Raw genomic sequence first — 86,163 nt, 5'->3', positions numbered from 1 at the left:
TAGAAAAAACGACCTAACTATCGAAAAAATAAACCCCGCTTAAAAAAGCAGGGTTTATCATCAATCTGAAGCCCTTGCTAATTGCAAGGGCTTGATTCTAAGTTCATCTGATAAGATCAGGGAGATTCTTTATCAGTGTTGATTAGAACTTATGCGTTACGCTTAGGTAGTAGTAACGACCTGGCGTACGGTACATTGGGTCGTACGTGTTAGCAAACGCAGAGTAAGCTTTTGGTGGCTCTTTATCGAACAGGTTACGGATACCTACAGAAACTGTACTATTCCAAGGCGTGTACCAGCTACCTTGAGCATCAAAGTATACCGTTGGGCTTAGTTTGTTCTCAGGTAATTCTTGATCTGGTGTAGCAATAATTTCTGTTGTACCTGGTTTAAACGCGTAGGTATTACCTTTATGGTCTTTGTCAGAACATAGGTCCGCCAACTCTGGTTGGCCTAATGCTTTAGACGCGCTCACAATATTCGCACAGTTCTCAACTTGCTTAGAGAAGTACTGTGCCGTAATCGACGCACCAAAATCATCATTACGCCAAGACAAAGTCATATTTGACTTCAATCTAAAGTTAGTACCACCAGCAGATGCGCCTGACACATAACGGCCAGCATCGTTACCATCAGAAATACTACCATCACGGGTCAACTCGCCTTCGTTTAATTTACCTAAGTCACCAGCATAAATCACATAGGCATTATCCCAGTTAATACGCCAGTCACCTAAATCAGTAGAGAAGCGGTAGTCTACGTTAAGATCTACACCCTCATAGTGTTGACCACCTTTGAAGTTACGGGTGGTAGAAATTAAGCGACTGATTTCACCTGGGTTACCGTTAAGGCTACCAGTAAAGTCACGGGTAATCTGGCTACAATCATCCGCAATACCTTGCTCATAACAACGCGCCATCACCGATGCAGCGGAGCGAGAGCTGATATAGTTTTCGATTTCAATACGATACCAGTCAAGGCTGATACCTAAGCCATCAATAAACTCTGGGCTATAAACTACACCCATAGACAAAGACTCGGAAGTTTCCGGTTGAACATTCTCGTCACCACCAATCACAGCACGGATTTGTGGATCTTGTTGCTTCCAGCCCGCTGGTACACCTTCAGCAGCACAACGTACCGCTACTTCAGGGATATTTTTATAGGCATTAGAATCAACGCTACAAGGGTCTTTTGCTGAAGGGCGGCTATCAGATTGGCCCTGGTACAAATCAGATAGTGATGGTGCGCGGAAACCTTCGTTATAGCTTGCACGTACCAATACTTCTGAGTTTGGACGATAGCTTAATTTAGCGCTTGAGTTAGTAGTTGAACCAAAGCTTGAATAATCTGAGTAACGAATTGCGAAGTTTAAGTCTAGCGACTCCACAAACGGCTGATCTGCCAAAATAGGCACGTTTACTTCGGTGTAGTATTCTTTCACACTAAAGCCACCTTGAGTCGGTGTAGAAGCGTTATCGCCTAATACTTGACCCAATACAGTCAATGGCTCTGGGCTATCAAAACCTTTTTCACGGCGAGATTCCGCACCAATTACCATAGCAACTGAACCTGCTGGTAATTCAAACAATTCAGTGCCGATGTTGGCGTTGTACGCCCACATTTCGCTTTCTTCAAGGTTACGCGGCTCAACCGTGATGTAATCCAACATCTCTTGCGTGACACCGTTTGCACCACCGAAAATATTAAATGGCACACACCCTGCGATTGACTTTTCTTTGGTACCGCAACGCGCAACACCATTACCATCAATGAAAGATGCGCCTAACGCTTGCGCAACACGGTCCTTATGGAAGAAGCCATTCTTTAACTGCACACTTGAGTTTTTCGCATAGGTTGCACCCACATCCCAACTGAATGTTCTATCTAGCGCATCAAAGTCACCCGCTAACGCTGAAGTATAACGCCAAGTTGTCGCTTCCGCTGCATAACCACGCGGCGAGTTAATTGGGCGGAAAGCTGCACCACTAATGTCTACGCCAAATGGGTTGTAAACGCTATCTTTAGACACGGCCATACCAGATAAAGGTTGAGCCGCAAGCTGCGCTTCAGAAGTACGTTTGTTGTACATAGCTTCGTTGGTCCACAGGATTTCATCTGTGATCTCATGTGAAGACTGCGCGTAAAGAGATAGTGTTTCTTGTGGCTGTTGGATATAGTTTACTGGAGCAAAGTTATAACCGTCAGTGTTTGCGTCATACACTTTAAAGTCGCCTGTTTTACCAGCACAAGACTTATTCACTTCGCAACCTACTGCACCTTCTGTCAGTGTATAACGAGTTGTCTTGCCATCTTCACCTTTAACAGGAAAACCGCCATTTGGTGTGGTTGGGCTAGCACGACCACCTGAAGCCGAAACGTTCGCTGGTAGGCCATAAATAGGTACTGAGGAAATTTCGCGGTCACCACCAAGAATTGATTCTTGCTTAGAGTAGCTGACGTTAAAAAGTGTTGAGGTTTTGTCTGATTTAGAGCCGAAAGTTGCTGAGTATTGCTCTTTACGGCCATCACTATCTGATGTTTCGCCGATATAGGCACGCATTTCTGCACCGTCAAAATCGTTTTTAGTAATAACGTTGACCACACCACAGATTGCATCAGTACCGTAAACAGAAGAAGCACCATCTTTAAGAACGTCAATGGTCTTAACTGCCGCAAGTGGAATCGTTGATACGTCAACGCTACCACCTAAACCAGCCACCCAACGACGACCATTTACTAACACTAGTGTACGTGCTGAGCCACAGTCTCTTAAGTTAACGCGCGACACACCACTTGTGTTGCCGTTGTTGGTCTGAAGACCAAGCGCGGTACCGTTGGTCGCGACTTCTTTCAGTACGTCAGCAAGTGAACTTAAACCTGAGCGGTCGATATCCGCTGCAGAAATCGTCAATACTGGCTGAGCAGATTCGAGATCGGTACGTTTAATACGAGAACCCGTTACCGCAATTCTTTCAACTTTGTTTTCTTGAGCAGCTTCTTCCGCCGCTGAAGCTTGAGTTGCAATGAACGATGATGACGCAGTACCTAGTACTAACGCCATGCGCACTGCATTGGTAAGTTTGATGTTATTCATTGATTTCCCTGATTTAATTATTTGTTTTAATTTTTGCTATTTGACGCCAATTGTTACAAATATGGCACACTGCATTGTTAATATAGTATTTTAAATATTATGCAGTCAATACAGGTACTATAAAAAAAAACGCAATTTTCTAGTTAAAAATTCACAATGGATATATTACCAACCAAAAGTTAACAAAACTCCCGAACATAAAGACAAGCAAGTTGCTAAAAGGCATCCTCAAGTAAGTAAAAAGAAATATGAAATAAAAGGTTAAAATAAAACTTAGTAAATTAAATAAAATTAAACAATAGAAAGCAACAAATAAGCCCAAAATGAAACCAGGTTTACATTTAAACAACGAACCTATCCCAAGGTACACAAAATCACCTTCAATTCATGTACTTACTGGAACTACAACCAACTGATTGACAATCAGCCTGAACTAGCAACATAGAGTTTTAGATAAACTTTATCTTACTTAACCTGATGTGATAGCAGTCAAAACGAGATAGGGATGACCTATGTTAAGTTTATTTCTCAGTATCAAAATTGATGCTTAATTCAGTTACACATTCAGACATAACGACTTCATGGACTAAGTTGGGAAAGTAGTAGCACAGCTCCTACAGTGTTAATGCTTAAGAGAGCTTTAGATTATTTACACTTATTGCACGCCCATCGCTATCACACGTATCTGAGACTATGTGGACTAGTCTCCTTTTGGCTTTCTGACTTATATGTAGAAGCAGTTTCGACTTAAGATCCAAGGGGTTAGTTGCATTTTATGTAGCTTTTCATTTTAATTGCAGCAAAGTGCTATTTGCTCAATGCTTTTCTTACCGCAGTAAATATGGCTATTATTGAACTAAAAATAACCGTGAGTTATGCGTTAAAATATTTATTCCAAACAAACCAAAATTTACTAATAAACAATATTAAACCTAAATCCCATGACTTTGTTTATTGTAAAAAAGAAACCCCTCTTAGATTGAGGGGCTTCCTGTAAAGTACTAGTTTTTAAAACCCGCTTAACTTTACTTTTAATGCTTAGTTACCAGAGCGTGCTGGCTTACTGTTTACACTTGCCGATACTGGCCTAGCACGAAAATGAGCATTAGCCTGTAGCTGAGAAAAACGCTGGCCTGTTTTCATATTATTTTGCCGCGTGTTAAAACTTAGCAAACCAGCTTCATAGCCTTTCGCAAACTCGGCACGCATAGCATGTGGACAGACATTTGGGTCTCGCACATTCTTTGCACCTAACGCCTCGCCGTTGTCATAACTACAGAACTCAACCAAACCCGCTAAATAACCACTGACAAACTGGCTTTCTGCGGTTTCGTCAAAGCTGAAACCACATTGTTCAACTAGTTGTTGATAGCCAGTAATAGATCGCCCTTCACTTGCCATTTGAAATCCAGCATCTTGCCAGTTTTCACTATTTTGGCAGGCAACCTGGGGGGTTTTCGTTGTCAATTCGTCCGTAACATTACACCCGCTAAGTAGCGCTGATGTCGCCAGCGCTAACGTTAATATGGCGAATTTTTTCATTTTCCTTCTCCCTCTTGATTTATTTGCGTCGACTTTCTGAGCCGAACCCTGTGATTTACTGCTCATAAATTCGACACAAATAAATATACCATAGCTTCCAAAATGCGCAATATTTACTCACAGTCAACAATCTAACGAGAAATACCTAGAGCGAATGAAGATGTTTCGGCCTATTTTTACCTTGGCTCAGTTATAATGCCGCTCTTTGCGAAGAGATAAACTACCAATGGCCCTCAAATCCACAATTATTAAAGTAGCACTCAGCATTAGTGACATGGACCGCCATGTTTATCAGGATTGCACTGCTACTATCGCCCAACACCCGTCTGAAACGGAACAACGAATGATGATCCGAGTCCTCGCCTATGCCTTAAATTATCAACCTGAGCTGGTATTTACCAAGGGGCTATGTGCCGACGATGAGCCTGAACTTTGGGTGAAAAACTACAGCGATGAAATAGAAGTGTGGATTGAGCTGGGCTTGCCAGATGATAAACGCGTTAAAAAAGCCTGTAATCGCGCGAAACAAGTTATTCTCTACAGCTACGGCGAAAATAATCAGACCATTTGGTGGCAAAAAAATCAGTCAAAACTGGCACAATTTGATAACCTGACGGTTGTTAGCTTACCTTATCAAGCCACCGAGCAATTAGCACGTCTGGCCAAAAGAGCCTTAGACTTGACCATTACCGTGCAAGATGGCGAAATATGGCTCAGCGACAGTGAACATAGCGTACACTTAGTGCCAACGCGTCTACAGTAAGGAGCAATATGACCATACAGCGAGTGGTGGTATTACACGGATTGTATATGTCTGGCTTTGTTATGCGGCCGCTATGCCAACGTTTGCAAAAGGCCGACTTGGAGATCCTTAACCTCAGCTACAATACGCTACACCCCAATCGTGAGCGGATCTTCGCCCAAATTGATGCATTTATCGCAGATAAGCCGGCGGCACTAGTATGTCATTCGATGGGAGGTTTAGTTGCGCGGGCATATCTGCAACACAACTCTAACGCCGCCAAACAAGTGAGCAAAGTCATAACTTTGGGTACTCCCCACAAAGGTAGCGCCATCGCCAAGCATATGCACGACAAGGGATTTGATCTGCTGCTGAAAAACAGCATTGAATTTCTGCTCAGCGAGAACCACGATTGGCCGTTTTCCGCCAAACTCTACAGTATTGCAGGTGACTTGCCTTTAGGTCTGATGCCCTTATTAAAAAGAGGCAGCCAGTCTGATGGCACAGTATTGCTTGAGGAAACTCAGCTGGCTGGCATGGCGGAACATAAAGTCTTTCACCTGAGCCACACCAGCATGATCTACTCAAAACAAGTCATGGACTATATTCTGCAAGTGCTCTTGAGCGACTAGCTCTTGAGCGACTAGCTCTTGAGCGACTAGCTCTTGAGCGACTAGCTCTTGAGCGACTAATGGTCGCCATGCTGCGCCACTTTGTAGGCGATAAAGGCGAGCAAACCAGTAATAAGTGGGATAGGAGCTGCAATATAGCCAAACATATCTGAGTTAGCGTAACTAGCACCAGCTAGGTGGCCGACCAATCCTACCACAAACGTCACTAGCGCAATAATAACCACGGTTATTTCTGCTTTATGTTGGCTCTTAGTTTTTGCAAGCATAATGTATCTCCTTGGATTTCAACTGCATCTTTCGCAATCGCAGCAGTGTTGTTAGGGTCATTATGCGCTCTACTGACGAACAATATTTGACCTAAATCAAGATCCTAAAACCGTTTAATGGCTCTTGAGAAAAGGCTTGTGATAGATCAAGTTTGCCGCGTGTTTTCACACTTAAGTATCAAAATTGGCAAGTTATATGCGTCCCAAAAACTCAAAAGGTAGGAGTCAACTTTCCCCTGTATTGGTCGTTTTATACTTGAATTCAGCGCCACATTAGCGAATGCTAGAGATGTGGTTCATCAATTTAATCTTAAGTTCATTTTATTTTGATAGATTTTACAGATTAATCTCATAGATTATTTCTGTTGGGCAGCACGCCCGATTTTGACCATACTGTAAGCAGATTCAATTTAAGGAGTTACTTATGACAAACATCAATTCAATCGGCCTGGACGCAACTAAGAGTGCACAGTTGGTAACTTCACTCAACACTTTACTTAGCAGTTATCAGATCCAATATATGAATGCGCGTGGCTTTCACTGGAATATTAAAGGCCGCGACTTCTTCGAGTTACACCTCAAGTTTGAGGAAATTTACACTCAGCTATTATTGAAAGTCGATGAAATAGCCGAGCGTATTTTGACCATCGAAGGACAACCGCTGCATGCCTTTTCCGATTATCTGGCAAACAGCAAAATCACTGAAGCGAAAAACATTAGTGATGGCCGTGCAGCACTGGAAAATGTCTTAACTGGTTATTCAACTCTGATAAGCATGCAACGTGAGATTTTAGCTACCGCCGCGGAAGCTGACGACGAAGGTACCGCTTCTTTAATGAGTGATTACATTAAAGAGCAGGAAAAATTGGTATGGATGCTACGCGCCTATCTCGACTAATCCTACTTGCTATTACTGGCTGCTTTGCAGCCAGTTTTTTGCCGGTTGGTGCGCGGGACATAGTGCTAAAAACGCATCCAAATCGCGATGAAAGTGCACTTCCATATTCGTCCCCTGCCACAGGATTTCTAGCACTTGCTGCGCCAGTACATTGGCACCGATGTAATCAATTCGTTGATAACCTCGCTGTTTTATCCCCGCAAAATACTCTTGCACCACAGCATTACTGTCTGCGGTATTGAGCTCAAAACGACGTAAGTCAATCACCGCCGAAACCAACGAACCGGCTGGATAGCCTGCCACTTGCTGCATGGCGTCACGCTGAAACGCCAGTACACCTTCTTTATTGAATGCACCAATCGGCTGAATGTAGACACAAGGTGTCACTATCAAGATCCGCCAATCGCCATGTGCTGCAAACATCATGCTCCTCGCTATACGTTGTTGGAGTTAGCCAGTTGGATGAAAAAAGCAAACTCCAAGGCCTTTTCTTCTAGGCTTTTAAAGCGCCCTGAAGCCCCTCCATGACCCGCATCCATATCGGTTTTAAACAATAACAGATTATCATCGGTTTTATGGGCGCGTAGTTTAGCAACCCATTTCATCGGCTCCCAATATTGCACCTGCGAGTCGTGCAAGCCAGTGGTGACCAAAATATTTGGATAAGCCTGAACCTTGATATTATCATACGGCGAGTAAGCCAAAATGGTTTTATAATCCTCGGGATAGTTTGGATTACCCCATTCATCATACTCATTGGTTGTCAATGGAATGCTCTCGTCCAGCATAGTCGTCAGAACATCTAAAAAGGGCACATGTACACCGACACCACAATATAGCTCTGGCGCTTGATTCACTATGGCCCCCATTAACAAACCACCCGCGCTACCACCCGATGCAAAAATTTTGTCTTTGGCACCATAACCTTTGGCAACCAAAGCCCGTGTTACTGTAATAAAATCGCTGAAGGTATTTTGTTTATGCGCTTTTTTACCTTGCTCATACCATTGACGGCCAAGCATTTCTGAACCGCGCACGTGGGCAATGGCGTAGACAAATCCCCGGTCAAGTAAACTCAATACTGAACTTGAAAAACTCGGATCTAGGGTAATTCCATAAGCACCGTAGCCGTATTGCAGTAAAGGGTTAGTACCATCTTGTTGAAAGAGCGACTTTTTGTACACTAGCGAGACCGGAATTTCGGCACCGTCCAGAGCACTAACATAAATACGTTCTGAGCCATAGTCCTTACTATTGAATTCACCCAGTACTTGCTGCTGCTTACGTAAGGTTTTTTGCCCAGTCACCAAATCAACATCAAAAATACTAAATGGGGTGGTTAAGCTTGAGTAGCTGATCCGCACCACCGCAGATGCGGCTTCTGGGTTTAGACCAATGCCAGCATAGTAACAGTCATCGTTAAAGTTTAGCTGAAAGCTGTCACCTTGATAGCTATGCACAACAAACCGCGTTTGCCCTTTTTCACGCTCAGTCATTACAAACTGGTCATTGAACAGCTCAATCCCTTCTAACAACACCGCATCACGGTGTGCAATACGCTCTTGCCATAGGTGTGGCGTAGCAATGGTATTGTCGTCAGCGGTCATTAAGCGGAAGTTTTTCGCCTCAAGGTTCGTCAGGATAAAATACTGCCCGTGTATACGCTCAAGGCCGAATTCATGTCCTGTTTGACGCGCAAATAAGCGCTTTACCTCAGCTTTGCTGTCATCCGCGGCTAATACCAATACATCTGTCGTTTCAGTGGCGCTTAAATAAATAAAGATCTGCGTTTCGTCGCGGCTTTTGCCAAGCCCCAAGAAAAACTGCTTGTCCTCTTCTTCGTAAACAAGCTCGTCATCGCTTTGTGGGGAGCCAAGAGTATGTCGATACACTTGCGAACCCAATAAGGTTTGCAGGTCTTTTTTCACATAGTAGACCGTTTGGTTGTCGTTGGCCCACACCACTTGCCCTTCAGTATTGTGCAGTTCATCCGCCAACAACGCTCCAGTATTTAAATCTTTAAACTTGACGGTGTAAATTCGTCGGCTGTCGGTGTCTTCACTGTAGGCTAAAATCTCTTCATTCGGGCTTACTAACAACTCGCCCAAATCGTAGAAATCATGGCCTGCGGCGAGTTGGTTTACATCCAGCAATAACACCTTGTTTACCATCTCTGCGTTGTCAGCACGGCAAAAGCTAGGATATTCGTTGTCCCCAGCGACTTCACTGACATACCAATATTGGCCATCTTTTACTGGCACTGAACTGTCGTCTTTGACAATCCGCGCCTTAAGCTCTGCAAAAACTTGCTGTTGCAAGGCTTTAGATGGTTCAAGCATAGCTTCACAATAGCGATTTTCCGCTTCAAGGTGCGCTATCACCTCAGGCGCTTGACGCTCATCGTCACGCATCCAGTAGTAATTATCGATACGGTCATGGCCGTGATGGCTCAAAGTATGGGCTTTTTGGTTGGCAATGGGGGCTGTTATTATTGATTGTGACACGCCGGGATCTCAAGGTAGTACTCATTTTCGCCAATTCTATCACAGTAAAAAACAAAGGCCGACTGATTCGGCCTTTGTATTGTGACGCTAATTAGGCGTTATGGTTATCTACCGTAGTGCTGCGCTTAATGCGGCTCATGACAAGACGTTTTAAACTGCCAACATTATTGCTCCGATTACGGAAGAAAGTCCGTACATCGGTCAGAATAATGTAGAGACAAGGCACCAGTAACAAAGTGATCACGGTTGCAAATAGCACCGCAAAACCTAATGACACTGCCATCGGAATCACAAAGCGCGCTTGTAAACTGGTTTCGAAAATAATCGGAATAACCCCAGCAAAGGTGGTGATAGAGGTCAAGGTAATCGCACGAAAACGCGCACACCCAGCATCCACCACCGCCTCTTTTAGCGACATCCCTTCTTTACGCACCTGATTGACGTAATCTGTCATCACCAGTGAGTCGTTAATCACCACCCCCGCTGCGGCTATCAAGCCGAATGTTGACATCATGCTTAAATCAAGCCCAAAGAAGAAATGCCCCCAAATAGCGCCTACTAAGCTAAACGGGATCACCGACATCACAATCAGCGGCTGTGAATAGCTCTTCAGCGGCACCGCCAACAAGATGTAAACAATCAGCATCCCCGCAATAAAGAACATGATCTGTTCATTGGTCTGCGCTTGTTGCTCTTCAATAGAACCACCGAGTTCGCTTTTCACCCCAGGGAACTGCGCTAAGAGCTTAGGTAATAGCTCTTTTTTCACCCGCTCAACGACTGCGTTAGGTTCAACCAATTCTTCGTCGATATTGCCATACACGTACACAGTGCGGAATCCACCCTCACGACGGATATAGCTGATCCCTGGCTTTTCAATGAGCTCGACTACATCACCTAGCATCACTTCTTTGCCTTGCGGCGTTGTGATCACTGTGTGTTTGAGCGACGCAATGGCTTCCCGTTGTAGCTCTGGATAACGCACCATCACTTTGACTTCTTCACCGTCACGAATGACGCGCTGCGCTTCACCACCGTAGAAACTCATCCCTACTTGGTTAGCTACACTTGATAAGTCAAGACCAAGATCATAAGCCACTGGCTTCAACTGAAGTTGCAACTCTTTACTTTCAGGGTCAATTGACGAGCTAATATCAAATAGGCCTTTTTCCTGTTGTAGCATAGCTATCAGTTGTCGACCCGCCGCATTTAACACATCAATATCAGGGCCATAGAGACGATAACCAAACTCACCATTGCCACCCATACCTTGACCGTTCACATCGTCAAACACTTGAATCGACTTAGCACCCGCAATCACAGGCATCACTTCACGCCAACGCCGTGACAATTCAAAGGCATTGAATGGTCTTAGTTCTTCATCCACTAACGCCACTAATACTTGGCCTTCAGTGCGCTTTTCGTTGAACACAAAGAAGTTTTTCACCATTTTTTGGCCGAACTCTTGTTCAATTTCGGCATCAACTTTTTTCACCATGTTTTCAATGGCAAGTAATGCGTCGATGGTTTGCTGATCTGACACATTGTCGTTCATAGTCACTTGAATGGTCGGAAAATCATGCGGCACTTTTGGCATTGGCACAGTACGTACTAAATTGGCGCTGATCAAACCAAAACTCAGCACTAACATGCCGATAAAGCTGAACAATACTGTCCAGCGCCATTCCACACAGCGCTCCACAAAACGACGGTAAGGACCATTTACAAAGGCAAAGAACCGCTTGTTAAATTTGGCACGCCAGCTACCTTCACGCATTGGCTTAAAGTGAGTGTGGGCGATATGCGCAGGTAAAATCCACTTAGACTCAATCAAACTAAATACTAAGCAAAGAATCACCACGATTGAAATTGACTTAAATATCGCGCTTTCCGGACCGCTCGACATCACCATAGGCGCAAATACCGCGATGGTCGTTAACACCCCAAAGGTTGCTGGTGTTGCGACACGTTTCGCGCCGATGATCACGTTGCGTGCGCTGGCGCCTTTACGTTCAATTTCGGTATAGGCACTTTCGCCTATCACTATGGCGTCATCGACCACTATCCCGAGCACCATAATAAAACCGAACAATGAGGTGATATTAATAGTCACACCAAAAATCGGCATCATCATAATCGCACCAAGAAAACACACAGGTAAACCTATCATTACCCAAAATGCCAACTTAAAGCGCAGGAATACCGTCAGCATAATCGCCACCAGAATCGCACCTTGCAGCATGTTGCTTTTCATCATTTCAAGGCGCGCATCGAGGTAGTAAGTCATGTCCACGATAGGCTCAAGATGGATACCCGGTGGCAACAAGGCATTTTTATGCTCGATGTAATCAAGTACAGATTTCGCCACTGGCATCATATTTTGATCTTTGGTGGCTTTAACCGATAAAAACACCGCGTTTTTACCGTTCAATTTGAAGTAGTACTCACCTTCCACAAAATCGTCTTTGATCGTTGCAACGTCTTGCAGCAATACTTTGGCGCCATTTTGCCCAACTTTCACCGGAATTTGTCGGAACTCATCCCCACGGTAATATTGGTTTTCCACCCGAACTGCAATCGTGCCCGCATTGCTGCGAATTTGACCGGCAGAAATATTCGCCGAGTAACGACGGATCGCAGCAGTTACATCCGCTATGGTCAAGTTGTAACGGCGCAGCATATCTGGGTCTATCTCAACCCCGATTTCATAATTTGGCGTAGAACGTTCAACTAACGCGACGTTATCAAGCTGCAATAGCTCATCTTCAACTTGCTTGGCTATCGGTTTAAGTTCTATCAGCGGTAAGTCCGCGGTGAGCGCAAATTGAATCACATCCTGACGAAATTCAATTTGTTGCACGCGGAGCGGTTCCATTGCCGCGGGGAAAGTAGCAATGCTGTTGACGCGCGCACGAATTTTATCCGTGACTTCAACCAAATCTACATCTTTATGGATCTCAAGCTGTGCAGAGCCACCACCACGGAACGCTCGATAAACGCCTTTTTTGATCTCGGTAATGTCTTTGAGGTTTTCCTCAATTTTGATCAGGATACTTTCTTCTATTTCCTGCGGTGAGGCCCCAGGATAGTTAGCATTGACCGTTACATAATTGATTTCAAAGTTCGGGAACATCTGCCGCTGAATGGTAAAATAGCTGATAATGCCCATCACAATGATGAAGCCCATCAACAAGTTCGCGGCAACAGAGTTGTAGGTAAAATAGGCAATAATGCCCTTTTCCTGCGGTTGCTGATTATCCGTCATGTCCACTCCTTGCTGTTACAGCTGTTCCGATTTAGCTTCAACGCTTGAGCTGTCGGCACCTGCCACTTTCACCGCCATACCTTTGGTTGGGTATTCAGGTAAGGTCACCACAACTTTATCGTTATACTGCAACCCATCACCAACCAAGAAGTATTCGCCTTCTTCGCGGATCACTTGAACTTTACGCGCTTCAAGCACACCTTCGTCGTTCAATAGCCATACTACTTGGTTATTGACTAAATCCTGTGGCAACTTAAAGATTTGGCGTAGCGTTGCACCAGCAAAGCTAACATTAACAAAACTACCGAACTTCACAGCTGGTTGACCATTTTTAAAGCCGTACGGATCTTCAATACGTACCACCAAATAACTCATCCGCGTGCTGGTATCCACCACACCTAAATCACGCGCTACTAGAGCTTCACGGCTAAAGCCATTAAAGCCAGCTTGTGACACTTCGGCGACAGAGCCTGCTACTTGCTTAGGTAAAAATACGCTATCAAACCCAGCGATTGGAATTTGCACTTCTGCCGCTTCCACATTATTTAACACCGCCAGCGCAGAACCCGCACTCACAAACTGACCTAAACCGACATCACGAGACACCACCAAGGCGTCATACGGGGCAATAATGTCGCAGTTGGCTAAGTCACGACGAGCACGCTGCAAACTCGCTTGCGCAGACTTAACGGCGGCTTCGGCGCTCATTACTTGCGGCTTTCGCAGGAACAAGTCTGTGTGTTTTTTATCTGGGAAACGCCGCGCTTCATCTTTGGCTACTTCCGCTTTGGCTTGCTCTTCAATCAGTGCCGCTTCTGCACGCGCTAGCTCAGCTTCAGCTTGTAATACTGCCGCCTGATAGTTATCTTTTTCGATTTCCATCAAAGTATCGCCTTTGGCGACGATGCCACCGGCGATAAAGTTAGGATTCCAATAGGTCACTTTGCCCGACACTTGCGCCGCAAGGCGGGTAGTTTCAAAGGCTTTCACTTCGCCGTAGCTGCGGATCATCACCTGATAATCTTCTGGCTGAATACGGGTCACCTCAACCACAGGCCTAGTATCAACCTGTTGTTTTTCTTCATCCTTTTTCGCCAGTGCAGTGATCCCCATCGAGCCTGCAACCCCCAGCGTTAATGCGACAAATGGGAATACCCATTTCATTACTTTGCTGTTCATGACTTGTCCTTCTTCAAATTCACTGCTCACATTGTAACAACTTCGCTGGCAACGGGAACGTGACATTTGTAAGTTTGTGTAAAATAAATATATTGATATTGTAGCGTTTTACACAAAAGTGGCCTTGAACCCAAAATAAACATAAAGCATGACCAGTCTGCACGCAAATAGGCTGACTGGCATTTTGGGACGTCGCGCTTATTCAGCACCATGCAATGCGTTAAACAGCGGCTGACGCAGTCTTTTATAAAGAGGCAACACCATGCACACTAATGCCAACAAACTCATCACTAGGATAGTACACAGTAGCTTGGCCCACATACTTGACCAAGACCAAGTAAGATAGTCTATCGCGACTGCGCAGATAAGCGCAGCACTACCACCAGCCACCGCAAGCAAGATTAAAAACTGCCCGCCATACTCCTGCCAAATAGTGCCGCGAGTAGCACCCAACGCTACTTTAAGTGCAATACTGGGGAGTTGCAGTACCTGACTGTAACTGACTACGCCAACAATACCTATGATGGCTATCAGCACCACAAAAGCCGCTAATCCCATCGCCATCACTGTGGTGAGTAGCGTGGCAAATAGTGCCTGCCAACGCTGCTCATTGAGCGTGTCGAAAGTATGAACTTTCACGCCATAAGGCAAATCAGCCAAGGCTTGATTCAGCAAGCTGCGCGACAAAGAGTGCGTTTCATCGACAGCAATCAATAAACGCTTTGCGCTTTTGCGGCCGTTATAAAGCTTTGGCCACGTTTGGGTTTCATGCGGTAATGGAATATCAGCTACCACCCCAACGATTTGCCCCGCAGCTTCTGCGCCTGCGCTGAGGTTAAAGCTCAGCTGGGTGCCTAGCGCCTGCTCAGCTCCACCAAGAGACTTAGCAAAGGTTTCGTTCACTATCATCACATTACTTTTAGCCAACAACTCTTCGGTGGTGAAGTTGCGTCCTGCCACTAGTTGGCTTGCCATTAGCGCAAAGTAATGCTCATCGACAGTTTTACCATAAGGATTGACCCGCTCTAGCGTCACAACATTTTGCAGATCCCAAGTGATTAGATTTTCATCAAAAGGTGAGCGCGCTTGGGATATCTGAGTCACGCCTGGTAAGGCCTGCAACTGGGTTATCACCTCACTCATAGCGGCAGAATTATCTGCAACAGGCGCACTAAAATAGAGCTCCAACGCATATTTGTTAGCAAGCGGTAGGCTCAGGTTATGGCGCAGATGCTGGGCATGCTGGATTGCCACGTCACTCATAAAAAACACTAAACAGCTGGATAAGGTCAGTTGACTGACAATCATGGTGTGTCTTAGCCAAACCGGCACGACAAAGACTGCACCTTTGCCACTTTGCTGCAAATATTGGTTTAAATCGCTGCTCCGCAACGTGCGTAGACTGACATAGGCCAAGAGCAAACTCAGCACTAGGCTGCTCCCCATCACCACCACTATGCCACTCGAATTGAGTGACACGGCGTCTAGCGCTGGGTGCAAATTAGTAAGCCAGGGCTTAGTCACTTTAAGTAACAAGAGCGTGAACAGCACCGCCATAGCCGCTGCCAACAAAAAGAGTTGCAGCAGAGGTTGCCATTGTTGCCACAATAAATGTTTGCGAGTTGCCCCCAGTACGCTGTGAATTGCCATCGCCCGCTGAGCAGAGGCTATCCAAGCCAATTGCAAATTAGCAATATTAATTACCACCATCAGCAACAGCGCACAGGCAGCCAACAGCACGCCACTAAGCAAGGTACCAAGTCCATTGCCAGTGGCCAATTCGCGTAGTGGTTGCAGTGCAATTTTAATCTGCCAACCTTTAAAGTAACCTTGAGTATCAATATTTTGCTGCCACAGCGCATTCATGCTCTGGCTTAAGTCACGCTCCACTTGCGCACGGTTTTGTGCCGGCTTTAATTTGGCCAGCATTAAGTCACGAGGGTAACGGCTCCACCACGACTCGCGTGCTTCCGGTATATTGAGGTTAAAGTCCCACGCAAGCCATACATCTGTTTGTTGTAAAGTGTGGGTAAGCACAGGATTCTGAAAGCCAGCTTGCGCCACACCTATCACAGTAAAGGACTGTTTGCCCAGCTGTAGCACTTGCGATAGCACATTTGGGTCACTATTAAAGTAACGTTGCCAAGCCTGATGACTCAGCACCGCCACGGGCCGATCGAGATCTGCAGGCGCATTAAAGGTTGTGCCTAACTCCGCCCGTAAATTCAGCATGCTAAACCACTCAGGTGTGACATATCCGGTTTCCAGCAACGGCGCTTCGGCGTGTGACAGTAACAACTCCTGAGCGTAATGCACTAGGGCTATCTCTTCAAAGTCATGGGGTTGCTGATAAAGGTGCATCAAGCTTTGGTAGTTGAATGCGGCCGCATTCATGCGCCCTTGCTCATCATGCATCTGGTATTCAACCTTCACTAAACGCTCTGCATCGGGATAAGGCAAAGGTTTTAGCAGCACTGTGTGATACAAGCTCACCGCCAAGCAAAATAAGGTCAGCGCAATGGTGGTAGAAAGTAACACACTGATACTGGATTTAGGCAGTTGCAAGCCAATCTGCCAACGCATTAGTGCGCTCATGCTTATTTCACTCCCTGCAGATGTGTACGACCAAGCGAGTGCGACATCCCCAGTAACTCGCCATCAAATAAATGCACTTGCCGCGAAGCTAAGTCCGCATAACGGGTGTCGTGGGTCACCATGCAAATCGTACTACCTTCTGCATGCAGATTGGCAATGAGCTGCATCACCGCATCGCCACTTTTGGAGTCTAAATTACCCGTGGCTTCGTCAACCAACAAAATGCTCGGCTTGGTTACCAATGCCCGCGCAATGGCAACACGCTGCTGCTGTCCGCCAGACAATTGTTTGGGAAAATGCGCAGCACGATGTACCATGCCAACTTGTTGCAAACACGCCTGAACACGACTTTGTATCGCTTGCTGACTGAGTTTGGGTTGTTGGTATTTGAGCGGCAACGCCACATTGCCTGCAACTGTCAGCTCATCAATTAAGTTAAAGGCCTGAAAAACAAACCCGATATGCTGATTGCGAAACCGCGCCGCCATATCAAACGAAAGCGCTGCGACATCTTGACCCGCAAGCTGATATTGCCCCGAAGATGCGGGAGTGAGTAAACCAAGAATAGATAACAAGGTAGATTTGCCACAGCCTGATGGGCCGCAAATTGAGACAAATTCGCCCTGTTGAATATCTAAATCTATATTACTTAACGCGTGGGTTTGCAGCTGTTCAGTTGCAAATACCTTACCTATGCCTCGCAGTGAAATCAGTGCGTTCATCACTTACTCCTTCAAAATTAATTTATCATATTCAGCAAGTTGTGCGCTGAGGTCCGACACCACAATACGGTCGCCAACGGCAAGACCTGCCACTACTCGCACCTGACCACCGCTCAGGTCAGCAAATTGCACCGACACTCGTTCAATGAGACCATCGTGCGACACGCGGAGCGCTTCTCCTGAAAGCTGGCCCTCAACAGATGCAGGGCTGCGCACATGCACTGTATTGGGCCACGTCGCAACGGTTATTTTGGCGGTAACAGACTGCTTCGCCACCGCGCCAACGGGTACATCCGCAAGCGTCACTTCAACTACGATATAGTTGTCTTGCACCACAGGAGTAATACGACTCACCTTACCTGCGACACGCTGCCCTTGGATCACCACAGACACTGGCTGCTGCAGTTGAATTTTGCCAAGCTGTGATTGCGGTACTTGCAACATGGCTTTAAGTTGTTCACGCTGCCCTAAGGTAGCCAGCAATTCTCCTGCATGTAATTTTTGCCCAACAACTAACGGCAAAGTTTCTATAACCGCCGTGATAGGAGCCACAACAGTCAACGCTGCCAACTTGTCTCGATTGCGCCGCAATGCCTTTTCTTGCAGTGTCACTAAGCGCTTAGCGAGTTGCAGTTCGTTTTGATGTATTACCTTAAGCTGCGTCAGACGCTTTGTTTCACCTTGTAACTGCCGCTGCAAGTTTTCTACTGTACTGCGGGTCTGTGCAAAACTGAGCTGCGATAATATCCCAGCTTCTGCAAGTTTTTGCTCTGCTTGGAGTTTCAAAATCGTGGTATCTAATTCGCCCTGCAAACGGGCTTGTTGTAAGCTGTCTGCTAAGTACTCACGTTGCTGCCGCAACTGCAACTGCATGTACGTGGTATTGGCGGCTTCCAGCGCTTGCTCGGCGTGTGCAACTTGCAAATCTAAATCTGCATCCATCAGCTCAACTATCACATCCCCTGCCATCACGGTTTCGCCAGCTCTAACCGCAACATGTTTGACGATAGCATCACTATCACTGACCAGTAATTGCTTATCTAGGCTATCAAGCTGCCCAAACACATCAACGGTCATGCTCAGTGTACCGCGCTCAACAGTAGCCAACTCCACCTGACGCGCACTGAGCTGATGATAATCACTTTGCCAAATACTGCGTAGCATCCACAGGACTGCAATAGCGAGCGCCACTACCAACCACCACTTTAACCACCGCGATTGCGCTACACGAGGTTTTATCACATCCATTTATGTCTCTTTGCTTATTCTGAGATTGCATTACTGATATTGCTTAGCGAATTTGATGCCAAGAATTATTTATATATTTATCACATAGATAAGTAATAGATATTGAAATTAGTGGAAATTTTCCGGTGCGATTCCGGAATCGGAATAAAATGACTTTTGGTAGCGATAGTTGCCTCTTTGGTGCGAATTAAGTTACAACTAACTCAGTAACCGTTGTTCTAGGAGCAGGGATAATAATGAAGAAATTAATTTGGCCTTTGCTGATATTGGTCACTTTAACAGGATGTGCCCAACTGCAACCACTTAGCGCCGCAAAACCAGCCGATTCCAAACCTGACGTCACTACGCTCCTCAACCACGCCCACTTTGTGCCACAAAACGTACCAAAAAGCTCAGAGTTGTTTTTACTCAGTGAAGAGGTAAAAGAAGAGTTTCTCGCCTATTTTACGCAGCGGCAAAATCTCAACCAACGCGCCGATCATATTTTGGCAGATTACCTGACAGCAAAGTTAGGGCAGTTTAGATACGATGGTCAAACACTAATGGCACGCGAGAGCTTGCAACAGCAACAAGGTAATTGCATTTCGCTGGCCATTTTGACTCAGGCTTTGGCTAATTTGATAGCACTGGAAACCAGCTTCACTGAAGTATCTTCTGCGCCAGTTTATTTTATGGACAACAACACGCTATTGATCTCAAACCACTTTAAAACCAAGTTGTTTGCGCCTTTTGACCCGAACGACAAATCCGGATTAACTCGCTCGGCCATAGTTATCGACTATTTTCCGCAAATCGATAATGTCTTTGTGGGCAGTGCTACTTTGTCAGATTTGATCACTAAGTTTTACGCCAATCGCAGTGTGGATGCATTGTTAGACAAGCGCTATGACTTGAGCTACTCCCTACTACTGCAAGCATTTCATTTTAGCCCAAATGACCCGGAACTTATCAATCTTGCCGCTATTTTGCACCGCCGTATTGGCGATACCAAGACCGAGCAACAACTTTATGACTTCGCCCTTACGCACCAACTCATCAGTCATAACCTGCTTGCAAATTTGTTGCAAACATTAGACCCAAATACCGATCACGAAAAAATCACTCAGGTTCAACAATTGCGCGAAACAACAGTCAAATCACCGATAGAGTGGCTATTAATGGCGAAAGATAATTTACGCGAGAGCAAGCTGTCTAAAGCAAAAACACAATTATTGCATTTTATTGAACGCGCACCCTATATGCCGGAAGGTTACGTAGAACTTGCCAAAGTCAGCTATTTACAAGGAAAAATGAGTGAAAGCAAAAGATTCCTGCAGACCGCGCAAGAAAAAACCAGCCATACGGACAGTAAAAAAATCGCAATGATCGCAGCCAAGCAACAAGCATTAGCAGCTCAGATGAGACTAGAAAACTAAACAATTTATTTACCATTACTTTACATAAAAACATTGTACCGCTATTGTGTTGATGGATATTCAACCAACACAATAGGGTACAACATGACATTTCAACCTAACTATCTGAACGTCGCACTGCTGTGTGCAGGGCTTTGTAGTACAGGCGTTATTGCAACTGAAACCACTGTGCTGAGCGAAGCGCAAATGCTTAAATACACAAGCAAAGCGAACAAAACGATAGTCGCACAGATCAACACTATCAACTTACCTCTAAGCGCTATGGCGACACCGACTTTGGCCAGTCAAAATGCACCTCAAACAGTTTCGCAAACCATCAACCATCCCAATGCCAGTTACATCAAATTGCACTTCAAAAACATTGATTTGAGCAAAGGCGGCAAGTTGATTGTGAGTGCACCAGACGGCTCAGAAAGTTATCAATACACTGCGGGCAATATGCGCGCTGCGACTCGCGACAGCCGCATTGGCGATGATGGCACTAGCCAGTTTGCGGCCATGTCTATCACAGGTGAGAGCGCCATTGTGACTTTTATTCCCGGCGCCAATCAACATGCCAGTGAATTTGGTGAAATCGATTTCTACTATCATGGTACTGAAGGTCAAGATGGTGGTGAGTTGGTAACCCCTAACTTCACCGCCGAACCTAGTAATCTTGATACTGACGTCGGGACTTTCTCCACTTGCGGCGCCATGGAGCGCAGAAACGTACAATGTTGGGCGCAATCTCATCCCACAGAGTTTGAGCGCTCACGCCCAGTTGCACGTCTTATCATCGGCGGGAGCAGTTTGTGTACAGCATGGCGGGTTGGCCCAGACAACCGCATGTTCACCAATAATCACTGCGTTGAAACGGCCGCTGAGTTAACCGCCACAGAAGTGTGGTTTAACTATCAACGTAAAGACTGTAATGGCAATACCAATGAAACTGTCGTCAAAGTCACAGGGAAAGACTTCCTAAAAACGGACTACACCCTAGACTACACCCTATTTACCATCAATGACTTCGCAAAAGCAGCGCCTTTTGGTTATTTTGGCCTTGATGTGCGTAATGCCAACCAAGGTGAGCGCATTTATATTCCACAGCATGGTTCTGGCAATCCAAAAGAGTTAGCGATTGAATCAGATCAAGATACCAACGGCTTATGTTCAGTGAATCAGGCTAGCGCCAACGGTCGCGGCACTAACACTGACATAGGTTACTACTGTGATACTATCGGCGGCTCTTCTGGTTCTCCTGTGCTTGCTGCCGCAACCAACAAAGTTATCGCGCTACATCACTTAGGTGGTTGCACTAACAAAGGTGCAAAAGTGAGTTTGATTTGGCCTCAAGTTGCAACGCACTTTAATAACCAGATCCCTGAGGGTGATAATGGCAATACCACACCGCTGCCAGTCGCGAGCTTTGCGGCGAACTGTACGCTACTAAATTGTCAATTTGACGCCAGTAACTCCAGCAGCCCTAATGGCAACATTAGCAACTATCAATGGCAGTTTGGCGATGGTAGTGCCGATGTTGGCGTCACCAGCAACCACACCTATGCTAACTCGGGTAGCTATTCAGTTACTTTAACTGTCACTGACAGCGCAGGTGAAACCGCTTCGACTACGCAGACCGTGGCGGTTAGCCAAAGTAATGACAGTGTTTTACAAAAAGGCGTGGCAAAAACTGGCTTAGCCGCGGCAAAAGGCGAGAATTTAATGTACTACATTGATATTCCAGCCAATGCCGGTACGGTGTCATTCGTACTGTCAGGCGGTAGTGGTGATGCTGACCTGTATGTACGTAAAGATTTAGAACCAACCACCAGCAGTTATGATTGTCGTCCATTTAAACTGGGTAACAATGAAACCTGCTCGCTGAATGCAGGTGCAGGCCGTTACTATGTGATGGTCCGTGCTTATAGTGCCTTTAGTGGTGTGTCATTAGTAGCAAACTACTAATCGTTTACTACGGAGCCAGCCGCGGCTGGCTCTTCGCTGCTGGGTAACCAAATACTCACACAGGCCCCTTGCTCACCATTACGCAATCGTAGCTCCCCGCCATGTTGCTCAATTACATGACGGCTCCAAGTTAACCCTATACCCTGACCAAGCGGTCGAGTAGTGTAAAAGGGTGTTAAAGCGTTATCTAGGTTTGCAAACCCGTCTCCACTATCATTTATCTCTATACAATTGCGGTTTGCATCACGTGTTACCACTAGGCTAATCCCGCGTCGACCCACTTCGTGGTTGGCAAAGCGAGCATTGTCCAGCAGGTTTATCAACACTTGCTCAAGCAATGCTGCATCGCCATATAGAAGCGGAGTTTTTACCGTCATCTCGACCTCTGCCTGCAATTGCAATAACCCAATAACGCGCCCCAGCATAGCGCGACAATCAAACGTTTGGCATTGCAGTTTTAGCGTTTTGCTGGCATCAGCATAGCGCGCCATAAAAGTTTGCAAATGCTCGCAGCGCTCGGCTATCACTGCAAGAGCCTGCTGATCACGCGCTACGTTGACCTTGCTTTGCAAACTACTCGCAAGTGAGCTAATTGGGGTTAAGGTATTGCGAATTTCATGGCTTATCACGCGGATTAACTGCTGCCAAGCAGCTAACTCTTTTTGCCGCAATGCTTGGCTAATATCAAGTACCATCAGTAAGGTAAACGACTCGCCCTCTTGCAAAAAATGACTATAACGCAGTTGCCATTGGCTCGCTTGTTGCGGGTTTTGCCAACGCCAACCCTGTTTGTCACAATCAAGCCCAAGTGTGCTGGCATGCATTCCTTTACAACTTTGCCAAGGGCGTGCAAACAAATTAAAAAACGCAGGGTTACCATAACTTAAACGTGCTTGCGCATCGAAAATCATCACTGGGCTATTGAGCTTGTCGATAAGCTCGTAGATCACAAACATTTGGCTGCTATAGCGGCCTTTTTGTGCGCGTAACTGCTGCACCACAGTTTGCAACTGACGCTCCAACTGCGCGGCTTCACCAGCACCAAATTGCGGTGCTAATTGTTGCGTAAAATCCGCTTCGGCAATGGCATCAAGCTGCCAGCCAAAACGCCGTAAATGCTGCCGTACATAACGCCATTGCCAGCGCAGCAACAACCCAATAACAACCCCAGCACTCAGCAATATTGCCAATCGCAACCACGCAAATGGGCTCGCATACCAAGCTAATGTGCTGGCTAAACCGCACAGCAGCAATAACCCTGAACTCAACAGCAACTTTAGTTCAAAGTGCGCTTTCATCTCGAATGCCATATTTATCAAGGCGACGATATAACGACGACTTGGTGAGCCCCAAGCGCACGGCAGCGTCTGCCACTTGCCCCCGACACTCACGATATACCCGTAAGATAAGTTCTCGTTCCACATTCGCTAAGCTCTGCTTGGGAGTTTCATCAGCAGCTAGCTGTTTCACCTTAGCAAGCCGCAGTTGGCAATCCGCCGCCTTGATTAGGGCACTATCGGACAATAATACCGCCCGCTCTAATACATGTTTCAATTCCCGCACATTACCGGGCCAAGGATACTGTAATAGTGCTTGTGCGGCGCAGTCACTGAGTGTTTTATGCGCGAAGGTGTATTTATCGCATAATGAAGCAATCAAAAATTGCGCCAGCGGTATGATGTCATCCCGTCGTGCGGCTAGGGGCGGCACCTCAAAGATTAATGTATTAAGACGATAGTAAAGATCTTCACGAAACGCGCCACTGCTCACTTGCGCATTCATATCGGCATTGGTGGCACTCACTACCCTTACGTTAGCACGCTCAGTTGCACTACTGCCAACTCGCTCATATTCACCGGACTCTAACACTCGCAGTAGCTTGATTTGTTGCGGTAGGGGTAAGGTGGCGATTTCATCTAAAAATAACGTGCCTTGATGCGCTGCGGCAAAACGCCCAACCCTCGCTGACTTCGCATCAGTAAAGGCACCTTTGACATGGCCATACATTTCACTTTCAAACAGTTCTGCGGCAATCGCCCCCATATTCACCGCCACAAAAGGACCATCGCGTCGCTCAGATTGTCGATGCAGCCAGCTCGCTAACTGCGTTTTTCCACTACCGCTCGGACCGCTTAAAAACACCGCCGCATCACTGTGTGATACGCGTTGTAATTGTTGCAATAGCGTTTTCATGACTGGCGAACGCCATTGATATTCGTGAGTCGAGGAGGACGGCGCATGCCGAGGTAAACGCTGTGCCACTTTACTTTGTTGCCAAATGGCACACAATAAACGCTCGTTTTGCCAAGGCTTTTCGATAAAGTCGGCAGCACCTAACTGCATCGCTTGCACGGCAAGGTCAATACAACCCCAACCGGTTAAACAAATCACCGCAGGTGGCTGGGACTGATTGCGTAACCAACGTAAAAATTGCAATCCTTCAGCGCCAGACGTGGTATCACGACTGAAGTTCATATCCAGCAGTATTAAACTTATCTCGGCGCGTGGTAATAACGCTTTAGCGTTTGCGATTGAGTCCGCTTCAAGTACAGTAAAGCCATGGTCTTCCAGCAAGTAACTGGCACTGAGGCGTACTTCTGGGTTGTCATCAACCACTAAGATGGTCATGTCGTATCCTTCTTAATAATGAAGCTCTAGGATACGACAGTTAAGCAGATTTACAACCAGCGCAAACGGGTTGTTAAAGTATGGCTGGCACCAGGGGCCACTGTGGCACTATCCTGCATCACGTTGGTTGCTTCTAGGCACAGCATTACTTGGTACTCGTCATCACGGAAATTGGTAAGACGTTTGGCTTTATCTATCCATGGGTTCCAAAGTACGCATGAGCTTGAATTTTCACGCCCGACCAAAATAGTACCCGCAGGTGTATGGATACGTTGCTCTGGCGCCGCCTCGGTGTAAACCATATCGGTTTCACGGGCAAAACCGACCACATCTTGTTGTAAAAATGGCCCTTGATCGAATTCAATAAATTGCGCACCTTGCAGCCCATCCACTGTGGTTTGAGTAATGTCTGGGGTCGGGAAATAAGTATGTAACGCCTGAGTTAAGGTAAAGGGTGTATCACCTAAATTGCTGTTGGTGAGGCGTACCACAAGTTCTGTACCAAGCTCAAACTCTACGCTCAGGCTTGATTGATGCGGCCAATAGGTTTTGTCGACCAGTTCCATCGGTAAACTTAAGCTCACCAATACGCGCTCACCCTCCTCACGCACTGCGTCTAATTGCCACATCAGTTTGCGCGCCACGCCATGGATAGGCCAAGTTGGGTCACTGTGTACACCAAACCAAGGCCAACAAATTGGAATGCCACCACGAATGGCTTTACCCGGCTGGTAATCTTCATCACCAGACACCCAAATTAAATTGTTTTGCCCAGTTGGAATAAACTCACTGAGTTGAGCGCCTTGCAAGAAAATTTTGGCCTGACACAGGGCACTATGCACTTGGATATAACTAAGCCCGGTGGCGGTTTCTAATAGAGTAACGGAATTTGGCAGTTGCATTGATCACACCTCACAAACTGAATTGACCGTCATTATGCAATGCCTTACGACTCAGTGGAAATAGCAAAATGCGAATAATGAAGCATCTTCAAGTCGCGGCACGACAACAAGGCAAAGACATGTGGTTTTTTCTCTTGCGCTTGAAATAAAATCATTATTTAACGATTTTTAGCATTCCTAGCGGCTTATGTTAAGCTCTAATAAGGCCCCCCTTTTGAGTCAGAATTACAGATGAAGGCTTTATTTACGCGCTGTTTTTGGTTGCACGTTGCTGGGATCTTATTTGTGGTGCTCGGCTTTATTGGCATGGCATTACCCGTGATGCCGACGACGGTCTTTTTTATCCTCGCGCTGTATTGCTTCACTCGCTCAAATCCTCAGCTAGCAAATTGGCTGCTCACTCACCCCAAATTTGGTCCTTCATTGCAGCTTTGGCAACAACATCAGATCATTCCGATTAAAGGCAAATGTCTGGCTGGGACAGGGATGCTAATAGGCTTTGCGTTATTGTGTTTCAGTAGCGCACCGATTTGGGTGATAGCCTTAGTCGCATGTATCGAAATTGCCGTACTATACTATATTTGTACTCGGCCATCGGCAGCTCCGCGATAAGTGGGATTAACGCATTGTCAAAGAAGATGTTTTTCATGTTTGACTGATTTCCATAAGCGAGTATCGGCAATAACTTCGCAAACATAGGGAGTGATACCAACGTAAAAATTGATTGAATTTAGATTGCCAATCGCAAAAACAGATTAAATCAATCTGGATAAGTCATTTTATGTACAGCAAGTTCATGGTTATAGTCTAGGCTATATCTTGTGGGGCAGCGGTTGACCCACTTTTTGCAACGTAGAATAGGACTTGATTATGGAAAACAGCAAGACAGCCTCAAAGTGCCCTTTTATGCATGGGGGTAACACCCGCCTTGGCTCGGCGGGCACTAAGAATCTCGATTGGTGGCCAAACCAATTGAATCTTAAAATTCTCCACCAAAACGATAAAAAGTCCAACCCACTCGGTGAACAGTTTAACTATGCAGCTGCATTTCAATCTTTAGATCTCGCTGCGGTTAAACACGACCTAACAGTATTAATGACAGACTCTAAACCGTGGTGGCCAGCTGATTATGGTCATTATGGTCCATTTATGATCCGCATGGCATGGCATTCCGCAGGCACCTACCGTACTGGTGACGGGAGAGGTGGTGCTGCAACGGGTAATCAACGTTTTGCACCTCTTAACAGCTGGCCAGACAATGCTAACCTCGACAAAGCACGTCGCCTGTTGTGGCCGGTTAAACAAAAGTATGGCAACAGCCTATCTTGGGCTGATCTCTTTATCCTCGCTGGTAATGTAGCGCTTGAGTCCATGGGCTTGAAAACCTTTGGTTTTGCTGGTGGCCGCGAAGATATCTGGGAACCAGAAGAAGACATCTACTGGGGCGCTGAAACCACTTGGCTTGGCAATGACCGCTACAGTGGTGAGCGCGATTTGGAAAACCCTCTGGCCGCAGTGCAAATGGGTTTAATTTACGTTAATCCAGAAGGTCCAGACGGCAATCCTGATCCTCTCGCTTCTGCCAGAGACATTCGCGAAACCTTCACCCGCATGGCAATGAACGACGAAGAAACCGTGGCCTTGACCGCGGGTGGCCATACTTTTGGTAAGTGCCATGGTGCAGGAGATGCTGCATTAGTCGGGCCGGAGCCAGAAGCAGCACCGCTGCAAGCCATGGGACTCGGTTGGTTGAGCAGTTATGGCAAAGGCCATGGCCGCGATACCATTACCAGTGGTTTAGAAGGGTCATGGACGCCTAATCCGATCAAATGGGATAACGGCTATTTTGATGTGCTATTCGGCTATGAATGGCAATTGATCAAAAGCCCAGCGGGTGCGCATCAATGGGTACCTATCAATTTAAAACCTGAAGATCATGCACCAGATGTTGAAGACGCCAGCAAACGCGTTGGTATTATGATGACCACCGCCGATATGGCGATGCGTGAAGATCCGATTTATCGCGAAATTTCCAAACGCTTTCATCAACATCCAGAGCAGTTCGCCGATGCATTTGCTCGCGCATGGTTTAAATTAACCCACCGTGATTTAGGCCCTAAAGCACGTTACTTGGGCTCGGAAGTGCCTGCTGAAGACTTGATTTGGCAAGATCCAGTACCTGAGATTGACCATGAATTGCTCTCAGAGCAGGATGTGGCAACTCTGAAAGCGCAAGTCTTGAGTAGTGGGCTTAGCCAAAACGAGCTGGTTTATACCGCTTGGTCATCAGCCTCAACTTTCCGTGGCTCGGATTGTCGAGGAGGAGCTAATGGTGCGCGCATTCGCCTTGCACCACAAAAAGATTGGGCAGTTAATCACCCCCAGCAACTGCAAAAAGTACTCAATGTATTGAGCCAATTACAGCAGGCGTTTAATGCTGCTCAAACTGGCAATAAACGAGTGTCTCTTGCAGACATGATAATACTGGCCGGGGATGCCGCTGTTGAGCAAGCCGCCAAGCGTGCAGGCGTGCAACTCAGCATTGATTTTATGCCTGGTCGCACAGATGCCAGCGACGAACAAACCGATGTCGCGTCATTTGCTGTGCTTGAACCCATTGCGGATGGTTTCCGTAATTATCAAAAAGCCAGTTATAGCGTGTCCGCTGAGGAGCTGATGATAGACAAAGCGCAGTTGTTAAAGCTCACCGCACCGGAAATGACTGTACTGGTGGCGGGCATGCGAGCACTGGATGCCAACTATCAGGGCGCTCAGACTGGAGTGCTAACCAGCCAACCTGGGGTGCTAAGCAATGACTTCTTGGTCAATGTGCTGGATATGGACACCGTATGGTTGCCTACCAGTAAAGAGGAGCAAGAGTTTGAAGGCCGCTGCCGTAGCACTGGCAAAATCAAATGGCATGCTTCACGGGTCGACTTGCTATTTGGTGCCAACTCTCAGTTGCGCGCTATCAGTGAAGTCTACGCAGGTGCAGATGCCAAAGAGAAATTCGTCCACGACTTTGCTGCGGCATGGCACAAAGTGATGAACGCGGATAGATTTGACGTAAAATAACCACTGATGGGCATGCGCTGTAGCATGCCCTTACTTTTCCGCACAATTTCTGTGCTCAGTTCTTAACGCTGCACTTTTCCCACAAATTTTTTGCAACAATGATTAGCAATTTGCTTGACCTTGACTTAACTTCAGGTCTTAAGCTAGCGAGCACCATATGTTTTAGGTTTTGAAACCATGCTTGCTGCGAAACTAACTCATCTTACTTTACCTGTGACCGACCTTGTCGCGAGTGTGCAATTTTACCAATACTACGCCGGCTTAAACATCATCCACCAATACTGTGATACGTCCACAGAGCAGCAAATCGTGTGGCTCAGTGATAGCAGCACTGACTTCATATTGGTGTTGGTTGAATCACAAGCATTCTTTCCAGTCCTCGCACCGTTTGCCAATCTTGGCGTCACTTGCAGCTCTGCCGCCCAGTTTGAATTACTCTGCACCCAAGCCCATCGCTCGGCGCGGCTGATTGGTGCGCCAAAAGCACCTCACCCGCCGTTTGGCTATCGCGCAAAACTACGTGACCCTGACGGCCATATCTTGGAACTAATGTTAAATACCAACGTACCGCCAGCTGTAATTGCGCCAAACTCGCTACTGGCACAAAACCCTGTTCATAGCTATGTATAAACGGGGAATTGGACTTAACAGAGTCAACTTTAGCGGGTGCTGTCTTAACCTTTTGGCAGCATATCAGCAAGCAGCAGCGCGATGCCTAAAAATGACATAAAACCCGCAATATCAGTAATCGTGGTTAGCACGATAGAGCTTGACTGCGCGGGATCTAAACCCAATTTTTTCAGCGCAATGGGCACAATTGCACCAGAACAACCGGCAATCACCAGTGACGCTATCATCGCCAATGAGATCACCAAGGACAGGCCGAGCGACTGACTCCACAAATACACCCCCACGCCGCAGGTAATGGCGATGGCAACCCCATTCATCAAGCCGACGAACATTTCTTTGAGCATCACTTGATACCAATGCCGAGTAGAGATTTCTCGTAGCGTTAAGCCACGCATGGTCACCGCCAGCGCTTGCGCCCCGGCATTACCCGATTGCCCCGCAGCAACCGGCAGTAAAATTGCCAGCGCGGTTACTTGCGCGATCAATCCTTCAAATGCGCCCACGACCGCGGCTGCTGCAAAGGCGGTAAGTAAATTAATTTGCAGCCAAGGTAAGCGTTTTTTCACCGCAAACCAGCTGCTGGAAAGTGCTTTTTCGTCTTTACTGGCACCCACCATAGTTTGCATGTCACTAACCAACTCTTCTTTAGTCGATTGGTAGACATCAAAAAAGCGAATTTGCCCGACTAACTGCTGCTGAGCATCCAATACAGGCAACGCTCTACAACGTAAACCCTCAAAGGTTTCAATCACTTGATCTTTATGGTCCATCACATTGAGGCGCGCTTTGATTGGCGTGGCAAGACTGCCTAAGGCTGCTTTCCCCGCACTGCCGACCAACACAGTGATGGCTAATTCGCCAATCAATACCTGCTCAGCATTTTGCACATAGACCACATCAGCAACTTGTCCTTTGAGCCGTTTTAGTTGCCTTAATGCTTCCGCCACTGTGGTCTCGGCGTAAAATGCCTGCACTCGGCAGCTCATCATGCGCGCGGCGGTATTTTCTGGATAAACCAATAAATCGCTGAGCTCAGCGTAAATACTCGGCTGGGCAACACTTAACGCAGCCAATACCGCTTGCTGGCTGGTTGCATCCAGCTTACTAAGTAGCCCCACTGCGACATGGCTTTCCAAATGGCAGATAAACTCCACCTGATAATCAAAACGAAATGCGCAAAAAAACACTTCGGCTATGCCTGGCGGCAAAAACTTCCACAAGCGGTTAACCACGTATAACGGCTTTTCTTCTAGTAATCGAGCCGCTTCTTTAGGGGTTAAGGTCGCAAGTAACTGCGCGCTTTTCAGTGGATAATCACTGAGAAAGGTGTCACTGAGCTGCGCAATTGCCGATTCCAGTTTGTCTTGGGTTGTGACCATAAGTTAATTCCCTGATTTTGGCGTCGGTGTAAACACATCCACCAGACTGGCAAATGAGCTGGCATAAGCATCGAGTAAATCGGTGGCCTCCAAAAGTGGTGCCGGTGGGGTATTGCGCTGCAATGCACTACGCACTTTATGATGGTGGAGCTCACCGAGAAAATCGCCTTGTCGACTGACTACCGCCACTTGATCTTGCTGTGCCCACACGGGCGCTTTCAAGGCACCTGCAAGTTCAGTAAAACCGCTTAAACTTAACACTTTGGTGTCTAAAAAACTCGCCACTACCTCAGTCGCGGTGCGACGTAGCAAGTTAAAAATAGATACTTGTCCCACCAGCTGCCGTTGCTGATCCACCACATAAAGCTGCGCGCCACCTTTATAATGACGCTTTCTCAGCCGATGCATGGCTTCTTCCACCGTCATTTTTACATCCAGCACTACGACATCTGTTTCGACCCAAGCGCCCACGGTGTAATCAGGGTAGCTGGCGAGCATGCGGCATAAGTTTTGTTTTTTCTGCGAGAGTAAACTCAATAAACGCGCAAAATCGGCTTCCGTGCTATGGCGCAGTACCGCAGCGATATCCGCCAATTCCATTTGCTCTAACCAGCGCGAGGCTTCCACTTCAGGCAAGGACAACAGTACGTCCGCCGCAAACTCCGCTTGCAGCAAACACAACACTTCTACGGCAGCATGGCTGGGTAGGGTTTTTAGCAATCCCGCAGCAACTTCAGGCGCCTCTAGCTCTAAGCGCCGCGCCGCCCCGCGCGGTTCCTCCAGCAAAAAATGCTGGGCGAGTTTTAAGTCAAGAGTCGGCATATTTGGCTCCTAACTGTTGGTATCAGTCGAATTGCTGACGCGCGTAAAACTAGGCTGAGTGAAAAACCAGCTGGCGGGCAATAACGTCCGCCCCTTGTCGGATTCAATCACCACCATAGTGGCTGTCACTTCCGTCAGCCGACCTGACAATCCGGCAATTTCAATTTGGTCGTTAATGCGACAATGACGCAGCACTTGCCGCGCCGCCACGGTATTGGCAATCAATTCGCGGCTACCAAGACCAAAAGCCAGCGCTACACCAAAACACAGCACACCGGTCACCACAATCACTATGTTGGTCACAAATTGGATATTAATGCCCAATTGCTCAACACCTATCACCATGGCCGTAAACAGTACCGCTAATTTTGCGGTGCGGGCTACTGCCTCGACGCGCGCAAAGCCCATGGACTGCGCTCCGGCGCGTGCCATGGCGGCAACCAAATTGCCGATGAGATAACCGCCCACCATGATCAACACCCCAGCCACCAGCTTAGGTAAATAGCTCAGCAAGGAGGCTATCCAGCCGCTGAAAAAGTCGAGGCCGAGGCTAGAGGTCGCTGCGGCGATAAAAAACATCATGATCACCCAAAAAATTGCTCGGCTGATAAAGCGCGCATGTTTTGGGTTAAGCTGGATGATTTTCTCGCTTTGCAGCCGCTGGCTAACGCTGGCCATAACACGGTTAGTTAAAGCCAACAAAGTGAGCGTGAGTTTACTGAGTGCCCATGCGATACCCCAACCAAGCAGCAACAGCATTATGGCACCGAATAAATGCGGTAAAAACGTGGCGATTTGGCTGAGTAGTTGTTCATAGCTGGCAGCAAGTGCGTGTTGCCAGCTAGCAGAAGTTGGTGCGGGTGTCATAGACAGCTCCCTGTATGAAAACGTCAGTTTGCCTGACTGACATGACAGCCACTTGACGTTAGTTTACTAAGTGATTGTTCTTCATTGTTATGGGGGTGGCTTAGCTTGTCCAGACATTTATTGGCTTTATCGACCAAGTAGGGAAAGCAGCAGAACAAAGCGCCCTGCTGCGATTAAGAGCGGCAACTATGATAAACGACCAATACCCGCAAAAAAGCCGCGCTGCAGCAGTTGAGTTTGCTGCATCACTCTATTACCGCGACACCAAACGTCACTCAATACAAAATCGTCTTTGCGTAGCAACAGTAAATCGGCATCGGCACCTGCATACAACTGACCTTTTGCCAAACCGAGAATATCCGCAGGGTTTTGCGTCACGGCCCGCACAGCTTCTGCCACAGGCACGTTAAACTCAGTGATCGCTTGTTTGAGGGCATTAAAAAGCGCCATTTCCGACCCCACTTCAAAACCCACCAGCTGATTGTGCTCATCATAAATCGGTAAACTAGCATGCCCATCAGAACTTAGGGTCAATAAATTTGGCGCCACGCCTTTTTGTAAACAATAGGCCAGCGCTTCTGCCGCCGCCAATTCCCCATGCGCCAAGTCGTAGGCGGTGGTGCTGGCGGTAAAATCAATGACGCCGCCTAAACTGGCAAACTCAATCCCCGCCATCAGTAAATCTGAGTTGCGGTTCATATGGGTTGGATAAAACTGCGACAAAGGAATATCACTGCTTTTGGCGACTTCATACAAAATCGCCAGACGACTTTTGCCCGCCCCCACATGCACACTCACCGTACCGCGTTTATTGGCGAGCAAACCAGCCGTTCTCGCTTCTGCCGCAATACGCGTCAGCTCATGTACACTGGGTTGGCTGCCGCGGTGGTCAGCAATCGCCACCTCCCCAACACCAATGCATTCATTGATAAACATGATGTCATGGCGAATTGACTGCCCTAACGTTCTTACGGGCACATGATAGGAGCCAGTATGAACAAATGCGTTTAAGCCGTCCTGTTGTAGCCCCTTGGCTTTGGCCACTAAGTCACAATGACTACGGCTAATATCATCAGTGCCAAGCGCCCCCACCACAGTGGTAATGCCAGCCAAAAACGCATCGGCCACGCCCATCTCTGGTGTCCGACTGGCAAATCCGGCTTCACCGCCACCGCCGCTGATATGCACCAAAGAATCCACCAGTCCGGGGATCATTAAGCAGTCATGCGCTGCTACCTCGCTTACCGCGATGGAAGTGCTTAAGTTAATCGACTTTTCGATCGCAATAATTTTATCACCTGCGATCAGCACATCTTGCGTGCCAAGGTGAGTAGGTGCGTATACAGTCGCACCCCGAATTAAAGTCAGCATAATAATCTATTGATATTCAATGAATTGAGCGAACAACATCAATGCGATGGCTGCCACAAACAGCAATAGCATGAGTCGCCAAATGAGTTTAAACCACTCGCCCCAAGCCAAATTAGTTACCCCAAGGCAACCTATCAAACTTGCGGAAGTAGGAATGATGATATTGGTGAGGCCATCGCCCAGTTGAAACGCCAGTACCGCTGTTTGTCTGGACACACCAATTAAATCGGATAACGGTGACATCAACGGCATAGTAATAGCCGCTTGCCCCGAACCGGAGGAAACAAAAAAGTTAAACACCGACTGAAACACATACATAGCAACAGCGGCAATATAATCTGGTACTAAGGTGATAAGCGCGGCGCAATGAAACAGTAACGTATTGAGCATCGATGGCTGATGTAAACTGGTGCCACCAAGTAGGATCACCAACCCCTTGGCCAAACCAACCAAAAGTGCTGCCGGTAGTAGCTCCGCACTGCCTTGCTTAAACGCATCGACCGACTGCTGCACGCTGCTGCGTCCGCCGAATTTTGCCACCGCAGCGACACTTATCCCTAGCACAAAAAACTGCGCAGCCAACTCAGGAATGTAATAGCCTTTGACGGTCACGCCATACACCACCCAAGCCAAACAAAGTGTAAACACGCTAAGAATGGTTGCATCTAATGCGCTTAAGCGGTGTTCGCTCTTGGCGGCCAGCGCCTGTGGCGCTTTACGAATGTGTCGCGCATAACTTAGGGTAAACCACAGCGCGATACTATTAAGCACCACAAACGCGACAACCCGCAGCCAAGCACCTGAAAATAAAGGCAGCTCTGCAATGCCTTGAGCAATGGCAATACTGAACGGATTGATAGGCGAAGTGGCAAACCCCACTTGCGTGGCAACATAAGTCACCATCACAGTAACGGCTGCATCATAGCCAAGCTGTTTAAGGATAGGGAACAGCACAATACAAAATGCAATGGCCTCCTCCCCCATGCCAAATACCGCGCCGCCAACGCTAAATACCAAAAACAGTACGGGTAAAAACAGCCAATCCAGCGTGCTGGTTTTTGCTATCAGTACCAACATGCCGTTTTCGATAGCACACGTGTGCATCACTACACCAAACGCACCGCCAGTGATGAGAATAAAGGCTATCACGCCAATCGCAGCACCAAAGCGGTCACCACTGACTAAACCTTCAAACAACACGTTGACCAAACCTGCGCCACCCCCTTCAGCAAACAAAGGGAGCGGAGTTGGTGCCTCCGCCGCTCGGAAATCATCAAGGGCAATTAAACTTTGGCCTTCTGTGAGCGGCAAAAAATATCCCGGAATGACCCAATAAGAAGCCACGGTAGTGAATAGCGCCAACGACAACAAAATGACAAACGCGTCTGGCATCGCAATGGTTTTTTTCATCTTCTCTATCTTGCTTAATGCTGATAATGATTAAGTGTAAAGGCTGCAAATAAAGGCCCTTGGCTCGCAAGCGGTCGGGCCTGATTTGGGCAAGTTAAAAACGATAACGCAAGCCAACACGGTAGTTGGCGCCAAGCGCATGGTGGTTAATCGAATCAAACCCTCTGGATGTACCATAGACTCTAGGTGGGTTTTTATCGAATAGGTTGTCAATGGCCACGCTCAGTTCAAGTTGCTCACTGAGCGCTAGCCCCGCACGCAAGCCGACCGTAGTCCAGCTCTCTACTTGGCGCTGTTGCTGCTCATCAAGCAAACCTAAAGCGCTTAGCTCATCCACTTCTCGGCCGCGCAAACCGTCGATATCATCTTGATAACTATCGATATAATCGGCAAACACATTGACGTACCAAGCATCACGGTCATAGCTTAAGCCCAAACGCGCGATATTTTCTGGATAGCGGAAAGTCCCCACCAACTCTTCTACCGTGTCTGAGCCCGGCTTATTACGTTGATACTCAAGATAATGTGTCAGGTTAAAACTCACTTTGAGCGCGCTGTCGGCAAAGCGCCAACGATGATCGAACTTCACATCTACCCCTGTGATGGTTTGCGTACCCGTGTTCTCAAGCTGAATTACATGATCACGATACAACTGCAAACTTTGATTGCGCGGATCAAATTCAGCAATATAGTTGGCGAGCACTTGCTGCAAGTTGGCGCCATCGGCATCAATGCGTAGCCCTGCATCGTCAGTAACTGCACAGACATCCGCTGCAAATGAAATGCCCATTTGTCCGTCAGGCACTAAGCCACAATGGCGTAACGACGCATCGCTGAGTGCGCGGTCTAACACTGCCGTCATATTGGTATCAATCACATCGGTATAATCAAACTGCCAATAATCTAAGGTTAAATTGGTATCCCCAGAGGGGCTCCATGCCAAGCCAAACGACAACGACTCAGACTCTTCTGCATTAAGTGCACTGTTACCTAATTCTAGTGAATTCACGGTGACCAAGGTGCCATCACCTTCGCAGTAAAGCGCTGCCACCGCCTGATTGGCGCCGCAGTCAAAAGTTGATGTGGTGGTACGCAGTTTTACCCCTGCTTGGGTCAAAGATGGGGCACGAAATGAGGTCGCCCAACCGGCGCGCAGCAGCACTTGCTCATTGGCGCGATAACTGGCAGAAATTTTTGGATTGAACGTCGAGCCAAAGTCATCATAGTGATCAAAACGACCCGCCAATTGCACTTCTAATGCGTCAGTTAGTGGTATATACAACTCCCCAAACGCGCCAAATTGCTCGCGTTTAGCTTTAGCAATGCTTGAACCAAAACCAAACACGTCGACCAAATAACCCTTGTTGGCATCGGCTACTGCATCCATCGAAGGCGTATCGGATAATTGCTCGCGGCGCACTTCAACACCCAATGCAGCCTGAATAGCGATGTCCTGAATTTGCCACAGTTCGCCACTGACGTTGAAATCGGCACCATACACTTCACTTTTGCCACGCCGTGTTGGGGTTGCTTGCGTAAGCGCCAGCGTCGCGTCATTGGCTGCATCGCCCACTAAAAACGGATTATAAAAAGGTAACAGCGTACCGCTTTGGCACAGCACATTATCCTCAGCTAAGGTCGCAATAGAGCCATCCGAACACAATTCGCCTGATAGCGCGGCGTGGAATTGATAGCGGTTGTACACCCCAGCAATGGCCTCTTGCTTGGATTTGGACTGCGAATATGTCACCCCAGTCTCATAGCTCCAATCGCCAATGTAACCTTCTAATGCCACCACTAAGCGTAAATTATCTGATTCCACCTCGATGGTGCGTGGCGCATCAAAGCGCGCATCAAAGGCAAAACCCCACAACTCACGGCCTAAGTAGGATGAAAACGGGTCGATATACAAGGATGACAGCAGCAGGTTATCACCGTTGGCATCATCAAAAATAAACAGTGCCTCTTCGCTGACATAAGGGCCTTCGCTGTCATCAAGTTGATTGATAGCCGCTGGGCTGGAAAATGCCGTGGCTTTGGTACGACTAAAAAAGAAATCGCTCTTTAGGCGATGCTCTCCCAAGCTTTGGTTATACATAAAGCCGGTTGAAAAGCTTTCAAATGGCGGGGTTAAAACATCATCCTGATTTGGGTAATAAGCACAGATCTGCTCGCCATACTCTGTGGTCACCAGTTCAGATTGGCAACCGGGCGCTGCCAGTTCATTACCATCTTTGCTGCTGTAGTAATAAATATTGGGGGTATTGCTGAGCTTAGGTAAATAGGAATAGCTGTTGGTTAAGTTGCCATCGCGGGTATGTGCTCGGTCTCGCGCATCAAACTGATTGCGTTTAAAGTAATCACCAAACACAGTGAGGTTGCCATTGCCAAGCTCAGTGCCAAATAACGCATTGAACTGCACTTTACCTTCATCTGAACCGGCAAAACTGTTGCCAACTGACACATCAAATTCCGCGCCTTGATAGTCTTCTTTCAGAATGTAGTTAATTACCCCAGCGACTGCATCGGCACCATAAATTGCTGAGGCACCAGTTGCTAGAATTTCGACCCGCTCAATTGCGCTCAGGGGAATGGCATTAATATCAACGAAGTTTTGCGTTCCAGCGGCAAAGGCACTGGGCGCAATACGGCGTCCATTAATCAGCGTTAAAGTTGCTGATGGCCCCATGCCGCGCAAACTGGCTGCGGCCTGCCCAGCGGGTGTCGAAGTTGAGGTGCTACCACTTTCTGAGGTCGAAAACGTCCCACTACCGCCTTTAACCTGTGACAGACTTTGCAATAAGTCATACACAGTGCTGGCACCGGAGCGACTAATTGCTTCACTATCGAGTACCGTGATAGGTTGCGTACCTTCGAGGTCAACGCCTTTAATGCGCGAACCGGTGATCTCGATTTTTTCTGGTTCATTGTTGTTGTCTGCTGCGAGGGTATTTGCCTGCGCGGTTGCGCCTAACACCAACGCCACTGCCATTGTTATTTTATTGTACATTACTTCACCCGACCTGTTTGTGGTCGGCAAGCAAACGGCGCAAACCGAGCAGTATTTGACTCGAATAACGCTAAGTGACTGTATCGTTTAATACTGGGCTGTGATTTTAAATAATACCAAATATCAATTTGCAACTACGCGATTAAATATAACCAACCACCCCTGATAATAAATCAAGGATACAATTGCAATTTAAATTGATAAATATAATCCACAGCACAACACTTGCTGCTGGTTTACACCACAGCTTGCTTTGCCGATAATAATTTTTGGATTTTAAAGGTGTGGCAGTTTAAAAATAGATTAGCCACGGACTAAGCCGTGTATCTACTCATTAAACCATTCAGACAGGTAATGAGGTGTGTAGAAGTAATGCGTGAGCGAATGCGCCTTTTTTAACATTTCTACATCCCAAAGGAATTTTGACATCGCAAACTAAAGCATGTTAGTTTGCACCTCGATTGTGTTCATTTTTTGTTATATCACAGTATTTTTTATACTGACAAGTATTATTTATTCTTCCCTTTTTATGGTACATAAAATGAATACATTCGTTCACTTTGGCGCCGTCGCATGGCTTTTTGTTGCGACTTTTTCAATTAAAAGCCAGGCCCAACAACTGGTTTTGATCGGTGGAGCATTGAAAACCTGCGCCAGTCTTTCCCCACAATATTGCCAACCGAATACGGTTTTCCCCACTGCGGCTAAAACCACCCGTTGGTTTCAAATCACCCCACAACACCTTACGCAGTTGAGTCGTGCTTGGCCGACGGGGAGTGAAGATCTAAGCCGCTTGATGACCCAACTAAAACGCAGTGACGCAAATAAACGCTATAGCTATGCCGAACTGCTGAGCTTGCTGGATAGCGGCGAGCAGCCATTGAGCAAACGCCTCGACGATACGCAGTGGGCATTACTGCTCGACAGTTTAGAAGTACCTGCCTTGACCCAACAAGGCACCCGACAAGTAGAGATGGTCCAAGCCGCGCGTACCCAGCTTGCGGGTAGTCAGGCCATTTTGGCCAACATGGCGGCACTCATTGCCGCAACGCCAAGCAAAAAGTATCTCGCCATTACCGCCTCTTCTCATGACCCCTACGATGCCGCAGATTTCTATGAAAACCTGCTCAACGACTTTGACGTGAAAGGTGAATGGTTAGCACTTACTATTCCTCTTGCTCAAGCTTTATCAAGTGGTCGCTGTCAGGACTTAGCGACGCTACGCCAACAACTGAGCACCAGCCACAGTCGTGAGCGCGTTTATCCCGAGCGTACCCAGCAAGAGCAGTTATGGTGTGAAAAAGGGGTAGCGGCACTGATAGCCAAGATAAAATCCGCTGATGCAGTGTTTTTTAATGGCGGTGACCAATCGCTGGCTAAACAAGTACTGTTTGACGAGCATAATCAACCCTACCCTTGGTTTGCAGCACTACAAAGCCGTGCCGTGATCATCGGCACCAGTGCGGGTACTGCGCTGCAATCCGGCGGCAGTAACGGGCATGGCTCAGTTGCGATGGTAACCAACGGCACCAGTGAGGCCGCAATTAAGTTTGGCGCGTTTGATCAAGCCGCCCCTGCCGACAATTGCAGCGAATACCAAAGCTGTCAGGCCGAGCATTTGAACTACCTCACCTACGACCCTAAAGGCGGCTTAGGCAGCTTCACCGCAGGTATCCTAGATACCCATTTTAGCGAGCGCAGCCGCACTTTACGCTTGGCTACTTTATTGGCTCATACTGGGCAGCGCTTGGGGTTTGGTGTAGATGAAACCACAGCGTTAGTGGCTAACGTCACGCCGTCGCATACCGAGTTACAGGTCATGGGTGAACACGGAGTCGTTGTCTTAGAATCAAAAAGCGCAGCAGAATTTGTTTATCATTACCTCCAACCTGCCGACAGCGCCAAACTCGATGCAAAAAACACCCTCTCACTCACCCTAGCCAGCTCTGCAAGCGCGAGCCAAGCGCTATCAGACGCCACTTACACTGATGCAATTTTCGCAAAAAATGGATTTAAAAATTTAGTGCAAAGCTTTTGTCAAAGTGGCCAACAAACATTTTCGTATGATTTTTCAACGGCGCATAAATATGCATTAACACTCGCACGTAGTACCGCGACACAATGCCAACTTAATAAAAACAAAACATATTCAATCAAAAACTTAAACATCATCATTAATAAAAAATAATCACGCCCAGTTTGGTTTGCACTTAAGTGCTGACCAAACTTTTTCGCATTAAAATTCACCAACAACATCTAAAAAAATGGAAGTTAGAAAAATATTACAGTTTAAACCTTGATCAAAATTAACCACTGTGCAACATTGAATAACAAGCAAAATCTATTAACACCACAACCATGAATAAAACCACGCCATTCAACCAAAATACCAAGCTGTGCATTTTCGCGCATTTGGCGGGTTGTTTTTGTGTGGTTTTTCCTCATGATTTATTTGCTTGCTCAAATGATTATCACCTTTCTGAGTGGTTCGACGAATAGTCAAACTCCATTCATTTTAGTACCCATTTAACTCTGCGCTGGCAAGCTATGTCGCGTACTTGTTAATACCCAAACGACACAATAAAAAATACCCAACTACAACAGGAGTTGCGATGAAACCTTCGCGCATAGCTATGTCTTTATTGACACTATTATTATCCACCGGCGCCAGCGCCGCATGTTTAACTACCGAAACGCAAAGCAATGATACCGAAGCCAACGCTGAGCAAGGGTTATGCTCAGGTGTATTAGTGCAAGGTAATATTGATTCCCGTACTGACCTTGATTGGTTCAAATTCACCACCACCAGCGCGGGCACTATCAGCCTCAACCTTAGCCATGCCTCTGCTGACGACTTTGACTGGGGTCTCTACAAAACCACCGGCAGTGCGGTGCTCTCTGGTGCCAGCAGCGCGAACCCAGAAACGGGCAGTTATCAAGGCGATGCCGGCGACTACTTTATTAAAGTGAGCCGTTATAGCGGTACTGGCTGGTACGACTTAACGGTGAATTACCCAACTGGCAGCAGCGGCGGTTCAGGCAATTGTAGCTATGGCACACGCCCCACCAAACCCGGCGGTTTAAAAGCGTATTTGGTTGGCAATACTCAAGATCAATGCCCGAGTTTAGGCAATGAAGCGGGTGTGCTACTGATGGGCGGCGGCACGGATGTGGATGAAGCATTTAGCAATCGCGTAAAACCACATATCCAAGGTGGTGATGTGGTTGTGCTACGCACCTCAGGTACTGACGCTTACAATGACTACTTATTACCGCTACTCAATGCCGACTCAGTTGAAACCCTGATTGTTGATACTGCCAGCAAAGCCAATTCTGACTATGTGGATTGGGCTATTCGCTCGGCGGAATTTGTCTTTATCGCTGGTGGTGACCAATCAGACTACCTCAACCAATGGCAAGGCACCAAAGTGCAAACCGCACTCAACCATGTTTACAGCAAAAAAGGTATTATTGGCGGTACGTCGGCGGGTAATGCGGTGCAAGGCCAATATATTTACGATCCCGACGGCCTACTTGGCGCCATCAGTGCAGAAGTGGTAACCGACTTTTGTCACGAAACCATTAATATCTCTAGCAACTTCTTGAGCACGCCAATTTTGCAAGGTGTGATCACCGACACCCACTTCCAAGAGCGTGACCGTATGGGTCGCATGGCGACTTTTTTTGCGCACTTAAGCAATCAAAAGTATGCCATTGGTGTATCTGAGCACAGTGCTTTGTATGTTAAAGAAAGTGGCACCAGCGTCATAGATGGTACAGGTAATGTCTATGTCGTTGGCAAAGATAGCCAAACTCAGTTTAACCAAATCAGCTGTGGGCAACCGGTGATTATCCAAAACCTGCTCAACTATCGTTTACAAGCGGGCGACACCTTTAACCTCACCACTGGCGCTTCCAATGTCACGCCTGAGCGCTTAAGCATCGACGGTCGCAATACTAATTTTTACGCTCCCTTAAACCCTTACTAAAGTAAAAACGGGCTGTTAAGGACAATAGCCTGTGCCGCTTGTAATGGCTGCAGTAGCAATACCACTTGTGAAGATTACGAAGTCCGTTACTTCTTCAGTAAAGCGTCTTGCCTACTTTAACTTCACAGCAGAAAAGCGCCGCAACGGCGCTTTTCCTATCCTAGCCAGTGGCAATACAAAAACTGCCTTGCTTATTGATAAGTAGTACTTTTAAAACCCATTAGGCAAAAAACAAAATGTGTAAGCTGTGTTTGCCGCTCTTTACCTACGCGCTTGCTAATGAGTTATTTTCCGTAATGCCTTACTTACTAGCATTTGCCCCTGCTGCTCGTGCTCCAGCGTGATATAAACCGTACCTTGTGCATCAAACACCACACCCAATTGACTATTTACCAGTTCATTTACCCGAAACTTATCCTGCTCTATAAATATGATGGGTAGAGGTGTCGGGTGACTTTCTGAATTCACTAACCCTAGTTGCTCACCTTGTTTTACAATTTTTACGCGCTTTGCAAACGGCGAGAAATAATGCGGCGTAAGATTTTCATATTCCCCCTCCAAGCGCTCCAATAACTGTTTTGAAATAGGCACTTGGCTTGGGGTGATGGTTTGCCGCCAACCAAGCTCAGTGACTACAGACGCGGTAATTTGCTCAATGGCAGGCACCCGCGCGCTATGATCACCATTACCAAACACGACTATGCCTCGACCTCCCGTCACCGTTGCCATCACCAAACCGCCAGTGCCATGATTAAAGCCACTGTGAGAAAACCAATCAAGATTCCCTAGCGCAACATGACGCATCCATCCCATGCTCCAGCCACCTGACAATTCAGTAGTGTGCAATGCAACAAGCTGCAGGGCGGCATTGTTAGAGATAAGGTTGGTCTTTTTTCCAGCTAACGCGTTTTGCATTTCAATTAGAAATTGTGCCATATCGCGTGCATTGGTCCACAACCCACACGCCGCTGCGGGGCAAATAGGCAGGCCAGTGGCAATCACTTGCTTATCACGATTATGTGCTTTGGCCACATTAGTTAGAAAATTAACCTGACCATCGTAATAAAAAGTACTGTTTTTCATTCCTAAGGGCTTAAACAGTAGGTCGTTTGCCAGTATTGCAAGTGAATGTCCTGTCACCTCTTGCAAAACTAACTGCGCAATTAAGTAACCACCACCGCTATATTTCCAATAAGCACCAGGCGCAAAAAGCACCTCAATGGCTTCTCCTTTGTAATCGCGCAAAGTCTCTAGAGTCGTTGGGATAACATCGCCACGATACTTAGACGCGTAACCCCCGTGACTGGTCCCTGCGGTATGGGTCAGTAATTGTCGTAGTGAAATAAAAGCTAACTTAGCCAGTAGTGATTCAGATAAGCCCGCTGTTTTAAGGTATTGGCTTACAGGTACATCTAAGTCCAGTTTACCTTGCTCGGCCAAAATTACCGCCAAAGTGGCCACGATTGGTTTTGCGATTGAACCCGCATTGAATGCAGTGTCTTGGTCAATTTTATCACCGCTACCCGCATTTTTAACGCCAACAGCGGTGCTAAACACCACTTGATAGTTGTCTATCACAGCAACACTGAGCGCAGGTAAGTCATGTTTCACAAGCAGTTGTTGGTACGTGTAAGCCTCGCCACTTGATACGCGCACCTGAGATAAATCCACTGTTGCTTGTGTATGAAAGGCAACTAAGCACAGCAAAAAGGCCATTTTTATAGTTCTGATATGCATACAATCCCTGATTATTATTGGTTTTAAACCGCAATTTCGCGCCACGCTGGATTTTACTTAGCGGCAGCAAGTTAAGTTCGTCAGGTATTAGTCGTTACTCAGGGGAATTTAGTTTGCAAAGTAAGCAAGATTTGAACGGGTAAAAGATCGATTTCACTTTTAATAACGTCGAGTGTGTCTGGCTTGGGCACTTAAGTGACCAGAATTTAGTGAATGGAAAGTAATGTTAACTTTTACTAAAGGTATTTAAACAATCTACCGATAAATAAGTGCTCTTCAAGTATAAGGAATATGTAATGAAGATAGGTAACCCAGCCATTAGTCAGGCCCAGCTTAATACAACAAAGCAAGTAACTGACAGCAGAAAACCCATTAGCGATGAGATTAACATTGCTGCCAAACAGCAACATGCGCAAAGCAATATGAATGATGAGCCTGCTCTGGCAAACAACCCTAATCTGCACTACATTGAAGTAACGTCTGTGAGTGTTTACGAGCCTGAGCGCTTTGCTAAAGTGTCACAAACACTTTATTTTGGCGAATTACCCAGCTTATTCAGAGATATGCAATCCCATTACCAAGACTTTATGAGTGATCTGAAAAAATCAGACCCACAACTGGCTGAGCTTGATTGGGGCTTTTCTGTTGACGAAGGTGGCCAACTGGTTGTCAACGGCCCTATCAGTGATGAAAATAAAGCTTATTTGGAAGAAAAGCTTAATGAAAACACAGATCTTGTGCAATTAGCCAAACAAGTTCCCGATGTTTTGATGAAAGGCATGGCTTACGACAGAGGTGCCGACGGTAAGGCCAATGCGTGGGGCAAATATGATGTAAACACTGAAAATCTGAAAGATGTTCTGAATTTTAGAGAAGTATTAGAGAGCACTTACACCGAACGAGATGATATTTCCTACTTCAAAGGCAACTTTAACACCTTTGAATTTGCCGAAAACGTGGCAAGTCAATTAAAAAGAAACGCCGAGGTCAAATTTAGTTATTAATTTGATACTCACCAACTGTGTAATGCTAAATATTAGCGTGAGTGTGTTTGTATCAGCCATCAAAACGGTACTCGATCATACAAAAAAGTAGTGTAAAGAAAACGGTGGTATTTGTTTAGATAAGAATGTACACAAAATGGATGTTTTAAATATGTAAATAGCGTAAAGTTTGCCGTAACAAAATCAATGTAAAAGAAACGCCCGTTTTATTCTATGAAAATTGGTTATGCAAGGGTTTCCACGAAAGAACAATCAGCAATAGCTCAGTTTGATCTGTTACAAAGCGCAGGTTGTGAACGGGTGTATATTGAAAAGTGCAGCGGAAGAACACTAGACAGGCCCGAATTAGCACGATTATTAGATGCCATACGTGAAGGTGATGTGGTTGTTGTTCAAAGGTTAGATAGGTTGGGGCGTAGCTTAAGTGATTTGATAAAAATTTTAGAGTTCTTTCGAAGTTCAAAAGTCAGTTTCGTAAGTCTGGCTGAAAGTATAGATACTTCGTCAGCGGTAGGTGAACTTGCATTTCACATGATAGGTTCTATTGCCCAATTTGAAAGAAGATTGATCTCTGAAAGAACGATTACAGGTTTACAAGCTGCTAAATCAAGAGGCAGAAAAGGAGGAAGAAAGTCTAAACTTTCAGCGTCTGATGTTTCAAAAGCAAAGGCAATGCTTAGCGATCCCACTATAACCAAATCTGAAATTGCAAAGCATTTTAAGGTAAGTCGCCCTACCCTTAATAGAGCTTTAAATAGGTAATTATTTCGTCATTTCGAAGAAGGAAACTTTTGTGGTAAAGCCAGTTACATTAAATGTTTTAGATATTTACTTAGACCAAAAAAATCCAAGACATGCACCTTTAAATGCTCAATCCGATATTGTTGAAAAACTCATTCAAAAAGAACAAGTAAAGCAGTTAGCTAGGGATATTGCAGAAAATGGAGTTAGTCCTTTAGAAATGACTGCTGTAATTAAGGATGAATCCGGCAGATTTATCGTTGTTGAAGGAAACCGCAGGACTTGCGCTTTACGACTATTAAATGACCCGAAAAGTGCTCCAAATACACATGTTAGTTACTTTACTAAGCTAGCAAAGAATAGCGAAAAAATCCCAAAGAAAATAACTTGTCAGCTATTTGACTCAAGAGAAGATGCTGATATTTGGATTGAAAGAAGACACTCAGGTACTCAAGATGGAATCGGTGCTAAGCAGTGGAACTCAGATCAGAAAACTAGATTCAACACAAGCCGAGAGAAACGAGATGACAATGCTTTAGCTAGTGCCATTTTGGACTTTGCGGTTTTGCAAGGTTTTGTGCCGGAAGAGAGAGAAGATAAAATCTTGACTACAGCTGCTAGATTTTTAGGTAATCCTTTCTTCAGAAAAACGTTAGGTATTATTAGTAGCAGATCGCATGCATATGTTGAGCTCAATGTACCTTTAAATGAGTTCGCAATTGTAATCGAGAAGTTCTGTAAGGATTTATTAGATCCTAAATCTGAAGTGACATCGCGTACCAAAAAAGTTCAATGGGAAGCATACGCAAGAACACTAATTTCTTTAGGTTTGGCGCCTAAAAATCACGTCCAAAGTTATCTACTAAGTGATGTATTAAATAGTAGCGAAAGTGATTCCTCCGAAGCCGAGGGAGTAACTCAGAATCAAGGCGAAAACCCTCCTATAGATAGTAAGGCTTCACCAAGCAGCAAGTTTGAGTCGAACTCTAATGATCATGCCAACGATACTTCAAGTGGAGAAGGGGGAAAAAAAGAGGAAAGTACCACTAGGCATCAGAACACCAAAAACCCAGATAAAAGAAAGTATATTATTCCTTATGGCTTTTCTGCCTCAATAAAAAATCCGATCCTACGCCGAGTTTATCAGGAAATGACAGAGATTCTGATTGATGATAACACTTTGGCGGTGTCTCTTTTAACAAGAGCATTTCTTGAAAACCTATATTCACTTTTTCATGAAAAAGAGCTCGGCAATCAGATTAAGGCGCAAACCCATGTTGTGATGAATAAAGTAATTACACATATTGAGAAAAATACCAATCTGACTAAAGTGGAAAGTCAAGCACTAGGAGCATTGAAGCGTGTTCAGTGCAATCATAACAATGTTTTATCACCGCATACACTCGGAGCAAATGCCCATGCGAGCCATTACCCAAATGCGACAGAATTAAAGAGGGAGTGGGATAACATTTCGGCAATCGTCGAGTACATGCTAAAACGTATATAGTTGTTTAGTAATGATTTTCATCTTTGGCCACAAAGGTGAATATAAGATATAATATGTATAATGGATTAATCGAGAAATAAGTAATGCCACAAACTCCTTCACCGCTTAGATACCCTGGAGGAAAAACGTCCATATTGAACATGGTATCAGAGATAATAAAAAGTAATGGCTTAGAAAGAGGCCACTACGCTGAACCATATGCTGGCGGTGCGGGTTTAGCCCTGTCCTTAATGCTTAAAGGCTATGTACATGAACTACACTTGAATGATTTAGATCGCTCTATATGGAGTTTTTGGGATGCGGTTTTAAATAATACTGAGCAGTTCGTCGAAAAAATTATTGAAACGCCTATAACAATGGATGAATGGTACAAACAAAGAGAAGTGCAAGAGAATAAAGGTGATAGTTCCGACTTTGATCTGGCTTTTTCATCTTTCTTTCTGAATAGAACCAATCGCTCAGGTATAATTCTTAAAGCTGGTGTCATTGGCGGCTTAGAGCAACAAGGAAAATATAAGCTAGATTGTCGGTTCAATAAAAAAGGGCTTATAGAAAAGATAAAGCGGATATCAAATTTCTCTCATAGAATACACTTATATAATTGTGACGCTATCGACTTTTTAAAACTTACCAATAAAAGTTTACCACCTTTGAGCTTTTACTGTATTGATCCACCTTATTTTGTTAAGGGGGCATCTCTCTACACGAATGCTTACGAACCAGATGATCATCGAGATGTATCGAAGGCTATTGAAGAGCTTAGCCATCCGTGGATATTAACATACGATAATGTTGAAGCTATCCAACGTCTTTACCCTAAGAAGAAACAATTCAGATTTAATTTAAACTATAGTGCAGCCCAAAAGCGAGTCGGGACTGAATTGCTCATAGCCTCTGATAACTTAATAGTTCCGAATGGACTTAACTTAGTAAAGGCTGCTTAAGACACATGTAATTTTTCTAAATTTATGGTTTTAATGATGAAATTTAGTTTGATTACATTTTGAGTAAGTACTTATATAGTGTTCACCCACAAAAAAAAGCGCTTGCGCGCCTTTTTTATTCTACCGTAACGCTCTTGGCGAGGTTACGCGGTTGGTCTACATCGGTGCCTTTGATCACGGCAACATAGTATGAAAGTAGTTGCAGTGGGATTGTATAGACAACTGGTGCGATGATGTCTTCAACGTGGTTGACGTTCATCACGCGCATGGTGTTGTCAGAGGCAAAGTGTGATTTTTTGTCGGCAAACACATAGATGATACCGCCACGAGCACGCACCTCTTCGACGTTCGATTTCAGCTTTTCTAACAGCTCATTGTTTGGCGCCACGACGATAATCGGCATATCCGCGTCAATCAGAGCCAGTGGGCCGTGCTTTAATTCACCCGCCGCGTAGGCTTCTGCGTGAATGTATGAGATCTCTTTAAGCTTTAACGCCCCTTCCATCGCTATCGGGTATTGTGAGCCGCGGCCTAAAAACAGTGAATGGTGCTTATCAGCAAATTCTTCTGCTAGCGCTTCAATACCATCGGCTAGGGTTAAGGCTTCTTCAAGCTTGTTAGGTAAGGTTTTCACCGCTTGTACGATATGTGTGGCATCGCGGCCTTTTTCTTGCGCGATAGCAGCGGTCATCATTAATAAGCCGACCAATTGAGTGGTGAAGGCTTTGGTTGACGCGACGCCAATCTCAGCGCCGGCTTTGGTCATAAAGGCTAAGTCAGATTCACGTACCAACGAGCTGCCCGGCACGTTACAGACGGTGATAGACGCCATATAACCTTGCTCTTTGGCTAAGCGCAGTGCTGCCAAAGTATCAGCGGTTTCGCCCGATTGTGAAATGGTGACCAACAAACTGTTATCGTGTACATACGATTGGCGATAACGGAATTCTGAGGCGATTTCGACGTTACAGCTTACGCCAGCATATTGCTCTAACCAGTAGCGCGCCACCATGCCAGAGTGGTAAGAAGTACCACAAGCGATGATCTGCACATGTTTGACGTCTTTAAAAATCTCGGTAGCACGTTCGCCAAAGGCGCTCACTGCCACTCGGTCACCTTCTAAACGGCCATCTAAGGTATTACGTACCGCCATTGGCTGCTCGTAAATTTCTTTGAGCATATAGTGACGATATTCGCCTTTGCCAGTGTTGTCTTGATTGACTGTTGATTCAATCACTTCACGCACCACAGGCTCGCCAGCGCGGTTGTAGATCTCAACGCTGTCGCGAGTTACACGCGCAACATCACCTTCTTCTAAGAAGATAAAGTTACGAGTGACGGCCAACAAAGCGAGTTGATCTGAGGCGATAAAGTTTTCACCTAAACCTAAACCTATCACCAATGGGCTGCCAGAGCGCGCCACAATGATTTCGTCGGCATTGTTTTTATCAAATACGACTGTGCCGTAAGCACCTTCAAACTGTTTTACTGCCGCTTGCACCGCAGCCAGTAATGAGTCGTGCTGTTGGCGTAATTGGTGGATCAGGTGCACCATTACTTCGGTGTCGGTGTCAGATAAAAACTCGTAACCATCGCCTTTAAGGGCTTCACGAAGGCTGGCATGGTTTTCAATAATGCCGTTGTGTACTAAAGCCAGCTCGTTATTTGAGACATGCGGGTGCGCGTTAGCTTCTGTTACGCCGCCATGGGTTGCCCAGCGCGTGTGCGCAATACCCGTGACGCCTTTGACTGCGGCAGCATTTAAAGCCGCTTCAAGATTGGCCACTTTGCCAACCGCGCGCACCGTGTGTAATGCACCATTTTCACTCAGTGCTACGCCTGCTGAGTCGTAACCACGATACTCAAGACGCTTTAACCCTTCTACCAGAATTTTGTTGACCGGACGCTCAGCGACGGCCCCGACGATTCCACACATAATTTCTCCATTATTTGCACGTGGTGTGTACCAGTTGGCTAATTACTGACCTCAGCACAAATTAAATTAACGCCACGGCTTATAATCGCCTGACGGATTGGTTCCGCCAGGGTGTTGTCGGTGATAAGCGTGGTCACTTTGTGCCAAGGTAATTCTAAATTTGGGATCTTGCGGCCAATTTTGTCCGCTTCGACCATAACGATAACTTCGCGGGCGGCATCGGCCATTACGCGGCTTAACCCCACTAATTCATTAAAAGTGGTGGTGCCGCGTTCAACATCAATGCCATCGGCGCCGATAAACAACTGATCAAAATCATAAGAGCGCAGTACTTGCTCTGCCACTTGACCTTGAAACGACTCCGAATGTGGGTCCCAAGTACCACCTGTCATCAATAACGTGGGCTCGTTCTCCAGCTCTAATAAACGATTGGCCACATTGATGGCATTGGTCATCACTACAAGGCCACGTTTACTGACCAGCATAGGGATCATAGCAGCCGTAGTGCGGCCACTGTCGATGATGATGCGGTGATGATCTTTAATTAGCGCTGAAGCGGCTTTGGCAATGGCTTGTTTACGCAACGAGTCGAATTTGGCGTCGCTTTTGGCAACGATTTCTTGCGGTAATGCCACTGCGCCACCATATCGACGTAACAACAAGCCGCTTTGCTCAAGGGCGGTTAAATCCTTTCGGATCGTAACTTCTGAGGTTGTAAATTCGGCGGCCAACATCTCTACACTCACTTCTCCTTGGCTATTCACTAGCTGCAAAATGGTGTGACGGCGCTGTTGGGTGTTACGTTTGGTCATGTTTTGTAAAGTTTCGTTTCGAAAGTTATGCTAGTTTAAACGAAACTAAGTCGAAAAAACAAGCACTACCTTAACATGAGCTAAAGTAGTGCATTGTGTTATGTGGTGCCCTCTGGTTTTGCGTGATGGGATCAGTGCACTAGCGAAATCGCAATACTGCTGCGCCCACCAGCATAACCGCCCACCATTTCATCATAAGCGGTTTCCATTTCCAGATTGGCTTGGGTTACACCGAGTTCACGCAAGGCATCCTCCGCCTCTCGTAGCGAATTAAAAGTAACGGTATGGCCGTGAAAATCCGACAACAACTGGTAGTTGCCTTGCCTATCCATACCGCCTGCCAAATAGTGATTGGAGTCGGCATAGCTGAGGATCACCGCGGCTAAGTCGCGTGTCGCAAAATGTCTTTTGAGTAATGTACTGTGCATAGACGCCTCTTATCGAGTTAATCTCGAATTACTACGTGACCGCCTAAATTTTAGTTCAAAAAACAACCACCCTCATAACAAAAAGTTCTTTAAAATAGAGACATGTAATAAAATCGCCATATTAAACGCGCTTATCCGTCGCGAGCCCTAATCAGCTTGTAAGTCTTTTACGCAATTATTTACAGTTTATTACAAGCGATTGCGATAACTTGCTCACACTCTCGCGGGTTAAGTGATCCGAACGCCACATTAAGGACAATCTTTTATGAAAAAACGACTCTTAGCGGCACTGTGTTTAAGCTTAAGCCAAGGCACCTATGCTGCGGTGCAAAATCTTTCTGAAGTGGCCTTTACCATTAAAAGCGACTGGCGTGGAAGCGATAAAGTTACCGCGCTTGGGCTTGAAGCTTTTGGCAACTTTCCGATGAGCAAATTCGGCTATAGTTTTAACTCATCACTGGGTTACGCCGATGTCACCACAAAGACCGCCGACAAGGAAAACTACCTAACTTGGGATACAGGGATTAAGGTCGGTTACTTTCAGAACTTTTTTGTCTACGGTGAAGTAGGGCTAGATTTATTTGAGCTGCTACTCCACGATTTACGCAATGACGATAACCGCCGCAATGATGACCGCTACAACGACGAACCACGCAACGATCTGGATGCGTACGTTGGTGTTGGTGCGGGCATGCAGTTTGAGCGTATTCGCGTGGAGCTCTATTCTCGTGTAAGGCAAATCGATGGCGAACATTGGGAGTCAAAAGAACGGGTGTTTAGCGGCATGCAAGTGTCCTTTATGTTTTAGTCTGGCACGCGTAAAAGCGCGCCATACTTGCTGTAAATAGCCGCCAAGGCGCCGCTTTTAATCATTTGCTCAAGCGCTTGGTCTATCGCGGCTTTTAATTCCGGTTGAGTTGGCTGAATGCGCATCGCCACAGGTAAACAGGAGATTTCATAGACCTCCTGAAACGCACGATACTCAGCGTGGCTATGGCGATAATATGCAGCGGTAATATCGCCTATCATAATGTAGTCAAAACGTTTATGAGCAAGCTGGGCGAGCAGCTCGCGCTCCGAAACATTGTCATAAGGCATGATTTTTTGTTCACCAAAGTGCTGCTCAAAGGCGCCATAACGATAACCACGCACCCGCCCAATCACTTGTCCATACAAGCTCTCGGGCATGGTATGAATAAGTTTGCTGCGCGCCAGCACCACTTCGCGGGAATAGGCATAAAAGCGGCTGTACAAGCCTGGATTGCTTGATTCTTGCCGCCATAGCGGATTCACACCCGGCTCGATATCGACTTTACCTTGCTCAAACATGCGATGTCCGCGCGCAACAGAGAGCGGCACAAACTCAAATTGCAAACCTGTGATACTGCTGATATAAGCAAAAATATCCGCAAACAAACCTTTCGTTAGCCCCTCTTCCTCATAGCTATAAGGCGGGTTGGCACCGTGATACACCAAGACCGAGTAGCGTTTTGCGGCACTTAATGGCACTGCAAAAAGCAACATAGCTAAAAACAGGCTCCTAAATAACACATTCAATCTCAGCACAATCACTTTATTTGAGTGTAGTCAAACGCACCTAAGAGTGGCCACTTTCATGGCATATTCCCGCACGTTCTGCGCTATTTGTCAGCAGACATTCGCGCTATCACGCGAGGATTGACTATAATGACATTATCAGAACTACACCATGCCACTTAGGAGGTCATGATGTTTGGCCAACGTTCTGGGAAACTCGACCGTTTTACCTTGAAGGCGGTAAAGCACCTTTGCTTGTATGAAGGCGAAGTGCATCATTTGTACTTAGATAGCCATGGCCGGCCCACAATAGGAGTGAATTTTCACTTTCACAACCGTAATGACTTCGCCAAATTAGAACTACGCGAGCTACGCAGTAAGCGCTCGGCAAGCCGCGAAACTAAACTGCAGGAATATGATAAAATCAGCAAGTTACCAGCGGGCTACGTAGCCAACTTTTACAGCTCATTTTGTACCTTATATATTCCACATACTGAAATTCAACGCGTGCTGGCTTTAACGCTCAATCGCTTACGCCATGAACTAGCGCAGCACTACACCGATTATGACAATATGCCGCAGAGTGCTCAGCTGGCAATATTAGACTTAGCCTATCAGCTCGGGCTTGCCGCATTGCCAAGCCAATTCCCAGAGCTAGATCAGGCTATCGCAAAAGAACAGTGGCACAAAGCCAGCCAGCTGTGTGAGCGCAAACAAGTGAGCCAAGCGCGCAATGACAAAACCAAACAACTGTTTTTACGCGCCGAGCAAGAGCGAGACTCGTTATGGTATGAATTGTTACAGCTGTTTCGCTTTTAGGATGCGCTATTTAAACTTGACCGCTTTTGTACTGCGCGTGTAGATCCTAACTTCTGGATTAGTCCATTGCCCGTTTTTAAGGTACTGGGTACTGACCTTTATTTGCTCCGCACTTACTGAGCTGGTGGACTTGACTTGGGTGATACCATCGGCATTGCCCGTGACCGCTTCATAAGCAATGAACTCATGATCGTTCACCATTTCCATGGTGCCTTGGGTATAAAAACCAGCCGTGGTGAAATAATAAAACACCAGACTTTGTTTGCTGTTATCCCAAAAAATCAACGACTCTCCACCATAAACGCCGTCATTAATGGAGTGTAGCGTGCGCACTGCCGTGCCATTTAACGCTCGCTCCCAATGGCTGACATCCTGCATTGCCGGTTGCCCTGCAGGCACCGGGAAATCTGCTTGCCAGCTGCCTAAATAAGGCTCAAACACTTTTAATTCTTTAGCTAATTCGTTGTTTGCCAAGGCGCAGGCGCTGAATACCCAACTAACAAGGGCAATTAAGAGGTGTTTTTTCATGTTGCGATCTTTTTATTATGAGAACTAAGCAAGCGTAGCAAAGTTTGCGCCGAACACAACAGCGCGGACTTGCCACGCAGTTGTGTTGCTTATGCTGCTTTGGTCGACACTGGTTAGGATGCCACTTGTCGCATTGAGAAGTATTTGCGCCGCAATAAGTCATGCACCACAAACTCTTGCTCGCGACCATAAGCTTTAAACATACGGTTATTATGCATATGCAGTAACGAGCCCAACAGAGTGTCGCGTTGGCAATTCACTTTCTGCGCTGCAAACAACCGATTCAACTCAGCCACAACAGGCTCAGCTTGGCTGTGCCAGTGCTGCAATATCGCCTGTAACTGTTGTTGGCATTCATCCAGCTCCCCCATGGTACCGCGTGCGAGTTTACTGAAGTCATCGTTGAGTTGTGTTTCGTAATCACGATAGCGGTTACCCAGTTGTTTACGCAGCTCCGCAGATTCAGAAAACTCACGGCCAAAGCCATCACGCAAACTACTTAACAGCGCCAAACGCGCTTCCTCACTGTAATTGAACAAACTCAGTAACTTGTCGGTTTGCGCAAGCGCCACACGCCAACGCACATCATCACCAAACTCAGGGAGTAAGGCACAAGTTTGCGCCACCAGCTCACTGTCAAACCTAAACAAGGATTCAATTAGCGCCATGGCCTCTGGGCCACCGTAGCGCTCAACCTCACGCTCATAAGTCATCAGCTCAACTTTATGTAGCACACCCGCCTCGATTTTTGGCTCGAGCAAAGCATTAAGCTTGGGTAACAGTTGCCCACAAAGTAAGCTTGGGTCGCCATGAAAACGTAGGCGTAAGTGCCAATCTGGGTCGCCATAACGAATAAAAAACCACTTATCGAACAGCGCGTGTTCGGCCTGAATTAAGGGGAGTAGCTCTTCATAAAGCAGCTGTTCTACCACAGTGTTGCCAGAGTAAATCTTTAAACTCAACCACTCTGAGCCAGCACTAAAACGGCGCTTCAGCGGCGTAGCAGTGATATTCGCAATAGGGTTATCCGCAAAATGACGTAGTGGCGCAGCCTGAGGATTAATAAATGGCACTATCACTTCGTTGTTATATTGCTGCCCGGCAGCATCCGTTACCCGTGAACGATAATGGCTTGAAAGCACCTCTTTGAGCTCAACCACGTTGTAGTATTGAGTCTCTGCGAGCAAAATCGCCACCATCTCGGCACTGCGTAAGTTTAATTGCAGCACATTATCCGACACTGCAAAATTAACTTGTTCGTCCAGCCCATAGCGCGCTTGTAATGACTGCCACTGGGCCTCATCAAGTTGCTGGTCTTTGGTTAGTAACGCCGCAAGCTCGGTACGTTCAATACGCCAAGTTTTCTCACTTAAGATCAAATTGTCCAGCATCACCCGCGGCACAAAACTGTGATTTTCAAGCGCCGTTGGTAATCTAAATTGCGGTGGCTTACCATCTTGATGTTGCAACATGCACAAGAACTTATAAGCACTTAAACTCCGTGAAGAATAGTTATGCGCACTAGATAAACGCGGCACCACCCGCTTGTTAAGGCGCTTACTCCAGAGTTTGACTTGTTGCCCTTCTACCCACACATACAAATCGCTGAGCGGAATTTGGTATTCGTCGGCAAGGCTGCTATCTGCCATAAATACGATTTCGTATTGACGTAGATGCGGCCGCGCAATGACATTGCCTGGACGCCCTTCCGGCATATGCACCACTTCAGCAAATATCACCTCTGGTGATTGTGCGGCTTCTTGTGCTAAATGGCGTTTTACATTGGCTTGTAACGCATCGTCTAGATGACAAAAACGGCCTAATAAATTGGCTGCAGATGGGCCATAACAGCCATTAAATTTAATAATTGGATTACCTTGCCCATCTTGATAAAGACTGAGCATAGCGGCAAATGAAGCGGGAAATTGGTTGACGGCATTCTTATTGCTGATTTTACTTTTCAGTGCTTTGCTGCTTAAAGTAATGCAATCTAGCTGTCGGTGCGCAGGTAAACTCAGCGCACGCAACACTTCCGCCTCCAATACACTGAGCTTACTGGCACGCGCTTGGCTTTCAGTGCCGCGCGCTAATCGTAAACCAGCAACGAGCGGTGCCTCGTAGCCGGTTTCTGTGGATATACCAATCCCAGATTCATCATCTAAGATCCAATCGAGTGGCACAAATTGCCCTTCAAAACGGCTATTAAACTGACTAATAAATTGGCTAAGAGGATTGCCCTGCTCAGCAATACTCAAACCCGCTATCAGTTCCAGCTGCTTTTTAACTCGCTCCAACTCTTGCCGACTTAACTCGCAGTCACTGAAAGCGCGATAGGTATCACTTTGAAACAGTTTGTTTTCTTGAACCTTAATCGGCAATTGCTGGAGGTGTGCTATCACTTGCTGATAAGGTGTAATGGCGCCGCTACGCGCTTCATCAAGCTGCTGCATTTGCAGTAATGCAGTTTGCAGTACATCTGCGGTCCCATGCTCACCAATTTGTGCCACTGAACGGACCAGCGCTTCATCCGGCGAGACGCCCGTTAAAGGTAATGGGATGTCAGCCAGCAACATGCCTTCGTCGATTAAATCCTGAATGTAGGCACTGACTTCTTCGGGCTCAGCATCAGGGTAAGCTTGGCAAAAGCTCTCTACTAATTGCTTAAAGCTCGCGCCTTCGCGTGCACTGTTGAGTGCAAACTGAAAATACTCATCACTCTCAACCGCGCTCAAACGATACTGTAAGGCTTCGTCAGAAAGATACGATTCGATATAACGGCATTGATTGGCAACAAAATAATGCGACGGGTTAGGCTTGTAACACAGTAACTCGGAATGTGCCGCATGCTTAATAAAATGGTCTTTAATAGCCGACAGATAAAACATATCAAGACGGGTTTTACGACTGTCGGCTTGATGGCTTCGACAAACCAGCGCGGTTTTTTCACCAACCACGCCTTGATGAATACCGGAGAAAAGCCCAAACGGCGTTGCTCGCGAACACATCCGCACCATATATTTCAACAAGGCTTGTGCCGCCTTTTTACCGGATTTGCTGTCGGGCTTTGCGCGCCATTGCTCAATCCGCTCAATGAGCGATGGGCTGGCTAAATACAAGGCCTCTAGCACTCCCGGGAGCGCCAGCCATTCTTGCAACAAAGCTTGTGCATCTGCGCCTGGCTCAGCAAAACGTGATAAGTGCTCAACACTAAGTCGTGGTGTGCGAATAACAAAAAAAGTATCTGGCATAAGTGATTGCGTCATACTACCTTCCTTAAGCCATCAACAAGCAATCAGCCCAATCTGGGTTGTTATCTAGTACTGCCAACAATGCCAAACCAATCCCAGCGTAGCCCATTAAAAAGCCAAATTCTTCCTCGTACTCTTTACTGATACCACTGTAGCAATACAAACCTCGCTCGCCTTTTTCAGCATATTGGGCTAGACCATAATCAAGCCAAAATTGCTGTGCTTCGACAAACTTAGCATCGGGCATAAGGGTATTAAGTAGTTGGTAAATGGTCACCATACCAAAAAAGCCGTGACATAACCCAGCATCGTTAATGGCACCTGATTTTGGGTCGCGTTTGGTTGCGTGTAAGGCGATTTCCTTTGCTGCTGCTATATAGCTTGGCCTATCTAATGCTTGCCCTACTCGCGCTAAAGTTAAAGCAATGGTCAAGTCGCCATAACACCAACCCAGTCGGGAATTGAAGTGCCCATCGGCACAACTTCCATAACCACAGGTTTGTGCTCGGTCTGGATTACGCTGTGCTAATAGCCAATCGCAGCCTCCTTCAAGCAAGTGGCGCACTTTGTCGGCTAATGCAGGCTGCTGATACGCTGGTAACAATGCTGCGATGATACCCGGCACGCCGTGGGCTAAGCCTAAGTTATATTCTGCTTGATGTTTGTTTTCTTTATCAAAGCGATAGACTGAGTTTTCGGGTTGTGACCAAGTTAAGGTACCGTCGTCAAGTGTGGTTAAAGTGCTTTCAAAGCCCGCCACAATATTCGCAAAAAGCGCATGTTGATCGGTGAATTTAGCGCGTCTTGCGGCATACGGGGCATAACCCCCTAAGCCCAGCACCATTTCAATTTCCCCACCCCAAGGATGTGGCGACAAGGCTTCTTGAAATAGCGCATCCACATCTTCAAGCAAGTTAGGGTCGTAATCCGCCTGTTCGGCTTGATTGAAATACTCCAATACCCATGCCTGTCCAGCTAAGCCATTACTGAGCTCAAATGATTGTTCTGCTAAATGCTCTTGTAAGTTTTCCAAAGCAGCGTTGAAACTGTGCTCGTTGATGAGGCTGGGGTTAAACTGATGGGCTTTATAAAGAAACAAGAGTTGACCCGCAAGCCCGCTCAAAAGGCCAAATTGTTGTACCTGCGGCAAGTTTGCGGAGATCTTTTGCGCTAGCAGTGCAATAATTTCGAGCATCTGCGCATGCTGAGTTGCTGTCACTTCGGTATGGAACGCCATCACATCTTCCTTAACTATTTTTATATTATATTTTTTACAAAGGTTAACTCTTTGAGAAAGTAAATACAATAAATCAACGCTAGGAAATACCCAATAGTGAAACTATACTTTTAAGCTTTTAAATACTTATATCTAAAAAGAATTTTTCATTCACAGCGCTATTCTGTCCTTACGAAAAGTTGTGATTTTGCACCTTTGCCGTCTCGGCAATAGTCAATTACAGATAACTCGAGCGTAATAGCCAACAAGCTGTTGCATTTTTGTTATTTTTGGCCTAATGTTAATTTGCCTTTTTGAGGTACATTTAATAAGGAAATGAAAAAAATGAAATTACAACTCAATAAGAAATCAATCAAAGCCCTATCACAAGATAAGAGTGCCATCCCTGCAGGCATGACACCGCAAGTAGCAGGTGGTGCATTAACTCGTTATCGCTGCTTCAGTCTTGCAGATTTTGACTGTTACACTGGCAATAGAAATTCTTGCCCAGAGCACACTTGTCAAATTCCATAATAGTCTGTTTGATATTCATAGGCCACCTAAAAGTGGCCTATTTAGTTTGCACCCAGTAACTTTACTACGAGTCTTGTTGATCAGTATTTGTTACTTTGGTTGGCTCAGCTTGCTGGCCTTTCTTTAACTTTATTTCACGACTTGCTGATGCGATGGTTTCTTTACGATGCGCGATAATGATCCGCGTAATTTTCAACCGAGATACTGCTTCATTGATATCAGCCTCAAGCTTAGTGTCAAGATGGCTGGTGGCTTCATCCATAAATAAGATCTGTGGGTTTTTGTACAAGGCGCGAGCAAGAATGATACGTTGCTTTTGTCCACCAGATAGACTCGACCCCATGTCACCAATTAGACTGTCGTAACCCATTGGCATCGCACTGATGTCATCGTGAATTGCCGCTAACTCAGCACAATAAACAACGCGTTGCATATCTAGCGGTGATTCAAAAAACGCGATGTTGTCGGCAACAGAACCAGAAAGCAGCTCGTCGTCTTGCATCACTGCGGCAATTTGTTGGCGGTACTGCCGAGCGCCAATTTGCGCCAGTGGCACACCATCAATCAAAATATCACCACTACTTGGCTGAATAAGACCTAGCATAATTTTTAACAACGTCGATTTACCACACCCAGATGGCCCTGTGATCGCTACCGACTCACCGGGTTGAATAGTTAGACTCAAGTCATTCAGTACATTTGGCGTTGCATCAGAATAGCGGAATGTCACGTTGCGCAGTTCAATACCACCTTGCACTACATGCTTTTTGAACTGTGCAGGTTGGAGTATTTCTCTATCTGTCAGGGCGATGTCCGCAATCCGGTCAAAGTGTAGCCCTAACATTTTAAACTCAATGAACTTTTCTATCAGTTTGGCGGTTTTGTCCATAAATTGGCGCTTGTACGCCATAAAGGCAAATAACATCCCGGTACTAAAGCCACCTGCAATCACCAATTTCGCTGCCAAAAATACCACTAAAATATTTTCGACCCCGAATAATATGCGGTTGATGGCATCATAACCGATTTGGAAATTGCCTAAACGAATACTTTGGTTAATGGCTTTGGCATAGCGGTTTTGCCATTGCCCTTCGCGTTTAACTTCTGAGCCAAATAACTTAATGGTTTGAATACCACGTACCGTTTCCATAAAGTTCGAGTTTTCTTCAGCGCGTGCCATGATCTCTTGCTCGCTGATAGCGCGAAACGGGCGATACATAGCGACGCGTACTAAGGCGTAAAGTACCACAGCCGCAAGCACTACCAAAGATAAGGTGGGGCTATAGAAGAAAATCATGGCTAAAGTAATAATCGCCATGAGACCATCGATAATCGCCTCTATCACACCAGTGGTCAGTAACTGCTTAACTTGTTGCAGCGAACCAAAGCGCGATACCACATCCCCCATGTGACGTTTTTCAAAGTAGGTTAACGGCAAACGCACTAAGTGATGAAACAGATTCGCACCCAGCTGAATATTCATCTGATTGCCAAAATGCAGCAAAGTAAAACCGCGCAGCATGTTAGTGCCGGTTTCAAACACCAGCACCAGAAAGAATCCTAGCGCCAGCACAGTTAACAATGAGGTGTCACCAGTAAGCACCACATCGTCAATAACCAACTGAATATAGTAAGGGCTGGCTAAGGTGAATACTTGCAGCAGCAAAGACAAAGAAAAAATCAGCAACAACGAACGTTTAAGGCCCGAAATACGGCTCCAAAAGTCACTGAACTTGAGAGTCGGTTTTTGCTCGCGTTTTTCAAACTCTTTGGTGGGCAGCATTTCCAAAGCCACCCCAGTAAAGTGCTTAGAAGCTTCCTCTAAGCTATAAGTTTTTTCGCCATTACCGGGGTCGTGGATCACGATGCGCTTATTATTGGCTTTTTTCAGTACCACAAAGTGGTTTAAGTCCCAATGCAAAATACAAGGTGTTTGCAGTAACTCTAACTCTTCCAGCTCAATTCGTAACGGGCGTGATGCTAAACCTAGTTTTTCACCAAAGTGCATAATGTCGAGTAAAGTACAACCTTCAATAGAGATATTGAAGGTTTGTCGTAGCGATACTAGGTCGGTATGAAAACCGTGATAGCCAGCAACCATGGCAAGGCTCGCTAAACCACATTCTGCCGCTTCAGATTGCAGGATCAAGGGTAACTTGCTGCTGTCCCAAAAGCGCAGCAAACTGCGAGAGTTTTCGTATTCTTCGAAAATATCCGGTTCTTGTTGTGTCTGTTGGTCTTGCTCTACTTGGCTCATAGCTGTCCCTTAATACTAAATACAGGGTCAAACAACCACCGTAATAACGACCTTTCTTCGATCACAATATCGGCGTCTAGCGTCATCCCAGCACGCAGCGGTGTCGCTTTACCATAAGCCGTCACCGCTTGAGTGGACAGGGCAACGACCACTCGATATGAAGGTTTAGTGATAACCCCTGACGGCGCAGCTTCTTCGGGCAAAATAACGGAGCTGCTGATCTCTTTAACCACGCCATCGTAAATGCCAAATTTTTCATACGGGAAAGCATGGTATCTAAGTTTGGTAGACTGTCCCGCCCTAATAAATCCAAACGCTTCCGTGGGCACATAAATCACAGCTTGCATTTCGCTGTCCGCAGGCAACACACTTAACAGGTTTTGCCCTGCCACAACCGTCTTACCCGGCTTGGCTAGTAATCCCGTGACGATGCCAGCTCGAGGGGCGCGGATCTCCGCTAAACTCTGTTGCTGCGCAGATGACAGTTGAATATCAATACCTGAGAGTTGTGCATTCATACTGGCACGCTTTTGCTCATGTTCAAGCGGTTGCTTTTCTAAGCGCTTATCCAGTAAATCTATCTGGTTAACTATGGATAATTGTTCAGAATGGATAGATGACGATTGCTGGGTCAGCGATAACAAAGTGTCTTGCTGACGGGTTAACTCCAGCTCAGAAACATAACCACTGCCTTTGAGAGTACCAATTTGCTCAACTATGCCCTGATTAAGCGCCAATCGCTCGGCAAATGTCGCCGCTTGCTTACTTAATTCTTGCAGTCTCGCCACCAAACTGGCCCGTTCAGCCTGCAATTGTGCCATATCGATTTGATGCTGCGCTGTCAGTTGCTGCAACTGCGCAGTCAACATTTGACGTTGGAATTGATACTGCTGAATTAGCGTTTGATTCAATTCCGCACCACCAACGCTGTGCTTAATCGACGCAATTCTTAATAATGCTTGGCCTTCGCTAACCAGTTGGCCTTCGCTGACCAACACAGTATCAACTTGGCCGATATAGGGAGCACTGAGCTTTAAAACCCCAGTGTTGGGCTCAATCACGCCAGACACACGTTCTTTTCGGGTATATTTACCCCAAGCCAAAAATAACACGCTGACAATGACAATGACCACAATCAATGTCGCCAAGCGATAAAACAGCGGAGGTTGAACTAGACTGATCGATCCTTCTAAGCGATGCCGTTTATATTCCAGCACCTCGCGACGAAATAGGTTTTCCATAGGCTCTGACGAAAGTTGTTAAATAATTTTTATTATGCAACAACTAATTTAACACCTTATCTCAGCGAAAGGAATTTCATATGGCGCTGATTCAGGTAATAAAAGTTAAAAAGAGGCGCTTGGCCTCTTTTCTTAGTTTTTCTTGCTCGGCCTTTGCCAGCCATCTAAGTTGCGCTGTTTACCGCGCGCTACGGCGAGTTGGTTATCGTCCACTTTGCTGGTGATCACACTGCCAGCACCGATGGTGGCCATCGCACCAATTTCAACTGGCGCCACCAACGACGAGTTGGAACCGACAAAAGCATTATCACCGATAATGGTTTTCGATTTGTTCACCCCGTCATAGTTACAAGTAATAGTCCCGGCCCCGATATTAACTTTTTCACCTATTAGCGCATCACCTAGATAAGTTAAGTGGTTCGCTTTCGAGCCTTTGCCTAAATGGGTTTTTTTCATTTCAACAAAGTTGCCGACGTGCGAGTCATCTTCCATCACTGAACCTGGACGCAAGCGCGCAAAAGGGCCTAACGTGCACTTAGCGCCCACTATCGCATCTTCAATTAAGGTATTGGCTTTAATAATTGCCCCATCGCCGATTTTACAATTTTTCAGCACGCAGTTTGGACCTATCTCAACATCGTTGCCAAGCTCAACGTCACCCTCAAAAATAACATTGATATCAATCAACACATCCTCACCGGTGGTCACATTACCGCGCACATCGACTCGACTCGGATCAGCTAAGGTGGCGCCATTAAGCATTAAGCGCTCTGCCTGCCAAGCTTGGTAAGCACGCTCTAAAGCAGCCAGTTGCACACGATTGTTAGCGCCTTCAACTTCCATGGGATGATCTGGATGGGCTGAGTTAATTTCAACACCTTCGGCATGTGCCATCGCCACGATATCCGTGAGGTAATATTCGCCTTGGGCATTATTGTTAGAAAGCTGGCCTAACCACTTCTTCAGCAATCTGCCATTGGCCGCCATAATTCCGGTGTTGATCTCTTTGATGGTTAACTGCTCAGGAGTGGCGTCTTTTTGCTCCACTATGCCCACCAATTTACCATCTTCACGCAGCATTCTGCCATAACCCATAGGGTTATCCAGCACCACAGTCAGCACCGCCAAACCATTGGCTGGCGTCACTGCCAACAAGCGTTCTAAAGTTGATTTTTTGGTTAAAGGAACATCGCCATATAACACCAGCACAGTGTCATCATCTAGGATGTGCTCTTTAGCAACCGCCACAGCGTGGCCTGTTCCTAGTTGTTCTTCTTGTAAAACCCAGTTTACTTGGTTGTGCGCTAGGGCTGCTTGTAATTGCTCACGGCCGTGTCCGTAAACTAAGTTTATCTCCCTAGAACCAAGTTCTTTAGCATTATCAATTACATGCTGAACCATGGGGCGAGCTGCAACTGAGTGTAAAACTTTAGGTAACTTAGAGCGCATACGGGTACCTTTACCCGCGGCTAAAATCACTGTAGTAAGGGCCATGAATCAGCATCCTGTCCTGTTCAGCCAGTTAATGATACTGGCATTCTTTCGTAAATGATGGTCATTTTATGCAAATTATCATCGTTACGTAAGCACTTTAATAATCAATTGGGATTAAAACTTTCGCTTAATTTTTATGTTACTGCCGTCGTGATTCTTCACCAGCAATAATTCGCTCTCCAAAAAGCAGAATTATTACTTTCTTTGCAATCATGGCCTCCCCCGCAAATAGCTCAAGCCATTGATTTTAAATTAAAAATAATTTTTATTAATTTTGGCATAACTTTTGATAACAATTGTTCAGCGTGAAAATAAAAATCACGCAACAAAACCCTAGATATTAACAAAAAAGTAAAAGGTCAATCATGGCAAATCATAACTCTATCAATGCTGATGCAATGGAAACTGTACAAGCTTTTGAAATCATTGAAACGTCTGAAGCTACAGCGATCGAAGAAATGGGCGCATCTAGCACCATCGGTGCAGGTTCAACGTGTTCACAACAAACGATTCAAGCTAACTAATTTAACCGCTTAACAAGGAGTCAACAATGTCTGACGTAAAACAACCTGAAGTATTTGAAGTAATCGAAACTAATGAAGCCACTGCACTAGAGGAAATGGGCGCATCTAGCACAATTTCTGCTGGTTCAACGTGTTCACAACAAACGGTTCAAGTTAACTAATTTAATCACTTAATAAGGAGTCAACAATGTCTGACGTAAAACAACCTGAAGTATTTGAAGTAATCGAAACTAATGAAGCCACTGCACTAGAGGAAATGGGCGCATCTAGCACAATTTCTGCGGGTTCAACATGTTCAAAGCAAAACCTGCAAGTTAATTAATTCTCTATTTAGGGAATGTCTGATAACAAAAATAGAACTGCGCAAACTTAAGCTTTGGAAATCATTGAAGCAACTGCTCTAGAAGAAATAGGCGCTTCATGCACCATTTCTTATGGTTCAACGTGCTCAAAAAAACTAAGTGCGCATACTAGGCTAACTAAGCACCCCGAATGAAGAATGAAAGTTAGTCCTAGCAATAACAAAATGCCGGTAACGTTGTGCAAAAACTTATCGGCACTTTTATACAACGACCTACTTTACTAGGAAATACCATGGAAAGTAAAATTTTTCAGATTAGACCCGATATTTTCGTTAAGTCAGGTCCTGGGAGGATACGCATCCAGCGCCAAGGGCAAAATTATATTCTTAAAGTACCCGCCAATGTCGCGGATTGCTTATTTAATTACATAGACTTAACTGATGGCGAACGGACTTTTGCAGAAGTGATAGCGCAAATCCCCTCGCTCTTTCATGATTCGGTGCGCCAATTTCACGCATTTTTGCTCTCAAAGAACCTCGCATTCGAAGTAAAAAACTCTTTTTTTCATACGCATAAAGAGCTGTCCGAGCTCGGCCGTTATTTAGCGCAATTTCTACCTGATCCAATAATTGGTTACAACACCTTTGCCGAACCACATTATTTACTTGTTGGAGACGGACACAGTCTTTTTAGCTGTATAAAAAGCTTAGCTAATCTGGGGATACGCGCACTGGATGTCGTTACTACAGATCAATTTCCTGAGTACGCTCATACTGAAATGGTCGATGCATTTAACGACAGTAAAACATGTGTCGATGCACAGATAGCTATATATGATTCTTTTGATTCAATTTTGTTTTCAAAATATGGTCGAGTTTTACATTTACAGCAACACTTCGACAAAACACTCTATGAATTCGTCGAAAAACAGTCTGACTTAGCCCAAGCCTCACTGTTACAAGGCTATCAAAATGGTAAGCATTTGTTTGTGGCTAACCATCTTCACAAACACTACTGCAATTTATCCCCAAACCCAGATCAAATAGTTTCTCCAATGTGTAATTTGGTCGCTGGTGCAACGTTTGCGACGTGTGCTTTTGATCACATTACTGATGTTTGTGCTATCAAGAATGGGCACTATGTACACTATGATCTCGAAGCTTTTGGACATTTAAAACAATCTCGCCAAGTGATCATGACAAGGACATCGGAAATAGCCGCTTCGGATCCATGTTTGTTTGATGCTTTTAGTGCCTTGGAAGATTTTCTAAACCAACCACTTTTTCCATTACAAAATTTATCGGCTGTAAGCCATCCTGCGAGCTACATCAATATTAAGTCCGTTAATTTTTCATACATGTATGACGATGTCGAGTTTAAAACCCAACTCTTCGGTATTGGCTTTGACGAAAACGAATGTCTTCAAGACATAATGGAAAGTTTGCTTATCAAACAAGGGGTGTGGTTTAAGTTCGATCAACGTCAACAGCAAGCTGCCAAAGTAAGAACTCACTATGAGTATTTCAAGAACCAATTGGCAACCGCGAATTTAGTTCCTCACAATGACAGTGAAGAAATGCTCACCTCCGTTTGGAGTAAAAAAGCTGAATACGTTGATTTCTGTATTCAAGCGACTTACGGCGACAGTACGCAAATTTCTGTCTTGTCTTGTCAGAAAAACCTTTGGATAAAAGCTCAAGTAAAAAATTGCGCTGTGATTCTCCCCATTTATAACACCGTCACTGAGATGGATGTTGAACGTATTATGCTCAAATTATACTTACAAATTTGGCTATCGCGTCGTAATGATTTAATTCAAGAATCGGTGTTGATCTTACCCCACAAAACATCTCTGTTTAATGAGGAAATTGCTGATGCAAAAACTCATCAAGCTGCATAACCATATCGATAATCATAATAAAAGTAGTGCTATCCCAATTGCTGTGCTTACTAGTTTCGATACACCTATTGCAGCGCCTTTATATGTGCTAATTACACCCACTGTGTTAGCTATTTTGCCATTTTCAAACAGTGTTGCTGAGAACTTTCAAATAATCAGAGAACTTTCTGATTCATTTGAAGTGTTCCCAACATTTGAGCGCCGCTGGCAGTGGAATACTGTTTTACAGTTGCAATTAGATCAACTTCTTGCAACTTTACGTAGCCAAATCGCAAACAATGGATTACAGCCAGGGCAGTTATACATTTATTTAAATAGCAGCTTTCAAAGAAAGTATTTTCCGGCCAAAACGTCCCTATCGTCTGGTGCTGGGCTTGGCGTGCCGTCTAAAAGCTCCGTATTTAGAGAGCATAATCTAAAAGCCGCCATGATGGAAAGAGCATATGGCCCGGATTCAGTTCAAAATCTGCTGTTGAATTTTGATGCCAAAGCAGGGTTGTGTTCTTGCTTTAACCCTCATAATAACCTGTTAGGCATTGGCCGAGGCAGTAATCGACAAGAAATGCTTCGAGGGGCGATATACGAATATTTAGAACGCAATGCGGGAAAACATATCCCCTCAGATGCTGTACATGCTCCTTACAACGATATTGCAGCACAAGCATTAACACCGGAAGAAGTGTTTGGTGTGCTGGAACAACGAGATCCCGAGTTGTTTCCCAATTTTTGCCCCAACACAGCCATTCCTTGGCTAAAAGTAACACTACCGGTTTCAGGTGAAGAAAAGCTAATACCTGCACAATTAGTCAGCTACATGGTGAATTATGAGCAAGTTTTTACCTATAACCTTAACAGTAATGGCTGTGCATTAGGCAATACGGTTGAAGAAGCAGCATTGTTTGCAATGTTAGAAGTGGTTGAACGCGATGCATTACTCTTGACCTGGTATACAAAATCAGCGCCAAAGCGAATCGATTTGCAAAGTGACGTACCGAGCCGGATCAGAGAACTTGAGTTATTACTTAATATGCGCGGTTATGAGGTGTGCTGTTTTGATATTTCGACTGACATTGAATTACCCACTGTGCTTGTGGTGTTACTCGGCAAAAATGCCGACACCTTAGCCGCATTTGTGACGGCCGCCTGTCACTTTGATGCTGGTGACGCCTTAGAAAACGCCCTTGCAGAGGCTAACTCCCTCGTTACCGTATGCGCACGCAATTTCTTTACCAAAGGCTATGACTTAAAAACCGTAGAATCAGAACGCAAACAAGCAGCAAGAGATGCTCAATATTTTTACTATGGATACAAAGAAAACTTACCTCAATTGTCATTTCTCTTTGACAACCCAAGTTCACTGTCCTACCTCAAATTCGTTGATAGTTATCCCATTCCAATGTCCGGCGTACAACGTACCTTCGACGCTATGGTCATGCGCCTAAAATCTTTGGATTACCAGTTAATTCTTTGTGAAAACACCCCAGATCATATCGCGAGTTTGGGCCTGTATTGTGTTCGTGCCTACCTACCGACACTGATTAATTTGGTCTTTGGTGATGTGCCAATCTTTGTTTCTGAAAATAGAGTATTGAAGGCACATTTAGTTAAGCCATGGATCAAAAATGTAGCAGTTGACCGCTACCCAACATTGCATCCTTTAGGATAACCGCCATGACTAATTGTATTGACAATGCTTTAGCGATAAATGAATTTGCATTTCGCTATCTATTTCCAGAAAGTGCACGCAAACAACAATGGCCATTAGATTTATGGGAGCAAGAACAACAAGTTAGGTTCTTGCCGGCGATTGAACAGCGGGATCTTTCCGACTTATTCAAACGCTGTATCACAGGGAGCCAACCAAAGTCAGACTTGCTGCAGCGTGTCTTAGCGAGTTTATTTCATACGCACTTTCCCTTTACACTGACACCAAAGAGTCCATATGGATTTCATGCGGCTTACCCCTCACCACGCTCTTATTATCCTTTGAGTTTTGTAATTCATTTAGTGGATGATCAATACAGCCGTACTTTCCAACTTGATTTGGTTAATTGGAAATTACTGGTTTTAGAAGAGCGCGTGGTAACTCAACATGACTTAAACAATACATGTCACGTCGTCATTAAAACCGATTTTACAAAATATAATGAACTTTATAACTTATTTAGAAAGTCTCTTTATGCGCTTGAAATCGGACACTTTATTGGTAGCTTTTCGGAAATAGCAGCGACCCATGGTTTAAACGTCAGCTTCAATAACAAGAGTAATGAAATATCCTGTGAGATAACCGATACTGACCAGAGCGTTCAGCTTCGCCCGTTGTCATCACTCATATCGCAATTTCGTTTCAGAAATTCAGGCCGTTTTAATTATGGTTTATTTCCGAGCCAAGTGCATATTTCGAGAGAGTTTGTGAGCAACTTAAGTCAGGTTATCTCCGCAGCACTGCTCAGTGCAAAAACGGTCTTTTGCCCTGCATTGGTCGATAAAATCTCTCTCAAAGCGTGCTTTGCTAAAACCAGTGACTATGAAGCTGGCTTGTATGAACACCATCAAAATCAGTTTATTAAGACACAAGCTGGAAACTACATTGCCGTTTGTGAAGACAACTTCAACTACCACAATTTTTCATTTAAGTTCATCCCAATCATTTTATTTATATGTGTTGAAAAGTACGCATTTAATGCCAACCAATCTGAACTCATAGCGTTAAATTCAGCACTTGGCTTTATTAGTCAAAAAATCATAAACCATCTGACAGGCCAAAATTTATTTGGCCGACCATTTAGAAGCTACGATCAATTTTCGATTGATCACATGCTAAGCAATAAAGAACAAAACAAAACAGCTTATTACGGTTTGCTAATAGGTAAGAATCGCGGTTCAGAAACACTTGGAGTATTAAGATGACACTTCCATATATTGTTGTGCGTTCGAACAATGTCGCATTAAATGCTTTAGACCCAATCATGAGCTCAACAGAAATAAACCAACTTATTGTTGATATCAATGAACTCGAGTCCAGTATAAAAAATCTAAAAGATGAAACTTGCGACCGCATTTTTAGCGTTGCGAGCTCTGATGATATCCATCGCAATAGACTTATTGCTTTAAAAAGAAAAATATTTTCAAATAAAGACATAGATAAAATCTATGCGCAATATATCGACCTTAAAGATCTCGACCCTGGTTTAGAAAAATGGTTTTTGCTCGTTGCTCGGGTGATGGAAAAGAAAGATCAACTCGTTGATCTGTTCGAGAAATCAAAATCATCCTCACGGCAAGAAATTAGAAAATATGCTCGCAACGAGCAATTCCAAAAAGGCATTTCCTTTACCCGCGGCGATATTAGTGGTGCCCTAGAAAGATACCAATCTTACGCCGAACCAACTAATAAAAAGCAATTAAATGATGAAGATACGATTATCAAATATTTAAATAGAGCGATAACAAAAGTAAGTCCATTTTCATCATTTACTTCTATCGGCTTTTCAAAACTATCTAATACTGTATCGGGCAGTTTGGCAAGAACATCAGATATCAACGACAAATTCAGCTTCGATCGCTCTGTCTTTTTAAAAGTCTACGAGCGTATCATCAAGCTACATAAACACCTGTTTAGCTTTAAATTCTCGGCCAATCATATCTCCAATGAACAACATGCTGTTTTTTATACATTTATGGATAGAAAAGAAGTTTATCCTTATCGAACCTCAATGGTTAAGGCTCAGCTTCCACAGTCGTTCCTTACAGATAATCATACTTGGCGTTCGATTGAACGTATAATTGACAGTACCTCTCCTGGTGCAGTCACCGATAACGTCATTGACCAATGGCTTGATGCTGGCATCTTACTATATAGACCAAAACTCAATGACCAATCGCCGGATATCATTGCCGAGCTAGAAGCGATTTTGGCTCCGCTAGTCAGCATAGCACCTTCTTTGCATGGCCCATGGGAATCACTGCGTAAAATTCTGACCCTAAAGCAACAACTGACATCAGCTACGCACTTGTCCATGGCCCACATTGTGCAAAATATTAATGATGAAATTAATGTACTTGCAACGTCGGTCGGTTATCAAACCATAAAAACCGGTGGACTGGTTTATCACGACACATTCCATCCCACCATATCTGACGTAGAAACGGAAAAAATCGCGTCATTAGGGCAACAAGTGAACGAATTTATCACGACTTATGTTGGCGGGAATTACGACACAGGTATATCCAGCAATGTATTCAACTTATTACGCTCGAATATCAACCCAAATTTAAGTTACTCAATCTTTGAGTTTTATGACATTGCAACACACGTCATTAAAAATGCAGGTCAAGATACACAAAAGTCTAGCAATGCCGAAAAATTGTTATCGTTCTTTGAACAAATTTGGCAACATCGCGGCCAAGACGTTTTCTATTTAGATGATAAATCGCCTCAGTCGAGTGAACATCCTTTTTCCGCGTATGGCCATGTGATTGGAGACAAATTTGTTTTGAATTGCACTGACAGTGGTTATCTAAGGGTTTTTTCACGTTTCTTTACTTTTTCTGACAACCCTGAAATATTAACCGCTTGTACCTCTGCTTATGCAGACAAACTCGCTGAAGCGTATGACATATACGATACATTTGGCTTTAATACCGCTCACAGACCTCGCCTTTGTCACAACCGCATTTGGTTAGACGATTTTGACGCAAAATTACCGTCCGATTTGCAATTAAAAGACCTTGAACTTCGCTGGGGAGCCGAACAATCGCAGCCCATGCTATATAAAGTAGGCGGCGAAGCACCACTACAAATTCACCATACAGCACTCTTTATTTCACAGCTTTATCCAAAGTTACTTGAACTCATTATGCGTTTCTCAATGAGTAATGATCCTTGTTACTTCGCAACGCGTTTTGGCATTTTCAACTTGGTAGTCAGCTCACAAGATTCTAACTGCATCAAAATCCCCCGCGTGATGTACAAAGACCTTGTAGTTTCGCGCAAACAGTGGTGGCTTGCTAAAGAAAATTTACCACTACCGTTATCAAATGAAGATCCTATCGCTTACTTTTTACGGCTTAATCAATGGCGCATTGCCCAAGGTATTCCACATCGTGTGTTTATCAGAAGGCATGTTAAAAGCAAAGTGTTAGACAGGGATATTTCTAACGCGAAAAAACCGCTATTTATTGATTTTGCCTCTGCCGTTTTAGCGAGACCGATCACCCGCGTTCTTAAATCGGAGTTTGATTACATCTCGATTGAAGAAATGCTTCCAGACCACACCGATAACTTTGTCGTCGATGGGGAGCATCGTTACGCCTCCGAAATAATATTTGAACAAATTCATAAGGATCACGTATGAGCCAAGTCGATTTCACTTCAGCAGATGTAAGAAAGAACCTCATCCGCTTTTCAATTCCCATGCTACTGCTTTCCATTTTGGATTATTTAGCTGTATTTGTTGATTTGTCGTGGCTTTTAGCCATGTCTGAACTGCAACAATTACCCACATCATTGAAATTATCTTTCACTGTCGTAGGCCTATTAGAAGCCGTGTTAGCGGGTACGCTCTCAGCAGTTTATATTTATGCCAATCAAGCGTATGGCAATAAGGACTTTAAAGCGGCACAACACTTAATCAATTATGGCTTTGGTATTGCTTTGTTAATTGGTCTTTTTGTGGGTGGCTGTGGCCTATGGTTTGGTGATTCTATTGTGGCCATGTTTGGCGTTGAAGAGATGATTCAATCACAAACGGTACGCTACCTCGATATATTTTGGTATGGCTATCCAATCATCTTGCTGTACATTTATTCAGGTCTCATCGCAAAAATGAGCGGTAACTTATCGGTAATTATTAAATTCCGAGTCGCGACGTTTTTCTTTAACCTCGCACTTACCCCCATATTTATTCTATATGGTCAAGCGCACAACTTAGATTTACTGCAAATGGCAGCTCTATCTACAATTTTGTCTCGCGCACTTGGTTTAGTTCTGGTGCTGTATTTAGTTAAACGCCATCAAGTTTTTCCGTTTAAACTCGCGATTGACTTTTTCCCTAAACCAGTTTTCAAACAATGGAAAGCGATGTACAAGTTGGGAGGCGCTGAAACAATCAATTCACTGTCACTCTCTTTATCGTTTTTCCTGTTTTTCTTAGCTGTGTCATATTTTCAACCAGGAGTATTCGAGACAGTTACTGTTGCGCAATACATGACAGGTTTCTTTCACTCTATTTTCTTGGGTGTTCTCAGCAGTTTAATTCCTTTTACAGCGCAAAATGCCGGCAACAAGAATCTCCACAATATTGATACAGGTGTCGAATGGATGACTCGATACACCTTTCTAGCATGCTTGGTCGTTGTATTACCTTATATGTTGTTTTCGTCTTATTTCGCCCAGCTGTTTGTGAGCGACCCGAGAGCGATAGCGGATATCAGCACCTACGTTTATTTCACGGCAATCCCTTGGGCTTTCTTAATTGCTTCTTTCCCTTACATATTCGCCATTATTGGCTTAGGAGATACCAAAGGCACATTGTGGTTAACAATATGGTCGATGTACATCGCTAATTTATTACCGTTAATCCTTGTACTGAACTTTGTTGGGGATTCGTTAGTTTATGTCGCGCTTGCTGAAGGCGGTGCTCACATTCTGACTTTCTTTGGCTGTCGCGCTTACTATTTATACCGCAAAAACAAAATTAGCCTGCAATGGCAACCTCTAACCAACACCCCATCACAGCACTCGACGAAAGAGGAGGCACTCGCATGAAATGTTTAGTTGCATGTAACGAACAAACACGCTCTATGTTAGTCGATTCAGGTCAATTCATGGCGTTTAATGTAGAAGATACGGTTACTCACATAGGGTTAATCGATCAGCCAGACATCCAATTTGATAAAACCGATCCAAACAATGCGACTCGTGTATTCATTGAAGTATCTGCTTTCTCATGCAATTACCGAGAAAAGTCACGGATGGTCAAAGCCGCATTACGCCAAGAAATTGGCTTCACCATACTTGGTTCGGAGTTCGTGGCCAAGGTGATTGACATTGGACCTGCGGTAACCGATTTTAAAGTTGGTGATCGTGTTATCGGCAACGGCTGTGTTGACTTACATATTGCACAGCCAGGGTTATCAACTCAACGAGCATCTTCTCAGTTGCAAATTATTGCGCAAGAGAAACTTATTAGCATCCCTCATACAATGTCTGATACCGTCGCTGCCGCATTTAGTGTCGGAGCCCAAACTGCCTACTCTATGGCGAATCGTTTACCCACCAAAGAAAATGAGCATGTTTTAATTACCGCAGCCACGTCAAATACCTCTCTGTTTGCCATCAAGGCATTGCTGAATAGAAATGTTCATGTACATGCATTGACAACCAATTCGAGCATGGTTGAACACCTCTCTGCTATGGGCGTGCAGCACATTTGTCTTATCAACAAAAATGGGGTGTTTGATGAACAACTTAAGAACTATTTGACCAGCAAGAATATTAAGTATTTTGATCACATCATTGACCCGTTCTTTGATGTCTATTTATGTAAACTCATTCGTCACATTCGCCGTTTTGGCAGCTACATCACCTGTGGTGTCGCACAACAAACCGCCACCTCCAAGTGTGACTCTTTTACAAGTCAGGGTTTACCCATGTCAGAAGTGTTTAGTTTAATTATTAGAAAAAGCATCAGTTTAGTGGGTAATAATTTAGGTATTACGGCTGATTTAAAAAATGCACTTGAAGATTACTCTGCAGGAAAAATTCAGGTCGACATTGACAAAACAGTCATCAATGGCGACTTGCAAAACTTTCTCACTCATACTTTTCAAGGTGTCAATCGCTTTGGCAAAGTGGTATTTGGCTACGGAAGCAGACCATGAAAAAGAGAAGCATGACTTTAATTTCCAGCATCTTAATGTCTACTGGATGTAGCTCAACGCCAAATGAAAATCCAGATGCTATTGTGGTCAATATAGATCAGGGGACTGTGGTAGTAAAAGTCGTCGACTTACCAATAGCAGAATCTCATCGCCTTAGTTACGCTGCGATTGGCAGTTGTGAACCGGAAGTAGAAATCACCACTACAGGCAAACAAACCAAGGCAAATCACATTAAAAACTGTCATGGCAAAGGTGATTACCAAGGGACTATTTTCACCTTGCTGGTCTCGCCACGCTCGGAGCTATCGCTGTATTTAAAAGCAGGCCAAATCGAACTACCAGAGGCTCATTCGTTAACTGAGCTACAACAGATTACAGCCTCTGTCAGTGTGGGGGGGATTAGTTCACGTCGTGGGAATGTGGCGATTAACCGTAGCAAATTGCTGGGTGCAAAAGCCGTATATCAAAATCAGGGGACTTTAAATTGGCAGATCTCCTTAAGTTATGGTGAAGTGGTGTTTAATTAATTCACGGACCTGTCAGCTATCCGCCAATTAATAATGTAGCTGATTAAAGCAGCTACATTATTGCATCACAAGGATATCTTTGGGCACCTTTGCTGCCATCTAATTATTCCCAAAAAAGGCTGTTCACAAGTTTAATGCCGCTCGTTTTAAGTAATTGACCGCTCTTGGGCAGGCTTCATAATCGGTCTCAACATTGTTGAGGCCGATTTTTATATCTGAATTCTCTAAAGAGTTGCAGCGTTAGGGATTGCTCTGCGAAGAGACCGTTCGATTCAAACTGTCTGTGACCGACTGGAATTCGCGTTTCCTGATTCCAAGGGCGAGCTCCCTCCTTTAGCGACAAGTAGTATATCAAGAGCAAAGAAAAACTGGGCGTTGAACCCATGCGTTATTTATTCAAACTCACCGCAGCTCAATGGGATAAACAAAGTGAATTTGAGCAATGCTGTGGCTTGAAACTTATAAGCGTTGAGGTTACTTACTTCAAAACTCATGATACTGAAAGTAATCGCGCCTTTGGCTATGCTCAAAAATCAGCGTCATTTCCTTCAGTACTTGCTGTCACATTGATGTCCACTAGAACTCATTTGGTTTTTGATGCTGCTTTCGGGCCGGTGACAGAAAGTGAAATCTCTTATGCACAACAACTTGTCGGTTCAGCACCAGAAAAATCTTTAACCCTGTTTGACCGAGGTTTTATGTCCGCTGAACTCTTCTCAAGCTGGCAAGGCAGCGGTGAAAATACCCATTGACTCACGCCAATTAAGTCAAAATTTAGATATGAGATTCTGGAGTCCTACAGCGATTATGACCATCTCATTGAAATGCCCACTTCACCTCAAGCACAAGAGCAATACCCCATTTAGGAAGACTTGGAAAGCGAGGCTTGTGCAGCTCCCGTCACCGACAGGTGAGATAAAAGGATTTATCACGTCTTGCTTGTGCCCTGAGAAATACGCGTTAAAAGAGCTAGTCGATGTTTACTGGCAACCCTGGGAAATCGAACGTGGTTATGGTGAACTCAAACAATATCAACTGGTGAACAAACCGTTGTTGAGAAGCTTGAAGAGTGATGGAATATACCAAGAGCTTTGGGGAATACTGACGTCATACAACATTATTCGTCTAGAAATGGCTGAAATGGCAAAGCAACACAAAGTGGAACCGTTACGAATTAGCTTCGTCAATGCGCTCTATCTGATACAGGATGAATTTAATTGGTCGGATAGCGCAGAGACGCCCCGGGCGCAATACCTAAGGCGCTGAAAACGCTTCGAGATAACGGTAAACGGTTAATTCTACCAGAAAAGAGGAAAAGGAAACCTTACCCAAGAGCGGTATTAAGAAAAGCGGCGAAATATGCTGCACGTTCTAGAAATAATAATAATGCCACTCGCTCTTAAGCGAGTGGCATTACCTGAGCGGAGGCCTTTAATTTCTTTGCCTAAATGACTAATAGTTCAGATACATCTGCTGACGTAATTGATTAATTTTGCCGTCATTTTGCTCATACAGTTTAGACAGTTGATAATTGTATGCTTGTCTTCCCAACGGCGACACATTGAGTAAGGGCAATATTTTATAAATAATGTTCAAAAGCCACCGATAGCCACTAAACTCTGTGGGAAACCCGCTCGCATTTCCATCCTGATCATAAAAGAAAGTTTTATGAAAATCAGATACTTGATCTACTTTTGCCAGTTTTTCTCGCGGATAAGGTGAACGGCAGTGAATATCCTTTTCTTTAGCCATCTGGGTATAAGTGAGAAAGTACCGGATCAATAATGAACTTAATTGACTTTGCCGACTATTTTCTTGTCCAAGCTTGTCAATTAACTGAGTCAGCCAACTATCATATTGCGCTTTTTTGGCCTGAAATTCTGTTTCTATTTTATCCATAATTTGGACTTGTTGTGTTTGTTCTAGGCTGTGATGCCAAAATACAAAATTGGAGTGATAGGACAAAAAACCAGAATATTCCTTGAAAACCCCATCCACTGAAGGGACTGGTGGGTACGATGTTGCTAATAACATTAAAAGTTCAAATGTCAGCTTTTCCAGACTGACCTTACGATCTGCACGATTTCTGATTATAAAACGCGAGAGTTCCTGCTGAATTGAAAAAATACTCTTGAACTGTAAAACGCTTTCGAGTTTTTCAGCCAACACCATTTCACTTATGTAGCCCTGTTGAAACGTATTGTTTTCAGCGAGTTGATCACTCTCTATAGTGACATTTTCAACTTTACTTAGAATCGCATGAGTGCGTTTGTACCCATCAATATCATACTGTTTCGATGGAAACTCAGAAAGAAATGCGACGATAGCCTTCAACGTTAACGTTTTAACTTCTTCACTAAAAAAGTAGTTTTCGGTACAAAATGTCAATAAGAAATGTGGGCCAGATTTCCAATCGCGTGTCACGGTCCAAGCAAAATAATTTTTCACTGCAAGCGCATTGCTCAACGGGGCCAACAATTGTTCGTAAAGTTGCTCATCGTTTGAGTTGTAAAAGATCTTAACTTGCCAATATTGCATCAACCTCTCCTTGATCATTTAGTGCTAGAAATGAAAAGTGACGGATCACTGCTTCTTTGAATGGCGCTATCCCAGCACGATTGAAAGACATATGTAAGATACTATTGAATACTTCGATAAGTTCGCTGCCAGCCATACCGCTTAGCGATTTGCTTAGCTTATTGAGCTCGTTTTTCAGTGGCGTCAAATGTTGTGGATATAATTGCTGAGCTTCATACTGACCAACATAACCTTGGTAGATTGTTCGATGCTGCACATATTTTTCACTGACTTTATTAGTGACAAATGAAACTTCACTTTCAACATTTAGACCCTCTAAGTTTAGCAACTTACTCGCCTCGAGTTGAAGTTCCTTGGCAACCTCATGGAATACCAGACAGTAGCCAAAAAGGAGTTGCTCAAGCCTACCTGAGCAAGTATTTAAAGCATCCAATATGTTACGAGTATCCCAACAAAAGAATGCTTCGCAATGTGCAATGCCGTTTTCACCGCCATAGCGAGTCAGCTCAGGCTCATAAGCGATTTCTTCAACATGACCATTTTCATACCAGCATATTTGCTCATCTGCTGCAAAGTAACGTTGATAGTTTTTATAATATTCACCTGCATTCAAGCTGCTTATGAAGTGGTTTTTGTCCCAATAGGTGACCAATGCCTTCCTAATAGCGGGTTCATGTTGTTCGTTTTTAAAGCGAATCCTGATATGCGGACCTCCTAACCAATAGCGAATAAAAAACAATTCAGATTTAATTTCTGGTGCTAAGTTTGCATTCAAAAAAGATAATAATTCGTTGATTTTATTATAATCATGAATAAAGAAATGCAATGATTTCCATCTACTCATAGTAATTCTCAAAAAAAAAGGCAGAGTAACTCTGCCATCGTGACTTAATCAGCTCGAAGTGAATCGCAAGGTTGTTTTGCTAACACTGAACGCGTTGGAATGATAATTGCGCCTAGCACAACTGCAGAAACGGCAAGCGGGACACCAACAAAAACCATTGCTAAAATAAAGGAGCTGGTATCAAGAATGGATTTGATCGGACCAACTAAGGGTACGGCGCAGATCAACCCCAAGATCAAACCAATGATAAGTTGCTTACCCCCTCTTACTAAAAACAACTTACGTACATTTAGTTTTGTGGCGCCAAGTGCCCGTCGGATGCCAATCTCTTTGGTTTTCTGAACCACTGTTTTGGCCATAACACCAAAGATACCACTGGCAGCAAGCACTAAGGCAACTAAACCAAACAGTACAAAGATATTACTGATAAACGAAATGGCTGCGGTATTTTGGTCAATTAAACGCTCATAAGGTTTAACAAGATATGCAGGTACAGCTGAGTTTAATCTACTGACGACTTGATGCAGTTGCTGTTTAGCCGCTTGTTCAGTCCCTTGATATTCAACAGCAAGCATCATATCTGCGCTGCTATTTTGGCTTAACGGCAAATATAGCGTCGGGCCTTTCGCATTCGCAGTATACGGCTGACCGTGGATAACATTCTGCACGACACCAACAACAGTGAGCCAGTTAGCACCTCCTTCTCGGGTACGAATATGAAATCGTTTACCCAGTGCAGATTGCTGCGGCCAATGTTTGTCAGCAAATGACTGTGTCACTATAGCAACTGGTTGCGTATCTTTCTGGTCTTGGCCACCAAAATATCGTCCAGCAACTAACTTCACATCTAGATTGGCAAGAGAGCTTGGAAATACGATGACAGTATTAGCCCGTGGAAAGTTTCTTCCATCGTATTCCTCTCCTTCTACAATATAGTCATTTTGAAATGCCCACACACCAGGCAAACTGCTCATCAATGCCGTTTTACCAAATGTTGGGTTATTCTCTAAACTATACGCCAAATCTGACCAGTATCGCCACTGAGCGTCCCTTTGGTTTTGCGATCTCTGATCTAAAGTGATTTTTGCGGTTAACGCCCCTTCTGTTTTGGCACCGTAATTTGTCACCGTCGCTTGCAAGGTAGATAGTCCCAATAAAGCGGCAATCACTAAAATTGAGGTAGTCAGGAAAATTTCAGATACGACTAATACGGCACTGACTCGCGTGGCATTTTTACTATCCCCACTGCGCCCACCATCTCGTAAAATAGCATTGAAATCGGTTTTCATCGCACGCATTCCGGGCAACACACCTGCAAAGAATACACCGATCATGACGAGGATGATTACAGCCACAAATGTTGTTTCATCAATACCAAATTGCCACCAATAATAAGGTACGTCACCAGTAAAATTTGCTGTAGCAGGACCGGTTAGCATTAATCCAATTGCGGCAAGTCCTAAACCAACCAACGCCCCAGCGAAGCAAAGAATGCCACTTTCAAATACCATCAGGCTGATTAATCGACGTTTCGGCGCACCGATGGCCACTCTAACTGCGGTCTCTCTTGCCGCTTGGCTTGCCCGAGCAAACAGTAAATTGCCAATATTGATAAAAGACAGCAACATTGTTAACGCTACAACCCCAGCAATAGCCAAAATGAAATCCATCGTACCCTGGCCAATTGCGGATATTTGAAAACTATCAACAAATGCGCCCATATAAGAATTCGTTTCCGGATAGGAAAGTTCTTGGCGTTTCATAATTTGCGTTACTTCCGCATTCGCTTGAGCAACCGTCGAATCTGCATTTACTCGTGCATAGCCCGCTAGGCGTTGACCCTCTCCACGTTTCACCATGGCTGCGGATTGTGTTAACGGCAGCCAAATTTGACTATTACGCGGGAAAGAATAACCTTCAGGCATAACACCGATAATGCTGGCAACTTGTCCATCGACTTGCACCGTTTGACCAATAATCGCTTCTGATTGAGCAAATAGATTCACCCACATCGCGTAACTAATGACCACAACAGGTGCTGCACCTTGCTTCACTTCTTGGAAAGTAAAACTACGTCCTTTGAGTGGTTGAGTACGAGTAAAAGCAAAAACTTCTGGTTCTACCCATGATGCGTTAAAGCGTCTTACTGCTTCACCTTGTGAGACATTGACGTAACCTTCGCTGTAAGCACCTATTTCCTGCAACGAATTGGTATTCTTACGGATCTCTTCAAAATCATGTAAAGAAATACTTGGATTTGCAATATAATTACCGTAAATAACACCTGAAATGGTGACGATGCGTTCGCCATCTTTAAACGGCAATGCTTTAAATGAAATGGTATTTAGAAAGGAATACATATAAATACATAATCCAAACCCAATTGCGATAACTGCGACAGTAAGCAAAGTAAATAACTTTGATTTAAACAAACGTCTCAATGCATACTTAAAATCGTCATAAATGCCCATATTGCCTCCTTATGCTACAGAACGTTGCAAAGCAATGGGCTTATCACTGACTATTTTCCCATCTGCCAGCATAATGATCCGTTTTGCACATTCCGCGGAGCGAGGGTCGTGCGTTACCATACAAATAGTCGCGCCTTCGGTATGCAATTTATCCAATAAAGACATCACCATGTCCGTATTTTCCGAATCAAGGTTACCCGTTGGCTCATCAGCCAGAATTATGGTCGGGTTACCCGCTATCGCTCTGGCTATTGCAACGCGTTGTTGCTGACCACCAGACAACTGGGAGGGGTAGTGGCGAGCTCGATGTACCATATTGACTCTGCTTAACGCTTCATGCGCCATTTTTTTCCGCTGCTCTCGTGTTAAATCATCACGATAGCTCAGTGGCAATTCCACATTCTCTTCCACAGTTAAATCACCTATCAGATTAAAGGCTTGGAAAATGAAACCTATATGCCTATTACGGATCATCGCTCTTTCATCATCGTTAAGATCAACGACATTATTTCCCGCTAAATGATATTCACCACCCGCGGGAATATCCATCAACCCTAAAATAGACAAAAGTGTTGACTTGCCACACCCTGAAGCGCCAGAAATTGATACATATTCGCCTTCTGTAATGGCAAAACTGATATCTCTTAGCGCATACGTTTCAACTTCTTCTGTTCTAAACACTTTATTTAATTGGTTTATTTTAATTATTGTTTTGCTATCCATCGTTAGCTCCTAATTCGAATGTTTTGATGGTTATCCCAGGATGAAGTGTCAGAGATAACGATTTGATCCCCTTCTTCTAGTCCGTCAATAATTTGGATACGATCGCTGGCACCTTGGCCAAATTTAACGACAACACGTTCAATGGTTTGACTTTCTTTATTAATTTTATAAAGACTGGTTATAGAGTGACTTTGCGAAAATGTAGGTCTTGCGACACTCAGAGCGTTTGGTAAGTAGGCAACTTCAATATCACCTTCTATGCTCAGATCAGGTCGTGCGTCACTTGGTAATTGCTCATTCAAAAGTACGTCAACTTTAACAACCCCATCACGAACAGACGGGTCAATGCGTAGCACCGAGCCAACGATTTTATTGTTTCGGGTATCTATCGTCACTTTTTGACCTAATTGCACAGCACCAATTTGAATTTCGGGAATAGATAAAACAGCATATAACTCATCTTGCTTTGCAAGCTTAGCGATAGGTTCACCTTCAGAAACTTTTTGCCCCGCATTATTTGGAATTTCTTGTACAACCGCATTCATAGTTGCCCTAAGCGTTAAACCTGCCACTTGCTGTTGTACTTTTTCTAACGTATTTGCCATTTTATTCAGCCGCGCTTGATTGGCGTCGTTTTGCGCTTTGATAGCTTTTTTGAGTTTTTCAAAACGGACAATTTCAATTTCCCAACGTTCCTTATACTGCTCCATTTGTAACTTGGTCCGTTTATAGTCAATGAGAGAAATGGCCCCTTTACCTTTCTCAAGCAGCTCACTTTCAGCATCAAAGCGCAACTTGACCGCGTCATAGGCGCTTTTTGATTCCAAAGTCATGGCCTTTTGATCAAGTAATTGCGATTCATTAGCTGCAAGTTGAGCTTTAATATCAGATTCTTGCGCTTCATATTCCCACTGCGCTTCCTCGCGCTCACGTACCAATTTCGGATTAGAAAGCTCAAGTAAAGCCTGCCCTTCCACTACGGCGTCGCCAGCCTTAACAAGCACTCGCTCAACATGCCCATCAACTCGGGAAGACAACCATCGGACATTGTTCGGTGCCAAGATACCGGGACCTTTCACGGAAGCTTTAAACTCACCCTTTTTTACATTACTAATAACGATGGAATCCCTATCCACATGGAAACCAACGGTTGCAAGACTTTTTGTGACGAAGAAAACGCCGAGTACGACCAGCACCAAACCTGACGAAATATATACCCTGTATTTTTGCCAGATACTTGGTTTCTTCTTTTTAATAAATGTATCCATTAATACCTCACCAAACTTGATTTACTTTTATTATTTCCAATCAACTTTTCATCAAATGAGTTACAACTAAACATGAGATCATATTTACGCCTTTTAAAATCAAGCTTGCCTCTACTTAAACCCAAATGATTCATTACATCAAAGATTGAAGAAGACCTACTCATAGTGTAACGAATTAACATAGCTTCTATTCTTTCTGTCAACCATTCCAAATGGATGGGCTCAACACACACTCTGGAAACGTGCTTTATAATCTCTTCAATTTCTTCACTGCGTGAATCAGTTGAATTTACTTTGCTTTCGTTTCCAATCAAAAAACCATCGAGAGATTCATCCAGACCCGGAATATATTTGCAAAAATACAAATCATCATTAACTCTGGCTTTAAAACGCATTGAATCAAGAACACTGTATAGCTGACGCACATTACCGGGCCATAAACGCGTACTGAAATTTTCAACAATTTGATTGAAATCGCTGATCTGAATTTTCAGATTGTGTTTGTCAAAATACAAAGCAATCAAGTCGCTGAGTTCGTCCAGGCGTTGCCGAAGTGGGGGAAGAAAAATATCTATCCCCTTAATTCTCATCAATAAATCCAGCAGAAATTTCCCTTCAACGACTAACTTTGAAAGATCGACATTAGTCGCCACAATTAATTGAAAATTGGCTTTTCGCTCGAGAGATTCTCCGACTCGAGTGTACGAACCATCATCTAAAACTCGTAGAAGTTTCTTTTGCGTTTCAATATTCAAACAATGGATTTCATCGAGAAAAAAGATTCCTCCTTCTGATTTTCCAACGGCACCATCTGAATCCTCTGTCGCACCAGTGAATGCCCCTTTTTTATGACCGAATATCATCGAATCTGCTACATCGTTATTAATCAAGGCACAATTAATAGAAATACAAGGCACACTGCCTTCTTTTTCCTTTCTGAGCTGGTGTATATATTTGACCAAAAAGCCTTTACCAGTCCCTGTTTCACCACTTATTAAAACTGGTATTTCGCTACAATTAGAAACACCAAGACATAAAGAAATAAGATTGTTAGGTACGATTACACCATCAGGATATTTATTGGATAAATATGACTTATCAAGAAAACCATTTTCAAAACAAAGATCCATAAACTTTTCCTCAAGCGAAAAATAAGCGAGAAAGCAACTTTATATATCACAACCTTTTGGGTCAGATACGATCTTTAACTTATTAGCGTCATTCTGACTCAAAAAATCTGACAAATATTCAAATATATATCCGCTATTAGTTTCTGATATAAATTTAACTTCTACAGCCTCTCGGTTAATGCAAACCCATGCTGGATCATGGAATTTAAATTTAATTTCCCTATCTTTCATAATTAAGACACCTTTTACTTTGGCCTCTCCAATGGTTAATAGGAGCTCACCCTCTTTTATCAAATCACCATCCTCTTTGGTTCTCGACAAAGTTGTACCGACAACACTAGAAGATATATTCTTTAAATTTCCGTAAGAGTCCTTGTAACCAATCAACCAATCGCCAACATCAACCTTCTGACTTATCGAAACATAATACTTCACATCGCTCCCATTTTCTGGAGCATAGATGTACTGGACAGATTGTGGCGATATAGATAATGAAGCACTTAGAGAGAAGCAAATTATTAAAAATATAAATAAAATTAATTTAGTTCGACTCATAGAAAGTTTCATTTGAATATCTAAAAGCTCCTTTTACTTAGTTACTTTCAGGCAATCCTGTTGGCTTTGATATGGTGGAAACAGTCGCTTGATTCTGTACTTGATTGGATAATGTTCCACCATTGATATGGTGTGTCACCATCATTGGTAACTGCTTAGAGTGGTTCAATACTTTTAGTGATTTCTTGTTAAGAACTGGCTTATTCATTTTTATTTACCTTCTAAGTTTAAGATGCCAATTGAGCAAATTCATTTGCACGACAATCTGCTTTCGCATTGACATAAAATTAAACCGGAACAGTAAAAAAATGTAATTATCAATCCTTATAATTACACGTAAGAATCAAAGCTAAGACCTTGTTTTTAAAGAGATTTAATTAATTACAAGATGGAAAGAACTAGATAAGGTAATTCATCATCTCTTTTTTCAAAAAAACCTTGTACCAACCTTTTTAACTAGGTTGTGGAATTACGCAACAAGTTCGAAGTGTGTGCTTTATAATATGATTAGGCTATCTTGAGAGGGAGGAATTTGCGTCATCGTTCTTTATGTTAGGAAGTGGGCTTCGCATAAATAAGAAGATTAGGTTTGACACCTATCAATTCTAATATCAGGGCGTTGTCCTTATCTACATAGTTTATATTTTCAATAAACTTGTCTTCAGAGTCAAAAAGAGATTCATAGTTAAGTTGTGGGTCGTCAATTTTAACGAAGTAAACTGTTTTCCCATCGGAATGGAAGAGCTTATTGCCGTATAAGCTAAAACTATGTTTGTATTGGCTTTCATTTGTTTTAAAGCTTCTCTTCTTACCAATTGCAATGTTAAATTCATACATCTCTCCTCTAATTGGAAAAACAAGAAAATCATTTTCACTAATTTGTTCAAACCACTGTGCATTATCAAAAGATAAAGATATTAACTTACCTTTGCTGGGATCAAATACTACAGCATAGTTCGCTAAGTTTCCCTCTTTAGTTAATATTAAACCAACATGATTATTATTCAGAAAAGTACTAAAATTAATTTTATTGTCGACTCGATGCTCTGACACAATCATTTTCGTCTCTAAATTAAATATGGCGAATGAACGTTCATTGACCAGCAAAGCCTCCGTACCATCTTTTGAAATCTTGATATCTTTGAAATTATCAAACGGCAGCTCTATGATCTGGGTCTCCTGTCCATAATCACGAATTAATCTAAACGGTGATTGGTTTTTATCCAAAAGAAACTTTGCACTGTCGGAAATAGCCAACAAAGAAACATGATCATTTGTTGCTTTGTATGTTTCGAGTTGATGAGTTGTTAAGTTTAACTTAAAGGTCTCACTTGAAAAAGGGTTAGTAATGGAGATTACACCGCCATTTTTTAAGAGGTAAGC

The 86,163-nt window shown here is 44.7% G+C and carries 68 protein-coding genes (1 of these 68 cut by a window edge); 29 read left to right on the top strand and 39 right to left on the bottom strand.

Annotated features, from left to right (window positions below; genetic code table 11):
• Window positions 1-142: 142 nt before the first annotated feature.
• Both ACFOEE_RS12370 and ACFOEE_RS12365 read right to left on the bottom strand, forming a co-directional pair.
• On the bottom strand, window positions 143-3,097 hold the full coding sequence (locus tag ACFOEE_RS12370) for a TonB-dependent receptor domain-containing protein (protein ID WP_377124678.1): 2,955 nt from the start codon (window positions 3,095-3,097) through the stop codon (window positions 143-145).
• A 1,038-nt stretch (window positions 3,098-4,135) separates the two neighbouring features.
• Window positions 4,136-4,639 carry a DUF2799 domain-containing protein gene (locus tag ACFOEE_RS12365; RefSeq protein ID WP_377124676.1) on the bottom strand — a complete coding sequence of 168 codons (504 nt, stop codon included), beginning with the start codon at window positions 4,637-4,639 and terminating at the stop codon, window positions 4,136-4,138.
• A 226-nt stretch (window positions 4,640-4,865) separates the two neighbouring features.
• Here ACFOEE_RS12365 and ACFOEE_RS12360 point away from each other — a divergent pair, with 226 nt between their 5' ends.
• Together ACFOEE_RS12360 and ACFOEE_RS12355 are read left to right on the top strand one after the other, a co-directional pair.
• On the top strand, window positions 4,866-5,402 hold the full coding sequence (locus tag ACFOEE_RS12360) for a YaeQ family protein (RefSeq protein WP_377124674.1): 537 nt from the start codon (window positions 4,866-4,868) through the stop codon (window positions 5,400-5,402).
• 8 nt (window positions 5,403-5,410) lie between these two features.
• Window positions 5,411-6,013, top strand: a complete 603-nt coding sequence (locus ACFOEE_RS12355; protein WP_377124672.1) for a PGAP1-like alpha/beta domain-containing protein — start codon at window positions 5,411-5,413, stop codon at window positions 6,011-6,013.
• Window positions 6,014-6,069: 56 nt separating this feature from the next.
• Here ACFOEE_RS12355 and ACFOEE_RS12350 read toward each other — a convergent pair whose 3' ends face one another.
• The gene (locus tag ACFOEE_RS12350) at window positions 6,070-6,279 is read right to left on the bottom strand and encodes a hypothetical protein (protein ID WP_377124670.1); all 210 of its coding nucleotides are present in this window, start codon (window positions 6,277-6,279) and stop codon (window positions 6,070-6,072) included.
• A gap of 424 nt (window positions 6,280-6,703) precedes the next feature.
• Between ACFOEE_RS12350 and ACFOEE_RS12345 the strand changes: the two genes are divergently transcribed.
• Entirely contained in the window at window positions 6,704-7,177 is a 474-nt protein-coding gene (locus tag ACFOEE_RS12345) for a Dps family protein (protein WP_377124668.1), read from the top strand.
• A 12-nt stretch (window positions 7,178-7,189) separates the two neighbouring features.
• Here the strand turns inward: ACFOEE_RS12345 and ACFOEE_RS12340 are convergent, their stop codons facing one another.
• From ACFOEE_RS12340 to ACFOEE_RS12310, 7 genes are all read right to left on the bottom strand, one after another.
• Window positions 7,190-7,603 (bottom strand): hypothetical protein, encoded by a 414-nt coding sequence (locus ACFOEE_RS12340; RefSeq protein WP_377124666.1) that lies wholly within the window; start codon window positions 7,601-7,603, stop codon window positions 7,190-7,192.
• A gap of 8 nt (window positions 7,604-7,611) precedes the next feature.
• Window positions 7,612-9,681, bottom strand: coding sequence for a S9 family peptidase (locus tag ACFOEE_RS12335; RefSeq protein ID WP_377124664.1), 2,070 nt, complete (start codon window positions 9,679-9,681; stop codon window positions 7,612-7,614).
• A gap of 91 nt (window positions 9,682-9,772) precedes the next feature.
• Complete coding sequence (locus ACFOEE_RS12330) at window positions 9,773-12,946, bottom strand: efflux RND transporter permease subunit (protein WP_377124662.1); 3,174 nt, start codon at window positions 12,944-12,946, stop codon at window positions 9,773-9,775.
• A gap of 15 nt (window positions 12,947-12,961) precedes the next feature.
• Window positions 12,962-14,125 (bottom strand): efflux RND transporter periplasmic adaptor subunit, encoded by a 1,164-nt coding sequence (locus tag ACFOEE_RS12325; RefSeq protein WP_377124660.1) that lies wholly within the window; start codon window positions 14,123-14,125, stop codon window positions 12,962-12,964.
• 198 nt (window positions 14,126-14,323) lie between these two features.
• Entirely contained in the window at window positions 14,324-16,720 is a 2,397-nt protein-coding gene (locus ACFOEE_RS12320) for an ABC transporter permease (RefSeq protein ID WP_377124658.1), read from the bottom strand.
• Window positions 16,721-16,722: 2 nt separating this feature from the next.
• Window positions 16,723-17,442: an ABC transporter ATP-binding protein gene (locus ACFOEE_RS12315; protein WP_377124656.1), complete on the bottom strand. Its 720-nt coding sequence runs from the start codon at window positions 17,440-17,442 to the stop codon at window positions 16,723-16,725.
• 3 nt (window positions 17,443-17,445) lie between these two features.
• The gene (locus ACFOEE_RS12310) at window positions 17,446-18,690 is read right to left on the bottom strand and encodes an efflux RND transporter periplasmic adaptor subunit (RefSeq protein ID WP_377124654.1); all 1,245 of its coding nucleotides are present in this window, start codon (window positions 18,688-18,690) and stop codon (window positions 17,446-17,448) included.
• 236 nt (window positions 18,691-18,926) lie between these two features.
• Between ACFOEE_RS12310 and ACFOEE_RS12305 the strand changes: the two genes are divergently transcribed.
• Together ACFOEE_RS12305 and ACFOEE_RS12300 are read left to right on the top strand one after the other, a co-directional pair.
• Window positions 18,927-20,105 (top strand): hypothetical protein, encoded by a 1,179-nt coding sequence (locus ACFOEE_RS12305; RefSeq protein ID WP_377124652.1) that lies wholly within the window; start codon window positions 18,927-18,929, stop codon window positions 20,103-20,105.
• Between the two features lie 84 nt (window positions 20,106-20,189).
• Window positions 20,190-22,049 (top strand): PKD domain-containing protein, encoded by a 1,860-nt coding sequence (locus tag ACFOEE_RS12300; RefSeq protein WP_377124650.1) that lies wholly within the window; start codon window positions 20,190-20,192, stop codon window positions 22,047-22,049.
• Here ACFOEE_RS12300 and ACFOEE_RS12295 read toward each other — a convergent pair.
• Genes ACFOEE_RS12295 through ACFOEE_RS12285 form a run of 3 tightly spaced genes read right to left on the bottom strand, consistent with a single transcriptional unit; the run spans window position 22,046 to window position 25,579 of the window.
• On the bottom strand, window positions 22,046-23,347 hold the full coding sequence (locus ACFOEE_RS12295; RefSeq protein ID WP_377124648.1) for a sensor histidine kinase: 1,302 nt from the start codon (window positions 23,345-23,347) through the stop codon (window positions 22,046-22,048). The two genes, ACFOEE_RS12300 and ACFOEE_RS12295, sit on opposite strands and share 4 nt — an antisense overlap.
• Window positions 23,331-24,677, bottom strand: a complete 1,347-nt coding sequence (locus tag ACFOEE_RS12290) for a sigma-54-dependent transcriptional regulator (RefSeq protein ID WP_377124646.1) — start codon at window positions 24,675-24,677, stop codon at window positions 23,331-23,333. The genes ACFOEE_RS12295 and ACFOEE_RS12290 overlap by 17 nt, the downstream gene beginning before the upstream one ends.
• Window positions 24,678-24,727: 50 nt before the next feature.
• Window positions 24,728-25,579: a D-hexose-6-phosphate mutarotase gene (locus ACFOEE_RS12285; protein ID WP_377124644.1), complete on the bottom strand. Its 852-nt coding sequence runs from the start codon at window positions 25,577-25,579 to the stop codon at window positions 24,728-24,730.
• Window positions 25,580-25,810: 231 nt separating this feature from the next.
• Between ACFOEE_RS12285 and ACFOEE_RS12280 the strand changes: the two genes are divergently transcribed.
• The 3 genes from ACFOEE_RS12280 (at window position 25,811) to ACFOEE_RS12270 (ending at window position 29,284) form a co-directional block, all read left to right on the top strand.
• Complete coding sequence (locus ACFOEE_RS12280; RefSeq protein WP_377124642.1) at window positions 25,811-26,191, top strand: YbaN family protein; 381 nt, start codon at window positions 25,811-25,813, stop codon at window positions 26,189-26,191.
• 258 nt (window positions 26,192-26,449) lie between these two features.
• A complete protein-coding gene (gene katG / locus ACFOEE_RS12275) occupies window positions 26,450-28,654 on the top strand; it encodes a catalase/peroxidase HPI (protein ID WP_377124640.1) in 2,205 nt (734 codons plus the stop codon).
• Window positions 28,655-28,831: 177 nt separating this feature from the next.
• Entirely contained in the window at window positions 28,832-29,284 is a 453-nt protein-coding gene (locus ACFOEE_RS12270) for a VOC family protein (protein WP_377124638.1), read from the top strand.
• A 44-nt stretch (window positions 29,285-29,328) separates the two neighbouring features.
• Here the strand turns inward: ACFOEE_RS12270 and ACFOEE_RS12265 are convergent, their stop codons facing one another.
• From ACFOEE_RS12265 to ACFOEE_RS12240, 6 genes are all read right to left on the bottom strand, one after another.
• Window positions 29,329-30,663 carry a magnesium transporter gene (locus tag ACFOEE_RS12265; RefSeq protein ID WP_377124636.1) on the bottom strand — a complete coding sequence of 445 codons (1,335 nt, stop codon included), beginning with the start codon at window positions 30,661-30,663 and terminating at the stop codon, window positions 29,329-29,331.
• A gap of 3 nt (window positions 30,664-30,666) precedes the next feature.
• A complete protein-coding gene (locus ACFOEE_RS12260) occupies window positions 30,667-31,485 on the bottom strand; it encodes a magnesium transporter MgtE N-terminal domain-containing protein (protein WP_377124634.1) in 819 nt (272 codons plus the stop codon).
• 9 nt (window positions 31,486-31,494) lie between these two features.
• A complete protein-coding gene (locus ACFOEE_RS12255) occupies window positions 31,495-32,352 on the bottom strand; it encodes a mechanosensitive ion channel family protein (RefSeq protein WP_377124632.1) in 858 nt (285 codons plus the stop codon).
• Window positions 32,353-32,538: 186 nt separating this feature from the next.
• Window positions 32,539-33,723, bottom strand: coding sequence for a beta-aspartyl-peptidase (gene iadA / locus ACFOEE_RS12250; RefSeq protein ID WP_377124630.1), 1,185 nt, complete (start codon window positions 33,721-33,723; stop codon window positions 32,539-32,541).
• Between the two features lie 6 nt (window positions 33,724-33,729).
• Window positions 33,730-35,133: a putative basic amino acid antiporter YfcC gene (yfcC, locus tag ACFOEE_RS12245; protein ID WP_377124628.1), complete on the bottom strand. Its 1,404-nt coding sequence runs from the start codon at window positions 35,131-35,133 to the stop codon at window positions 33,730-33,732.
• Between the two features lie 94 nt (window positions 35,134-35,227).
• Window positions 35,228-38,143 (bottom strand): TonB-dependent receptor domain-containing protein, encoded by a 2,916-nt coding sequence (locus tag ACFOEE_RS12240; protein ID WP_377124626.1) that lies wholly within the window; start codon window positions 38,141-38,143, stop codon window positions 35,228-35,230.
• 541 nt (window positions 38,144-38,684) lie between these two features.
• Between ACFOEE_RS12240 and ACFOEE_RS12235 the strand changes: the two genes are divergently transcribed.
• On the top strand, window positions 38,685-40,331 hold the full coding sequence (locus ACFOEE_RS12235; RefSeq protein WP_377124624.1) for a cyanophycinase: 1,647 nt from the start codon (window positions 38,685-38,687) through the stop codon (window positions 40,329-40,331).
• A 424-nt stretch (window positions 40,332-40,755) separates the two neighbouring features.
• A complete protein-coding gene (locus tag ACFOEE_RS12230; RefSeq protein ID WP_377124622.1) occupies window positions 40,756-42,132 on the top strand; it encodes a cyanophycinase in 1,377 nt (458 codons plus the stop codon).
• 276 nt (window positions 42,133-42,408) lie between these two features.
• On the opposite strand, the gene ACFOEE_RS12225 is transcribed toward ACFOEE_RS12230, so the two are convergent.
• On the bottom strand, window positions 42,409-43,869 hold the full coding sequence (locus tag ACFOEE_RS12225) for a serine hydrolase domain-containing protein (RefSeq protein WP_377124620.1): 1,461 nt from the start codon (window positions 43,867-43,869) through the stop codon (window positions 42,409-42,411).
• Window positions 43,870-44,165: 296 nt separating this feature from the next.
• On the opposite strand from ACFOEE_RS12225, the gene ACFOEE_RS12220 reads away from it, so the two are divergent.
• The 4 genes from ACFOEE_RS12220 to ACFOEE_RS12205 all read left to right on the top strand — a co-directional run bounded on the left by ACFOEE_RS12220 (window position 44,166) and on the right by ACFOEE_RS12205 (window position 48,065).
• A complete protein-coding gene (locus ACFOEE_RS12220; protein ID WP_377124618.1) occupies window positions 44,166-44,873 on the top strand; it encodes a hypothetical protein in 708 nt (235 codons plus the stop codon).
• Window positions 44,874-45,086: 213 nt separating this feature from the next.
• Window positions 45,087-45,635, top strand: coding sequence for a recombinase family protein (locus ACFOEE_RS12215; protein WP_377124616.1), 549 nt, complete (start codon window positions 45,087-45,089; stop codon window positions 45,633-45,635).
• A gap of 31 nt (window positions 45,636-45,666) precedes the next feature.
• Window positions 45,667-47,121, top strand: a complete 1,455-nt coding sequence (locus ACFOEE_RS12210; protein WP_377124614.1) for a hypothetical protein — start codon at window positions 45,667-45,669, stop codon at window positions 47,119-47,121.
• 83 nt (window positions 47,122-47,204) lie between these two features.
• Complete coding sequence (locus ACFOEE_RS12205) at window positions 47,205-48,065, top strand: DNA adenine methylase (protein WP_377124612.1); 861 nt, start codon at window positions 47,205-47,207, stop codon at window positions 48,063-48,065.
• A gap of 115 nt (window positions 48,066-48,180) precedes the next feature.
• Here the strand turns inward: ACFOEE_RS12205 and glmS are convergent, their stop codons facing one another.
• The 3 genes from glmS to ACFOEE_RS12190 all read right to left on the bottom strand — a co-directional run bounded on the left by glmS (window position 48,181) and on the right by ACFOEE_RS12190 (window position 51,241).
• On the bottom strand, window positions 48,181-50,001 hold the full coding sequence (gene glmS, locus ACFOEE_RS12200) for a glutamine--fructose-6-phosphate transaminase (isomerizing) (RefSeq protein ID WP_377124610.1): 1,821 nt from the start codon (window positions 49,999-50,001) through the stop codon (window positions 48,181-48,183).
• 38 nt (window positions 50,002-50,039) lie between these two features.
• Window positions 50,040-50,813 carry a DeoR/GlpR family DNA-binding transcription regulator gene (locus ACFOEE_RS12195; protein WP_377124608.1) on the bottom strand — a complete coding sequence of 258 codons (774 nt, stop codon included), beginning with the start codon at window positions 50,811-50,813 and terminating at the stop codon, window positions 50,040-50,042.
• Window positions 50,814-50,944: 131 nt separating this feature from the next.
• Window positions 50,945-51,241: a DUF6482 family protein gene (locus ACFOEE_RS12190; RefSeq protein ID WP_377124606.1), complete on the bottom strand. Its 297-nt coding sequence runs from the start codon at window positions 51,239-51,241 to the stop codon at window positions 50,945-50,947.
• 265 nt (window positions 51,242-51,506) lie between these two features.
• Between ACFOEE_RS12190 and ACFOEE_RS12185 the strand changes: the two genes are divergently transcribed.
• Complete coding sequence (locus tag ACFOEE_RS12185; RefSeq protein WP_377124604.1) at window positions 51,507-52,049, top strand: hypothetical protein; 543 nt, start codon at window positions 51,507-51,509, stop codon at window positions 52,047-52,049.
• On the opposite strand, the gene ACFOEE_RS12180 is transcribed toward ACFOEE_RS12185, so the two are convergent.
• Window positions 52,046-52,765, bottom strand: coding sequence for a substrate-binding periplasmic protein (locus ACFOEE_RS12180; protein WP_377124602.1), 720 nt, complete (start codon window positions 52,763-52,765; stop codon window positions 52,046-52,048). The genes ACFOEE_RS12185 and ACFOEE_RS12180 overlap by 4 nt on opposite strands.
• A gap of 201 nt (window positions 52,766-52,966) precedes the next feature.
• On the opposite strand from ACFOEE_RS12180, the gene ACFOEE_RS12175 reads away from it, so the two are divergent.
• The gene (locus ACFOEE_RS12175) at window positions 52,967-53,596 is read left to right on the top strand and encodes a hypothetical protein (protein WP_377124600.1); all 630 of its coding nucleotides are present in this window, start codon (window positions 52,967-52,969) and stop codon (window positions 53,594-53,596) included.
• Between the two features lie 6 nt (window positions 53,597-53,602).
• On the opposite strand, the gene ACFOEE_RS12170 is transcribed toward ACFOEE_RS12175, so the two are convergent.
• The 3 genes from ACFOEE_RS12170 to ACFOEE_RS12160 form a co-directional block, all read right to left on the bottom strand.
• Window positions 53,603-54,124 carry a hypothetical protein gene (locus ACFOEE_RS12170; protein ID WP_377124599.1) on the bottom strand — a complete coding sequence of 174 codons (522 nt, stop codon included), beginning with the start codon at window positions 54,122-54,124 and terminating at the stop codon, window positions 53,603-53,605.
• Window positions 54,125-54,237: 113 nt separating this feature from the next.
• The gene (locus ACFOEE_RS12165; protein ID WP_377124597.1) at window positions 54,238-57,387 is read right to left on the bottom strand and encodes a lantibiotic dehydratase; all 3,150 of its coding nucleotides are present in this window, start codon (window positions 57,385-57,387) and stop codon (window positions 54,238-54,240) included.
• 10 nt (window positions 57,388-57,397) lie between these two features.
• Window positions 57,398-58,609 carry a lanthionine synthetase C family protein gene (locus ACFOEE_RS12160; protein WP_377124595.1) on the bottom strand — a complete coding sequence of 404 codons (1,212 nt, stop codon included), beginning with the start codon at window positions 58,607-58,609 and terminating at the stop codon, window positions 57,398-57,400.
• A gap of 324 nt (window positions 58,610-58,933) precedes the next feature.
• On the opposite strand from ACFOEE_RS12160, the gene ACFOEE_RS12155 reads away from it, so the two are divergent.
• Entirely contained in the window at window positions 58,934-59,122 is a 189-nt protein-coding gene (locus tag ACFOEE_RS12155) for a hypothetical protein (protein ID WP_377124593.1), read from the top strand.
• A gap of 64 nt (window positions 59,123-59,186) precedes the next feature.
• On the opposite strand, the gene ACFOEE_RS12150 is transcribed toward ACFOEE_RS12155, so the two are convergent.
• The 3 genes from ACFOEE_RS12150 to glmU all read right to left on the bottom strand — a co-directional run bounded on the left by ACFOEE_RS12150 (window position 59,187) and on the right by glmU (window position 64,114).
• The gene (locus ACFOEE_RS12150) at window positions 59,187-61,379 is read right to left on the bottom strand and encodes a peptidase domain-containing ABC transporter (RefSeq protein ID WP_377124591.1); all 2,193 of its coding nucleotides are present in this window, start codon (window positions 61,377-61,379) and stop codon (window positions 59,187-59,189) included.
• Window positions 61,376-62,620 carry an HlyD family secretion protein gene (locus tag ACFOEE_RS12145; RefSeq protein WP_377124589.1) on the bottom strand — a complete coding sequence of 415 codons (1,245 nt, stop codon included), beginning with the start codon at window positions 62,618-62,620 and terminating at the stop codon, window positions 61,376-61,378. The genes ACFOEE_RS12150 and ACFOEE_RS12145 overlap by 4 nt, the downstream gene beginning before the upstream one ends.
• A 132-nt stretch (window positions 62,621-62,752) precedes the next feature.
• Window positions 62,753-64,114 (bottom strand): bifunctional UDP-N-acetylglucosamine diphosphorylase/glucosamine-1-phosphate N-acetyltransferase GlmU, encoded by a 1,362-nt coding sequence (gene glmU / locus ACFOEE_RS12140; protein WP_377124587.1) that lies wholly within the window; start codon window positions 64,112-64,114, stop codon window positions 62,753-62,755.
• 365 nt (window positions 64,115-64,479) lie between these two features.
• Between glmU and ACFOEE_RS12135 the strand changes: the two genes are divergently transcribed.
• The 12 genes from ACFOEE_RS12135 (at window position 64,480) to ACFOEE_RS12080 (ending at window position 76,517) form a co-directional block, all read left to right on the top strand.
• The gene (locus ACFOEE_RS12135; protein WP_377124585.1) at window positions 64,480-64,638 is read left to right on the top strand and encodes a thiopeptide-type bacteriocin; all 159 of its coding nucleotides are present in this window, start codon (window positions 64,480-64,482) and stop codon (window positions 64,636-64,638) included.
• A 26-nt stretch (window positions 64,639-64,664) separates the two neighbouring features.
• A complete protein-coding gene (locus tag ACFOEE_RS12130; protein WP_377124583.1) occupies window positions 64,665-64,799 on the top strand; it encodes a thiopeptide-type bacteriocin in 135 nt (44 codons plus the stop codon).
• 26 nt (window positions 64,800-64,825) lie between these two features.
• The gene (locus ACFOEE_RS12125; RefSeq protein ID WP_377124581.1) at window positions 64,826-64,960 is read left to right on the top strand and encodes a thiopeptide-type bacteriocin; all 135 of its coding nucleotides are present in this window, start codon (window positions 64,826-64,828) and stop codon (window positions 64,958-64,960) included.
• A gap of 272 nt (window positions 64,961-65,232) precedes the next feature.
• Window positions 65,233-66,840, top strand: a complete 1,608-nt coding sequence (locus tag ACFOEE_RS12120; RefSeq protein WP_377124579.1) for a hypothetical protein — start codon at window positions 65,233-65,235, stop codon at window positions 66,838-66,840.
• Entirely contained in the window at window positions 66,815-68,506 is a 1,692-nt protein-coding gene (locus ACFOEE_RS12115) for a YcaO-like family protein (RefSeq protein ID WP_377124577.1), read from the top strand. Before ACFOEE_RS12120 ends, ACFOEE_RS12115 begins: the two co-directional genes overlap by 26 nt.
• A 5-nt stretch (window positions 68,507-68,511) precedes the next feature.
• A complete protein-coding gene (locus tag ACFOEE_RS12110) occupies window positions 68,512-69,750 on the top strand; it encodes a hypothetical protein (protein ID WP_377124575.1) in 1,239 nt (412 codons plus the stop codon).
• Window positions 69,747-72,197: a hypothetical protein gene (locus ACFOEE_RS12105; protein ID WP_377124573.1), complete on the top strand. Its 2,451-nt coding sequence runs from the start codon at window positions 69,747-69,749 to the stop codon at window positions 72,195-72,197. The genes ACFOEE_RS12110 and ACFOEE_RS12105 overlap by 4 nt, the downstream gene beginning before the upstream one ends.
• Entirely contained in the window at window positions 72,194-73,609 is a 1,416-nt protein-coding gene (locus ACFOEE_RS12100; protein WP_377124571.1) for an MATE family efflux transporter, read from the top strand. The genes ACFOEE_RS12105 and ACFOEE_RS12100 overlap by 4 nt, the downstream gene beginning before the upstream one ends.
• Window positions 73,606-74,724: an alcohol dehydrogenase catalytic domain-containing protein gene (locus ACFOEE_RS12095; protein ID WP_377124569.1), complete on the top strand. Its 1,119-nt coding sequence runs from the start codon at window positions 73,606-73,608 to the stop codon at window positions 74,722-74,724. Before ACFOEE_RS12100 ends, ACFOEE_RS12095 begins: the two co-directional genes overlap by 4 nt.
• Entirely contained in the window at window positions 74,721-75,251 is a 531-nt protein-coding gene (locus ACFOEE_RS12090; RefSeq protein WP_377124567.1) for a hypothetical protein, read from the top strand. Before ACFOEE_RS12095 ends, ACFOEE_RS12090 begins: the two co-directional genes overlap by 4 nt.
• Window positions 75,252-75,634: 383 nt before the next feature.
• Window positions 75,635-76,003, top strand: a complete 369-nt coding sequence (locus ACFOEE_RS12085) for a transposase (RefSeq protein ID WP_377124565.1) — start codon at window positions 75,635-75,637, stop codon at window positions 76,001-76,003.
• 136 nt (window positions 76,004-76,139) lie between these two features.
• Window positions 76,140-76,517, top strand: coding sequence for a hypothetical protein (locus tag ACFOEE_RS12080; RefSeq protein WP_377124563.1), 378 nt, complete (start codon window positions 76,140-76,142; stop codon window positions 76,515-76,517).
• A 186-nt stretch (window positions 76,518-76,703) separates the two neighbouring features.
• Here the strand turns inward: ACFOEE_RS12080 and ACFOEE_RS12075 are convergent, their stop codons facing one another.
• The 9 genes from ACFOEE_RS12075 to ACFOEE_RS12035 all read right to left on the bottom strand — a co-directional run.
• Window positions 76,704-77,789 (bottom strand): hypothetical protein, encoded by a 1,086-nt coding sequence (locus ACFOEE_RS12075; protein WP_377124561.1) that lies wholly within the window; start codon window positions 77,787-77,789, stop codon window positions 76,704-76,706.
• Window positions 77,770-78,633: a thiopeptide-type bacteriocin biosynthesis protein gene (locus ACFOEE_RS12070; protein WP_377124559.1), complete on the bottom strand. Its 864-nt coding sequence runs from the start codon at window positions 78,631-78,633 to the stop codon at window positions 77,770-77,772. The genes ACFOEE_RS12075 and ACFOEE_RS12070 overlap by 20 nt, the downstream gene beginning before the upstream one ends.
• Window positions 78,634-78,677: 44 nt before the next feature.
• Entirely contained in the window at window positions 78,678-81,104 is a 2,427-nt protein-coding gene (locus ACFOEE_RS12065; protein ID WP_377124557.1) for an ABC transporter permease, read from the bottom strand.
• Between the two features lie 9 nt (window positions 81,105-81,113).
• Window positions 81,114-81,827 carry an ABC transporter ATP-binding protein gene (locus ACFOEE_RS12060; RefSeq protein WP_377124555.1) on the bottom strand — a complete coding sequence of 238 codons (714 nt, stop codon included), beginning with the start codon at window positions 81,825-81,827 and terminating at the stop codon, window positions 81,114-81,116.
• 2 nt (window positions 81,828-81,829) lie between these two features.
• Window positions 81,830-83,095, bottom strand: a complete 1,266-nt coding sequence (locus tag ACFOEE_RS12055; RefSeq protein ID WP_377124553.1) for an efflux RND transporter periplasmic adaptor subunit — start codon at window positions 83,093-83,095, stop codon at window positions 81,830-81,832.
• Window positions 83,095-84,225: a sigma-54-dependent transcriptional regulator gene (locus ACFOEE_RS12050; protein ID WP_377124551.1), complete on the bottom strand. Its 1,131-nt coding sequence runs from the start codon at window positions 84,223-84,225 to the stop codon at window positions 83,095-83,097. The genes ACFOEE_RS12055 and ACFOEE_RS12050 overlap by 1 nt, the downstream gene beginning before the upstream one ends.
• Before the next feature lie 39 nt (window positions 84,226-84,264).
• A complete protein-coding gene (locus ACFOEE_RS12045; protein WP_377124549.1) occupies window positions 84,265-84,780 on the bottom strand; it encodes a hypothetical protein in 516 nt (171 codons plus the stop codon).
• Between the two features lie 37 nt (window positions 84,781-84,817).
• The gene (locus ACFOEE_RS12040) at window positions 84,818-84,988 is read right to left on the bottom strand and encodes a hypothetical protein (RefSeq protein WP_377124547.1); all 171 of its coding nucleotides are present in this window, start codon (window positions 84,986-84,988) and stop codon (window positions 84,818-84,820) included.
• A 344-nt stretch (window positions 84,989-85,332) separates the two neighbouring features.
• On the bottom strand, window positions 85,333-86,163 hold the end of the coding sequence (locus tag ACFOEE_RS12035) for a winged helix-turn-helix domain-containing protein (protein WP_377124545.1). The gene runs 1,281 nt beyond the window's last position; the window shows 831 of its 2,112 coding nt (coding positions 1,282-2,112); its start codon lies off the right edge, out of view — the gene reads right to left on this strand; the stop codon is at window positions 85,333-85,335.

This window comes from Pseudoalteromonas fenneropenaei, assembly GCF_042643375.1.
In the GTDB taxonomy this organism is placed as follows: Bacteria; Pseudomonadota; Gammaproteobacteria; order Enterobacterales; family Alteromonadaceae; genus Pseudoalteromonas; species Pseudoalteromonas fenneropenaei.
The sequence above is the reverse complement of the archived record's forward strand: the minus strand, read 5'-3'. Positions and strand labels throughout refer to the sequence as shown.

Bases quoted from the DNA above. Each gene is read 5' to 3' on its own strand.
- ACFOEE_RS12310 (WP_377124654.1), bottom strand. From the start codon at position 18,690: ATGGATGTGATAAAACCTCGTGTAGCGCAATCGCGGTGGTTAAAGTGG.
- ACFOEE_RS12110 (WP_377124575.1), top strand. From the start codon at position 68,512: ATGACTAATTGTATTGACAATGCTTTAGCGATAAATGAATTTGCATTT.
- glmU (WP_377124587.1), bottom strand. From the start codon at position 64,114: ATGGCCCTTACTACAGTGATTTTAGCCGCGGGTAAAGGTACCCGTATG.
- ACFOEE_RS12235 (WP_377124624.1), top strand. From the start codon at position 38,685: ATGAATACATTCGTTCACTTTGGCGCCGTCGCATGGCTTTTTGTTGCG.
- ACFOEE_RS12060 (WP_377124555.1), bottom strand. From the start codon at position 81,827: ATGGATAGCAAAACAATAATTAAAATAAACCAATTAAATAAAGTGTTT.
- ACFOEE_RS12285 (WP_377124644.1), bottom strand. From the start codon at position 25,579: ATGCAACTGCCAAATTCCGTTACTCTATTAGAAACCGCCACCGGGCTT.
- ACFOEE_RS12040 (WP_377124547.1), bottom strand. From the start codon at position 84,988: ATGAATAAGCCAGTTCTTAACAAGAAATCACTAAAAGTATTGAACCAC.
- ACFOEE_RS12100 (WP_377124571.1), top strand. From the start codon at position 72,194: ATGAGCCAAGTCGATTTCACTTCAGCAGATGTAAGAAAGAACCTCATC.
- ACFOEE_RS12055 (WP_377124553.1), bottom strand. From the start codon at position 83,095: ATGGATACATTTATTAAAAAGAAGAAACCAAGTATCTGGCAAAAATAC.
- ACFOEE_RS12135 (WP_377124585.1), top strand. From the start codon at position 64,480: ATGGCAAATCATAACTCTATCAATGCTGATGCAATGGAAACTGTACAA.
- ACFOEE_RS12240 (WP_377124626.1), bottom strand. From the start codon at position 38,143: ATGTACAATAAAATAACAATGGCAGTGGCGTTGGTGTTAGGCGCAACC.
- ACFOEE_RS12295 (WP_377124648.1), bottom strand. From the start codon at position 23,347: ATGAAAGCGCACTTTGAACTAAAGTTGCTGTTGAGTTCAGGGTTATTG.
- ACFOEE_RS12045 (WP_377124549.1), bottom strand. From the start codon at position 84,780: ATGAGTCGAACTAAATTAATTTTATTTATATTTTTAATAATTTGCTTC.
- ACFOEE_RS12185 (WP_377124604.1), top strand. From the start codon at position 51,507: ATGAAAAAACGACTCTTAGCGGCACTGTGTTTAAGCTTAAGCCAAGGC.
- ACFOEE_RS12070 (WP_377124559.1), bottom strand. From the start codon at position 78,633: ATGAGTAGATGGAAATCATTGCATTTCTTTATTCATGATTATAATAAA.
- ACFOEE_RS12170 (WP_377124599.1), bottom strand. From the start codon at position 54,124: ATGAAAAAACACCTCTTAATTGCCCTTGTTAGTTGGGTATTCAGCGCC.
- ACFOEE_RS12175 (WP_377124600.1), top strand. From the start codon at position 52,967: ATGATGTTTGGCCAACGTTCTGGGAAACTCGACCGTTTTACCTTGAAG.
- ACFOEE_RS12255 (WP_377124632.1), bottom strand. From the start codon at position 32,352: ATGACACCCGCACCAACTTCTGCTAGCTGGCAACACGCACTTGCTGCC.
- ACFOEE_RS12145 (WP_377124589.1), bottom strand. From the start codon at position 62,620: ATGGAAAACCTATTTCGTCGCGAGGTGCTGGAATATAAACGGCATCGC.
- ACFOEE_RS12105 (WP_377124573.1), top strand. From the start codon at position 69,747: ATGACACTTCCATATATTGTTGTGCGTTCGAACAATGTCGCATTAAAT.
- ACFOEE_RS12130 (WP_377124583.1), top strand. From the start codon at position 64,665: ATGTCTGACGTAAAACAACCTGAAGTATTTGAAGTAATCGAAACTAAT.
- ACFOEE_RS12095 (WP_377124569.1), top strand. From the start codon at position 73,606: ATGAAATGTTTAGTTGCATGTAACGAACAAACACGCTCTATGTTAGTC.
- ACFOEE_RS12215 (WP_377124616.1), top strand. From the start codon at position 45,087: ATGAAAATTGGTTATGCAAGGGTTTCCACGAAAGAACAATCAGCAATA.
- ACFOEE_RS12225 (WP_377124620.1), bottom strand. From the start codon at position 43,869: ATGCATATCAGAACTATAAAAATGGCCTTTTTGCTGTGCTTAGTTGCC.
- ACFOEE_RS12265 (WP_377124636.1), bottom strand. From the start codon at position 30,663: ATGGTCACAACCCAAGACAAACTGGAATCGGCAATTGCGCAGCTCAGT.
- ACFOEE_RS12090 (WP_377124567.1), top strand. From the start codon at position 74,721: ATGAAAAAGAGAAGCATGACTTTAATTTCCAGCATCTTAATGTCTACT.
- ACFOEE_RS12150 (WP_377124591.1), bottom strand. From the start codon at position 61,379: ATGAGCCAAGTAGAGCAAGACCAACAGACACAACAAGAACCGGATATT.
- ACFOEE_RS12205 (WP_377124612.1), top strand. From the start codon at position 47,205: ATGCCACAAACTCCTTCACCGCTTAGATACCCTGGAGGAAAAACGTCC.
- ACFOEE_RS12165 (WP_377124597.1), bottom strand. From the start codon at position 57,387: ATGACGCAATCACTTATGCCAGATACTTTTTTTGTTATTCGCACACCA.
- ACFOEE_RS12085 (WP_377124565.1), top strand. From the start codon at position 75,635: ATGCGTTATTTATTCAAACTCACCGCAGCTCAATGGGATAAACAAAGT.
- ACFOEE_RS12300 (WP_377124650.1), top strand. From the start codon at position 20,190: ATGACATTTCAACCTAACTATCTGAACGTCGCACTGCTGTGTGCAGGG.
- ACFOEE_RS12330 (WP_377124662.1), bottom strand. From the start codon at position 12,946: ATGACGGATAATCAGCAACCGCAGGAAAAGGGCATTATTGCCTATTTT.
- ACFOEE_RS12355 (WP_377124672.1), top strand. From the start codon at position 5,411: ATGACCATACAGCGAGTGGTGGTATTACACGGATTGTATATGTCTGGC.
- ACFOEE_RS12280 (WP_377124642.1), top strand. From the start codon at position 25,811: ATGAAGGCTTTATTTACGCGCTGTTTTTGGTTGCACGTTGCTGGGATC.
- ACFOEE_RS12365 (WP_377124676.1), bottom strand. From the start codon at position 4,639: ATGAAAAAATTCGCCATATTAACGTTAGCGCTGGCGACATCAGCGCTA.
- ACFOEE_RS12325 (WP_377124660.1), bottom strand. From the start codon at position 14,125: ATGAACAGCAAAGTAATGAAATGGGTATTCCCATTTGTCGCATTAACG.
- ACFOEE_RS12115 (WP_377124577.1), top strand. From the start codon at position 66,815: ATGCAAAAACTCATCAAGCTGCATAACCATATCGATAATCATAATAAA.
- ACFOEE_RS12160 (WP_377124595.1), bottom strand. From the start codon at position 58,609: ATGGCGTTCCATACCGAAGTGACAGCAACTCAGCATGCGCAGATGCTC.
- ACFOEE_RS12195 (WP_377124608.1), bottom strand. From the start codon at position 50,813: ATGACCAAACGTAACACCCAACAGCGCCGTCACACCATTTTGCAGCTA.
- katG (WP_377124640.1), top strand. From the start codon at position 26,450: ATGGAAAACAGCAAGACAGCCTCAAAGTGCCCTTTTATGCATGGGGGT.
- ACFOEE_RS12270 (WP_377124638.1), top strand. From the start codon at position 28,832: ATGCTTGCTGCGAAACTAACTCATCTTACTTTACCTGTGACCGACCTT.
- ACFOEE_RS12360 (WP_377124674.1), top strand. From the start codon at position 4,866: ATGGCCCTCAAATCCACAATTATTAAAGTAGCACTCAGCATTAGTGAC.
- iadA (WP_377124630.1), bottom strand. From the start codon at position 33,723: ATGCTGACTTTAATTCGGGGTGCGACTGTATACGCACCTACTCACCTT.
- glmS (WP_377124610.1), bottom strand. From the start codon at position 50,001: ATGTGTGGAATCGTCGGGGCCGTCGCTGAGCGTCCGGTCAACAAAATT.
- ACFOEE_RS12230 (WP_377124622.1), top strand. From the start codon at position 40,756: ATGAAACCTTCGCGCATAGCTATGTCTTTATTGACACTATTATTATCC.
- ACFOEE_RS12340 (WP_377124666.1), bottom strand. From the start codon at position 7,603: ATGATGTTTGCAGCACATGGCGATTGGCGGATCTTGATAGTGACACCT.
- ACFOEE_RS12290 (WP_377124646.1), bottom strand. From the start codon at position 24,677: ATGACCATCTTAGTGGTTGATGACAACCCAGAAGTACGCCTCAGTGCC.
- ACFOEE_RS12125 (WP_377124581.1), top strand. From the start codon at position 64,826: ATGTCTGACGTAAAACAACCTGAAGTATTTGAAGTAATCGAAACTAAT.
- ACFOEE_RS12260 (WP_377124634.1), bottom strand. From the start codon at position 31,485: ATGCCGACTCTTGACTTAAAACTCGCCCAGCATTTTTTGCTGGAGGAA.
- ACFOEE_RS12190 (WP_377124606.1), bottom strand. From the start codon at position 51,241: ATGCACAGTACATTACTCAAAAGACATTTTGCGACACGCGACTTAGCC.
- ACFOEE_RS12120 (WP_377124579.1), top strand. From the start codon at position 65,233: ATGGAAAGTAAAATTTTTCAGATTAGACCCGATATTTTCGTTAAGTCA.
- ACFOEE_RS12050 (WP_377124551.1), bottom strand. From the start codon at position 84,225: ATGGATCTTTGTTTTGAAAATGGTTTTCTTGATAAGTCATATTTATCC.
- ACFOEE_RS12075 (WP_377124561.1), bottom strand. From the start codon at position 77,789: ATGCAATATTGGCAAGTTAAGATCTTTTACAACTCAAACGATGAGCAA.
- ACFOEE_RS12155 (WP_377124593.1), top strand. From the start codon at position 58,934: ATGAAATTACAACTCAATAAGAAATCAATCAAAGCCCTATCACAAGAT.
- ACFOEE_RS12220 (WP_377124618.1), top strand. From the start codon at position 44,166: ATGAAGATAGGTAACCCAGCCATTAGTCAGGCCCAGCTTAATACAACA.
- ACFOEE_RS12345 (WP_377124668.1), top strand. From the start codon at position 6,704: ATGACAAACATCAATTCAATCGGCCTGGACGCAACTAAGAGTGCACAG.
- ACFOEE_RS12305 (WP_377124652.1), top strand. From the start codon at position 18,927: ATGAAGAAATTAATTTGGCCTTTGCTGATATTGGTCACTTTAACAGGA.
- ACFOEE_RS12370 (WP_377124678.1), bottom strand. From the start codon at position 3,097: ATGAATAACATCAAACTTACCAATGCAGTGCGCATGGCGTTAGTACTA.
- ACFOEE_RS12315 (WP_377124656.1), bottom strand. From the start codon at position 17,442: ATGAACGCACTGATTTCACTGCGAGGCATAGGTAAGGTATTTGCAACT.
- ACFOEE_RS12350 (WP_377124670.1), bottom strand. From the start codon at position 6,279: ATGCTTGCAAAAACTAAGAGCCAACATAAAGCAGAAATAACCGTGGTT.
- yfcC (WP_377124628.1), bottom strand. From the start codon at position 35,133: ATGAAAAAAACCATTGCGATGCCAGACGCGTTTGTCATTTTGTTGTCG.
- ACFOEE_RS12180 (WP_377124602.1), bottom strand. From the start codon at position 52,765: ATGTTGCTTTTTGCAGTGCCATTAAGTGCCGCAAAACGCTACTCGGTC.
- ACFOEE_RS12320 (WP_377124658.1), bottom strand. From the start codon at position 16,720: ATGAGCGCACTAATGCGTTGGCAGATTGGCTTGCAACTGCCTAAATCC.
- ACFOEE_RS12065 (WP_377124557.1), bottom strand. From the start codon at position 81,104: ATGGGCATTTATGACGATTTTAAGTATGCATTGAGACGTTTGTTTAAA.